The sequence below is a fragment of the Nonomuraea gerenzanensis genome, assembly GCF_020215645.1.
GTDB lineage: Bacteria > Actinomycetota > Actinomycetes > Streptosporangiales > Streptosporangiaceae > Nonomuraea > Nonomuraea gerenzanensis.
Map to the genome: position 1 here is coordinate 8886072 of NZ_CP084058.1, position 114421 is coordinate 9000492.

Below are 114421 nucleotides of genomic sequence, written 5' to 3' on the forward strand. Positions count from 1 at the left end.
ACGGCGACCCCCTCACCTACGCCTGGGACCTGGACGGCGACGGCGAGCTCGACGACTCCACCTCGGCCACCCCGTCCTTCACCTACACCCAGCCGGGCTCCCCGGTGGTGCGGCTGCGGGTGAGCGACAACCGCGGCGGCCAGGGCGACGCCACCGTGACCGTCAACGTGGCGAACACCGCCCCCTCGGCCACCATCACCGCGCCGACGGCGTCCACCACCTGGGCGGTCGGCCAGTCGATCGCGTTCTCGGGCAGCGGGAGCGACGCCCAGGACGGCACGATCCCCGGCTCGCGCATGCGCTGGGCCCTGATCATGCATCACTGCCCCAGCACCTGCCACGAGCACGAGATCACCACGTTCACCGGCGCGAGCGGCTCGTTCCAGGCGCCCGACCACGAGTACCCCTCGCACCTGGAGCTGCGCCTGACCGTCACCGACGCCCACGGGCTGACCGACACCGAGAGCGTGCTGCTGCAGCCCAGGACCGTGAACCTGACGTTCGCCTCCTCGCCGTCCGGGTTGCGGCTGGGCTTCAACAGTGAGCAGGTGGCCACGCCGTTCACCCGTACGGTGATCGTCGGCTCCGGCAACTCGATCTCGGCGCCGTCGCCGCAGAGCCTCGGCGGCCAGAGCTACGCGTTCGCGTCCTGGTCCGACGGCGGGGCCGCCTCGCACCAGGTGGTGGCGCCCGCGACGGCGACCACGTACACGGCCGCGTACACGCTGGTGCCGCCGGCGGGCGGGCTGGTGGCCGCGTACGGGATGGACGAGGCCTCGGGCAGCACGGTCACCGACGCCTCGGACAACGGCAACACCGGCACCGCCTCCGGGACGAGCCGGACGGCGAGCGGCAGGTACGGCCGGGCCCTGTCCTTCAACGGGGTGCTGAGCTGGGTGAACGTGCCCGACTCCGCGGGGCTGCGGCTCACCTCCGGCATGACGATCGAGGCGTGGGTCCGCCCGTCCAGCGTCAGCGGCTGGCGCACCGTGGTCATGAAGCGGCATTCGGGCGGCCTGGCGTACGCGCTGTCGGCCGGCGCGCCGGACCAGCGGCCCCACGCCCGTATCCACACCACCGCCGCCGCCGACCTGCCGGGCACCGCCGCCCTGCCGGTCAACACGTGGTCGCACCTCGCGGCCACGTACGACGGCACGACGCTGCGGCTGTACGTCAACGGCGCGCAGGTCGCCCAGCAGGCGGTGTCGGGGGCGATCAGAACGGACGGCAGCTCGCTCAGGATCGGTGGCAACGGCCTGCTCAACCAGGTGTTCAGCGGGCAGATCGACGAAGTGCGCATCTACAACAGGGCCCTTACGGCCGCGCAGCTCCAGACCGACATGAACACGCCGGTGAGCTGACCAGCGAGGCCCGGCGCGGTGCGGCGCGCCGGGCCTCACCCGGCGTGATCGCGTTCGGCACGGCCAGCACCGGCCTCACGCGGCAGTGATCAGGTTCGGCACGGCCAGCACCGGCCTCACGCGGCAGTGATCAGGTTCTGCGCGATCAGACCCACGGCGGACAGCGCCGCCACCGTGAGCACCGCCACCCGCACCTTGCCCCCGTCGAGGTAGCGCCGCAGCGGCCCCGACACCAGGAACCCGAGCACCATGGGCACGATCAGCACACCCCCGACCAGCAACGCCTGCCCGGGCAGCTCCCCCACGAGCTGGAGGATCACCAGCGACTGGCCCGCGCTCAGAAAGAAGAACATCGCCAGCGTGGCCCTGATCTGGGGCCCCTTGGCGTTCTGGTAGACGAGCGCGATGGGCGGCCCGCCGATGCCGGTGGCGGTGCCGGTGATACCCGACACGAACCCGGCCGACGTGATCGTGTACCCGTTGCGCGGCACGCTCAGCGCCCGCGCCGTCAGCGCCACGGCGATCAGCACCATGACGGCGACGAAGATGCCTCGAGTGTAGACAGAAACGTAGACAACGATGACTGCGGCTATGGCACTCCCCGGCAGCCTCCCAAGCAACGCGAACCCCAGCCCGCGCCAGTCCACCCGCCGCCACTCGACGGCCAGCGTGAACAGCGGGAGCGTCAGATTGACCACCTGGATCATGCCGGGCATCAGGTCGGGGGCCAGCATGGTGAGCACGGGCGCCGCGACCAGGCCCAGCCCGAAACCGACGCCGCCTTGGACGATGGCGCCGAGGAAAACCGCCAAGCCACCCACAATCAGGACCAATGCCGCATTTGTCATGGAGACGAGTCAATCATCTTTACTCTCTGTTGCCATAAGTGACACGAGAGTGATCGGGGCGCTGTATTGTTTCCCGCAGACGCGTACGTAACCTCAGGAGTATGGCCATGAAGCCGAAGGCGACCACGATACGCGTCAGTGTCACGACCCGAGACCGAATCGCAGCGCTGGCCAAGAAAGCAGGTGAACCCATGACCGCGATCATCGACCAGGCCATCCGTGAGATGGAGCGAAAGCAGCGCTGGCAGCACGTCGCGGAGCAGATGGAGCAGACACGGAGGGAGGATCCGCAAGCCTGGGCGGACTATCTCGCCGAATCCGAGCTGGTCCAGGGCGGTCCACCGCGCTCCACCCGCATCGCACCGGAGTGGGAGGGGCTCATCACGTTTCCCGAGGAGAGAGATGAGGGTGATCCAGGGCGAGATCTGGCTCGCTGACCTGGGCGAACCATCCGGCCGAGAGCAGGGTTATCGCCGCCCCGTGTTGGTCGTCAGCAACGACGGCTTCAACTCCGCCACCGCAGTCAAGATCATCGTTCCGCTGACCACGACCGATCGGGGATGGGACAATCACGTTCCCGTCCCGACCGAGGGCACGGGTCTGGAGAAGCCGAGCTGGGCGATGGTGGAGCATGTACGCAGCGTGTCTCCACAACGCTTCAGGAGAAGGGTCGGGATCGCTCCTGACGAGATCGTCCGTGAGGTCACGGACTGGATCACCGACACGATTTAGAAAATGTCGCCGCCCGGCGAAATAGCGGTTCGCCGGGTGGCACCTCTCATCGTGCCACACTCCGCATTCCCCTAAGCTCACCTCCGTGCGATCATCCCCCCTCCTCCTCTCCACCCTCCTCACCATCACCCTCCTGTCCCCCCAGACCGCACACGCCGCCGCACCCCCGTTCCCGAAGAAGGCCGGCAAGCTGGCCACGACCGCCTGCCCCGAGCCGCCGCTCAGCTCCGGCGGGATCCCGCGCACCCGCGAGTACCTGGACACGGTCGTGAAGTGCCTGGACACATCGTGGTCCGCGTACTTCGCCCGTACGGGGACGCGCTTCGAGCCGCCGGCCGTGCGGTACGCCGAGGAGGGCAGCGTGTGCGGGGTGCCGGTCGCGGACGTGGACGCCTTCTACTGCCATCCCGCCAAGACCCTGGTGTTCCCGCTGACCGGCCGCTGGATCGAGGGCCGCACCGACCTCTACCCGTTCAAGGTCGCCGCCCACGAGTACGGTCACCACCTGCAGACCCTCACCGGCATCCGCCGCTCCTACGAGGCCCGCTACCGCGCCGAGCCGAACGCCAGGGCCGAGCTGCGGCGCCGGTTCGAGCTGCAGGCCGACTGCCTGGCCGGGGTGTTCCTGGGCAGCGTGCGGGGGTCTCTGGCGCGTACGGGTGCGGACTGGTCCGCCCTGTACGAGGCGGTGCGCGCCAGCGGTGACGACGGTGAGCGGCGCAGTCATGGCAGGGGGGCCGGGCGGGTCGGCTGGTTCAAGCGGGGGCTCGCGGCCACGTCGCCCGCCGCCTGTGACACCTGGTCGGCGCCCGCTGCCAAGGTGTCGTGAGCCGTCCTTGCTGGATGTAGGGGCGCAGCGAGCGGTGTGCGTCGTCGCCCCACTGGGCCGGGGGCAGGTGGCGGGGTCGCAGTCCTGGCTGCGGCCGTTGCCGCGCTGGTCAACGTAGTCGGCACGGCTTCTTGATCGGTCTCGCCGCGGCCGGTGAGGGCACCATGAAGGCCCCCCGAGGGCCGGGCGAATTCCAGGGGTCGTCGCAACACAGTGATCAATTGTTGATGTCGAGAAGCATAGCGAGACGCTCGGTAGGGCTGCCCCTGGCCGAGCGTCTTCCGCTACTGGCGTGGGCCGCCCTCATCTTGGGTCTAGATGTCGTGATCGAACGTGTGACCAGCCCGAGAGAGCGCGTCTGTCCAGGGCATAGCTATTCGAACGGTTGAGGAGCGCAGGTGGACGCTGAGCTCCTCCCTTCGGCGATCATGGTCTTGATCTGGGCACGCAGCGCCGGCCACATGTCGCCGAGGATGGTGGGCGCGTTGACGAGCGCATCCAGGCGATCAGGCCACGTGCGTCCCGGCATGGCCTCGTCCAGAGCCCGGGCCGCCCAGAAGCGGCGCGAAACAGGATGGTCCTCCGCAAGAACCGCTCCGTGCTCGTCACGCCTATCGTCCATGAGCCGGGCCAGGAGCGGCGTCAGGTCGGCCCCTGCTCGCCTTGCATCACCGCCGCCGGTAACGAGGCGGTCGAGCGCCTCCCGGACCATCGGTTCGCCCGCCAGGCCGGTTGCCGCGACGTAGGCGTTGACGACGCGATGGATCACCGCGGTCTGTACGGGCTGGGGTGCCAGGCGCAGCCGAACGTCCAGATCGGGATCGACGCCACCCAATGCGCTGGGAGCACGCGGGTCATCCGGGATGGTCTCCTCCAAGAGCAGTCGTGGCGCGCTCGCGTCAGGCAGGTCGAGTCTCACTCCGGTGACGGCTTCGACGACGGCCATCGCGGCCGCCTGCCATTCGCCAGGTTCGGCTGCCGCCTCCAGAACCGTGAGCTCTGTATCGAGTACGTGCGGAGTCTTACCCCATCGCTCACCGGGAAACTTCGGGTCCAATGCGGTGACAATCGTGCCGTAAGCGGCGTATGTCAGCCTGGCCGTCCAGTTGACGTTCCAGAAAAGGCTCAGCGCGCGGGCTCCGTCACTCAGCCGCCGCAACACCTCCGGACGGTTGCCCTGGTAGCCGTTGTCCTCGTAGAGGATGAACGACGCGCCGTCGTGGCTGATGTAGAAGGCCCCTTCGTAGTCGGCTTCGTCCACATCGTCGTCGGGCTCTGACTCCAGGTCCTCGGCCCGTCCGCCGAGTCGCTCGGCGATGGCCTCGACGGTTAAGGGGGAGGCGATCGGCTGCACGACAGTCCAGCAGGTGGCCTGTGCGAGATAGGGGTTGCGCTGCAGGAAATCGGCATCCGGCGCTGCGTCTCGTCAATCACTGGGGCAGTATGTCCACCCTCACCGACAATTGGGGCAGACAGCATAAAGGTGTTGCCGATGTTCAGGCCGGGGGCGAGGTCGAGCGGCACCCGCCGAGGGCGATGCACACTGCCAAAAATAGCGGTGTCACTTCATACTCCGGAGGATTCCCGGGGATTTCATGAGCTGTCGACGGCCAGCAGCATGGCGAGACGCTCGGCTGAAGTTTGCCAGTCGAGCGTCTTTCGTGGTCTGGCGTTAAGTTCGGCGGCGACGGCATCGAGCTGGTCGCGGGTGTGGACTGACAGGTCGGTGCTCTTGGGGAAGTACTGGCGCAGCAGGCCGTTCGTGTTTCGTTGGAGCCGCGCGGCCAAGGGCCGGCCGGGTCGCAGAAGTAGACGGGCATGTCGGCGGCGACGGAGAACTCGTGGTGGCGACCCATCTCACTGCCCTGGTCCCAGGTCAGAGAGCGCTTGAGATACGCGGGTAGCGTCGCGACAGTGTCCAGCAAGGCGTCGCGCATACGCTCGGCGCTGCGGTCGATCGGCAAGCGGACGAGCATCACGTAGCGGGTAGTGCGCTCGACCAGCGTGCCGATGGCCGAGCTGCCGTTCTTGCCGATGATGCAGTGCCCTTCCCAGTGGCCGGGGACGGCCCGGTCGTCAGCTTCGGCGGGCCGCTCGCTGATCATGACCATGGGTGTGCTGTAGATGGCCTCGTGACACACGTGCATCTCCGCCCGCTCGGGGAAGGTCCGGCGCAGGCTCCGGACGATCTGCTCTGGGCTCCAGCGCTTGTGTAGGTGCTTTTGAATGCAGGCCCGCAACTCGGGGTTCTGGTCAATCTTGCTGGGCTTGGGGCGGGGCCGGCGCGCGTCGGCTCGGGCCTGAGCGGCGTGCGGCCGGTACTGGCCGCCTGTGGGGTGCCGGTTGCGGCGGATCTCCCGGCTGATGGTGACGGCGCACGGCCCAGCTCGCGGATCGCCGCTTTCTCTCGCACCCGGTCGGCGATGTAGATCCGCTCGTCTTCCCGCAGATAGCGAGACTCGCCCGGTCGGGGCACCGTCCGTGGTTCGGGCGGTGCCCCCTTGTTCCATTTGGTGCGTTTCCAGCCGTTCCGCCACCGCTTCCCGGTCCGGACGTTGATCCCAACGATCCGGCGCGCTTCCCGGCTGCTGAAACCTCGATCCATAAGCCGGAAGTATTCCTCCCGCTCACGGGTCACCTTCTTCGGGCCCTGCGGAGATCGGATCTTGCGAATCTCGAACTCTTCCATCGCACTCCCCAACCTGGGGTGTTGCGACGACCTCTAGAAGGAAAGCCGGTAGGGAGGGCCTCATGCATGCCGGACGCCATCAGGCAGCACCGCACACCGGGTCACCGCCGGACGCCCCTCAGCCCGTCAGCGCACCGGCGAGGCGGGCGGCCTGGGCGGCGAGGCCCGGGATGCTGGAGGTGATGAACGACCCGCCTCCTGCCAGGTCCCCCAGCACGTGCAGGCGCGGGTCGGCGGGGACCAGCCCGCCCGACGGGTGCAGCGCCGCCAGGCCGCCGGCGAGCAGGGTGGTGACCAGCGGCTCGGCCGCGCCGGGCACGGCCTGGGGCGAGGGGTTCACCGCGTTGACGGCGACGTCCACGTCCAGGATCCCGCCGTCACCCCACACCCGGAACCCGCCGTCCCCCACCGCGCCGCCGCCCCGCACTTGCGATCCGTCATACCCCGCCGCCTCGATCTTGCGCACGCCGGCCACGATCGAGAGCTGCCCCGAGTCGAACAGGCGCAGCAGCACCGCGGCGTTCACCGGCACCATCGGCGAGGCCACGCCGATGGCCAGGCGGGCGTGGTGGCGCAGCCGTTCGCGGTCGGGCTCGGGGAGCAGCCGCCACGCGAACGGGCCGACGACGTGCGCGGCCTCCTGCAGCACCCGCCGCGCGATCGCGGGGTCGCCGACGGCGGCCAGTTGCCGCCGCAACCGCTCGACGGGCGGCTCGGACCCCGCGGACAGCAGCTCCTGGGTGAAGGCGGCGAAGTCCTCGCCCACCTCCTCCAGCTCCTCCCGCAGCAAGCCGGCCAGCTGGACGAGGGTGACCGTGCCGTGCTCGCGGCGCAGCGCCTCCACCCGATCGACGGTGAGGTGCCGCCGGTGGTGGCCGAGGGGGCGTTGCCAGACGGCGGGCAGCATGCCGGTGCGGGAGACGAGGGCGATCCGCCCGGTGTGGCCGCGCGCGGCCAGCGACACGACCACGTCCACGGCCGTCAGCCCGCTGCCGATCACCGCGACGTCGGCCTCGCCCCGAACCTCGTCGAGCGTGCCCGCCAGCGGGTACGGATCATCGACGTACCCCGGCGCCCCGCTGAGCCCGTAGTGGTCCTGCGGCGTTCCCCCACCGACGCACAGCACGACCTGGTCGGCCAGGTGCTCCTGCCCGTCCCCGGTACGCAGCACCAGCCGCACCCCGCCACCGCCACCGCCACCGCCACCAGCACCGCCACCAGCACCGCCACCGTCACTGCCGCCGGCATCGGCAGCAGCACCGGCGCCGGCGCCGGTCACCGAGGTGACGCGGGAGGCGACGACGCGGGTCCGGCAGCCTCGTGCCCGCAGCCGGGCCAGAGCCGCCTCGGCGGTGTCGGCCAGGTACGCGCCGTAGAGCGCACGCGGCACCAGCGGCTGCCCCAGCAGCTCGTCCAGGTGCGCGGCGGCGCGCTCCGGCCCCAGCCAGGCGGCGTAGTGCCCGGAGTCGGAGCCCCGGATGGACATGATCGCGGGGGGCGCGTTGACCAGCACGCTGCCCAGATCGGGCCCGTACGGCCGCCCCCGCCACAGCTCGGCGGACGGCTCGAAGACGGTGACCTCCGCCCCCTCCGTCCCGCCCACGGCCAGCGCGTCCAGCAGGCCGACCGCGGCGGCCCCGCCCCCGATGATCGCGATGTGCACGGCGTTCTCCCTCGTACTCGTCCTGAAGGTGGGTGATCGTTCTGATGGCAGGTCCGAGCCTCGCGGGCGGCGCGGACGCGCTCCATCCCTCGCGCACAGCGGATCGGCGGGGAATGACCCCCTCAAACGGGGGGTTGGCGCAGGGAGGGCGGCGCAGGCAGGCTGTCCTGTCCAGGGCAGCACGCAGATCAGGAGGCTCGATGACCCGCGCGCACCGTCACGCCGAGGTCCTGACGGCGGCCGACCGGGCGGCCGACGCGCTCGGCTGCTTCAGCCGCGCCTCGGCCGCTGCGGCGGCTGATGCCGTTCGACGCCGCCGTGTGGTCGGCGACCGACCCGGAGACCGGCCTGGTGACGGCGCCCATGCTGGTGGAGAACCTCGGATCGGGCGAGGGCTGCGGCGCCTACTGGGAGAGCGAGCTGCTAGAGGAGAACGTGCTGCCGTTCCGCGACCTGGCCCGCGCCGAGGTACCGGCGGCGGGTCTGCGGGCGGCGACCGGCGGCCTGCCTGCCCGCAGCGCCCGCTTCCGCAGCCTGCTCGGCCGCCAGGGCATCGACGACGAGCTGCGGGCCGTGCTGCGGGTCGGCGGGCGGCCGTGGGGGTCGGTGAGCCTGTTCCGCATGCGCGGCGCCCCGGCGTTCGGGCAGGACGACGTCGCGCTGCTCGCCGAGCTGTCCGGGCCACTGGCCGACCGCCTGCGCCGCTTCGCCACCCCACACGGGCCAGGGGGCGAAGGCACCACCCCGCACGGGTCAGGCGGCGGAAGCACCACCCGGCATGGAACGAACGGCGCGGGTGGGGGCGGGGGCGGGGGCTCGGCGCCCGGTCTGTTGCTGTTCGACGAGAACGGCGAGGCCACGTCGATCAACGAGGAGGCGCGCACCCACCTCGCATCACTCCCGGACGGCCCGTCCACCCCCTCGGCACTCGGCCTGAGCCTGCCCATCTGGCTGATCGGCACGGCGCTCCAGGCGCGCGCCATCGCCCAGGGCCGCGACCGCGGCAACGCCCGCATCCGGCTGCGGACCCGCGACGGCCGGTGGCTGACCTGCCGGGCCTCGTGCCTGACCGGCTCGGGCGGGCGGCCCGGACCCGTGGTGCTGGTCATCGAGCCCGCCACCCCCGCCGACCTGGCCCTCATCGTCGCCCAGTCCTATGGCCTGACGCCGCGCGAGTTCGAGATCGCCCGGCTGGTGGCGCAGGGCCTGGCCACCGCGGAGATCGCCGCGGCGCTGTTCATCTCCCCGCACACGGTGAGAGGCCATCTGAAGGCCGTCTTCGGCAAGGCGGGCCTGTCCAGCCGCGGCGAGCTGGTCGCCCGGCTGTTCGCCGGTTAGCAGCCAGACAGGACGAGAGCCGCCTCGCGGGGGGTGTCCCGCGGGGCGGCTCTCCTGGGTGTCGGGTGGTTCCCCCGATGCGGGGGCGCGTGAGGATCACGCCCCCAACCCCCGGCTCCCGGCCGGCTCATGACCGGGCGGGAGCACGGGAAGACCTACTTGGCCAGCAGCGAGCGCAGCACGTACTGCATGATGCCGCCGTGCCGGTAGTAGTCGGCCTCGCCGGGCGTGTCGATGCGGACGACCGCGTCGAACTCCACGTCACCGGCCTTGACGTGCACGGTGCGCGGGATGCCGGTGCCCTTGTTGAGCTCCTCGACGCCCGTGATGTCGAACGTCTCCTCGCCCGTCAGGCCCAGCGACGCGGCCGAGCCGCCCTCGGGGAACTGCAGCGGCAGCACGCCCATGCCGATCAGGTTGGAGCGGTGGATGCGCTCGTAGGACTCGGCGATGACCGCGCGCACGCCCAGCAGCGCCGTGCCCTTGGCCGCCCAGTCGCGCGAGGAGCCGGAGCCGTACTCCTTGCCCGCCAGCACCACCAGCGGTGTGCCGGCCGCGGCGTAGTTGACCGAGGCGTCGTAGATGAACGACACGGGGCCGTCGGGCTGGGTGAAGTCGCGGGTGTAGCCGCCCTCGGTGCCCGGCGCGATCTGGTTGCGCAGGCGGATGTTGGCGAACGTGCCGCGGATCATCACCTCGTGGTTGCCGCGCCGGGAGCCGTAGGAGTTGAAGTCCTTGACCTCGACGCCGTTGGCCTGGAGGTACTGGGCGGCGGGGGTGCCGACCTTGATGGAGCCGGCCGGCGAGATGTGGTCGGTGGTGACCGAGTCGCCGACCTTGACCAGCACGCGGGCGCCCTTGATGTCGGTGACGGGCTCCGGCTTCTCCGGCATGCCGTCGAAGTAGGGGGCCTTGCGCACGTAGGTGGAGTCGGGGTCCCACTCGAACGTGTCACCGGTCGGGATCGGCAGCGAGCGCCAGTGGTCGTCGCCCTTGAAGACGTCGGCGTAGTCGCGCTCGAACATGTCGCGGCCGATCGAGGAGTTGACCACCGCGGCGATCTCCTCCGGCGACGGCCAGATGTCGCGCAGGTAGACGGGCTCGCCGTCGTTGCCGAGGCCGAGCGGCTCGGTGTCGAGGTCGAGGTCCATGGTGCCGGCCAGCGCGTAGGCCACCACGAGCGGCGGCGAGGCCAGGTAGTTCATCTTGACGTCGGGGTTGATCCGGCCCTCGAAGTTGCGGTTGCCGGACAGCACCGCGGTGACGGCCAGGTCGTTGGCCTGGATGGCCTCGGAGATCTCCGGCAGGAGCGGCCCCGAGTTGCCGATGCAGGTGGTGCAGCCGTAGCCGACCAGGTTGAAGCCGATCTTGTCGAGGTACGGCTGCAGGCCGGAGCGCTCGAAGTAGCCGGTGACGACCTGGGAGCCGGGGGCCAGCGAGGTCTTGACCCACGGCTTGCGGGTCAGGCCCTTCTCGACGGCGTTGCGGGCCAGCAGGGCCGCGCCCAGCATGACGAACGGGTTGGAGGTGTTGGTGCACGAGGTGATCGCGGCGATCGAGACGATGCCGTGGTCGATCTCGAAGGAGGTGCCGTCGGCCAGCGTGACGGGCACCGGCTTGTGCGGCCGGCCGCCGTTGGCGCTGGCGTTGGAGGCGGGCGCGTCGGAGGCCGGGAAGGTCTCCTCGACGGCCTCGTCCACGCCGTCGGCCACATAGTTCTGCACGTCGTGGCGCCAGGTGGCCTTGGCGGCCGACAGGACGATGCGGTCCTGCGGGCGCTTGGGGCCGGCGATGGACGGGACGACCGTGGCCAGGTCGAGCTCGATGTACTCGGAGAACCCGGGCTCGGGCGCGGCCGGGTCGAGCCACAGGCCCTGCGCCTTGGCGTAGGCCTCGACGAGGGCGATCTGCTCCTCGGAGCGGCCGGTCAGGCGCAGGTAGTCGATGGTCTGGCCGTCGATCGGGAAGATCGCGCAGGTGGAGCCGAACTCGGGGCTCATGTTTCCGATCGTGGCCCGGTCGGCCAGCGGCACGGACGAGACGCCCTCGCCGTAGAACTCCACGAACTTGCCGACCACGCCGTGCTTGCGCAGGATCTCGGTGATGGTCAGCACCAGGTCGGTGGCGGTGGCGCCGGCGGGCAGCTTGCCGCTGAGCTTGAAGCCGACCACGCGCGGGATGAGCATGGAGATCGGCTGGCCGAGCATCGCGGCCTCGGCCTCGATGCCGCCGACGCCCCAGCCGAGGACGCCGATGCCGTTCTCCATCGTGGTGTGGGAGTCGGTGCCGACGCAGGTGTCGGGGTAGGCCCTCTTGACGTCACCGTCGTCGCGGGTCATGACCACGCGGGCCAGGTGCTCGATGTTGACCTGGTGCACGATGCCGGTGCCGGGCGGCACGACCTTGAACTCGTCGAAGGCCGTCTGGCCCCAGCGCAGGAACTGGTAACGCTCGCGGTTGCGCTCGTACTCGCGCTCGACGTTGCGCTGGAAGGCGTCGGGGTGACCGAAGTAGTCGACGATGACCGAGTGGTCGATGACCATCTCGGCCGGAGCCAGCGGGTTGATGCGCGCGGCGTCGCCGCCGAGGTCGCGCACGGCCTCACGCATGGTGGCCAGGTCGACCACGCACGGCACGCCGGTGAAGTCCTGCATGATGACGCGGGCGGGCGTGAACTGGATCTCCACGCTCGGGGCCGCGTTCGGGTCCCACTCGCCCAGCGCACGGATGTGGTCGGCGGTGATGTTGGCGCCGTCCTCGGTGCGGAGGAGGTTCTCCAGCAGGATCTTCAGGCTGTACGGGAGGCGCGCGGAGCCCTCGACGGCGTCCAGCCGGAAGATCTCATATGACGCGTCGCCGACGCGGAGCGTGTCACGGCTGCCGAAGCTGTTCGCGGACACGGTGATTCGCCTCCTCCATAGACAGGTGTTCAGACAGAATCCTGCCGCACTACGGAAGCAGCCAGCACGTTAGGTAACCCTAACCACCTGGCCCTGCGGCCGGTTGTCTCGACGTCAAGATATCCCCAGAATATCTCGACATCAAGTTAAACCGGTGCCAGCCGCCAGAACAGCAGCCCGATGATCGCCACCGACAGGATCGGGGCCAGGATCTTCTGCTCGAACTTCTTGCCCGTCTTGATGCCGATCTTCCACGGCAGCACGAACTTGGCCCCCAGCGGCCACAACACCGGGCATCCCCGCTCGGTCATGCAGTCGCCCACGACGTGCATGAGGCAGCCGACCCCCACCGCGAGCCCCAGCCAGGCGTATCCCACGTCGAGTGACATGAAGACGGCGTACAGGCCCGCGGTCATCCCGATGTTGACCATGATGGAGCCGATCTTGTTACCCGGGATGCCCACCCCGATGGCCCGCAGGGCCAGGCCGATGAGCAGCACGACCATGATGTCGCGGCCGATCGGATAGGTGTTGGCCAGCCAGTGCACCCCGATCCCGAGCGCCACCGCGAACGCCAGCGAGTGCGTCGCCCCCCGGTGCCCGCCGCTGATCCAGGAGACGAGCTTACTGAGCCCCCAGGTGAGCGGCCCGAACGTCTGCGCGATCGTCGCGCTCGGATGGTCGAGGTCGGGCAGCATCGCGGCGCCCGCACAGATGATCGCCCCGGCGATCAGCTCGGCCGGGCCGAGCGCCGTGGCCATGATCCCCGTCTCGATGAAGCGGGAGGACTCGTTCAGCAGCGGCAGTGCCGCCAGTGGGGGAGCCAGCCCCAGCCAGGCGATGGCCCCGCTCATCGCGTGTGTATGCCCCATCATGATCGGGACTGTACGGCAAAGAATCTCTTTACGCGCCGCGGCGTGCCGCGGGGTCACAGTGATGTGACCCGGGCGGCCCGGGAACGGTCCGGAAACGCAGACGAGGTCGTCTCCGCGGCGACAGCACCCCCCAGCCCTGCCGACGCGGAACGACCTCGTCTGCTGTGAATAACGACGCCCCTCCCGATCCTGTTCCCGGATTCCGCAACTTTTTCGTGATCTGGCTCACTCTCCCTCCGGGCTTGCCCACGACCCGCTATCGATATATCTTTGACGCATCGAGAACAGATCGCGATATAGGAGTAAAAGTCATGACGCACCACTTCGCAGCGAGCGGGCCCTGGCCCGGCGCACACGAGTACAAGCGCGCCCTGCGTGAGACGCTGCACGCCATGGGCGACGCCTTCGAGCACCTGAGCGGGCACCACGGCGAACGCGGTGGCGAGCGGGGCGGCGATCGGGGCGGTCCGCACGACCGGCGACATCGGGGCAGGAGGGGCGGGTCCGGCCCGTTCCCCTTCGACTTCGGGCGCGGCGGCCCGTTCGGCCCCGGCGGGCCGTGGGGCGGCGGGCACCGGGGCTGGGGCGGCGGCCGCGGCCGCAAGGCCAAGCGGGGCGACGTCCGCGCCGCGATCCTGGCCCTGCTGTCCGAGGAGCCGCGCAACGGCTACCAGATCATCCAGGAGATCGCCGAGCGCAGCGAAGGCGGCTGGAAGCCCAGCCCGGGCGCCGTCTACCCGGCGCTGCAGCAGCTCACCGACGAGGGCCTGGTGATCTCGGAGGAGAACGAGGGTCGCAAGACCTTCCGGCTCACCGAGGAGGGCCGCGGCTACATCGAGGCGCACGCCGACGAGGTACGCGCCCCATGGGACGAGATGCGACCCGACATCGACGACAACACCGCCGATCTCTGGCATATCGCCCGACAGTCCGCATTCGCCATGATGCAGATCCTGCAGACCGGAAACGACGCACAGATCCGCGAAGCGCGTAAGACTCTGGTGGAGACCCGGCGCAAGCTCTACCAGATCCTGGCGGACGACGAACCGGGTGAGGAGTAGGACCATGGCCGGCGTCGCACCGGACAGCCGCCGGTACGGGGAGAGCGAGGAGCCTGGAGTGGACCGCAACGATCTCCGCATCGGTGACGCCGAGCGCGAGCAGACGATGGCCGCCCTGCGCGAGCACTTCGCGCAGGGCCGCCTGACGCACGAGGAGCTCGACGAGCGCCTCGACAGGACACTGGCCGCCAAGACGGCCCGCGACCTCGCCCAGGTGACGGCCGACCTCCCCGGTCAGCAGCCGGCCTACGGCGAGCCGGCCCACGGTGAGCCCGCCTCGCCGTACGGGATGGGCGACTGGCACGCGGCCATGCACGCCCACCGGGCGCAGTTGCAGGCGATGCGCCACGGGCATCGGGCCCAGGCGCAGGCCATGCGGCACGCGCACCGGGAGATGCACCGGGCCGCGTGGCCGGCCAGGCGGCCCGGGCAGCGCCGAGGGCCGCACCCGGTGCTGCCCGTCCTGGCCGCGCTCATGGTGGTCGGGCTGATCCTGGGCGGCTTCGGCGTCTTCAAGGTGCTGTTCGTGGTGTGGCTGGGCGCGATGGTGTTCAGCCTGGTGCACCGGCGTTTCCACCACCGCGGCTGAGGGGCCGCCCCTGATCGTTTTGGGCCTTGACCCGGTCAAGGGCCCAACTGATGATCTGGGCGGACCTCCGACGCGAAAGGGAAAGCCTCATGACCGAGCAGGGCACTCCGGTCCGTCACACGAACCCGTTCGCCGCCGTGGCGGGGGCCGGCGGCGTCGTCATGGACGTGCCGGAGTACCAAGCCGGATTCGAGCGCGACCACGTGACCTGCACCGAGCCGATGTGGAAGCTGGAGCGCGCGCAGAACTTCTACGAGCCCGACGTGGCGAGCTGGCGGGCCATGATGGACGGCGACTGGGCGCGCTCGCTGGCCCTCATCCACGCCATGGCGGGGCCGCTGACCGACTACTTCCGCCGGCGCCAGCCCGTCAGGCGGTTACGCGTGGTCGAGCCGCCGATCACCGCCTACCTCCAGTGGGAGATGCACATCCTGGCCCTGCGCGCCGCGGCGGGCTCCCCCTGCCGGGTGGTGCCCGCCGCCCGCGTGACGGACCTCGATCCGCTTCCGGAGCTGGTGATCTTCTCCCCGTCCCTGATGTACGAGGTCCTCTACGACGAGTACGGCGGCGGTCGCGGCGGGCGCCGCATCACCGATCGTGACGTCGTCGAGCCCTGCATCCACGCCGTCCGCGCCCTGTTCGACGAGGGCGAGGACGTGCGCGACTTCCACGAGCGCGAGATCGCGCCGCTGCCGCCGCCGGTGGTCACCGACGCGATGCGGGCCGCGCTGCCCGCCTACGCGCACCGGACCGAGGAGTTCAGGGTCTGACCTCCTCGTTGAGGCAGCGCAGCACCGGGAAGCGGGTCAGCGCCTCGGGGTCCAGCTCGCGTTCCGTGGTGACCTCGAAGACGGCGCTCTCTCCCGGCAGCAGCGTGAGGAGCTGCTCGTCCACGCTCGCGGCGGGGTCGAGCCGGTCGGGGAAGAGCGCCAGCTCGCGCAGCACGCCGGCCGCGGTGACCGTCACCCGGTAGCCGCCCGGGGAGCGCTCCACGTGCGCGTCGTAGGCGGCCGGCGGGTAGGCCACGGCGGTGTCCTCGGCGTAGCAGCGCACCGTGCCCGCGCCGCCGAGCCGGGCCGTGAGCAGCTCGCGGGCGGGGTCGTCCGGGTCGGCCACCGACGGCGGGAGCGCCACCCTGAGCACCGACCGGGGCGCGGCGTGCACGGCGACGACCTCCTTGGCCAGCGGCCGGCCGTCGAGCCCCCGCCGTTCCAGGAGCAGCTCGCCCGTCCACGGCTCGCCGCAGTCGTTGACCAGGGCCACCTCGCCGTCCTGGACGGTGATCAGCCGGTCGGCGTAGGCGCGGCGCAGCGCGTACCACAGGGGCTTGCGCCGCCCGTCGCCGTCGATCGCCGACCAGGAGGTGACCGGCCAGCAGTCGTTGAGCTGCCAGACGATCGTGCCCATGCAGTGCGGCATGAGCGCGCGGAACCGCTCGATCCCGAACGTCATCGCGCGGGCCTGGTTGAGCTGCGTCAGGTAGTGCCAGTCGTCGAACGTCTCCGGGGCCGGCAGGTGGTCGCCGAGGCCGCGCAGCAGCTTGGCCTGCCCGTCGATCGCCTTCTGGTGGGAGGAGGCGGGCGTGAGCGGCTCGTCGGAGGACGCGCGGCGCAGCGTGGCGTAGGCGGGCGGCCCCTGGAAGCCGAACTCGGCCACGAACCGCGGCCGGTAGGCGGCGTAGCGCAGGTAGTCCTCGCGGTTCCAGACGTCCCAGATGTGGACGGTGCCGCGCGCCGGGTCGTTCGGGGGCAGGCCGGGCGCGCCCGAGTAGGGGCTGCCCGGCCAGTACGGGCGGGTGGGGTCCAGCTCGGCCACGATCGACGGAAGCAGGTCGTGGTAGTAGCCCGCGCCCCAGCTCCGGCCCGCCAGCCTCTCCTGCCAGCCCCAGTCGGCGTGGCCCTCCAGGTTCTCGTTGTTGCCGCACCACAGCACCAGGCTGGGGTGCCCGGCCAGCCTGGCGACGTGCTGCCTGGCCTCGGCCTCCACCTCGGAGCGCAGTGGCTCCTCCTCGGGGTAGGCGGCGCAGGCGAACGGGAAGTCCTGCCAGACCAGCAGGCCGAGCTCGTCGGCCAGGGAGTAGAAGTCCGCCGACTCGTACAGGCCGCCGCCCCAGACCCGCAGCAGGTTCACCCCGGCGGCCGTGGCCTGCGCGAACCGCTCGGCCAGGCGCTCCCGGCTGACGCGGCTGGGGAAGCAGTCGTCGGGGATCCAGTTGACGCCCCTGACGAACACCGGCACACCGTTGATCACCAGCTTGAACGCCTCGCGGTCCAGCTCGACGTCCCTGAACCCGATCCTGCCCCGCCACTCCTGCTCCCCCAGGCGGACGGTCAGCTCGTAGAGCGGCTGCGCCCCGTGGCCGCGCGGCCACCACAGCTCCGGCTCGGGCACGCGCAGCCGCACCACGCCCGACTCCCCCTCCAGGCGCTGCCCGGCGGTGACGCCCCCGACGGTCACCGTGACGGGCTCCGCGCTCGCCCGGTCCGCCCGTACGTGCACCTCCACCGTGCCGTCGGCGCGGGCGAGCGGGCGCACCTCGGCCAGCCGGGCGCCCGACCAGCTCTCCAGCCCGATGGGCCGCCAGATGCCCGCCGTCACCAAGGTGGGGCCCCAGTCCCAGCCGAAGTTGCAGGCCATCTTGCGGATGAACGGGTACGGCTCGTCGTAGGCGCCGGGCCGCTCCCCCAGCTCCGCCCGCCGCGCCTCGGCGTAGGCGTAGGCCGGGGTGAAGCGCACGACGAGCTCGTTGGCGCCCGCGCGCAGCAGGTGGCGGGCGGGGAAGCGGTAGGTGCGGTGCTGGTTGGCGGTCTCGCCGATCAGGGCGCCGTTCAGCGTGACCGCCGCGACCGTGTCGAGCCCCTCGCACACCAGGTCGGTGTGCTGGTGCTCGTCCGGTTCCCAGGTGAACGTGGTGCGGTAGGTCCATTCCGTACGGCCGATCCAGGCCAGCCGGTGCTCGTTGTCGTCCAGGTACGGATCCTCGATCGCCCCGGCCGCCAGCAGATCGGTGTGCGCGCAGCCCGGCACGCTCGCGGGGATCTCCCCCGTGCCCTCCGACGACAGGGTCCAGCCGCTGTGCAGCGGACGGTACTTCAAGAAGCTCTCCTTAGCAGGTCTCGAGCCGGGCGCACGCGACGAGGTGCCCGGGTGTGGCCTCGTACAGGCCGCCGGAGCCGCCCTTCCGGTGGTAGAGGCAGGACTCCACGGGAACGGCGTCGTCCCAGGGCTCGTGCAGGCGCGGCACGGCCGACAGCAGCTCGCGCGTGTACGGGTGCAGCGGCTCGCCGAAGACCCGCTCGGTCGGCCCCATCTCCACCACGCCGCCCTTGCGCAGCACCACCGTGCGCTCGGCGAGGTAGTTGCCCAGCGACAGGTCGTGGGTGATGTAGAGCACGCCCAGGCCGCGGCTCTTCAGCTCGGCCAGCAGGTTCAGCACGTCGATGCGGGTGGAGGCGTCGAGCATGCTGGTGATCTCGTCGGCGACCAGCAGCTTGATGTCCAGCAGCAGCGCGCGGGCGATGAGCAGGCGCTGGAGCTGGCCGCCGCTGAGCTGGTGCGGGTACTTGCCGAGCACCTGGTCGGGGTTGAGCCGCACGTCGCGCAGCGCGGTGGCGACCCGTTCGGCCCACTCGGGCGACGGCACGGCCGGATAGTACGCCTCCTTGATCATGGCGAACACCCGGTCGGCCTTGAACACCGGGTTGAAGGAGCTGAACGGGTCCTGGAAGATGCCCTGGACGTGGCGGTAGTACTCCCTGCCCGGCCGGACCGGCGAGCCGTCGAAGGTGATCGAGCCGCTGGTGACCGGGTTCAGGCCGAGGATCATCCGGCCGATCGTGCTCTTGCCGCTGCCGCTCTCACCGATCAGCGAGACGACCTCGCCGGGCACGACCTCGAAGGTCACGCCCTTGACGGCGGCGACGCGCCCGCCGCCGAAGGCGCCGACGCGAAATTCCTTGGTGACGTCGTGGAGCTTCAGCATCAGGCCTTCCAGCAGGCTACGTAGTGGCCGGGGACCGGCTCGGTCACCGGCGGGTCCTGCGCGCACTGCTCGCCCGCGATCGGGCAGCGGTCGCGGAAACGGCAGCCGGCGGGCGGGTTCAGCAGCGACGGCGGGCTGCCGGCGATGCCTTCGAGCCTGCGCTCGGTGTAGCGGACGCCGACCTCCGGCAGGGAGTCGAGCAGCAGCTTCGTGTACGGGTGCCGCGGCGCCTTGACGATCACGTCGGCGGGCGCCTTCTCCGCCAGCCTGCCCGCGTACATGACCATGATCGTGTCGGCGATGTGGTGGGTGAGCGCCAGGTCGTGGGTGACGAAGATCATGCTCTTGACGTAGCCGCTCTCGCGGAAGCCGAGCAGGGCCCGCGCCACGGCCTTCTGGGTGGAGACGTCGAGCGCGGAGGTGACCTCGTCGGCGATCAGCAGGGACGGGTCGAGCAGCGTGGAGATGACCATCACCATGCGCTGCTTCATGCCGCCCGACAGCTCGATCGGGTAGCGGTCGAGCGTCTCACGGGGCAGGCCGACCTGCGTCATCCGGCGTTCGAGCTCGTCGAGGTCGAGGGCGGCGCCGCGCGACCTGAGCAGCTCGGTGACCATCCTGCGGATCTTGCGGGTGGGGTTGAGCGCGCTCATGGCGTACTGCGGGATGAGGGAGACCTCGCGGAAGCGGAACTCGTTCATCGCGCGGTCGTCGTCGATGGGCAGCTCACGCCCGTCCAGCTCGACCGTGCCGCCGACGCGGCGCATGCGGCCGTCCATGCGGATGAGCGACTTGCCCAGCGTGCTCTTGCCGCAGCCCGACTCGCCGACCAGGCCGAGGATCTCGCCGTCGCGCAGCCCGAACGTCATGCCGTCCAGGGCGCGCACGTCCCCCCTGAGTGTCCTGTAGTGCACCCGCAGCTCGTTGACCTGCAGACTCATGTCTCCCTCAGTTTCGGGTTGAAGACCTCGTCGAGCCCGACGTTGGCCACGTACAGGGCGCCCACGATGGCCGTGATGGCCGCGCCGGGCGGCACGAACCACCACCACAGGCCGAGCTGGAGGGCGCTCCACTGGTTGGCGTTCTGCAACATCAGGCCGAGCGAGACGCCCTCGGTGGGGCCGAGGCCGATGAAGTCCAGCGAGGAGGCGATCAGCACCGAGCCGCCGAACAGCAGGATGAACGTCATGAACAGGTAGGAGCTCATGTTCGGCGCGATCTCCCTGGCGATGATCCGGCCGGTGCCCGCGCCGCTCATCCTGGCCAGGTCCACGAACTCCCTGGTCCGCAGCGAGAACGTCTGCGCCCTGATCGCCCGCGCCGCCCACGGCCACTGCGTCAGCCCGATGAACAGGCCCTGCACGGCCACGCTGCGGATGCCCAGGTAGGCGTTGATGATCAGCAGCACGGCCAGCGTGGGGATGACCAGGATGACGTTGGTCAGCATGTTGAGCGCCTCGTCCACGATCCCGCCGCGGTAGCCGGCCACGAAGCCGACGACCATGCCGATGACCGCCGCGATGCCGCCGCCGATCACGCCGACCGCGAACGTGCTGCGCAGCCCGTACACGAACTGCAGGAACACGTCCTGGCCGAACGTGGTGGTGCCGAACCAGTGCTCCCCCGAGGGCGGGGTCATCGGCTTGGGGCCGTACTCGTTGGGCGCGCCGGGGAACAGCACGGGGCCGAGCAGCCCCAGCAGGAGCAGCACGAGCACGATGCCGAAGCCGGCCATCAGCTTGCCGTTGCGCACCGCGAAGTAGAGCGCCTCCCGCCGCACCGCCGCCGGCTCTCGCGGCGCGACTTCCTGTAGTGCGGTCATGCCTGCGCACCCGCCATTCCCGCCCTGGTACGCGGATCGACCACGACGTAGACGATGTCGATGATGAAGTTGGCGATCAGCACGCCGAGCACGATGAACAGGAACGTGCCCTGCAGGAGGAAGAAGTCCTTGTTCTGGATGGCCTTGAGGATGAGGCTGCCGAGGCCCGGATAGGCGAAGACGATCTCGGTGACCAGCGCGCCGGCCACCAGCACGCCCAGTTGCAGCGCCAGGCCGGTGATCTGGGGCAGCACGGCGTTGCGGAAGGCGTAGCGGCGGATGAGCCTGCTGGGCGCGCCGAGCGCGGACAGGTAGTTGGAGTAGTCGGACTCCAGCTCATAGATGATCATGTTGCGCATGCCGATGGCCCAGCCGCCCAGCGCCACCAGGAACAGCGACAGGAACGGCAGGGTCCAGTGGTGCAGCAGGTCGAGCAGGAACGGCATCGACCAGTTGGGCCGCATCGAGAAGCTGTAGCCGCCGGCCACCGGGAACCAGCCCAGGATCACGCCGAACGCCCAGGCCAGCAGCACGGCCAGCCACATGTACGGCATCGCCGTCAGCACGTAGCCCACCGGCAGCACGGTGTTGTCGAGGAGCTTGCGCCGGGCCGCGTACGCGCCGAACTGGTTGCCCACCACCCAGCTCAGCAGCACCGACGGGACGATCAGCGCCAGCGTGTACGGCACCGCCGCCATGATCACGGAGCTCACCGGCGTCGGGAACAGCCAGATGCTGACCCCGAAGTCGCCGCGCACCAGCGCGCCCCAGAAGTTGACGTACTGCTGCCACAGCGGCTGGTCCAGCCCGAACAGGCTGGTGTAGTACACCCGCATGGCCTCCACGGCCTCGGGCTTGGTGACGTTGGCCCGCGCGACCATGCTGGCGACCGGGTCGCCCGGCATGAAGCGCGGGATCATCCAGTTGACCGTGACGGCGACGAAGAAGGTCAGTCCGTAGATGAGCAGTTTCCTGCCGAAATAACGACGCACGTGTGTTGTCTCCGGGGAGGCCCCTCCGCCCCGGGGATACGCGGGGCGGAGGGATCGTGGGGTTCGTCAGGAGGCTGCGGGCTGGAGCTGGGTGAGGGTCTCGAAGCCGCCGAGCTCCAGCCAGTTGCGCCACATCACGGCGCCGGTCTTGGGCGCGCTGCCCGCCGCGGCCGGCCAGTTCTTCCACACGCTGGTGCTGGACTGCGCCCACAGGCCGTTGTACCAGAGCGGGATCACCGGCATGTCGTCGAGGTGGATCTGCTGGAGCTGGGAGATGATCTTCTGCATGCCCGCCGTGTCGTCGGTCTTGACCTGGTCGAGCTGCTGCACCAGGTCCCAGGCCTTCTCGTTCTCGTAGCGGGCGAAGTTGACCGTGTTCTGCTGCTTCTGCACCGGCAGCTGGAACATGTACTCGTAGTAGGTGTACGGCGAGTTCGACAGCTGCCGCTCGTTGTTGATGAGCAGGTCGAAGTCACCCTTGGCGCGCTGCTCGACCAGCGCGTTGAAGTCGGGGAACTCGGGCGTGATCTGGATGCCGGCGCTCTTGGCGCTGGCGGAGATGGACCTGGCCGACTCCATCCAGTCGGTCCAGCCGGACGGCACGATGAGGGTCAGGCTGATCTTGGAGCCGTCCTTGTTCTCGACGTAGCCGTCACCGTCGCCGTCCTTGTACCCGGCGTCGGACAGCAGCTTCTTGGCCTTGGCCGCGTCGAAGGTGAAGCCGGAGGCGGAGACCACGCTCTGGTCCACGTACTTGTCCCACTGGGGCAGCAGGCCGGTCGGGCTGGCCGCCTTGACGAGGTTGCCGTAGACGCTCTCCACGATCTTCTTGACGTCCACGGAGGCGGCCAGCGCCTTGCGGAAGGCGGGGTCGTCCATCGGCTTCTTCGTCGTGTTGGGCACCAGCCACGCGGTGTTGGCCGACAGCATGTACGGGGGCTCGTTGTAGTACGTCGTCAGCCCGAAGTTGCCCTTGACCAGGTTGGCCACGCCGGGCAGGAAGTTGTTGCTGAGGTCCAGGCCCTTCTGCAGCAGCATGCCCATCGCGACCTCGTTGCTGGGGGTGGCGATGTCGACGATGTAGCGCGGCTTGGGCTCCATGTTCAGCGCCGTCTTGCCCCACCAGTCGTCGCGCCGCTGCAGGACCACGCGGTCCTGGTCCTTGCTGAGGAACTTGTACGCGCCCGTGCCCACCGGGTTCTCGTTGATCCCGTCGAGCACCTCCTTCTCCGAGCGGCCCTTCCAGATGTGCTCGGGGACGATGGAGCGGCTGTAGAGGTTGAAGTCCCACTGCTGGTAGTTGGCCTTGCTGAAGGTGAACTTCACGGTCTGGTCGTCGACCGCCTCGACGGTCTTCAGCCAGTCCCACAGGTGGTGGTACGGGATGGTCTCCATCTTGCCGAGCTCGAAGGAGAAGACGACGTCCTTGGCGGTGAAGGGCTGGCCGTCGGCCCACTTGATCCCCTGCCGCAGCTTCACCTGGTAGGTGGTGTCGTCGGCCCACGAGCCGCTCTCGGCCAGCCAGCCGTTGAGTTTGGCCGCGTTGGGGTCGTAGTGGAAGAGCGTCTCGTACACCAGGCCCTTGGTGCCGATGGCGGAGTCCCACTCCCTGATCGGGTTGAAGTTGGCCGGCGGCCCCCACTGGGTGCCCGTGGTGTAAAGCGTCTCGTTGCGCGGAAGCTGGTCGGGGTTGGCCGCCGCACCCTGGCTCTGCGGCTGGGAGGCCGGCGGGGTCGGCGTGGCTCCGCCGCCGGAGCAGGCCGTGGCGAGCAGGCCCGCCGCTACGAGCGGAAGCAGAATCCGAGCCCGGTTACGCATCGCTTCTCTCCTTCCTCCGCGCCCGGCGCGAAGGTACGTACGCCTGTCAGACCCCCGATTGGTGCCCGGCCCTTGGGAGCGCTCCCAGCGCTGACGCGAAACACGCCCGCGCAGAAGGGACCGGTGAGCGATTCTCTGTTCATGGACCGCAGACCCGCCAGGGCCTGCTGAACCGGATAAGTACCGCGAACGTAAATTCCGCGCGTCCACCCAGTCAAGAGCCGTGACGTTTTCGAGACGTGCCCCAGCAAACGCTCTCAGAGTCGGTCGCCTGTCTACTCGGTGACACTGTATAGTGGTACTCGGTACTACAAAGTACCTGGAGAAGAGGACCCACGATGGACGACCTGACGGAGATGCTGAAGGGCACCCTTGAGGGCTGCGTGCTCCAGATCATCGGCGCCGAGGAGACCTACGGCTACGCCATCACCCGCCGGCTGAACGACCTCGGCTTCGCCGACGTCGTCGAGGGGACGGTCTACACCATCCTGCTGCGGCTGGAGAAGAAGGGGCTCGTCCAGGTCACCAAACGGCCCTCCGAGCTGGGCCCCCCACGCAAGTTCTACGCGCTCAACGACGAGGGGCGGCGACAGCTCGCGGCGTTCTGGGCGAAGTGGGAGTACATCACGACACGCATCGACAGACTCAAGGAGGGCGGGAGATGAACTTCTGGGACACCATCACCGGCAACGATCTGACCAGGGAATGGAAGGCGATCGAAGCGCGGGCCGCGCTGTTGCCGGCCGACTACCGGGCGGCGTGGGAGCAGATCAAGGGCCACCTGTTCATCTACGGCGACTTCACCGGCCGCAACCTGATGCCGATCGTGGACAGCGCCCTGGGGCTGCTGGAGGAGACGGCGGCCGACGGCCAGAGCATCCACGACGTGCTGGGTGACGACCTCGCGGGCTTCTGCGCGGCGCTGGCCGGCGGGGAAGGGGCGCGGACCTTCCGCGACCGCTGGCGCGAGCAGCTCAACAGGAACGTGGCAAGGAAACTGCGCAGGCTGGGAGGCTGAGATGGGCATCCAGGACATCATCGAGGGCAAGAAGCAGTGGCGGGCGCACCTGGCCAGGGTCAAGGCGCTGCCGCCCGACTACCAGATCGTCTACAAGGAGATGCAGCGCTACTTCTTCAAGGTCGGGCCGGTCGATCTGGTCGAGGGAAACCTGCTCGCCGGGATCGTCGACTTCTTCGAGGAGGGCGCGGCGTCCGGCAAGGGAGTGCTGGAGCTCATCGGCGACGACGTCGCCGCCTTCGCCGACGACCTGATCAAGGACTCGCGCACCTTCGCCGAGGTCTACCAGGAGTCGCGCGGCGCGAGCCCCGGCCCGGCCGGGAAGTAGCGCCCGGCCCTCACCGTGCCAACCAGGGGGCAGCCTCCGCCGTCCTACATCCGTCACTTTCGCCACATACGTGAAGGAACTCGACGGTGAGACTTGCCTCCACGCTCGCGGTGTTACTCGCCGCGGCCATGACGGCCGGCATGACGGCCGGCATGACGGCCGGCACGGCGCTGCCCGCGCGGGCCGCCGCCCCCGCCCTCCAGCTCGTCAAGATCTACTACGACTCGCCGGGGGCGGACCGGCGCTCCAACGACTCGCTGAACGCCGAGTACGTCACGCTGCTCAACACCACGAGGAAGGCCATCGACCTCGAAGGGTGGAGCGTGCGGGACAAGACCGGCTACACCTACGAGTTCGGCCCCGACGTGGTGCTGGGGCCCAAGAAGCGCATCACGGTGCGCACCGGCCAGGGCGCCGACGGCACCGGCAGCGTGTTCTGGAACCGCAGGCAGTACGTCTGGAACAACGACCAGGACACCGCTTACGTGCGCAACCCCGGCGGCAAGCTCGTCGACTCCTGCTCCTACAAGGCCGCCAGCCGCTCCGCCTACGTCAACTGCTGACAGGGCGCGCGGCCGGCCGATGCGGGATGGCCGTGGAGCCTCGGCGCGGCCGGCCGGTGCGGGTGCCCCGGCCGGCCGCGCCTTCTCTCGCGGGTTACTCGCAGGCCGTGACGGTCTCGGCGTCGCACTTGTCGGCGCCGTCACCGCCGTTCGCGCTGTCGACGCCGTCGCCGCCGATCAGCACGTCGTCGCCCGCGTTGCCGGCCAGCCGGTCGTTGCCCGCCTCGCCGGCCGCCAGGTCGGTGGCCGTCCCGCCGAAGAACAGGTCCGAGCCCGCGCCGAGGACGACCCTCGAACGCAGCGTGGTCCTGTTGGACAGCGTGTCGTCCCCGGCGCCCGTGTCCGCCACGATGGTGGTGACACCGTCGGCGTCGCAGACCGACACGTTCTTGGCGGTCGCCGTGCACCCGGCGCCGGGGAACAGCAGTCCGCCGTCGTTCCTGACCACCAGCCTGCCGCCCACCTGCGTGACCGTGATGCCGTCCGCGGCGGCGTCCGCGGTGATCTGCAGGAACGGCGCCGACACGCTCACGTCGGCGGCGGCGTGCGCCGGACCGGCCACGGCCAGCAGCGTGGCCGCCAGCGCGGCGCCCGCGGTCAGCGCGCGCACCCCGTGCCGGCGCAGGACGGTGGCTCTCGAACGTCTCTCGGTGCTCCCAGTCGTACCCATCTCTCCCCCTCTGTCGGATGACAGACCGCCGCGATCGGCGGCCGAAGATGAGTACAGCTCGGACGGGGGCCGGGCTCAGTGCCGGAACGGACAGGCGTTATGTGGGAAATTGCCTGGTGTCAGAGCCAGCCCATGCGCTGCGCCGTGCGGATGGCCTCCAGCCGGTTCTGGGCGTTGAGCTTGGTCATGGCGCTGGACAGGTAGTTGCGCACCGTGCCCTCGGTCAGGTGCAGCTCGCCGGCGATCCTGGAGATCGTGGCGCCCTCGGCGGCCAGGCGCAGCGCGTCGCGCTCCCGCTCGGTCAGCGGGCTGTCGCCGGCCGCCATCGCCGCCGCCGCCAGCTCCGCGTCCAGGTAACGGCCGCCCGACTGGACCTTGCGGATCGCCATCGCCAACTCCTCGGCCGAGGCGTCCTTGCCTAGGAAGCCGCTGACCCCCGCCGCCATCGCCCTGCGCAGGTAGCCGGGCCGGCCCAGGCTCGTCAGGATGACGATCTTGCACTGGGAGCTGATCCGCTCGGCCGCGCTCAGGCCGTCCATGCCGGGCATCTCGATGTCGAGCACGGCCACGTCGGGGCGGTGCTCGGCGACCGCGGCCACCACCTCGTCGCCTCTGCCCACCTGGGCGACGACCTCGATGCCGTCCTCCAGGTCGAGCAGGGCCGCGATGGCGCCGCGGATCAGGTGCTCGTCGTCGGCCAGCAGCACGCGGGTCGTCATGCGGGCACCGCCGCCCGCAGCAGGTACCGGCCGCCCGCCACGGGCTCGGCCTCCAGGGTGCCGCCCGCCGCGCGGACCCGCTGCGCGAGCCCCGCCAGGCCGATCGGCGCATGCTCGCCGACCGGTCCGCTCACCCCGTCGTTGGCCATCTCCAGCACTCCGTTCTCGATCGTGATCGTGCAGCGTTCGGCCTTGCTGTGCTTGAGCACGTTCGTCGCGCCCTCGCGGACGACGGTGGCCAGCAGGGTCCTGGTCTCGGGCGGCAGCGAGCCGGTCTCGGCCCGCACCGTGCAGCGCACGTCGGCGGCCTCCAGCACCGCGCGCACACTGGAGAGCACCTCGTCCAGGTCCATGGCCCGGTAGTTCTGCACGACGGTGCGGACCTCGCGCAGCGAGTTCCTGGCCAGGTCGCGCACCTCGAACATCTCGGCCGCCGCCGCCTCCGGGTCGGCGCGCAGGGTCCGCTCGGCGCGCTCGGTGCGGGCGGCGACGTCGGAGAGGCTGCGGCCGAGCAGGTCGTTCAGGTCGCGGGCGAAGCGCAGCCGCTCCTCCGAGACCGCCAGTTTGGCCATCGCCTCCTCCCCCTCGTGCGCCTCCACGGTCAGCCGCCACAGCTTGATGTTGGCCAGGACGGCGCCGACGCAGATCGTGGTGAACACGCTCTGGACCACGATCAGCAGCGGGAGGGTGAAGCCCTCGGCGAACGAGGCGTACAGGTTGAACAGCAGGATCGACGCGACGGACACGGCGATGACGGTGCGGACCCGGACGAACGGCGCCAGCAGCGCCAGCCAGGTGGGCAGCGCGAAGACCTGCCCGGCGGCGGCCAGCAGCACCGCGATCACCCCGGTGACCGCCAGGATGCCGGTGGGGCGCTTACCGCCGCGGACGGCGATCCTGAACGGCCGGGTGCTGAGCACGTTGAAGACCAGCAGCAGGACGACGCCGACGACGATCAGCGGCACCGGCGCCAGTGCCTCCCGCCAGCGCAGGTACAGGTCGTAGTAGCCGAAGAGCGGGATCAGGAGCAGGAGGTCCGCGCAGTAGACCATCAGCCAGCGGACCCTGGTCAGCTTGCTCGCGTTGCGCACCCGGTCGAAGAGCTTCATGCCGGCACCGCCGCCCGCAGCAGGAACTCCCCGCCCTGCGTGGGCCCGGCGGAGAACGAGCCGCCCTCCGTGACCAGGCGCTCCGACAGGCCGCGCAGGCCGCTCCCGGGCGCCGCCGGCACGCCCGTCACCCCGTCGTTGACCATCTCCAGCACCCCCTCGTCGATCCTGATCTCGCATCGCGTGGCCGTGCTGTGCTTGAGGATGTTCGTGCCGCCCTCGCGCACCGCCCAGGCCAGCAACATCCTCGCGTCCGGCGACAGGCCGTCGGTCCTGGCCTCGACCACGCAGCTCGCCCCCGCCGCCTCCAGCGCCGCGCGCACCCCGGCGAGCTCCTCCTCCAGGTCGAGCGCCTGGTAGCCGTGCACCGCCTGCTGCACCTCGAACAGCGACTCCCCGGCCAGCGCGCGGACCGCGGCCATCTCGGCGGCCGCCCGCTCGCCGTCCTTGGTCGCCAGCTTGGCGGCCAGCTCGCTCTTCAGCGTGATGACCGACAGGCTGTGCCCGAGCAGGTCGTGCAGGTCGCGGGCGAAGCGCAGCCGCTCCTCCGCCACCGCCAGGCGGGCCCTGGCCTCGCGGCTCTTGTACGCGTCCCTGATCACCCACCACAGCCAGCGCCACAGGAGCATGGCCCCGATCATCAGCACGCAGTTGATGACCTGCACGAGCACGAGGCCCTGCCAGCTCTGGGCCGTCATGAAGGCGGTGTAGACGGTGACGAGGGTCACCAGCGACACGGTCAGGACGATCGTCGCCCGCAGCCGGAGGTAGAGAGCGGCCAGCGACGCCCACACGGTCATGGTCTGCAGCCACGCCGACGACGACGTGCCGTCGAGGGGCGACAGCACGAACAGCGCCGCCGCGAGCACCCCGGCGACCAGCAGTTTCAGCGTGGGTCTCGGACGGTACTCGAAGGCCTCGTACAGCAGGAACGGGGTGAGTGCGGAGAAACCGGTGATCAAAGCGAAGTTGATCACCGCACGGGCGGCGGACATCCCCCCGCTCATCGTGTCGTCGGCGATGTACACGACGGAGATGAACCACACGAGCCCGAACGAGGCGTACATCCAGGAGAGCAGGAGCTTGCGCGCGGTGTCGGGACGCGCCGCCATCACGCCCTCCCCCTGCTGACTGTTACCTCCTGGTCAGCGAAATCCTATCTTCATGCAGGACTTCGCCAAAGAATTCGGGACACGTCCGGCTTGGGGGTGACTCCGCGCAGTGACAGCCACGCCAGGCCGTGACGGGCGGCGTAGCCGGCCAGCGTGCGGGCGTCGCGCTCGCTCAGGTCGCCCGCGTCGGCCAGCACCGGGGTCAGCGCGAGGCGCGGCCACACCTCGCCGGGCTCCGTCAGGCCCTGAGCCCGGGCGACCTGCGCCGCCGCCGCCCGTACGGACTCGGCCAGCAGGCCCAGGCGGCCACCCCGCGTGCTGCGCGGCTCGACGGGGGCCAGCAGGTTGACGGTGCCGACGTCGGCGCCGGCCTCGTGGGTGGCGCGCAACATCGCGGCGTCGGCGGCGGCCAGGCCGCCGCGCCGCAGCGGCAGCGTGAAGCTGACCCGCAGCCGCCGCTCGCGCTGCACGGCGTGGATGGCCCGCGCCCGGCGCAGCACCGCCGCCCGGTCGGCGCTGTCGCGCACCTCGAAGTCGACGGCGCCGGCGCCGAACGCGCCGACCACCCGGCGGTAGGCGGCGGCGAGCCCGCCCGGCCTCGTGCAGGTCGCGGCCAGCTCGGGCCCGTCGGGGCCGCCGAACACGGGCGCGGCGTCGCCGCCCATCGCCCTGAGCCTACCGATCCGGTTGGCCACCGGGTTCCTGCCCGGGTCGAGCAGGCTCGCCGTGCGTGCGGGCGTGGCACTGCCGGCGAGGTCGAGCGGGCTGCTCCACTTGGGCGAGCAGCCGTCGCCGCCCGCCACCAGGTGGCCGAGCGTGTACCAGCGCACCCCGGTGCGGCGGGCCTGCCCCGGCAGGTCGAACGTGGGCTCGCGGGCGGTGTCCACGAACGCCACGAACGCGGCGGACGGCTCCGCCTCGGGCACCTCCGGCGGCGCGGCGGGCGGCTGTGCCGCGGCGGGACCCCGCGGCGCGGTGGCGTCGGCGGGCAGCAGGCGCACCACCGCGGCGGTGCCGGCGGCGAGCGCGAGCGCCGCGAGAACGGCGAGCGGGCGCGGGAGCAGACCTGGCTCCCTCTTGTGCCGAGGCATGGGCCACCCCGAGTGTGCGGTCGGCTACGGAAGGCAGCGGCTCTCGAACCGTAGCAAGCCGGTCCGGCGCGGCGCGGGCCTTTTCCGGATCACGTCCGTTGTGTGCGGATAATGTGGACCATGAAGCTGCGGATCTTCACCGAGCCCCAGCAGGGCGCGACCTATGACGACCTGCTCGCCGTCGCCCAGGCCACCGAACGGCTGGGGTTCGACGCTTTCTTCCGGTCCGACCACTACCGGCGCATCGGCCCCGGCGACCAGGGCCCAGGCTCGACCGACGCGTGGATCACGCTGGCCGGCCTGGCCAGGGAGACCTCCGGCATCAGGCTGGGCACGCTGGTGTCGCCCGCCACGTTCCGGCTGCCAGGACCGCTGGCGATCAGCGTGGCGCAGGTGGACCAGATGAGCGGTGGCCGGGTGGAGCTGGGCTTCGGCACCGGTTGGTTCGACGGTGAGCACTCCGCTTACGGCATCCCGTTCCCGCCGATGAACGAGCGCTTCGGCCGGTTCGAGGAGCAGTTGGAGATCCTCACCGGGTTGTGGACGGCGCAGGGCGCCTACTCCTTCGAGGGCAGCTACTACCGGCTGGCCGACTCTCCCGCGCTGCCCAAGCCGGCCCAGCGGCCCCGGCCGCCGGTGATCATCGGGGGCGTCGGGGCCAGGCGCACGCCGCGGCTGGCGGCCACGTACGCGGACGAGTACAACGTGCCCTTCCACACCCTGGCCGACACCGGCGCGGCCTTCGACCGGGTGCGCGCGGCGTGCGAGGCGACCGGGCGCACCGTGCGGCTGTCGGCGGCGCAGACCACCGTGGTCGGCAAGGACCGGGCGGAGGTCGAGCGGCGCGCGGCCGCCATCGGCGAGGACCCGGACAAGCTGCGCGAGGGCGGCCTGGCGGGCACCCCGGGCGAGATCGTCGACAAGCTGGGCGAGTTCGCCGAGCTCGGCGCCGAGCGCGTCTACCTGCAGATCCTCGACCTGGGCGACCTGGAGCACCTGGAGCTGATCGCCGCCGAGGTGCTGCCGCACGTGTGATGGGCCGCGTGTGATGGGCCGCGTGTGATGGGCCGTGCGTTATCCGTTGGCGGCGCTTTGCGGGATTACGGCAGACTTGGGGCGTGCTGCTGACGATCACCACCACCGCCAGGCCCGCCACCGACCTGGGCTTTCTCCTGCACAAGCATCCCGAGCGCGTGCAGGAGTTCGGCCAGTCGTTCGGCACCGCCACGGTGTTCTACCCCGAGGCGGGCGAGGAGCGGTGCACGGCGGCGCTCCTGCTCGAGGTGGATCCGATCGCGCTGGTCCGGTCGCGTGGCAAGAACTCGCCCGACTTCAGCCTGTCGCAGTACGTCAACGACCGCCCGTACGCGGCCTCGTCGCTGCTGGCGGTGGCGCTGGCCGACGTGTTCCGCACGGCACGGGCCGGGCGGTGCACGGCCAGGCCCGAGCTGCCCGGCACGCCGCTGCCGCTGGAGCTGCGGCTGCCCGCGCTGCCCTGCCGGGGCGGCCCGGAGCTGGCGCGGCGGTTGTTCGAGCCGCTCGGCTGGGCGGTGGAGGCGCTGCCCGTGCCGCTGGACGAGGGGTTCCCCGAGTGGGGCGAGTCCCGCTACGTCCGGCTCACGCTGCGCGGCAGCGCCCGCCTGTCCGACGCGCTCAACCACCTGTATGTGCTGCTGCCGGTCCTCGACGACGGCAAGCACTACTGGGTCGCGCCCGACGAGGTGGACAAGCTGATCAGGGCCGGTGAGGGGTGGCTGGGCGGCCATCCCGAGCGGGGGCTGATCACCCGGCGCTACCTGGGGCGGCGCTGGGCCCTGGCCCGTACGGCGCTGGCGCGGCTGGCGGAGCTGGGCGACGAGACCGAGGAGCAGCTGGAGCCCGCGGTCGAGGAGGACGCGCCCGTCGGCGTCACGGCCGCCGACGAGGCGGCAGCCGCAGAAGCCCAGGCCGCCGCAGAAGCCGAGGGTGCCGCAGAAGCCCAGGCCGAAGCCGAGGGCGCCGCAGAGACCGCCACCGAAGCCCAGGCGGAAGCCGAGGGCGCCGCCGAAGCTCAGGAGCAGCCGGGCAAAGCGAAGACGAAGGCGCTCAGCGTCCTGCGGCGCGAGGCGATCCTGGCCAAGCTGGAGGAGCTCGGCGCCGTCAGCGTGCTCGACCTCGGCTGCGGCCAGGGCGAGCTGGTCGGCGCGCTGCTGGCCAGGCCCAGGTTCGCCAGGGTCGGCGGCATGGACGTCTCCCCGATGGCGCTCACCATCGCCGCCCGCAAGCTGCGCCTGGAGCGCATGCCCGACGCCAAGCGCGCCCGGCTCACGCTCTTCCAGGGCGCGCTCACCTACACCGACAAGCGCCTGTCCGGCTACGACGCCGCGGTGCTCATGGAGGTGATCGAGCACGTGGACCCGCCGCGCCTGGCGGCGCTCGAACGCGTCGTGTTCGGCCGCGCCAAGCCCGGCCACGTGCTGGTCACCACCCCCAACATCGAGTACAACGTCCGCTACGAGTTCCTGACCGGGCTGCGTCACCCCGACCACCGCTTCGAGTGGACCCGTGAGGAGTTCAGGGGCTGGGCCACCCGGGTGGCCGACCAGTACGGCTACCAGGTCGCCTTCGCCCCGGTGGGCGACGACGACCCCGAGGTCGGCCCGCCGACCCAGATGGGAGTGTTCACCCGTGATCAGCGTTCCTGAGCTGTCCCTCGTGGTGCTCGTCGGCGTGTCCGGCAGCGGCAAGTCGACGTTCGCGCGCAGGCACTTCAAGCCCACGCAGGTGATCTCCTCCGACTTCTGCCGCGGCCTGGTGTCCGACGACGAGAACGACCAGTCGGCCACGCCGGCGGCGTTCGACCTGCTGCACCACATCGTCGGCGTGCGCCTGGCCAGGGGCCTGTTCACGGTGGTCGACGCCACCAACGTCCAGTACGCCGCCCGCAAGAGCCTCATCGACCTGGCCAGGCGGCACGACGTGCTGGCCGACGCGATCGTCCTGGACGTGCCGGAGGAGGTGGCGATCGAGCGCAACGCCGGCCGCCCCGACCGCGACTTCGGCCCCGGCGTGGTGATCAGGCAGCGCAAGGACCTGCGGCGCTCGCTCGGCAAGATCTCGGGCGACGGCTTCAGGCGGGTGCACGTGCTGCGCGGGCTGGAGGAGATCGACGCCGCCACCGTCTCCTACGAGAAGGCGTGGACCGACAAGACGGAGCTGACGGGCCCGTTCGACATCATCGGCGACGTGCACGGCTGCCGCTCGGAGCTGGAGACGCTGCTGCGCGAGCTGGGCTGGCAGGGGCTGCGGCACCCCGAGGGGCGCACGGCGGTGTTCGTCGGCGACCTGGTCGACCGCGGCCCCGACACCCCCGGCGTGCTGCGCCTGGTCATGGACATGGTGGACGCGGGCACCGCGATCTGCGTGTCCGGCAACCACGAGCAGAAGCTGGTGCGCGCGCTCAACGGCCGCAAGGTCAAGGTGGCGCACGGCCTTCAGGAGTCGCTCGACCAGCTCGCCGCGCAGCCGCCCGAGTTCGTGGCCCGGGCCCGGGCGTTCATGGACGGCCTGATCAGCCACTACCGGCTCGACGGCGGCCGGCTCGTCGTCGCGCACGCGGGGCTGAAGGAGGAGTACCACGGCCGCGCCTCGGGCCGGGTGCGCGCGTTCGCCCTGTACGGCGACACGACCGGCGAGACCGACGAGTACGGCCTGCCGGTCCGCTACCCGTGGGCCGACGAGTACCGGGGCAGGGCCATGGTCGTCTACGGCCACACCCCCACGACCTCCCCCGAATGGGTCAACAACACCATCTGTCTCGACACGGGCGTGGTGTTCGGCGGTCACCTGACCGCGCTGCGCTACCCGGAGCGTCAGCTGGTCCAGGTCCCGGCGGAGAAGGTCTGGTACGAGCCGGCCAAGCCACTGTCGGCCGCCGGCGGGCGCGACCCGGGCATGCTGGACATCAATGACGTGATCGGCACCCGGCACGTCGAGACCAGGTTCGGCTCGCGCGTGAAGATCATGGAGCAGAACGCCGCCGCCGCGCTGGAGGTCATGAGCCGCTTCGCGGTGGACCCGCGCTGGCTGGTGTACCTGCCGCCGACGATGGCGCCGCCGGAGACCGCCACGCTCGACGGCTACCTGGAGCACCCGCACGAGGCGTTCGAGGAGTTCGCGGCGGCCGGGGTGCGCGAGGTCGTGTGCGAGGAGAAGCACATGGGCTCGCGGGCCGTGGCCGTGCTGTGCCGCACGCCGGAGGTGGCCGCGGCCAGGTTCGGGGTGGACGACGGCAGCACGGGCGCGCTCTACACGCGTACCGGGCGGCCGTTCTTCGCCGACACCGCGCCGCTGGTCGAGCGGCTGCGCGAGGCGTGCGCGCCGCTCTGGGCGGAGCTGGGCTCCGACTGGGTGGTGCTCGACTGCGAGCTGCTGCCCTGGTCGGCCAAGGCCGGGGAGCTGATCCGATCGCAGTACGCCTCGGTCGGCGCGGCCGCCAGGACCGCGTTGCCCGAGGCGGTCGCGGCGCTGGAAGCGGCGGCCGGGCGCGGGCTGGGTGTGAGCGAGCTACTCGACCGCACCCGCCGCCGCTCGCAGAACGCTGCCCTGTTCCGCGACGCTTATGCGCGTTACTGCTGGCCGGTCGACGGGCTGGAGGGCATCCGGGTGGCGCCGTTCCAGATCCTGGCCTGCGAGGGGCGGGCCACGGCGCTGGAGCCGCACGCGTGGCACCTGTCCACCCTGGCGCTGCTCGACTCGCCGCTGATCACCGCGACCCGGCACGTCTTCGTCTCACTCGACTCGCCGGGGTCGCGGGCGGAGGCGACCGCGTGGTGGGAGTCGATGACGGCGGACGGCGGCGAGGGCATGGTGGTCAAGCCCGCCTCGCACGCGCCGGGCCGGGTGCAGCCGGGGGTCAAGGTGCGCGGGCGCGAGTACCTGCGCATCATCTACGGCCCCGACTACACCGAGTCGCTGGACGTGCTGCGGCGGCGCTTCCTCGGCAAGAAGCGGTCGCTGGCGCTGCGCGAGTACGTCCTCGGCCTGGAGGCGCTGTCCAGGCTGGCCGACGGGGAGGCGGGCTGGCGGGTGCACGAGCCGGTCTTCGCCGTGCTCGCCCTGGAGTCGGAGCCGGTCGATCCGCGCCTGTAGCTCCGGCCTCCATGGCATAGGTGGGTGACCCCCGGGTAGTTCCCCGACCATTCGGGGAGGTAACCGCATGGCTACGCAATACACCCATCATGAGCATCTGGGGCATGTCATCTTCATCACGGCAGCCGCGGCCATCGGTGGGTTCCTGTTCGGATACGACAGCTCCGTCATCAACGGCGCGGTGATCGGCATCCAGAAGCACTTCCAGGTGGGCTCCTTCGAGACCGGCTTCGTGGTGGCCATCGCGCTGCTGGGCTCCGCGCTGGGCGCCTGGGTCGGTGGCGGGCTGGCGGACCGGTGGGGGCGTACGCGGTCGATGCAGATCGCGGCGGTGTTGTTCGCGGTCAGCTCCATCGGCCAGATGTTGCCGTTCGCGGTCTGGGACCTGGGGTTCTGGCGGATCGTCGCGGGTTTCGCGATCGGCATGGCGTCCGTGCTCGGCCCGGCCTACATCGCCGAGGTCGCCCCGCCCGCCTACCGAGGGCGGCTGGGATCGTTCCAGCAGCTCGCGATCGTGCTCGGGATCGCGGTCGCGCAGCTCGTCGACTACGTGATCGCCCGCCTGGCGGGCGGCGACGTCAACAACGAGCTGTGGGGGCTGGAGGCCTGGCAGTGGATGCTCGGCGTCTGCGTGGTGCCCGCCCTGTTGTTCCTGCTGTTCGCCTCCACGATCCCGGAGTCGCCCCGCTACCTGGTCATGTCGGGACGCACCCGGCGGGCCCGCGAGGTGCTGGCCGAGATCGAGGGCGACGATGTGGACCTCGACAACCGCATCTCCGAGATCCAGCACGTGCTGCGCACCGAACGCGTGCCGGGGCTGAAGGACCTGCGCGGCCGCGCGATGGGGCTGCTGCCGATCGTCTGGATCGGCATCGTGCTCTCGGTCTTCCAGCAGTTCGTCGGCATCAACGTGATCTTCTACTACTCGTCGGTGTTGTGGCAGTCGGTCGGCATCAACCAGAGCGACTCCCTGCTGATCAGCTTCTCCAGCTCGATCATCAACATCGTGGGCACGTTCATCGCGATCTCGCTGGTGGACAGGATCGGCCGCAAGCCGCTGCTCCTGATCGGCTCGACCGGCATGGCGATCGGGCTGGCCACCGCCGCGTGGGCGTTCAGCTACGCCGGGGGCGAGGGCGAGTCGGTCTCGCTGCCCGACCCGCAGGGCGCGATCGCGCTGATCGCGGCCAACCTGTTCGTGCTGTTCTTCGCGCTCTCGTGGGGCGTGGTGGTCTGGGTGCTGCTGGGCGAGATGTTCCCCAACCGCATCCGCGCCGCCGCCCTGGGCGTCGCCGCCGCGGCACAGTGGATCGCGAACTGGCTGATCACCGTGTCGTTCCCGGCCCTGGCGGAGTGGAATCTGCCGCTCACGTACGCCATGTACGCGCTCTTCGCGGTGCTGTCCTTCCTCTTCGTGAGCAAGTGGGTCAAGGAGACCAAGGGGCGCAAGCTCGAAGACATGGGCTGATCACCCCCACGCGTCGGCTACCCTCCGGCACGTGCTCAACGACGTCCTCGGCCCCTCGCTCGACGTGCTGTTCTGCGGCATCAACCCCGGCCTCATGTCCGAGGCCACCGGCCACCACTTCGCCCGCCCGGGCAACCGCTTCTGGCCGGCGCTGCACCTGTCCGGCTTCACCCCGCGCCTGCTGGCGCCCGCCGAGCAGCACCTGCTTCCCTCGTACGGGCTGGGCATCACCAACATCGTGCCCCGGGCCAGCGCCAAGGCCGCGGAGCTGACCCGGGAGGAGCTGGTGGCGGGCGGCGCGGAGCTGGCCGCCAAGGTCGCCGCGGCCGGGCCGAAGGTGCTGGCCGTGCTCGGCATCTCGGCCTACCGCACCGCCTTCGCCCGCCCCAAGGCGGTCATCGGGCCGCAACCGGAGCCGGTGGGCGGGGCCCGGGTCTGGGTGCTGCCGAACCCGAGCGGGCTCAACGCCCACTGGACGGTGGCCACGATCGCCGAGGAGATGGGCCGCCTGCGCGCGTCCCTCTGAGTCTGCCGACACGTGGTGGAATGGCCGGTGATGATGCGACATCTCGTGATCACCGGGCTGTTGTCGCTCGACGCTCCGGGCGCGTCCGGGGCTGCTTCGTCGACCACGCCGGGAAACGGTGGTCCGACCACGTGCCGGTGCACGCGTGGGTGGCACGGCAGCTCACGCCCGGGTGTCGCGTGGCCACGACCGCGGAGGAGGCGGGCCACCGGCGGCCGGCTCGGTGCGAGGGCCAGGCTCGCCCATGGCACCTGAGGCCCGGAAGGTGTGGCGGTAGGACTGCGGCGAGACGCCGATCACGGCGTCGGTCTCAACCCGACCGGCTGGAAGCGCCGCGCCCTGCCCGGCCTCTTCCTCGGCGAGCCGCCGTTCGTGCTCAGCTTCTTCCGGTCATGAACGGGGCCAGGGCACCGGTGCCTGAACACCCGGAGAACCCTGGCCCTGCACGTCACGGGCGAAACGCGATCGCCCGTGGGATCACCTGGCTGCGAAGTCCTGCGTCCAGTAGAGCGTGCCCGAGGAGTCCTTGGCCACGCCGACGCCGATGAGGTTGTACTTGCAGTTCATGATGTTGGCCTTGTGCCCGGAGCTGTTCATCCAGGACTGCATGACCGCGGCGGGGGTGCGCTGGCCCTTGGCGATGTTCTCGGCCCAGCCGGAGCCGCCGGTGAAGCCGGCCGCCCTGATCCGGTCCATGAAGGAGCGGCCGTCCTGGGAGTTGTGGCTGAAGTAGCCCTTCGCCGCCATGTCGGCCGAGTGCCCGAAGGCGGCGGCGCGCAGCTGCGGGTCGTGCTTGACGGCCGAGCAGCCGCCCTTGGCCCGCTCGGCGTTGACCAGCCGGACCACCTCGTTCTCCTCGGCCGTGCCCACGGTGCCGGTGGACGGGGCCGTGGAGCTGGGGGCCGGGGTGGGCGTCGCGGGCGACGTCGTGCTCGGGCTGGGGGTCGGCGTGCTCGGGCTGGGGGTCGGCGTGCCGCTGCCCGGCGTACAGGTGAGCTTGGCGGCCTTGGACTTGACGGGACGGCCACGGTAGTCGGTGGCGGTCGCGTAGTAGGTGCCGGGCGCGCAGGCGAGCGCGAGCGTGAGGCGGCCCTTCCTCGTGGCCCCGCTCTTGACGACCGGGTCCTTGCCCGGGACGGCCCGCATGATGCGGATGCGCAGCAGCGCGGAATTGAAGCAGCCGCGGCGAGCGGCCGAAGTCTCGATCTTCAGTGTGTCGCTGACCTGCGGCTGGGCCACGCTCACGCGACAACGCGCCGTCTCCGACGCCGCGGCAGCCTGTGCCGCGCTCAGCGGCGTGGCGATCGCTGCCAGGCTGACGGCTGCGGCGAGTACCCCAAGGGGTCTACGCATAGGGGGTTTCCTCCAGTTGCGGTAGACGCTGGATGGCTCCGCATTCTGTCGGGACCGATACCGACTTGTCATCTAAAACGGAATATTTCCCTAAAGCGGGTGTAAACCAAAGTGATCGGTGGGGCGTCTGCGCAGACCAGGGCGGCTTCGTCGGGGGAGGGCCGAAATGCTGGTGTAGGGCTGAATGTCGCTGCGGGCGGTGACCGATTGGTGCGACTGGCTGTACGTCGCGTGACGGGATGTGACTTCGGCCACTGGTCGGCATGCATGATGGCCACGCCGAGGGGCAGGCCGCGACGCTGCTAGGCTGCGGCCTGGACGGTCTCTCCCTTCCCACGCCGCGCTCCCAGCGGCGCTCTCTCGAGGCGACGCCCGGTGCCCGCCCGCACCTCTCGGCGTCCGGCCCCCGTGCGCACGCCCACCGGCGACGCCATCCGGTTTCCTCCACCACCGTCCATTCAGCCGAACGACCACCAACGGATCAGGACGATCCGTCGTCGAACGGCGTCCCGATCCAGGACCTGTGAGGAGCGATCCATGAAGCGCTACATCCTGACCGGCACCCCTGGAGCAGGCAAGACCGCCATCCTGCGGCGGCTGGAGCTCGACGGCCACACCGTCGTCGAGGAGGCGGCGACCGACGTCATCGCCCTGCGCCAGGCCCAGGGCGAGGACGAGCCGTGGACCACCCCGTCCTTCGTCGCGGACATCGCCACCCTGCAACGGCACCGCCAGGAGCGGGCCGCCGCCCTGCCCGGGGACGTGCAGTTCTACGACCGCTCCCCCATCTGCACCTACGCCCTGGCCACCTACCTCGGCCACCCCGTCCCACCCGCCCTGACGCACGAGCTGGCACGCATCGAAGCACAGCGGATCTACGACAGGACGGTCCTGTTCGTGTGCAGCCCCGGCTTCGTCACGCCGACCGCCGCGCGGCGGATCACCTACGAGGAGGCGCTCCGGTTCGAGCGGATCCACCGGGACGCCTACGGCTCGCTCGGCTACGAGTGTGTCCCGATCCCGCCGGGGCCGCTGGCGGACCGGGTGGCAGCGGTGCAGGAGCACCTCGCGACGACTCCATGACCGGGGCGGCGGCGTGGCGGGCTTGCCGCGTTCTACGGCGGAGACACGCAGCCGGCCTGCACGAGGAAGGCGTGCAGTTGAGCTTCCCCCAGGAAAGCGCACGGCACGACCTGCCGGGCGCCGGCCGGTCGACTGATCGTTCACGCCGCCGTCATCCACTTCTGTCATGATCCACTGGATCTCGTCACAGCGACAGGAGCAGAATGACCTCGTTAGCGCACCGTGCGGTACGTGCCGCCCTCACGATCGGGCTGGCCACCGCGGCGATCTGGACGGCGGGAGCCCCGGCACAGGCCGCCGCCTCCGCCACCGTCTCGGTGGACTTCACCAAGCGGATCCGCACTCTCGCCCCCACCGACTACGGCATCGGCATCACCGGCTACGGCAGCGGCTCGTACATCACGAACGACGCCCGGCACCGCGAACTCCTCACCGACCTCGAACCAGGTCGGATGCGCATAGAGCTGCACTACGAGCGGCCGGGCGACCACGCCGGCCCCATCGTCTGCGGCGGCTACAAGTGCGACACGACCATCACCGGTGACGCCTGGATCGCGGCCATCCGGGACCTGGGCGCGGAGCCCGTCGTCATCCTCCAGGTGGACGGCCGCCAGAGCGCCGCGGTGAACCGCGACGACGCCGTCGCCCTCTACCGGCACTTCGCCGCCTCCGGCACGCCGGTGCGGCGCTTCATCGTGGGCAACGAGCTCAACTGCGCCTGCACCCCGGACAAGCCGGAGATGCCGGCCGCCGAGTACAGCAGCCGCTTCAACCTGATCGCCGACGCCCTGAACGCCGAGGACCCGCAGGTGACCGTCGGCGGCCCCGCCACGGCCTGGAACGATCACTCCTACATCAGGACGTTCCTGGAGGGCTCCGGCGACCGGGTGGACTTCCTCGACTACCACGACTACGGCAGCGGCAGCGAGACCGTCACCGACCAGGACCTGCTGACCACCGTCGTACGCGCCTACGAGACAGACCTGAAGGAGGTGAGCGCGCTGGCGGAGTCGGTGCTCGGCCGCAAGATCGACATCCAGATCGGCGAGTTCAACTCCGACTACGACGACCCGGGCGGCCGGCGTACGCTCACCCACTTCAACACCCTGTGGGGCGCCGCCGCGCTCGGCCAGATCCTGCACGCCGGCGCCGCCGCCTACCAGTACGGCGACAAGAACGGCCAGCTCGGACTGACGAGCACGGACGGCGAGGGCGGCATCCCGCGCAACGAGCCGCTGCCGATCTACCACGGCATCGGCATGTTCACCGGCGAGGGCCTGTTCCGCCCGTTCGGCACCACCATGGTCGAGGCCACGGCCGACACGACGCTGCTGCACGCGTTCGCATCGGACGGGGGCAAGAACGTCGTCCTCGTCAACGTCGGCACCGAAGCCCTGGAGACCACCCTCGACTTCACCGGCCTGACGGCGGGCACGGCCGCGGTGTGGCAGAGCACCGACGCCGCATGGACCCCGCACCAGACCGGCACGACCCCCGTCGCGTCCGGCCGGACCACGCTCACACTGCCCGCCGGCTCGGCCACCACGCTGGTCATCCAGGAGCAGGGCCTGTCCGCCACCTACTTCGACAACGCCGACCTCACCGGGCCGAAGGTGACGCGCGTCGATCCCGGGGTGAACTTCGACTGGGGCACGGGCACCCCCGACCCGGCCATCGGACCCGACACCTTCAGCGTGCGGTGGACCGGCAAGGTGATCGCCGATCGTGCGGAGACGTACACGTTCATCACCACCAGCGATGACGGCGTGCGCCTGTGGGTGGACGGCACGCTCGTCGTGGACGCCTGGACGGACCATTCCAAACGGGACGACAGCGGGCAGATCGCGCTGAGTGCCGGGGCGCACGACATCCGGATGGAGTTCTACGACAACGGGTACGACGCCATCGCGCAGCTGCACTGGTCGAGCCCGTCGATCCAGCGTCAGGTCGTGCCGGCGGCGAAGCTGCTGGCGGAGTGACGTTGTGGCGCTCGCGTGGGCGGTTCTGATCCGAGCGAGCGCCATCGGTCCGGACGGGCGGAGATCATCGTAGGTGAGGTTCAGTGCTGGGAAAGCAGGTGAGCGAGCTCCTGCTCCACCTCCTGATTAGCCACGAACAACAACTCATCCCCCGCCTCCAGCGGATCATCCGCCGTAGGCACCAACACCCGCCCTTCCCGCAAGATAGCCACCAGCGCCGCGTCAACCGGCCAAGGCACCGACCCGGCCCGCTGCCCCACCACCGGCGCGTCCTCCGCCAGCGTCAGCTCCACCAGGTTCGCCTGCCCCTGCCGGAACGTCATCAGCCGCACCAGGTCGCCGACGCTGACGGCCTCCTCGACCAGCGCGCTCAGCAGGCGCGGCGTGGAGACGGCGACGTCCACCCCCCACGACTCGTTGAACAGCCACTCGTTGTTGGGATGGTTGATGCGGGCCACCACGCGCGGCACGCCGTACTCCGTCTTGGCCAGCAGCGAGACGACCAGGTTCACCTTGTCATCACCAGAGGAGGCGACGACGACGTGACAGTTGTTCAGCCCCGCCTCGTCCAGTGAGGCGATCTCGCAGGCGTCCGCGAGCAGCCACTCGGCACGCGGCACGCTGTCGATCTTGATGGCTCGCGGGTCGTTGTCGATGAGCAGGACCTCGTGGCCGTTCTCCAGGAGCTCGGCCGCGATGGAGCGGCCGACGGCGCCCGCTCCGGCGATGGCGACGCGCATCTCACTCGTCCTCTTCCGGTGCCGCGGCGAGCACCTTGTTGATCCGGTCCATGTCGTTCTCCGCGGCGATGACGTGCAGCACGTCGCCTTCCTGCACCACGGTGTCGTCGGCGATGGTGACGGCCTCGCCCATCCGGTTGAGGAAGGCGGCGCGGGCGCGGGTGCGGGTCTCGAGGTCGACGACGCGGGTGCCGATCCAGGAGGAGTGCACGGTGACCTCCGCCAGGACGACGGTGCCGGTGGGGTCGCGCCAGAGCGGCTCGGCGCCCTCGGGCAGGATGCGGCGCATGATCTGGTCGGCGGTCCAGCGGACGGTGGCCACCGTGGGGATGCCGAGCCGCTGGTAGACCTCGGCCCTGCGGGGGTCGTAGATGCGGGCCACCACGTTGTCGACGCCGAACGTCTCGCGCGCCACCCGCGCGGAGATGATGTTGGAGTTATCGCCGCTGGAGACCGCGACGAAAGCGGTGGCCGACTCGACGCCGGCCTCGGTGAGCACGTCGCGATCGAAGCCGACGCCGGTCACCCGCCTCCCGCGGAACCCGGCGCGCAGCCGGCGGAACGCCTGCGGGTCGCGGTCGATGATGGCGACCGAATGTCCGCTGTCTTCAAGGATGTGCGCGAGGGTCGATCCCACCCGGCCACATCCCATGATCACTATATGCATTTCCCCCCGCATCGTCAGCGGTCGGCCGGTTGTTCGACACCAGTATGGCCCCAGGGGGGAGCGCCGCGTTTAGGGCTCCGGCATGGGGCTAGCATCTCGTTACGTGGCGAAGGTAACGGATCTTGTCAAACGCTTGCTCGTGGGACGCGCCCTGCGAAGCGGGCAACTCCACGAGCAACTACTCCCCAAACGGATCGCACTGCCGGTCTTCGCGAGCGACGCGCTCTCCTCCGTCGCGTACGCCCCCCAGGAGATCCTGGTCATCCTCTCGCTGGCCGGCGTCTCCTTCTACTCTTTCAGCCCCTGGGTCGCCATCGCCGTCGTGGTCGTGATGCTCACGGTCGTGGCCTCGTACCGGCAGAACGTGCACGCCTATCCCAGCGGCGGGGGCGACTACGAGGTCGCCACCACCAACCTCGGCAAGAACGCCGGGCTCACCGTGGCCAGCGCGCTCATGGTCGACTACGTGCTGACCGTCGCGGTGTCCGTCGCGAACGGTGTCGACTACGTCGGCGCCACGATCCCGTTCGTGGGCCAGCACAAGCCCGCCGTCGCCATCGTCATCGTCGTCCTGCTCACCGTGGTCAACCTGCGCGGCATCCGCGAGTCCGGCGCCGCCTTCGCCATCCCCACGTACGCGTTCATGATCTCCGTCCTGGGCCTGATCGCCTGGGGCGGGTTCCGCCTGCTCGTGCTGGACGAGAACCTCGAAGCACCGAGCGCGCACTTCACGATCGAGCCCGAGCAGCACAACCTCACCGCCTTCGCCGCGGCGTTCCTGGTCCTGCGCGCGTTCTCGTCCGGCTGTGCGGCGCTGACGGGGGTCGAGGCGATCAGCAACGGCGTGCCCGCGTTCAGGAAGCCCAAGAGCAAGAACGCCGCCACCACGCTGCTGATGATGGGCCTGGTCGCGATCACCATGTTCAGCGGCATCATCGCGCTCGGCCTGGCGTCGGGGGTGAAGGTGGCCGAGCCGTCGGTGGTCGCCGAAGACCTGCTCAGGCCGGACGGCACGCCCGTCGGCCCCGGCTACTACCAGCAGCCGATCATCTCGCAGGTGGCCGACGCGGTGTTCGGGGGCGGGTCGCTGCCGTTCATCGTGATCTCGGCGGTGACGGCGCTGATCCTGTTCCTGGCGGCCAACACCGCCTTCAACGGCTTCCCGGTGCTCGGCTCGATCCTGGCGCAGGACCGTTACCTGCCCCGCCAGCTGCACACCCGGGGCGACCGGCTGGCCTTCTCCAACGGCATCATCATCCTGGCGCTGGGCGCGTGCCTGCTGCTGTGGGGCTTCCAGGCGGACGTGAGCCGTTTGCTGAACCTCTACATCGTCGGCGTGTTCGTCTCCTTCACGCTCAGCCAGACCGGCATGGTCATCCACTGGACCCGCCACCTGAAGACCGAGACCGATCCCAGGGTCCGCCACCAGATGCACCGCTCCCGCGTGATCAACTTCTTCGGTGGCGTCATGACGGGCCTGGTGCTGATCGTGGTCCTGCTGACGAAGTTCCTGGTCGGCGCGTGGATCGTGGTGATCGCGATGCCGATCCTGTTCCTCATGATGAAGGGCATCCGGCGCCACTACGACAAGGTGGCGGCCGAGCTGGAGCTCACCGAGGACTACGAGCCGACCACGCTGCCCGCCCGCAACCACACGATCGTGCTGGTCTCGAAGATCCACAAGCCGACCATGCGCGCCCTGGCGTACGCCCGCGCCACCCGTCCCTCCACGCTGGAGGCCGTCACGGTCGGCGTGGAGGGCGACGAGGCGCGCAAGCTGCAGGAGGAGTGGGAGCGGCGCGGCATCCCGGTGCCGCTGAAGATGCTCGACTCGCCGTACCGGGAGATCACGCAGCCGATCCTCGACTACGTCAAGACCATCCGCCGGCGCTCGCCGCGCGACGTGGTGACGGTCTTCATCCCCGAGTACGTGGTCGGCCACTGGTGGGAGCACCTGCTGCACAACCAGAGCGCGCTGCGGCTGAAGGCGCGGCTGCTGTTCAAGCCCGGGGTGATGGTGACCAGCGTGCCGTGGCAGCTGCACTCCTCCGACCGGCTCCAGGGCAGGCCGGAGCCGTTCGCGCCGGGCGCGGTGCGGCGGCCGTGGCACCAGACGGTCAAGGAGGAGTCGGAGCAGCTAGCCGACAAGCGCCCGTAGCCGCCAGGTGTCGTTCGGGCTCCAGCCCGGGGGCGCGGCCACGGCGGCCCAGCCGTCCACGATGTTGGCGGCGTAGCGGTGGCCGTGGCCGGGCGGCACGTCCAGCGCGCTCGTCATGTCCACCAGCACCTGCCAGAACGTCACCAGCGGGAACCAGTTCATCTGCGGGTTCACGCCGGGCCCGCGCGGCCCCTCCAGCCAGGCCGGCCTGCGGTAGATCAGCCGGGGCGACCACCACACGACGGGGTCGGAGGCGTTCTGCAGGTAGACCACGCGCGGGCGCGGCCACGGGGCGGCGGGCCGGCGCAGGTCGGCGGGATGCTGGGCGAACCTGGCCGTCCTGCCGTCCTGGTAGACGGGCCGCCACACGGGGCTGCCGCGATCGCGGCCGCTGGTCAGGCGGTGCCAGATGGGGTTGGCGTTCGGCGGCCCGACGAACACCGCGCCGTCCGCCCGCGCCACCAGGTCCGACAGGCTCCCGAACGCCTGCTCCAGCTCGTAGGAGCCCAGGCTCTCGCCCGACAGCAGCAGCCTCGGCCGCTCCCCGGCGGGCAGCCGCGCCCACCGCTCGCGCACGGCCTCGAACAGCGCCCTGCCCGCCGCCGCCGCCTTCTCCCTGTCGACCAGGAACGACACCCAGCTCGGCAGGTACGAGTACTGCATCGCGACCATCGCGGAGCGGCCGTTGTACATGTACTCCAGGGTGTCGGCGATGTGCGGATCCACCCAGCCGGTGCCCGTGGTGCCCAGCACCGCCAGCACCGGCCTGCCGAACGCGCCGGTGCGCTCCAGCTCCCGGACGGCCAGCGCCGCCTGGGCCCGTGGCGTGGGCGCGCTGTCAAGGCCGATGTAAACCCGGATGGGCTCGGCGGCGGGCCGGCCGGAGAAGGTGCGCAGCCGGGCCGGCGTCGCGGCGGTGCCGGCGAACCGGCGGCCCTCCCGGCCCAGCGACTCCCAGCTCACCAGCGACCGCGGCCCGCCCGACACGTACGCCGACGCCGGCGGGCGCACCCCCGGATGGGTGCCCTCGTTGGCGACGGACGAGATGTCGCTCATCCTGGCCACGAACCCGTTGAACAGCACGTCGTTGGCGAACACCGCCACCATCAGGCCGATGACCACCACCCCGACGGCATGGCCCACGTACGGGGGGACGTACCGGTCGAGCCAGGCGATCAGCTTGCGGCCCCCGAGGCGTACCAGCCGGGCGGCCAGCAGCCCGGCGGCGAAGAGCACCACCGCCATGGCCAGGATCACCGGCGGGAACCACTCGATCCGCGTGTCCATGCCCATGAGCGCCCGCAGGTCGCGCTGCCAGTCGAAGCTGTACCACAGCGCCACCACCGCCAGCGTGGCACACCCGCCGAGCATCACCCGCCAGGCGGCCCGCCGCCCCCGCTCGGGCAACGTGATCACCGTACGGCACAGCGCGCCGATCCCCGCGCCCACCGCGTACCCGAGAATGCCGGTGACCGCACCCATCACCCCCTGGTACAGCCACGTGCGGGGCAGCAGCGACGGCGTGAGCGAGGCGCAGGCGAACAACGTGGCCAGCAGCGTCCCCCCGAACCCGAGCCGCCGCCGCACCACCCTTTCCATGAACACCCAGCGTAATGGATCAAGTCCGATAAGTGGTCATCCGGGTAGGGGCACTAAGGTGTCGGATGTGGAACAGGCATCTCTGGAGCTGACGGTAGGTCCGGTCGCCCATGGCGGCTGGTGTGTGGCGCGCCACGAAGGGCGGGTGGTGTTCGTACGCCATGCCTTGCCAGGCGAGCGGGTGATCGCCGACGTCACCGAGGAGACCACCCGTTTCCTGCGGGCCGACGCCGTCGAGATCCTCGAGGCCTCCCCCGATCGCGTCGTCCCGCCCTGCCCCTACGCGGGCCCGGGCCGCTGCGGCGGCTGCGACTGGCAGCACGCCACCCTGGAGGCGCAGCGCCGCCTCAAGGCGCAGGTCGTGGCCGAGCAGCTGCGCCGCCTGGCGGGCATCGAGCGCGAGGTGCTGGTGGAGGAGGTGCCGGGGGCCAAGGACGGGCTCGGCTGGCGTACGCGGGTGCAGTTCGCCGCCACCTCCGCCGGCGAGCTGGGCTTCCGCCGGCACCGCTCGCACGACATCGAGGTCGTCGACGCCTGCCTGATCGCCCACCCGGAGGTGGAGGCCGTCGGCGCCGAGGACCACGCGTGGCCGGGCGCCGCGGGCGTCGAGGTCATCGCCTCCTCCAGCGGCGACCGCGCCGTCGTCGTCGCCCCCCGCGCCCGGCGCAGCGTCGCCGTCCCCGACCTGGAGGCGCCCGCCTCGATCCTGCTCGACCAGGGCAAGGGCCGCACGGTGCCGCGCCGCGGCTCGGGCGTGCTGCACGAGCAGGTCGGCGACCGCGAGTTCCGGGTCGCGGGCAGCGGCTTCTGGCAGGTCCACCCCGGTGCCGCCGAGACCCTCGTGGACGCGGTGCTCTCCTACGCCGCCCCCGAGCCCGGCGAATGGGCCCTCGACCTCTACTGCGGCGTCGGCCTCTTCGCCGCCGCCCTGGCCGAGGTCGTCGGCCCAGAAGGCGCCGTGTTCGGCCTGGAGTCGGAGGCCGCCGCCGTCCGCGACGCCCGCGCCAACCTCCGCGACCTGCCCCAGGCCCGCGTGGAACGCGGCCGCGTCGAGGAGGCCCTGGACCGCTTCCAGATCGAACGCGCCGACCTCGTCGTGGTGGACCCGCCCCGCGCCGGCCTGGGCCGCGACGTGGTGGAGCGCATCGTGTCCCTGGACGCGCTGCGCGTGGTCTACGTGTCCTGCGACCCGGCGACGCTGGCCCGGGATCTGGCCTGGTTCGCCGAACGCGGCTACGTGTTGTCCGACCTGCGCGCCTTCGACGCCTTCCCGATGACGCACCATGTGGAGTGCGTTGCCCTGGTGGTCAAGGAGTAGGCCGGCCCAAAAGCGCGCCCACCCCTGTTGCCCCGACCACCAAGTGGGCCGTCTCCTGCCCGCCCCGATGGGGCCTCGCCTTCGAGCACTTGATCGTCGTCCGGCCGGGCGACCGTCACGGCGGCTTGGTGAGCTGCCGCCTGCCGGGCCGAAACGACGCCGAGCCCGGGACGAGGACCTGCACAAGCAAACCTGAAAGGCGGACCTCCCTCCCTCCCGACGAGGCGGAACAGCCGGAAGCCCCTCGCGACTCCCCGCGAGGGGCTTCCCGCACTGCACCGGCGTACGGTCTCAGTTCATGCCATGCCCATGGCTGTCGTCGTCGTCCGTGTCCGCGCACCCGGCCGTGGTGGTCCACACCGTCATCGGCGCGTCCATCTTGATGACGTTGGTCATCCCGTCCTCGCACATGATGAAGGACGGCCCGTGGAAGTCGAGGTCGTCGCCGGCGAGCGCGGGTGCGGCGGCCAGGAGCAGGGCGGCGGCGGTCATGGTGATGGCGGCGAAGGCGGCTTTGTACATGGTGGTCCCCTGATGTGGCGTGAGGTGGTCGTTCGTCTGCCTTCGTACCCGCGCATGTGGATCAAGTGGTTCAGGGTTCGATGCGAAGATCTTTACCCGCGCTGCTCGCGCCCGTGCCGATCCGCAGCCCTCGCACGCCTTGCCCGGCCTTTTCGTGCGCCGTCTCAGCCCCGCACCCTCACCCGCCGTCAACCCTTGCCGACCTCGCCCCTAACCGACCTCGCCCCTAACCGACCTCGGCCCTAACCGACCTCGCCCCTAACCGGCCTCGGCCCTAACCGACCTCGCCCCTAACCGACCTCGCGCCTGACCGACCTCACCGGAACCACCGGCCTCACCCCTAACCGGCCTAGCCCTCGCCGCAGACCTCAGCCCGAGACCGCCCCGATCCCCCACTCCTCACGCAGCCCCGCCAGCGTCTCATGGAACCCCGGGAACGTCTTCTTCACACACCCCGGTTCATCCAGCGTGATCCCCGGCGTGCGCAGTCCCGTGACACTGAACGACATGGCGATCCGATGGTCACCATGGCAGGCGATCTCAGCCCCGCGCGGCCGGGCAGGGGTGATCTCGATCCAGTCGCGCCCGACGGCCACGGGAACGCCCAGCCGCCGCAGGTTCTCGGCGCACGCCTCCAGCCGGTCGCACTCCTTGACCCGGGTGTTGTAGACGTCCTCGATGCGCACCGGACCGTCGGCGAAGGGCGCGATGGCGGCGAGGGTCGGGACGGTGTCGGAGATGTCGCGCATGTTGACGGTCAGGCCGTGCAAGCGGCCGGTGCCGGTGACGGTGATGGAATCCGGGGACATCTCGACGGATGCTCCCATCCGCGCCAGAACCTCGGCGAAGCGGACGTCCCCCTGCAACGCCGCCGACCCCAGCCCGGGCACCGTGATGGAGTTCCCGGTCAGGGCCGCCGCGGCGAGCGGGTAGCTGGCTGTGGAGGCGTCGGGCTCGATGGCGTAGTCGGCCGCCTGGTAGCCGTGCGGCGGCACGTGGAACGTCTCCCCGTCCCGCCGCACGTCCACCCCGAAGCTGCGCATCATCGCCAGGGTGATCTCCACGTACGGCGCCGACACGAGATCGGTGACGGTGATCTCCAGCCCTTCGGCGGTCAGCGGGCCGACGAGCAGCAGCGCGGTGAGGAACTGCGACGACAGCCCCGCGTCCAGGGTGATCCGACCGCCCTTGATGCCGTCGGCCCGCACGGTCAGCGGGTGGTGTCCCTCCTCCTCCTCGTGCGTCAGGTCCACGCCCAGCTCCCGCAGCGCCTTGGTGAGGGGGCCGAGCGGGCGGCGGCGCATCTGCGGGGAGGCGTCGAAGCGGAACACCCCGTGCCCGGCCGCCGCCAGCGCGGGCAGGAACCGCGCCGTCGTGGCGCCGTCTCGGCAGAACACCTCCGCCTCCCTGGACGCAGGGCCCTCCGGACGGCCTTCGATCGTCCAGACCTCTCCGGAGGCGGGCACCTCCGAGGGGCCGCCGGTCCGCCCTTCCCTGTGCGCGGACTCCGCCGAGCCGCCCGCGGTCGTCCGCGCCTCCGGCCCGCGCTCCACCCGGTATCCGAGCGCGACCAGGCCCTGCGCGAAGCCTTCCGTGTCGTCGGAGACGAGCGGGCGCCGCAGCACGGTCGTGCCGCGCGCGGCGGCGGCGAGGAACAGGGCACGGGCGGTGACGGACTTCGAGCCTGGAACGTGCATGATCGTCATACCGCGAGCCTAAGCCGAACGCGATGCGCGGCGGCCGGACTCAGCGCCCCGCCCCAGCCTCCGCCTCTGCCTCCGCCCCCGCCGCCGGCGGAGGCACCGATCCAGCCCTGGCAAGCACCCCCACCACACCCAGCACACCCGCCGACAACGTCGCAAGCAGAACCAGGATCGGCAGATCGTGCTGCCACAGCACCCCAACGCCGATCATCGCCGCCACAGGCACCAGCACGACCGCCACCCGCCGCCCCACAGGCGAGCGCCACGCCACCACCCCCGCGACCACCACGACCGCGACCGCGACGGGAAGCCCCATCCACCTGAAGCTCATGGCCCCGAGGACGGGCAGCCCCACCAACGCCGCCGTCCACCTGAGCAGCCGCGGCGTGCCGACAGACCCGGGCCCGGGCGACGGAGCCAGCGCCAGCATCACCGCGCACACACCGGCGGGCAACATGCTCATCCCGATGTCGCTCACATCGATCGGATCAGCCTTGATGAGCACCCCCTCGGCGTTCCACATCGCGAACTCGTACTCGACCCGGTAGGTCGACCACCCCGACAGCACCGAGTACCCCGCGGCAAACGCGATGGCCGCCCACCGCCGGTTGAGCCAGGCGAATAACACCACCAGACCGTACGGCAGCGCCTGCACCGCCGCCTCCCCCATCAGTCGCAGCCCGTTCTGGTTGAACTCCCCTCGGAACACCCACTCGCCGTAACCGGCGGCGCCCTCGATCCTGATCACGAAGAGGGCGAGGGGCGCGAGGAGAGCGGCGATGTCGAGCGCGTCCCGCCAGTACAGTTGCGAACGACCCGCAGCGGCGTGCCGCAGCCGGATCGCCAGGCCGCCGCGCAGCACGTCGTACGCGTCCCCGAGCGACGGCCGCCGCCGCCCGGGCTCGGCACTGGCCAGCAGCACCGCGACCATCTCCTCCTCGTGCCGGGCCCGGTGTTCCTTCGGGTACGCCGCCAGCAGCCGCCGGAAGCCCCGCTCCAGCCCCGTCATGCGCCACTCCCCATCAGCCCCGGCCCGTGCTGCCGCGACCGCAGCCGCGCGGTGGCGGTCTCCACGTTGCGCCGTAGCTGCTCGGTCTCCGCCGCCAGCCGGTCCGCCCCCGGCGGGGTCAGCCGGTAGTAGCGCCGGGCCCGCCCGTCCACGATCTCCTCCCGTTCGGCCTCGACCAGCCCTTCGCTCTCCAGCCGGTCGAGCGCCGCGTACAGGGTGCCGGCCCGCAGCCGTACGCGCTCGCCGGAGATTCGCAGCACGTCGGTGATGATCCCGTAGCCGTGCTGCGGCCCGGCCGCCAGCGCGGTCAGGATCAGGAACGTGGGCTCCTGCATCGATCGATTTTTCATGAGAACGATATATACCGATGATCTGACTATGTCGCAAGCGGATCGCGTCATGAGAACCCTCAACGTGACCCACCCCGGCCCAAAGTTCACCTCCCCTTCACCTCCCCCACCGGATGCCCGCCCCACCCGGGGTAGTGACCGCTCATGCGCTACAACGTCCTGGCCTGCGACTACGACGAAACCCTGGCCTCGAACAGCCAGGTGACAGACGAGACGATCGAGGCCCTGGAACGCCTGTCACGGGCCGGCTTCAAGCTCCTGCTGGTGACAGGGCGCGAGCTGGACGACCTGCTCTCGGTCTTCCCGCACCCCGCGCTGTTCGACCTGATCGTGGCCGAGAACGGCGGCCTGCTGTACGACCCGCGCCAGCGCACCTGCGACGCCCTGGCCGAGCCGCCGCCCGCCGAGCTGGCCGAGCGGTTGCGGGCCGAGGGGGTGAGCCCGCTGGGGGTCGGTCAGGTGCTGGTGGCCACGCGGGAGCCGCACGACGTGCACGTGCTGCGGGTGATCCGCGAGCTGGGTCTGGAGCTGCAGGTCATCTACAACAAGGGCGCCGTCATGGTGCTGCCTCCCGGCGTGAACAAGGCGACGGGGCTGGCCGCCGCGCTGGAGCGCCTGTCGCTGTCGCGGCACAGCGTGGTCGCGGTCGGCGACGGTGAGAACGACCACGCGTTCCTGACCGCGGCCGAGTGCGGCGCCGCCGTCGCCAACGCGCTGCCCGCGCTCAAGGACGCCTGCGACCTGTGCCTGGACGAGGCGGACGGGCGGGGCGTGACCGAGCTGGCGGGGCGGTTGCTGGCGGGCGAGCTGGACGAGCTGGACCTGCCCCGCCATCACGTGCTGCTCGGGCACGCGGGCGAGGAGGAGGTGCGGCTGCCCACGTACGGGCTCGGCCTGCTGGTGGCGGGGCCGTCGGGCAGCGGTAAGTCCACGGTCACCACCGCGCTGCTCGAACGGCTCACCGGCGACGGTTACCAATGCGCGATCGTGGACCCGGAGGGTGACTACGCGGAGTACCCGGGGGTCACCGTGCTCGGCGACCCCGACCGGGTGCCGGCCGTGGACGAGGTGCTGCGCGTGCTGGAGCAGCCCGCCCACAGCGTGGTGATCAACCTGATCGGCCTGCAGTTGCGCGACCGCCCCGCGTACTTCGCCGAGCTGCTGCCCCGCCTGACCGGCCTGCGCGCCAAGCTGGGGCACCCGCACTGGCTCATCGTGGACGAGGCCCACCACCTGATGCCCGCCGAGGTGCGGCACGTGCCGGTCCAGCACCCCGGCGACGTCGGGGCGCTGCTGATGATCACGGTGCACCCCGACGCGATGAGCGCCGCCGCGCTGGGCCTGGTCACCACCACGATCGCGGTCGGCAAGGAGCCGGCGAACACGCTGGCCGCCTTCGCCACCGCGCGCGGGCTGGAGGCCCCCTCGCTGCGACCCGCGCCGAAGAGCGATCTGGCGCTCTGGCGGGACGGCGCCGCCGAGGCGGGCGAGCTGACCCTGGCCCCGGCCCGCGCGGAGCGCACCAGGCACCGGCGCAAGTACGCGGCGGGCACCATGGCCAAGGACAAGAGCTTCTACTTCACGGGCCCGGAGGAGCGGCTGCGGCTGCGGGCCAGGAACCTGCACACGTTCGTGGAGCTGAGCGAGGGCGTGGACGACGACACCTGGCTGCACCACCTGCGGCGCGGCGACTACTCGGGGTGGATCCGCGACAAGCTGGGCGACGCCGAGCTGGCGGACGAGGTGGCCCGGGTGGAACACGAGCAGGCCGAGCTGTCGCCGCGCGACAGCCGGCAGCGCGTGGCGGACCTGATCGGCGCCCGCTACACGCTGCCGGCCGAACCGACCGACTTCGACCCGGACCACAAGGACCGCTGACCGCCGTGAGGCCACGGCCTCGCGGCCACCAGCCCCGAGGCCCCGGCGGACGGCTCAGGCGGGCGCGACCGGTGGTTTGATCGGTGTCCGGCCGCGGCCGAGCAGCCACAGCATGGCGCCCAGCGCGGCCACCTGCAGCGGCCAGCCCATCACGATCTTGGCGAGGCCGAGCGCCGCTACCGCCTCGTCACCGCCGCCGAACAGGTACACCGGCCCCTGCACGGCCACCCGGACGGCGCAGGGCAGCATGAGCAGCCACGTCAGCCGGATGCACAGCTTCACGATGCCGGGATCCTTGTGCCACGCGGTCGGGTCACCCGTGACCGACCCGATCAGGAAACCGACGACCGGCCACCGCGTGACGATGGAGATGAGCATCGCCACCGCGTAGCCGGCGTTGTAGAGGATGCCGGGCAGGAAGTAGTCCTTGGCGTCACCGGAGCGGCTGGCGAAGAACGCGCCGATCGCGATGCCGATCAGGCTGTTGATCACGAACTGCGGGGTGGACCGCTGGACGACCCGGATCACCAGCAGCACCACCGACAGCGAGATGCTGACGATGAGCGACAGCTTCAGGTCTTCGCTGAAGATCCAGGACAACGTGAACGCGATCGTCGGGACGGCCGCCTCGATGATGCCGCGCACCCCGCCGAGCGCCTTGGCGAGCTGGGCTCGCACCGCCGCCTCAACGGTGTCGTGGGCGACCTCTTCCGCCTCAGCACTCACCTGATCAACTCCCTGGGCGCAGCTCGTAACGCGGATTGAACATCACCTTGCGCCCGTCCTGCATGCTGACCAGGCCCTCGGCCTTGACCGTGCGGCCGGGCTCGATTCCGGCGATCTTGCGGCGGCCGAGCCAGACCAGGTCGATCACGTCCGACCCGTCGTACAGCTCGGCCTCAAGGGCGGGGGCGCCGCCCCTGGGACGCAGGGTCACCGTACGTAGCGTACCCGCCACGCAGAAGCGGCGGCGACCGCCGCACGAGACGATCGGGGTCGCGCCGACCTCGTCGGCGTCCTCCCGGAGCTCCTGGGCCTCGATCTCGGACTGGCTGGTGGCCAGCCGGCTGAAGAAGCCCCGCAATCCCCCGCGTTTAGGGGGTTCTGCCGTACTCATGATGCATCAGCCTATGTGATGTCAGCTCTTAGCGAATCTCACTGATTTCAGGTCCCCGCTTGAACGGGTTGAAACCCTGGCTCTGCTCACCGGTTTCGCCGGACTGCTCGTTCGGGCGGCGCAGCGGGATGGGCTCCTCGCGGGCCATCGGCTCGTCGCCGCGGACCACCACGACGTCCTTGATGAAGTCGATGTACGCCTGCGCGACCGTGTCGTCGGCCGCCGCCTTGCCGGAGATTACCGCCAGCAGGAACCAGCGGGGGCCGTCGATGCCGAGATAGCGGGCCGGCCGGCTGTTGCCCTCGGCCTTCATCTCGCCGGTCAGCTCGCTGCCGAAGGGCCCCTGCCGCTCCTCCAGGTGCTTGGCCTGGGCCAGGATCTTGGTCTTGACCTCGTCCCACAGGCCGGAGCTGCGCGGCGCGGCCAGCGCCTGGAGCTGCAGCGAGCTCTCGTCGTACAGGACGACCACCCCGACGTGCTGGTCCCCGACGGAGGCCAGCCGCACGTCGAAGTCGGGGTTGTGCGGCAACCGGAGGCCGCCCAGGTCGATCCGCTCGGCCTCCGGGTGGGGCTCGTCGGCGTCCCACGGGCCGGACTCCCGCGTTGGCGCGGCGGCCTCCTGCTCGGCCGCCTGCTCCGCCTGCTCACGACGACGACGTCGGAACACGTTCCTCACTCTCCCTGCTCGTCGGGCCGCTGCGGGCCCGTGGTTCGTGGGGCCCATGACGGGCCCTTTCCCGTCAGCGGCCGGTCGATCCGAATCCGTCGGCGCCGCGTACGGACTCGGGCAGCCGCTCGACCGCCGTGAAGGCCGCCCGCTCGACCCGCTGGATCACCAGTTGCGCCACGCGGTCGCCGCGCCGCAGCCGGAACGGCTCCTTGAGGTCGGTGTTGATCACCGTCACCTTGATCTCGCCCCGGTAGCCGGCGTCGACCGTGCCGGGCGCGTTGACGAGCGTGACGCCGTGCCTGGCCGCCAGGCCGGAGCGCGGGTGCACGAACGCGGCGTACCCATCGGGCAGCGCGATCGCCAGGCCCGTGCCGACGACGGCCCGCTCGCCGGGCAGCAGCTCGACGTCCTCGGCCGCGTGGAGGTCGGCTCCCGCGTCGCCCGGATGGGCGTACGCCGGGATCGGCAGCCCGGGATCGAGCCGCTGGATGAGGACCTCTGCCTCGCTCACGGGTTCACCTCGTAGTCCTGGTGTTCGGCGGTGATGGCGGCCAGATCGCCGTGCTTGGCGAAGTGTTCCATGTTCACCTCGATGAACAGCGCTGCCGCGCGGACGGCGACCGGTCCGTCTGGGGCGCCGATGCGCCCCTCAGCCTCAAGGTACGCCTTTCTGCCGTCGATGCCGTTGCACCAGGCGCGCAGGTGGAGTGTCGTGCCCACGGGGACGGGGAGCAGATAGTCGGTCTCCAGCCGCCCCGTCACGTAGGGCTTGTGGAACAGGTAGACGGACATGCCGATGACCTCGTCCATGGCGGTGGCCAGGACGCCGCCGTGGGCCAGGCCGGGCGCCCCCTGGTGGGCCTGCCCCACCGTGAACTCGGCCTCCACGGTGGTGCCGTCGGGGGTCCTGGCCTTGAGGTGCAGGCCGGTCGGGTGCCCGGTGCCGCAGCCGAAGCACTGGCTGTAGTGGGCGCCCAGGGTGCTGCCCGCCTGCGGCGCGCCGGGGTGCGCGGCGGGTGGCCGGGCGCCCGGCGGCGGGGTGGTGAGGGAGGAACGAGTCACGGGTGACGAGGTTACTCCGTGTCGCCCCCGCGCTTGTCGTCAGTGGGCTCGATCGCGATCGGGCCCGCCGATCGCCCGCCCGGCTCCGCGGCCCCGTGCGGCTGGTCGCGGGCCTCGAAGGCGTCGCGCGGCGGCCCGGCCTCGCCCGGCCCCGGTGGTGGTGGCTCGCCGCCGGTCGAGGCGGCGTCGTGGCCCGGTGGCAGCTCGGGTGGCCGATGTCGCAGCTCCGGCAGCGCCCGGTAGATCACCGCCGCCACCGGCACGGCCACGGCGGCCCCCGCGATGCCCGCCAGGATGCCGCCGATGGCCAGCACGAGGATGATGGCCAGCGGGTGGAAGTTGAGTGCCCGGCCCACGATCAGCGGCTGCAGCACGTGGTTCTCCAGTTGCTGCTCCACGATGAGGATGCCGAGGAAGATCAGCGCGTACACCAGGCCCTTGGCGCCCAGGGTGACCAGGGTCGCGACCGTCCCCGCGAAGAAGATGCCGACGATGGGGATGAAGCTGGCGAAGAAGATCAGCACGGCCAGCGGCGCCCACAGCGGCACGCCCATCCCGGCCAGCACGATGCCCATGATCAGGCCGTGCACGGCGGCCACCGCGACCGTGCCCTGGACGTAGTGGGAGAGCGTGGCCCAGGCGGCCCGCCCGGCGCGGTCGACGCGCGGCGCCACCCCGCCGAACGCCTTCAGGAACCACGACCAGATCCGGTCGCCGTCCTTGAGCAGGAAGAACGTCACGAACAGCAGCAGCACGATGGACGCGAGCACCTCGACGGCCACCGCGCCGGCCGACAGCACCGTGCCGGTGATGGCGGTGCGCTGGGCGTTGAGCATGGCGGCGAACTCGTCGACGTAGCCGGTGATCTGCGTCTGCCTCAGGTGCAGCGGGCCCTGGATCAGCCACTCCTGCACGGATCTGGCCGTCTCCTGGACCTGCTCGACGAGGTTGGGGAACTCTTCGCTGGCCCGCGCGCCGACCAGCCAGCCGGTGCCGGCGAGCACGGCCAGGGCCACCAGCATGGTGATCCAGGTGGCGTAGATGGGGCGCATGCCGGCGTTGCGCAGGGAGTTGGTCAGCGGGAAGAGCAGCGCCGTCAGCAGGAGCGCGATCGCCACGGGCAGCGCCACGAACGCCAGGCGCGCGATCGCCTGGACGATGAAGTAGACGACCACGCCGACGAGGATCAGGCACCCACTCCATGCGGCCATTCTGGCGAGCACGGGCGGCACGAGCTTGGTGGGGCGGTCGGAGAGCACGTGTTCAAGACTGGCACGTCCTGGCGCCGGATGCGCGCGGATGACGGCCCGGCAGCCGAGAGCGTAACGCCGCGGCGCCGGGGCGCACCGCTCACTGCCCGCAGATCGGGCCTGTGCAAGGGCCGGGGCGCATGTCACCGTCATGGTCATGAAGGCTGTGGTGGTCCTCACCGTGCTGGCGTCCCTCGTCGCCGCCCCCGCCCCCGCGTCCGCCTCCGGCGGCGATCTGTCGCTGGAGGTGCTCTCCAGCCGTCCCGACCAGGTGAGCGGCGGCGACGCCCTGATCGGGGTGCGTGGCGCGAGCAGGGTGCTGCGCAACGGCGAGGACGTGACGCCGGCCTTCGAGCGGACCGGCGACGCCCTCACCGGCCTGGTGGACGGCCTGGTCACGGGCGACAACACGATCACCGCCGTCTCAGGGCGGCACCGGAAGTCGTTGCGGATCCGCAACCATCCCGTCCAGGGCCCGATCTTCTCGGGCGCGCACCAGTACCCGTTCCTGTGCAAGACCGAGCGCAGCGGCCTGGGGCCGCCGGTGGTGGACAACCAGGACGGGCAGGGCATGCGGGTCGCGGGCGGCTGGAGCAGGGACTGCTTCGCCCCGACGGTGACCGACCGCCTCTACCGCTCCACCGACGGCGCGTACAAGCCGATGCCCGCCCAGGGCCGCCCCGCCGACCTGGCCACGACCACGCTGCTGGACGGCCGTACGGTCGACTTCGTGGTCCGCAGGGAGCGCGGCGTCGTCAACCGCTTCCTCTACTCGATCGCCATGATCGAGAACGGCTGGAACGGCCGGGCGATGTACCGCTTCGACGGCGGCGTGGCGATCGGCCACGACCAGGGCACACTGGGCGGCAGCGCCCTCGACGCGTACGGTCTGGGCAAGGGCTACGCGATCCTGCACTCCTCGGGCACCCGTACCTCCACCCACTACAACCTGATCCTGGGCGGCGAGACGGCCCTGATGGTCAAGGAGCGCTTCATCGAGCGGTACGGCCGGCCGCTCTACACGGTGGGCGTCGGCGGCTCGGGCGGCGCCATCCAGCAGTACATCTACGGCCAGAACCACGGCGACCGGGTGATCGACGCCGCCATCCCGCAGTACTCCTACCCGGACATGGTCACCCAGACCATCCACGTGGGCGACTGCGAGCTGCTCGAACGCTACATGGACCACCACCCCCGCTGGGCGCGCTGGGAGGACCGCACGGCGCTGATCGGCATGAACGCCAGCGACACGGTCGCCAACCCGTACACCGGCCGGCCCGGCTCGGACGAGTGCGTCAACGGCTGGCGCGGCCTGACCCCGCTGACCATGAACCCGCTGTGGACGGACGACGACGACCCGGAGTGGCGGCTCATGGACCCGCCGGGCGTCAAGGACACCGTCCAGTGGACGCACTGGGACGACCTGCGCAAGGTCTACGGGGTGGACGCCCGCGGCCATGCCCGCTCGACCTGGGACAACGTCGGCGTCCAGTACGGGCTGAAGGCCCTGACGGACGGCGTGGTCACGCCGGAGGAGTTCCTCGACCTCAACGCCGAGGCGGGCTCATGGAAGGAGGCGGCCGACATGGTGCAGGAGGGCTGCCCGTTCGTCCGGTCCGCCTGCCCGGCCGACGCGGACCCGTGGAGCGCCCGCAACGCGAACCTGAGCGGCGACCCGGCCCCGCGGCGCACGGGAGACCCGGAGGCGATCAGGAACGTGCGGCGCAGCGGCCTGGTGTTCGGCGGCGACCTCGACCTGCCGGTCATCGACTGGCGGCACTACCTGGAGGAGCAGCTCGACATGCACAACGCGCACCAGTCGTTCGCCTCCAGGAAGCGCATGCTGGACCACGACGGCCGGGCGGGGAACCAGGTCATCTGGTTCACCGACGCCCGTCCTGACGGGCCGGCGTTCGACCAGACGCCGGAGGCGCTGCGGGTGATCGACGCCTGGATGGCGAATATCCGGAAATATCCGGCGCGTGGGGTGGTCGGGAACAAGCCGCCCCAGGCCGTGGACCGTTGCTTCGCCACGGACGGCACCGAGCTCGCCGCGGGCCCGCACGTCTGGGACGGCGTGCTCGACCGCCGCGCCCCCGGCCCGTGCACCCAGCGCTTCCCCCTCTACGGCACCTCCCGCACGGTGGCGGGCGGCCCGATCGAGGGCGGCGTCTACAAGTGCCGCCTGCAGCCGGTCGAGCGGGCCATCGCCAGGGGCCTGTACGGCGCCTGGCGGCCCTCGTCCGACCAACTGGCCAGGCTGAAGCAGATCTTCCCGACGGGGGTGTGCGACTACTGAGGCCGCGCGGGCACGGGCAGCTCCCGCATCGTGCGCAGCGGCGAGGTGAACACCCACAGGAACGCCAGGCACGCCCCGACGGCGCCGACCACCAGCGCGCCCCTGATGCCGATCGTCTCGCCCAGCACGCCGCCGAGCAGCGCGCCCAGCGGCATCGTGCCCCAGACGAGGAAGCGCATGGTGGCGTTCATCCGGCCGAGCAGCGCCTCCGGGGTGGCGGCCTGGCGGAAGCTGAGCTGGGTGACGTTGTAGACGACCACGCCCATCCCCATGACGAACTCGTACAGCACGACCAGCCCGAGCCGCCAGTCGGCCTGCACCCACGGCAGCAGGAACGCCAGCGGCGCGGGCACCACGATGGCCAGCCACATCGTCGGCCCCTGCCCCAGCCACCGGGCCAGCCGCGCGTTGAGCAGCGCGCCGGTGAAGCCGCCGAGCCCCGCCGCGGACATGAGCAGGCCGATCGTGCCCGCGCTCACGGCCAGCTCCCTGGCCAGCAGCAGCAGGACCATCGGGTGGATGATCGAGGAGAACAGGTTCGCGGTGCCCGTGCAGCCGGCGATGCGGCGCAGCAGCCGGTGCCCCAGCACGAACCGCACGCCCTCCGCGATCTCCTTGCCCAGGTGGGCGTGGGCCCGCCGCTGCCGCTCCTCCCGCTTGCGGATGGTGCCCAGGCACAGCGCCGACCAGGCGAACCCGGCCACGGTGATGACCAGCGCGAACGGCGCCGTGAGGAACTGGATCAGGTAGCCGCCGACGCTGGGCCCGCCCAGCTGCGCCACCGTACGCACGACCTCCAGCGTGGAGTTGCCCTCCACCAGCCGCTCGCGCCCGACCAGGTGCGGCAGGTAGCTCTGGTACGCGGCATCGAAGAACACGGTGAACACCCCGAGCACCAGCGCCACGGCGTAGAGCTGGTAGATCGTCAGCACGCCCAGCCACCAGGCCAGCGGCACGGAGGCCAGCGCGAGCGCCCGCGCCCAGTCGCTGACGACCATCACGACCCGCTTGCGCCGCCGGTCCACGATCGCGCCGGCGGGCAGCCCGATCACCACGAACGCCAGCGTCTCGCACGCGGTCAGTACGCCCAGCTCGAACGCCGACACGTCCAGCGCGGTCACCGCGACCAGGGGCAGGGCCAGGAGCAGGAGCTGGCTGCCCACCTGGCTGGCGGCGTCGGCCAGGAACAGCCCCCGGAAGTCGTGCTCGCGTAAGAGGCTCACGAGCAGAACCTCTCACAACCGATTGGGAAATTTCAACCGGCTATAGGGTGACCTGCCATGGCCACCAACCGCCGCCCCGCGACCGAGGCAGAGGCCCGCGCCCTGGCCTCCTCGGTACGGCTGCGCATCCTGCGCCTCTGCCTGGACCAGGCGCTCACCAACAAGGAGATCGCCGACCGGCTGGGGGCGAACCCCGCCACGACCCTGCACCACGTGCGCAAGCTCGTGGAGACCGGGTTCCTGGTGGCCGAGCCGAGCCGGCCGGGCCCGCGCGGCTCGACCGAGATCCCTTACCGGGCCACCGGCAAGTCGTGGGAGATGGACGTGCGCGAGAGCGGCGTGACGGGCGGCAGGACCGCCATGCTGGACGCCTTCCTGGAGGAGATCAGGCTGGTCGACATCGAGGAGGGCAGCTTCACCAGGCTCGGGCTCAGGCTCACCCCCGAGGGACACGCCGAGCTGCTCGAACGGCTGCAGGAGGTGTTCGAGGACTTCGCGCACCGGCCGCTGCCGCCGGGCGGGCAGGCGTACTCGCTCTTCCTCGCCCTGCACAAGGACGTCAGCAGAGACGCGTGACGCCGGGCGCGCCCGCGCGCCCGGCGTCATCGGAATCCGGCCTCAGCCGAGCTGGACCTCGACCTTGAGCGTGTCACCGAACTCCAGCACGAACTCCTCGACATTGCCCGCCGCGCACAGGTCGTCGGCCGCCCGGCGCACCAGCTCCACGTCGGGCGCCCACACGCTCAGCCGCGACACCTCGGCTCGCATCGACAGCTTGGCCTCGGACTTGGCCTTGCGCACCTGCCCGAGCACCTCCGAGGCCACGGTCAGCACGGCCGGGTCGCCCGCGCCGCGCTCGACGGCGGGCCAGGAGGCACGGTGCACCGAGCCCTCGCGCCACCACGACCACACCTCCTCGGTCACGAACGGCAGGAACGGCGCGAACAGCCGCAGCAGCACGTCGAGCGCCTGCCGCAGGGCGGCGTGCGCCGAGCCGGAGGCGCCGCCGGACTCGTAGGCCCTGGCCTTGACCAGCTCCACGTAGTCGTCGCAGAACGCCCAGAAGAAGCGCTCCACGGCCTCGATGGCCCGCGTGTGGTCGTAGCCCTCGAACGCCTCGGTGGCCTCGCGCACGGCGTCGGCCAGCGCCGCCAGCATGGCCAGGTCGAGCGGCTCGGTCACCTCGGCGGCGGACTCCTCGGCGGCCAGGCCGAGCACGAACTTGGAGGCGTTCAGGATCTTGATGGCCAGCCGCCGCCCGACCTTGAGCTGCCCGGCGTCGAAAGCGGTGTCGACGCCGTAGCGGCCGTTGGCCGCCCAGTAGCGCACCGCGTCGGAGCCGTGCTGCTCCAGCAGGTCGATCGGGGTGACGACGTTGCCCTTGGACTTGGACATCTTCTTGCGGTCGGGGTCGAGGATCCACCCCGAGATCGCCGCGTCGCTCCACGGCAGCGTGCCGAACTCGCAGTGCGACCTGACCACGGTCGCGAACAGCCAGGTGCGGATGATCTCGTGGCTCTGCGATCGCAGGTTCGTGGGGAAGACCCGCCGGAACAGCTCGTCGTCGGTGCCCCACCGGCCGGCGATCTGCGGGGTGAGCGACGAGGTGGCCCAGGTGTCCATGACGTCGGGGTCGGCCATGAACCCGCCGGGCACGCCGCGCTGCTCCTCGGTGTAGCCGGGCGGCACGTCGGAGGACGGGTCGACCGGCAGCATCTCCTCGGTGGGCAGGATCGGCGCGTCGTGGACGGGCTGCCCGGACTCGTCGATCGGATACCACACGGGGAACGGCACGCCGAAGAAGCGCTGCCGCGAGATCAGCCAGTCGCCGGTGAGCCCCTCGACCCAGTTGTCGTAGCGCACCCGCATGTGCGGCGGGTGCCAGGTCAGCTCCCGCCCCCGGGCCAGCAGCCGCTCGCGCAGCTCCTCGTCGCGCCCGCCGTTGCGGATGTACCACTGGCGGGTGGTGACGATCTCGAGGGGCTTGTCACCCTTCTCGTAGAACTTCACCGTGCGCCGCACCGGGCGGGGCTCGCCGTCGAGGTCGCCGGACTCGCGCAGCAGCTCCACGATGCGCTCGCGGGCGCTGTGCACGGTCTTGCCCGCCAGCTCCTTGTACGGCTCCGCGTCCACGCCGTCCGGCGGCTCGGGCAGCAGCCGCCCGTCCCAGCCGATCACCGGCCGGGTGGGCAGGTGCAGCTCCCGCCACCAGGTGACGTCGGTGATGTCGCCGAACGTGCAGATCATCGCGATGCCGGTGCCCTTGTCGGGCTCGGCCAGGCGGTGCGCCAGCACCGGCACCTCGACGCCGAACAGCGGCGTCAGCACCGAGGTGCCGAACAGCTCCTGGTAACGCTCGTCGTCGGGGTGCGCGACCAGCGCCACGCAGGCCGGGATCAGCTCGGGCCTGGTCGTCTCGATCCAGACCGGGCCCTTCTCGCCGTAGAAGGAGATCTTGTGGAAGGCGCCGGGCCACTCCCGGTCCTCCAGCTCGGCCTGAGCCACGGCGGTGCGGAACGACACGTCCCACAACGTCGGCGCCTCGGCCAGGTAGGCCTCGCCGCGCAGCAGGTTGCGCAGGAAGGCGCGCTGCGCCACCGCCCGCGCCTCGTCGCTGATCGTGGTGTAGAGCAGCGACCAGTCGACCGACAGGCCGATGCGCCGCCACATCTCCTCGTAGGCCTGCTCGTCGATGGCGGTGAGCTGGTGGCACAGCTCCACGAAGTTACGCCGGGAGATGGAGATCTCCCGCTTGCCCGGCTTGTCGGGCGGCACGAAGTCGGGGTCGTACGGCAGCGACGGGTCGCAGCGCACCCCGTAGACGTTCTGCACGCGGCGCTCGGTCGGCAGGCCGTTGTCGTCCCAGCCGATCGGGTAGAACACCGACTTGCCGAGCATCCGCTGGTAGCGGGCCATGATGTCGGTGTGCGTGTAGGAGAAGGCATGACCGACGTGCAGCGAGCCGGACACGGTGGGCGGTGGCGTGTCGATGGAGAAGACCCGCTCACGCGGCGCCGACCGGTCGAACCGGTAGGTGCCTTCGTCCTCCCAGCGAGCTACCCATACCTGCTCCAAGCCGTCAAGAGTCGGCTTGTCGGGCATGGATGCATGGCGTAGTCGCTGTTGAGTCATGCCTCCTTATGGTACGGCTTCGCAGGCCCGGCAGGCGTTAGAGACTAGTGTTCGTTACAAAGGGGAAGGGAGATCGACATGGCGGAGGACAAGCCCGATATCGCCTGGCGCGTGGTGGGCGGCCTGGTGGGGCTGGTGACGGCGTGGGCGGCCCGTAAGATCCTCGGGTTCGCCTGGAAGAAGGCGACCGGCAAGGAGCCGCCCATCGACACCGACTCGCCCGAGGTCAGCATGGGCGAGGCGATCGGTTACGCCGTCGTCATGGGGGTCGGCATGTCGGTGGCGCAGATCGTGGTCAACCGGACCGCCAAGAAACGCTACGACGCGTGGAAGTCGCTGAAGCAGGTGACTCCAGGGCAGTGAGAAACTCACTCGCCCAGCGGTCCACGTCGTAGGTGGCTACCCGGCGGCGCATCGTGCGCATCCGCCGGGCCAGCTCGTGCGGCGTGGCCCGCATCGCCGCCAGCATCTGCCGCTTGACGTCCTCCACGTCGTACGGATTGACCAGGTAGGCCTGCCGCAGCTCGTCGGCGGCCCCGGCGAACTCGCTGAGCACGAGCGCGCCGTGCAGGTCGTGGTGACAGGAGATGTACTCCTTGGCCACCAGATTCATCCCGTCACGCAGAGGCGTGACCACCATGACGTCGGCGGCCAGATAGAGCGCCGCCAGCTCGTCGTGGCCGTACGACTGATGGAAGTACCACACCGGCTGGTAGCCGAGCTGGGCGTGCTCGCCGTTGATCCGGCCGACCTGCAGCTCGATGTCGTCGCGCAGCTTCCTGTACTCGTCCACCCGCTCCCTGCTGGGCGTGGCGATCTGCACGAACACGGCCTCGCCCGGCCGCAGCCGCCCGTCCTTGAGCAGCTCGCCGAAGCCTTCCAGGCGCTGGCCGATGCCCTTGGTGTAGTCGAGCCGGTCCACGCCGAGCAGCACGTGCTCGGGGTCGCCCAGCTCGACCCTGATCTCCTTGGCCCGGTCCACGATCCGCGGCTCGCGCACGAGCGAGTCGAGCTGCGCGAAGTCCACGGAGATGGGGAAGGCCTGCGTGGTCACGATCCGGTCGTCGAGGAAGATCTCGTTCCCCTTGTACGGCAGGCCGAGCAGCCGCCGGCACAGCCTGCGGAAGTTCGAGGCCCCGCCGGGCAGCTGGAAGCCCACGAGGTCGGCGCCGAGCAGCCCTTCGACCAGCTCCTTGCGCCACGGCAGCCGCCAGAACAGCTCCGTCGGCGGAAACGGGATGTGCAGGAAGAACCCGATCCGCAGGTCGGGCCGGAGCTTGCGGAGCATCGCGGGCACGAGCTGGAGCTGGTAGTCCTGCACCCACACGACCGCGCCCTCGTCGGCCGCCTCCGCGGCGGCCTCGGCGAAGCGCTGGTTGACGCTGCGGTAGGTCTCCCACATCTCCCTGTCGAACACCGGTGTCGCGACCACGTCGTGGTAGAGCGGCCACAGCGTGGCGTTGGAGAAGCCCTCGTAGTAGAGCTCGACCTCACGAGCGGACAACGGGATCGGGATGAGGCTCATGCCGTCCTGCTCGAACGGCTCCAGCTTCTCGTCGGGCGCCCCGTGCCAACCGGCCCAGGCTCCGTGGCGGCGCTGCATCACCGGCGCTATCGCGGTGACGAGGCCACCGGGACTCCTGCGCCACGAAGCCGTTCCGTCAGGCTCGATCGTGCGATCGACCGGCAGCCGGTTCGCGACGATCAGAAACGAGCTACGGCCACTCAACGCAGTCCTCCTATGGGGTCATGTGTCAGGAAAGCCGCCAAGCGCACGGCTCACGGCGGCCGCCACCGACTCCGGCCCCGCATGGGGGATGATCGCGGCGATGTGGGAATCGGGCCTGATGAGCCATGCCTCATCCGGCCCGGCGCCGAGCCTCTCAGCGAGCGAGCCAGTCCCATCCATCTCCGCGAGCCCGCGTACGGCGAGCGGCGCCGGTATGACCTTGCCCAGGACCTGCACAAACAAACTCGAATCGCACATATCGCCCAGTAGGACGAGGAATCCCTCCCGGGTGTACTCCCGCAACCTGCCCCCCGGCAGCGGCAGATCGGGCACGATCACGCCGGGCGCGGGCGTGCACAGCGCCCCCTTCGGCGGCCGGCCACGGAAGGGCCGGGTCGGCTCGGGCGTAGTCAGCGGTGAGTCCACGTACCAGAACGGCTCGGCGAACCGCCCCGAGTCCACCTCCTCGATGCGCCCGCCCTCCAGCGCCGCGCGCCTGCGCATCCGCTCCTCCACCGTCCTGGGCGCCAGGAAGCGCATGGTGGCGCCGGTGACCTCCAGGTTCTCCAGCGCGGCCGCGTACCGCTCGGCGTGGTAGGACTCCAGCAGCTCCGGCCCCGCCCAGCCGTTGAGCGCGAAGGCCAGCTTCCAGGCCGCGTTCTCGGCGTCGGGCACGCCGGAGTTCAGCCCGCGCGCGCCGAACGGCGCCACCAGATGGGCGCAGTCGCCCGCCAGGAGGACCCGCCCGACCCGCATCCGGGAGGCCAGGCGCGAGTGGAACCGGTAGGTGCTGTGCCAGACCAGCGCGTACGGCCGATCCCCGATGATCTGCCGGATTTTTCGCGAAATATCGGCATCTGTTGGGATGAAGTCGGGGGCGATCTGCCAGTCGATCCGGTACATGCCCCCGGGGCAGGGGTGGATGAGCACCTGGCGGCCCGGGTTCCAGACGGGGTCGAAGTAGAAGCGCCGCTCGCTCTCCCAGCCGGGCAGGTCCGCCTTGATGTCGCAGATCAGGAACTGGTCCTCGAACGTGTCGCCGGCGAAGGTCACGCCCAGCGAGTCGCGGATCGCCTGCGCCCTGGCGCCCGCGCACACCAGCGCGTACGGCGCCCGCAGCAGCCGCTGGCCGCAGTGCACGGTCACCCCGCAGGCGTCCTGGCTCAGCCCCGTGACCTCGTGGCCCCAGCGCACCTCGATGAGCGGCTGCGCCGCGACGGCCTCGTCGAGGAGCTGCTCGGTGCGCGTCTGGGAGATGTTGACGCACGGCGGCAGCGGCCCCTCGCGCTGGAACGTCCAGGAGAACAGCTCGCGGTCGCGGTAGTAGGTGCGGGCCGTGGTCCAGGCCAGCCCCTCCTCCGCCACCCGGCCCGCCCCGGCGGCGGCCCAGATGTCGAGCACGTCGCGCTGCTGGCAGATCGACTTCGACCCGCCGCTCCCCCGCCCCGGCCGCTGGTCCAGCACCAGCACCTGCACGCCCCACCGGGCCAGGAGCAGCGCGGCGCTCTGCCCCACCGGCCCGGCCCCGACCACGATGACCTGCGGCTCGCTCATGACTGCAGCTCGTCCCAGACCTGACGGTCGCGCTCGGCGGTCCACACGCGCGGGCGCTCGACGCCGTGCAGCTCGTCCCAGAGCCTGGAGACGTTGAACGGCAGGCAGTGCTCGAAGATCGGCCAGCGGCCGTAACGGGGCTCCAGGGCGGCGTGCGTGCGCTCGAACGCCTCCTTCAGCGACCCCGCCGCGCCGACCTCGCGCAGCATCACGGCCAGGAAGTCGCGGGTCTGCCCGATGGCCGCCTCGACGCCCTCCTTGCCCCTGGCCACCGCGCCCCTGCCGCCCACCAGGGTCCGCGCCCCGAACGAGGCGATCCGGTCGAGGGTGCCCGAGGACCAGTCGCGGTGGAAGGCGTCGCCGGTGTACAGGGCGGCCTGCGACTCCACGAGGTCGCCGGCGAACAGGACGCGCTGCTCCGGCAGCCACGCCACCAGGTCGCCCTCGGTGTGGCCGCGCCCGCAGTGCTGCAGCACCAGGTCGCCGCGCCTGCCGCCCAGGGCGATCGTGAAGCGGTCGCTGAACGTGGCCGTGGGCCAGGTCAGGCCGGGGATGGAGCCCGGGTCCTTGAACAGGCGGGGCATTCTGGCGTACTCGCTGGCCCAGTCCTGCTCGCCACGCTCGGCGATCAGCTCGCGGGTCTTCTCGTGCGCGACGATCACCTCGGCGCCGAACGCCGAGGCGCCCAGCACCCGGACCGCGTGGTAGTGCGACAGCACCAGATAGCGGATCGGCTTGGTGGTGTGCTCGCGCAGCCTGGCCAGCCACTCGCGGGCGGCGACCGGGGTGGCCAGCGCCTCGAAGCAGACGAGGAAGTCCTCGCCCTCGATCGCGCCGACGTTCGGGTCACCCTCGGCGGTGAGCGCGTACACGCCCTCCGCGAGCACCTCCAGGGACTGCTTCTTCGCATCGAGGTCCGCCGACGAGGCGAACGGCTTGGCCATCGCTGCTCCTCCCGCTCAGGCGTCGTTCCGTGGAAGGCATACCCCGCGGCGTCGCTCGCACCTGCGCTCCGGCACTCTTGACAGGGAAGTCGGGGCGGTGATTTGTTTACTGAACAGTCGGTCAGTAAACAAGGGGGTCCGTCGTGGAGAGCGCGCGCCGCATGATGGCCGGCGACACGGCGTCCGCCGCCCTGGGCATCGAGCTGGCGGAGCTGGGCGCGGGCCGGGCGGTGTGCCGCATGACCGTGACCGACCAGATGATCAACGGCCACGATCTGTGTCACGGCGGATATGTGTTCCTGCTGGCCGACACCGCCTTCGCGTGCGCGTGCAACACCGACGGCCCCGTCACGGTGGCGGCGGGCGCCGAGATCGCGTTCGTCTCCCCCGCCCGCGCGGGCGACGTGCTGGTGGCCGAGGCCGCCGAGCGCACGCGCTACGGTCGCAGCGGCATCTACGACGTCACCGTGCGGCGGCCGGACGGTCAGGTGGTCGCGGAGTTCCGCGGCCGGAGCCGGGAGTTGAAGTGAAACTTGGAGATCCGCCCGCGAGCCACGAACTCGACCCGGTCGAGCGCGTGTCCCGCGACGAGCTCATGGCGCTGCAGCTGGAGCGCCTGCAGCGCACCCTGCGTCACGCCTACGACCACGTCCCGCTCTACCGGGACAAGTTCGACCGGGCGGGCGTGCACCCGAGTGACTGCAAGGAGCTCACCGACCTGGCGAAGTTCCCCTTCACCACGAAGCAGGACCTGCGCGAGTCCTACCCGTTCGGCATGTTCGCGGTGCCGCGCGAGCAGGTCGTGCGCGTGCACGCCTCCAGCGGCACCACCGGCCGGCCGACGGTGGTCGGCTACACCAGGAACGACCTGGACGTGTGGGCCGAGGTCGTGGCCCGCTCGATCCGCGCCTCCGGCGGGCGGCCCGGCGACATCGTGCACGTGGCCTACGGCTACGGCCTGTTCACCGGCGGCCTGGGCGCGCACTACGGGGCTGAGCGGCTGGGCTGCACGGTGGTGCCCGTCTCGGGCGGGATGACGCCCCGCCAGGTGCGGCTCATCGACGACTTCAAGCCCACGATCATCATGGTGACGCCGTCGTACATGCTGGCCCTGCTGGACGAGTTCGCCGCGCAGGGGCTGGACCCGCGCGAGTCGTCGCTGCGCATCGGCATCTTCGGCGCCGAACCGTGGACCGAGCAGATGCGCGCGGAGATCGAGACCCGCTTCGACCTGCACGCCGTGGACATCTACGGGCTGTCGGAGGTGATGGGCCCCGGCGTGGCCAACGAGTGCGTCGAGAGCAAGGACGGGCTGCACATCTGGGAGGACCACTTCTACCCGGAGACCGTGGACCCGTTCACCGGCGAGCCCGCCGCGGAGGGCGAGCTGGTCTTCACCACCCTGACCAAGGAGGCCATGCCGGTCATCCGCTACCGCACCCGCGACCTGACGCGGCTGCTGCCCGGCACCGCGCGGCCGGCCTTCCGGCGCATGGAGAAGGTGACCGGGCGCACCGACGACATGATCATCCTGCGCGGGGTGAACGTGTTCCCGACCCAGATCGAGGAGCTGGTGCTGGGCGTCGAGGGCCTGTCACCGCACTTCCAGCTGCACCTCACGCGCCCGGAGCGGCTCGACGTGATGACCGTCAGGGTCGAGGCGCGCCCGGGCTGCACCGCGCGGACGGAGGCGGGCGAGGCCCTGCGCAGGGCGGTCAAGGACAACGTCGGAGTGAGCGTCGAGATCGAGGTCGTGGACCCGGAGACGCTGGAGCGCTCGGTGGGCAAGCTCAAGCGGATCGTCGACAGGCGCGACGCTAGGGAGTGAGCTCGTCCCTGCCGGGGTCCTGGGACAGCGCGGGGCGTTTGACCCGCAGATCGTTGCGGATGGCCTCGCCGAGCTTCTTGGTGGCCATGCGGTTGAGCGCGCCGCCGGCGATGGCTCCGGTGAGGAACGGCCCGAACGTGGTCAGATGCCGCCCCAGCGTACGCATGAGACGGTTGCGCAGGGCCGTCTTGGTGGCCGCTCCCAGCGCCAGTGAGACGGACGCGGGCGCGAGCGGGTCGATGCCGCGTTGCTTGGCCCAGGCGGCCGTGAACGCGACGGCACGCTGGGTGCCGGACCCCTGGACGTGGACGCCGTAGACCTCGTGCAGCTCGGCCAGCAGCTTGACCTCGATGGCGGCGACGACGATGGTCTCGGCGACGAGCTGGGCGGGGGCGGAGAGCAGGAGGGGTGGCGCGGCGAACTCGGCCGCTGCCAGTGCTCCGCCGATGGCGCCGACCGTCATCGTGGCCTTCTGTGCGGTACGCACGAGATCGTCGGCGAGCTCTTCGCCGGTCAGGCCATGATGATGCTCGGCAAGGGTGTGCAGATCCCGGATCGGGATGCGCGGCGCGATGTTGAGGAAGACGTCGGCCAGCCAGCGGCCCCGGCCCACGCCGGTCTCCCGAGCCCGTTTCGCCCCGGCGGACAACGCCTGGGCTAGTCGGCCGAGCAGCCTGCGCCGCTCGGCCGGCTCGAGCTCACCGGAACCGGTGAGCCTGCCAACGAGCTCGCCGACCTCGTTCTCGGGGTCGGCGACCTCACTGCCTGGTTGCTGGTTTTCCTCTGGTGCGGCCACGCGGTGCCTCCGTGTTCTCTTGGTCGCGATCGCTCAGGGTCTGCCGTTCGCGCGCCCCGGGCTCCTTCGCTCCAGGATTCAGGCGGCGCACTCCCGGCAGACCTGCTGGCCGTTCTTCTCGGAGGCCAGCTGGCTGCGGTGGTGCACCAGGAAGCAGCGCGAGCAGGTGAACTCGTCGGCCTGGCGGGGGATCACCCGCAGGGAGAGCTCTTCGTTCGACAGGTCCGCACCGGGCAGCTCGAGCGACTCGGCCAGGTCGGTCTCGTCGATGTCGATGCTGCCAGACGACTTGTCGGTGCGCCGGGCCTGCAACTCCTGGAGACTGTCCTCCCCCAGGTCGTCGTCTGTCTTGCGCGGGCTGTCGTAGTCGGTAGCCATTGTGCTTACTCCATCCCCCTCAGCTATATGTCTTCGCGCTCATCGCGCGTCTTCTAACGTCCGGGAAGCCCATCTTGTGCCCGTTCCGTCGGGGAGATTTCCCATCGGTACCCCGCGGAAACGGACAACGAACCTCCCAACACGTCAGGGCCTGCTGCCGACGGCAATGGTTAGCCAAATATGGCGAAACCCACAGCCTTGGCGTCATGCACCACCGTGTTCGACGGCACATCCAACCACATGTGCGGCGTGGATGAGACGCCCCCCGTGACTCAACACGCGCACGAACGCGCCACGGCGGCATGCCCGTTCATCGCATCGGAAGCCGAATGGTCACGACGAGCCCTCCACCATCGCGCGGCACGGCGGCCACATTGCCGCCGTGCGCCTGCACCACCGCACGGACGATGGACAGCCCCAGACCCGATCCCTTGGCCGAATCCACGCGGTCCGCGTGGAGCCTCCTGAACGGCTCGAACAGGCTGTTCACCTCGTACGCCGGCACATGCTGCCCGGTGTTGGCCACCTGAACAACCAAGGCACCGTCCGCCATTCCCGTTCGGATCCAGACTTTTCCGTTTTCGGGAATGTTGTACTTGACGGCGTTCTCCAGCAGGTTGCTGACAGAGCGTTCCAGGAGCACGGGATCGCCTATGGTAGGCGCGCTGACCAGTTCGGTGGAGACCGTTACGCCGTGCTCTTCCGCGAACGGCGTGACCTGTTCCACGGCGGTCTGCGCGACCTCCATGACGTCCAGCGGTTTGCGCACCGCGAGTTCGCGTTCGCTCCTGGCGAGCAGCAGCAGGCCCTCGATGAGCTTCTCGTTGCGGGCGTTGACTTCCAGGAGGGTACGGCCGAGCGCCTTGAGGTCCTCCGACGCCACCGGGTCCGACAGGGCGATCTCCAGGACCGTCCGGTTGATGGTGAGGGGGGTGCGCAGCTCGTGCGAGGCGTTGGCCACGAACCTGCGCTGGGTGTCGAAGGCGACGTTGAGGCGGGCGAGCATGGCGTCGAAGGTGTCGGCCAGCTCCTTCAGCTCGTCGTGGGGGCCCTCCAGGGCGATGCGCTGGTGGGCCAGGGTGCTCTCCGAGAGCTTGCGCGCGGTCGCCGTCATCTGCGCCACGGGCTTGAGCGCCCGGTCGGCCACGAAGTAGCCGATGATCAGCGCCAGGATGCCGACGCCGACCAGGGCCATGAGGGAGCTGCTGAGCAACGCCTGCTGGGCCGCCGCCACGGCCTTGGTCCTGGCGTCGTCCCAGATGATCTGGTCGCGCAGCGTGGGCGAGTCGAGCGGCGGCCAGGTCCCGTCGATGGAGCGGGCCACGATCGCGTAGACCGACAGCAGCAGCACGCCGGCGGCCACGAACACGAACGCGCCGTAGGTGAGCGTCAGCCGCCACCTGATGCTGACCTTGCCGGGGAGCTCCTTCACCCGGTCCATGGTGGAGCGGGTGACCGCCGGCTGTCCCGGCGGGGGCGGGCCGTCCCAGGCGGGCGGCCCGCTGGGCGGCGGCGCCTCCTGCACGCGCGTCGCTCTCCTCGCGGAGTGCGGGCTGATCATCGGATGCGTCGGACCCGCCTCACGCTCTGGCCGTTCAGTCACAATTTGTACCCAACCCCGGGCACAGTCTCGATCACCTGAGGCTCGCCCAGCTTCTTCCGCAGCGTCATCATGGTCACGCGGACCACGTTCGTGAAGGGATCGATGTTCTCGTCCCAGGCCTTGTCCAGCAGGTCCTCCTGGCTGACCACGGCGCCTTCGGCCCGCAGCAGCTCCTCGAGCACCGCGAACTCCTTCTTGGTCAGCACGACCTCCCTGCCGTCGCGCTCCACCAGCCGCTTGCCGGGGTCGAGCCTGATCCCGGCCCGCTCCAGCACGGGCGGCAGGGCGGGCGCCGAGCGGCGGCCGAGCGCGCGGACCCTGGCCACCAGCTCGATGAACACGAACGGCTTGGCCAGGTAGTCGTCGGCGCCCAGGCCGAGGCCCTCCACCTTGTCGTCCACGTCGCCCGACGCTGTCAGCATGAGGATCCTGGAGGCCGTGCGCTGCTCCACCAGCCGGCGGCACACCTCGTCGCCGTGCACCACGGGCAGGTCACGGTCCAGCACGATCACGTCGTAGTCGATGTAGGAGGTCCGCTCCAGGGCGCCCCCGCCGTCGTAGGCGACGTCCACGGCCATGGCCTCGCGCCGCAGCCCCGTCGCGATCGCATCGGCGAGCACCCGCTCATCCTCCACAACCAGCACCCGCACGCCGGTACACCTCTCTCCGATTCTGGGCACTCATTCTGCCCACAGGCTCGATAAGCGCACGGTAAGGCATGTTCAGGGGTCGGTGACATGAGCGCCAGGGAGCGGAGTGCGAAATTCATGTTTCGGAAGGCGACAAGCCGGGGTATGCCTGCGGGACACCCCTTGCCCGGTCTTCATCCGGCAATGGGAGACTTCGCCCCCTGCACGAGTCGAACCCCCAGAGAGTAGGTGAGATGGGCGAGTTCACGACCACGATCGAACAGCGCCTCGACCAGGCTTACAAGGGCCTTCGGGAGGCCCGTAGCGCCGGCGACGACTACCTCGCCGACACCCTCACCGCCGAGATCGAGGACCTGCGCCGGCTGGCCGACGATCACGGCGTCCCGTTGCCCCGCTAGCCCCATGCGAAACGGCCGGAGCCGTCCGGCTCCGGCCGTTTCGCCACCGACCAGCGGCGTGCTCAGGCGTCGCGTGCCGGGTTCAGCGGTGCCAGCAGGTCGTGCAGCTCCTCGAACAGGCCCGGCGCCGCGCACACCGCGTACTCCGGGCTGACCGGCTGCCCGCCGAGCCCGCCGAGCCGGGCGCCCGACTCGGTGGCCACGAGACCGGCCGCGGCGTAGTCCCAGTAGTTGATGCCGCGCTCGTAGTAGGCGTCCACCCGTCCCGCCGCCAGCGAGCACAGATCCACCGCGCACGAGCCGCCGCGCCGGATGTCCCGCACCCGGGGCAGCACGTGGGCCACGACCTGGCCCTGCACCTCGCGCCTGCCCCTGAGGTAGCCGAAACCGGTCGAGACCAGCGCCTGCGCCAGCGGCACGCCGGTGTTGCAGCGCAGCCGCCCGGCGCCGAGCCAGGCGCCACCGCCGCGTGCCGCGGTGAAGACCTCGCCGCGCGCCGGCACGTTGACGACCCCGGCCACGACCTCGCCGCGCACCTCGACGGCGATCGACACCGCCCAGTCGGGCAGGCCGTACAGGAAGTTGACGGTGCCGTCGACGGGATCGACGATCCAGCGCACGTCCGACTCGCCCGGCTCCTCGCCGCCCTCCTCGCCGAGGATGCGGTCGCCGGGCCTGGCGGCCAGGATGCGCTCGCGGATGAGCTCTTCGGAGGCCTTGTCCAGCGCGGTCACCACGTCGGTGGGGCTGGACTTGGTCTCGATCTCGCCGGACATCGTGGGCCGCTTGGCCAGCAGCATGTCGCCGGCCTCACGGGCGATGTCCTCGGCGAGCTTCAGGAAGTCCGTCATCAGGCCACCGAGTCCGGGCGCTTCCACTCCTGGCCGAGCACGTGCTGGCCGAGGAAGGCCAGGACGGTCTCGTACCAGGCGACGATGTTGCCGGGCTTGAGTATCCAGTGGTTCTCGTCGGGGAAGTACAGGAACTTGGCGTCCACCTCGGTGCGCCGCAGGTCCCACCACAGCCGCAGCGCCTCGCCGATCGGCACCCGGTAGTCCCTGTCACCGTGGATGACGAGCATCGGGGTGGTGATCCGGTCGAGGGCGTTGTGCGGCGACAGCAGCGAGTAGCGCTCGCCGCCGGGCAGGCCGAACTCGCGCTGCCAGTACATCGCGGCGTCGGTGGTGCCGGCGAACTGGTCGAGGTTCCACAGCGAGGCGTGGGTGACGATGGCCTGGTAGCGGTCGGTGTGCCCGGCCAGCCAGTTGGCCATGTAGCCGCCGAACGAGCCGCCCATCGCGGCGACGCGCTCGCTGTCGATGTCGTCCCTGGCCAGCGCGGCGTCCACGATCGCGTCGAGGTCGGCCTGGGTGCGCGGGCCCCAGTTGCCCCAGCCGCGGTCGATCATCTCCTGGCCGTAACCGGTGGACATGCAGGGGTCGGGCAGCAGCACGGCGTACCCGTGCTGGGCCAGGATCCACGACTGCCAGCGCCACTGCCAGTCGTTCCAGGAGCCGAGCGGGCCGCCGTGGATGAACAGCACGAACGGCGCGGGGCTCGCCGCCGAGGCGCCCTCCGGCAGCACCAGCCAGCCGCGGACGGGGGTGCCGTCGTCGGCGGTGGCGGTGACCTCGGTCAGCGTGCCGCTCACTTCGGGGCGCGGCGCGGGCGAGGGCAGGTCGGCGATCTCGCCGGTGGCGGCGTCGATCCTGGCGGGGGCGGGCGCGAGGTCGACGGCGCTGCGCAGGGCGTAGATCCAGCGGCCGTCGGGCGAGGGGTTGAGGCCGAGGTAGGAGGCGTCGTCCTGGGTGAGCCTGACCGGCTCGCCGTCCAGCGGGACGCGGAAGACCGGGCGGCGGCCCCGGTGGTCGGCGGCGATGTAGACGGCCGAGGAGTCCGGCGCCCAGTCGACGTCCGAGGGCCACAGATCAGGCGCGTAGGCCCGGCCCTCACCGGTGGCGATGTCGGCGATCCACAGCTCGCTGCGGGCCGAGACGTCCAGCCCGGTGAGCCGGTCGCGCGAGCAGGCCAGCCTGGTGCCGTCGGGCGAGATCGCCAGCGGCCCGGTGAAGTCGTGGGCCTCGTCGGACAGCAGCACGCGGCGCTCGCCGGTGGCCACGTCGATGGCGACCACCTCGGTGCGCGACTCGCCCTTGGGCAGGTTCACCCGCCAGGTGGCGATCACGGTGGCGCCGTCGGGGGTCAGCTCGAAGCCGGCCTCGCGCAGCGCGTCGCCCGCGTCGGGGGTCAGGTCGCGCACGTCCTCCAGGCGGTCGGCGCCGAGCCTGGCCGCGAACAGCCTGGGCCTGCCGGGCCCGAGGTCGTGGTCCCAGTAGCGGACCGGGTAGCCCTCGTGCAGGATCGCGCTGATCCCGGCCTCCTTGCGGGCCTTGCGCTTCTCCTCCTCGGCCGACTCCTCGCCGTCGAGCACGTCGGAGACGAACACGACCACGTTCCCGGCCGTGCGCACGCCGCCGATGCCGCCGGGCCTGGTGGCCACCTGGCGGGCCTCGCCGCCCGCCCGGGGCAGCAGCCACAACGCGGGCACCTCCTCGCCGGCGTCCTTGACCGTCGGGTCGGGGCGGGCGGAGGTGAACAGCACGTCGCCCGCGGCGGTGAAGACCGCCGCCGACTCGCCCTTGGCCGAGCGCGTCAGCCGGTACGGCTCGCCGTCCAGCGGGACGGCCCAGAGCGCGGTGCCGTACGACTTGCCGTCGGGATTGAGGGATTGCACGGCGGAGATCAACCTGGATCCATCAGGCGAAAGCCGCAGGGAAAGGACCCGGGGAATGGCCACATAGTCACGAATGTCGTTGAATGCGCTCACTCGATCGAACCTACCTCGCACCAGGGACCGCCGACACTCCCGCATAGGGTTGTCACGTGGGAATTTACGACGCCTTGCTGGTCCTGTCTTTCGGCGGCCCGGAGGGGCCCGACGACGTGATGCCGTTCCTGGAGAACGTCGTGCGCGGCCGTGGCGTGCCGCGCGAGCGCCTGCTGGAGGTGGCCGAGCACTACCAGAGCTTCGGCGGGGTCAGCCCGATCAACCAGCAGAACCGCGACCTGGTCGAGGCGCTGCGCCCGGTGCTCGACGTGCCGGTCTACTGGGGCAACCGCAACTGGCACCCGTTCGGCGAGGACACCGTGCGCCGGATGCACGCCGACGGCGTCAGGAAGGCCGCCGTCTTCGCCACCTCGGCGTTCGCGGGCTATTCGAGCTGCCGCCAGTATTACGAGGACATCGAGCGGATCTCGTTCGAGGGCGGCCCCGAGCTGATCAAGATGCGCCACTACGGCGAGCACCCCGGCTTCGTGGCGGCGATGGCCGACCACACGCGGGCGGCGCTGGAGCGGCTCGGCCGCGACGACGCCAGGCTGGTCTTCACCGCGCACAGCATCCCGCTCTCCATGGCCGAGACCGCCGGGCCCGAGGGCGGCCTGTACGAGGCGCAGCTGCGCAGGAGCGCCGAGCTGGTCAACCAGGCGCTGGGCCGCACCGAGCCGTGGGATCTGGTGTGGCAGTCGCGCAGCGGCCCGCCGCAGGTGCCGTGGCTGGAGCCGGACGTCTGCGACCACCTGCGCAAGATCGAGGCGCCGGCCGTGGTGCTGGTGCCGATCGGGTTCGTCTCCGACCACATGGAGGTCGTCTACGACCTCGACACCGAGGCCAGGGCCGTGGCCGCCGAGCTGGGCCTGCCGCTGGAGCGGGCGGCGACGGCGGGCACGCACCCGCGGTTCGTGGAGATGGTGCGCGAGCTGATGGCCGAGCCCGAGCCGGTGCCGTGCCCGCTCACCTGCTGCCCGCCGCCGAAGCGGCGGCCTCAGGCGTAGGTCTTGGCGTACGCGTCGGCGATCGACATGACCTTGTTCACGTAGTCCCACGAGTGGTTGTAGAACCAGATCGCCTTGCGCAGCCGCTCGCCGCCCTGCCCGGCCTTGTTGGCGCACAGGTAGTTCGCCGCGCCGGGCACGGCGTCGTACGGGCTCCAGATGTCCTTCTTGCCGTCGCCGTCGCCGTCCACGCCGTAGTGCTTCCAGGTGGCGGGCATGAACTGCATGGGCCCCAGCGCCCCCGCGCTCGACGGCCCGTTGTTGCGCCCGTGCCCGCTCTCCACCTGCCCGATCGCGGCCAACACCGTCCACGACAGGCCGGGGCAGCGGGTGGCGGCGGCCTTGTAGAGCTCCAGGTAGCTGCTCGGCCGGCCCACGCTGACCTGCTGCGGCTGTTCCTGTGACGGCTGCTGCTGCTTGGGGGCACGCGCGGCGGCGTCGAGCACGACGACCTGGGCGCCCTTGCCGAGCAGCTTGCGCACGCCGGCCTCGCCGATCCTGCCCTCCTTGCCGTGCAGCAGCACCGCGACACCCGGCGCGAACCCCAGCGTCCTGCCCACGTCCGCGCTGACCAGCCCGTCCACGCCGGTCAGCCCGAGCGGCGCCGAGGCCGCGACGCGGAGCCTGGGGCCGCCGTCCACCTGGTACATGGCGCCCAGGACCATGCCGAACTTGCGCAGCGCGCCCGCCTCGGCCACCAGCTCGCCCCTGGCCAGGGCGCTCCACACGGCGGGCTGGTCGGCGACGGGCTGCGGTGTCCACGAGCGGAAGCCGGAGGGGTCCACGGCCAGCAGGTTCAGCCCGGTGCCGGAGATCTTGACGGCGCCGGCGTCCACGACCGTGACCTTCTGCACATGCTTGAGCTTCGCCAGCTTGAGCCTGGTCTCCTTCGGCACGGTGCCGGGGGCGATGGCCAGCACGCGGGCGGGGGTGGAGGTGACGCCGGGGCCGCCCGCGCCGAAGTCCTTGACGGGTTCGGTGGTGGGCACCAGCTGGTCGAGGCGGGGGGCGTCCGACTGCTGCGGGGTGGCACGGGACCGGCCGCGTACGGGCTCCTGCACGCCGCTGAGCAGGTCACCATCCATGATCACCACTACGCCGCCCGCCACCGCGGTGACCGCGAGCACGGCGGCGACCATGAGCATGACCGCGCGGACAGTGGGAAGACCGGACACTCGGGACACGTTAACTCACGTCAGTCCTAACCCACTTGCGATCCCGACATATGTGCGCAATGGTTAGCTGCTTGAGTAAGGGGGAAACAGCGTGGTCGGGCCTTACCGGGGGTTGTTCGAAAGGCCCGGGACGAAGGCGTTCGTGCTGGCGGGGCTCGTCGGCCGGATGCCCATGTCGATGCTCGGCATCGGCGTCATCCTGCTGATCACCGCGCTGACCGACAACTACGCCACCGCCGGCGCCGTCGGAGCCGTCTCCAACCTGGCCTTCGCCGCCGCGGCCCCGCTGTCGGGCCGGCTGGCCGACACGTTCGGGCAGGGCCGGGTGATCCCGCCGTTCGCCATCGTCAACGCGCTGGCGCTGGCGGCCCTCATGCTCTCCGCCGGGACCGGGCTGCCCGAGTGGACGCTGTACGCCTCGGGCCTGGTCATCGGCGCCACCTCGCTGTCGCTCGGCTCCATGGTGCGGGCCCGCTGGTCGGTGATCCACGGCGGCACGGACCGGCTGCACACCGCCTTCGCGTTCGAGTCGGTCGCGGACGAGGTCGTCTTCGTCACCGGGCCCGCGCTGGTCACGGTGCTCGCGACCACCGTGAACCCGTACGCGGGACTGATCGTGGCCCTGGTCTGCATGCTGGCCGGCTCCCTGGCGCTGGCCGCGCAGCGGCGCACCCAGCCGCCCGTGCAGCTGGTCAAGTCCTCCGGCGGCACGCCGATCCTGATCCCCGCCGTCGCCCTGCTGGCCGGCGTCTCGCTGGCGCTGGGCGCGATCTTCGGCTCGGTGGACCTGATCACGGTGGCCTTCGCCGAGGAGCAGGGGGTCAAGTGGGCCTCGGGGTTCCTGCTGGCCTCGTTCGCGGGCGGGTCGATGGTGTCGGGGCTGTGGTTCGGCTCGCGCAGCTGGCGGATCTCGCTGCGCGCGCGGTTCGTGCGCGCGCTGATCCTGTTCATGGTGGGGCTGCTGCCGATCCTGTTCATCGGCTCCCCCGGCTTCATGGCGGCGGCGCTGTTCCTGGCCGGGTTCGCCATCTCGCCGACGCTCATCACCTGCTTCTCCCTCACCGAGCGGCTGGTGCCGCAGTCCCTGCTCACTGAGGGCATGGCGTGGATCTCGACCGCGATCACGCTCGGCGTGGCGCTCGGCTCGTGGGCGGGCGGGCAGCTCACCGAGACGTACGGGGCCTCCGACGCGTACGTGTTCTCCATCGTCGCGGCGCTCGTCGCGGTGGTCGTGGGCCTCGGAGGTTCGGGTTTGCTGAGACTTCCCGAGGCTCCTTCACCCGCGGAGAGCTGATCCGCTACGGTCGGGACATCCCTCGCAACACCCATCACACTGGAAGCACTAGTTATGTCCCGACAAGTCAGTTCACTCCTAGCTATCGCGGCTGTTTGCGTCACTCTTGCTCCGGCCCCGGCCTTCGCCCAGGCGCCGAAGAAGGAGCCCGTCGACTGCGAGCAGGTCAAGTGCATCGCGCTGACCTTCGACGACGGGCCGAGCAAGTACGCGGGGACGCTGCTGGACACGCTGAAGAAGTACGACGCGAAGGCGACGTTCTTCCTTGAGGGCCAGTACGTGAAGAGCCGCCCGCAGTACGTCAAGCGCATGGTCGCCGAGGGCCACGAGCTCGGCAACCACAGCTACAGCCACCCCGACTTCACCAAGAGCGACGCGGCGACGATCAAGAGCGAGATCCAGAAGACCCAGGACGCGGTGAAGAAGGCGGCGGGCGTGGAGCCCAAGCTGCTTCGCCCGCCGTACGGGATGGCCGATCTTCAGGTCTCCGACATCGCCGCGGAGTTCGGCATGCCGATGATCCTGTGGACGGCCGGCTCGCAGGACTGGAGCTCCAAGAACGTCGACGCCATCCAGAAGCAGACCCTCGCGGTCGCCAAGCCGAACTCGATCATCCTCATGCACGACTGGGTGAAGCAGACGGTGGACGGGATGCCCTCGCTCATCAAGACCCTGCAGAACAAGGGTTACCACCTGGTCACGGTCTCCGACGTGATCAAGGGCGAGAATCTGGAGCCCGGCGACATCTTCCCCGTTCCCTCGGGCTGGGAGAAGTGAGTATCGTTCGCGTTTAGCTCCGAACGACGCTCTGGAGGGGTGCCCGTGGCCTTCGTGAACTGGGCGCGCAACCAGTCGGGCACCCCCGCCGAGGTGCGCACCCCGTCCTGTGCCGAGGACGTCGTGCGGGCCGTGCGCGACGCCGCCGCCTCCGGGCGGCGCGTCCGCATGGTCGGCACCGGGCACTCCTTCACCGGCGTGGCGCTCACCGACGGCATCATGCTGCGGCCCGGCGGGCTCACCGGGATCAGGGCCTGGGCGGGCGACCGCGTCACCGTGCTGGCCGGCACGCCCCTGCGGGTGCTCAACGAGCTGCTCGCCGAGCGCGGCCTGGCCCTGGCCAACATGGGCGACATCACCGAGCAGACCGTCGCCGGCGCCGTCCAGACCGGCACCCACGGCACCGGCCGCGACAGCGGCGGCCTCGCCGACCAGATCGCCGAGCTGGAGCTGGTGCTGGCCGACGGCACGGTGGCCACCGCCGCGCCCGGCGAGGAGCTGTTCGACGCGGCCCGGGTCGGGCTGGGCGCCCTCGGCATCCTGACGGCCGTGACCCTTCGGGTGGAGCCCGCGTTCCTGCTGCACAACCGGCGGCGCAAGCTGCCCCTCGGCGGCATCCTGGACTCGCTCGACGAGCTGACCACCGCCAACGAGCACCTGGACTTCTTCTGGCTCCCGCACACCGAGGCGTGCCTGGTCAAGACCAACAACCGCAGCCCGGGACCGCCCGCGCCGCCCGGCGCGCTGCGCCGCTGGCTGGACACCGTCTTCCTGGAGAACACCGTCTTCGGCGCGGCCTGCGCGCTCGGCGCCCGGCTGCCCGGCCTGATCCCCCGGATCAACGAGCTCAGCGCGGCGGCGCTCGGGGACTCCGCGTCGGTGGAGGTGTCGTACCGGGCGTTCACCGCGCGGCGGGACGTGCGCTTCCTGGAGATGGAGTACGCCGTGCCGCGCGAGCGGCTGGCCCAGGCGCTGCGCGAGACCCGCGACCTGATCGAGCGGATGGACTGGAAGATCACCTTCCCGGTGGAGGTGCGGGTGACGCCGCCCAGCGACGCGTGGTTGTCCACCGCGTACGGGCGGCCCTCGGCCTACCTCGCCTGCCACGTCTACCGGCCGACGCCGAACCCCGCCTACTTCGAGGGCGTCGAGGAGATCATGACCCGCCTGGACGGCCGGCCCCACTGGGGCAAGCTGCACACCAGGGACGCGGCCTACCTGGGCAAGGTCTACCCCCGCTTCGCCGACTTCCGCGCCCTGCGCGACCGCCTGGACCCCGGCCGCCTGTTCACCAACGCCTACCTGGACACCGTGCTGGGCCCCTAGCGGCCTACCCGGGCGGCGTGCCGTACTCCGGCTCTGGCCGGTCCTGCGACGGCCCCTCGCCTGGCTCCCCCTCCTGCGGCGGCGCGCTGGTGGTCCCCTCCTGCGACGGCTCCACCGTGCCCGACGGCGAGGGCGTCGGGGTCGGCGTGGGCTTCGGCGTGGGGGTGGGCCTGGCGGTCGGCGTCCTGCTCGGAGCGGGCTCCTCCTCCCGCGTCCGCTCGGGAGTGACCTGCGGATCCGTGGAGACGGGCGGCACCACGTACGGCGTCTGCGGCGTGGCGGGCGCCCGCTCCTCCTCCTGCCGCTCGTCCTCCTCCTGCTGCCGCTGTTGCTGCGCCTTGGCCGGCGTCTTGCCGGTGACCTGCTCGTGCACGGTCTGCTGGGCCGCCGCCTGGTAGACCAGGATGCTGCCCATGCTCACCCCGAACACGACCGCCGCCGCCGCGCCGACCTTCAGCCACGGCAGCCTGAACGCCGCCCGCCGGATCGCGGGCATGACCAGGGTCGTGTCCCGCTCCTCCGCCACCGGCTCCCCCCGCCGGTTGCTCAGCGGCGCGCGCTGCTTGACCCGCTCGCCCGTCTGCTTGAGATAGTGGGTGTAGACGGCCGTGGCGATCGTGCTGGCGACACTGACCACCGCCGCCCCGATGACCGTGCCGGCCACGCCGAGGTACGACGCCGCCACCGCCGCGGTCACCGCCGCCAGGGCGCTGCCCAGGACCTGCGGCATGCTCAGCTCGAACTTCCGCTGCTCGCCGCTCATCCCCCGGATCCGTCCTTCCTGTTCATGCGTTCGGTAAAGAGCTGTCTCGTGAATAGACGCGAGTGCGTGTCCTGTTGTTCCTGTGACCTGCGTGACAGGCATCCTTGCCACTCGTGCCCCGACGACTCGGCCTGCCCTCCCTGTACCTCGCCGCGGCCGTGGCGACGGCCGCGGCGACAGCCGCCCCTCTCGCCATGACTCCCGCCGCGGGACTCGCCCTGCACCCCGAACAGCCTGAGCCCGCCCGGCCCTACATCGTCACGGCGCGTGACCGTGAGGCCGCCCGCGACCTCGTGGGCGAGGTGCGCTGGCGGGTGCGCCGCTACTACACCTCGGCGCTGCCGGGGTTCGCCACCTTCCTGACCCCCTCCGAGCTGGACGAGCTGCGCGACGACCCGCGCGTCCGCACCATCGAGCCGGACAGCCAGCTGCACCCCATGGCCGTACGCGCCCCGGAACGCGCGCCCACGGTGCGCGCCGGCGGCGCCGGCACCACCACCTACGTCCTGGACAGCGGCGTCGCCATCCGCCGCGCCGGGCTCGATGACCGCGCCTGGCGCGCCTTCGACGCCACCGGCGGCACCGGGCGTGCCTGCGGCCGGCACGGCACCCGCGTCGCCGCCGGCGTCCACGACATCGCCCCGAAGTCGGGGATCGCCTCCGTACGGGTGCTCGGCTGCGGCGGCTCAGGCACGCTGGCCGACATGCTGGCCGGGCTCGACTGGATCCACCGGCACGCCCGCGGCCCGTCCGTGGCGCTCCTGCCCACCGACGGCGCCGACTCGCCCGCCCTCGCCAGGTCCGCGCGCTCACTCATCCGCTCGGGCGTGTTCGTCGTCGGCGCCGCCAACGGCGCCACCTGCCGGCTCACCCCCGACGGCCGGGTGTTCTCCGCCCACGCCCCGTACCTCGCCGGAGTCGCCGCCCGCCATCTCGAACGTCATCCGAACGCCGATCCCGCCACCCTGGCCACCTGGCTGGACTGCACCACCGCCCGGGGCGCGATTCGCCAGAACCCGTCGAGGCCAAATAACCTCCTGGTACGCAACGGCGGGCTCTAGAGGGATGGACACGACAAATGTGACCGGCGTCACATCGCCCCGGGGCTATCCCAGGAAGGCGATGTTCGGACATGCCGGGTACGGTGCTGGCAGGCAACCGGCACACGCGAGAGACTCAAGGGTCCGGGGGAAGAATGGCGACGCTGACGAAGGGACTCGCATGCAGGAGCTCCGACTCGTCGCGGTGAGTGAGGACGGCACCTACCTCGTGCTGGCTACTGCCGGGCGGGGTACGCGCTTCACGCTTCCTGTGGACGACCGGCTCCGTGCTGCCGTCCGCGGCAACTTCTCCCGTCTCGGCCAGTACGAGATCGAAGTGGAGAGTCCGTTGCGCCCCAAGGAGATCCAGGCCCGCATCCGAGCCGGAGAAACGGCAGAGGAGATCGCCGCGACCGCCGGGATCCCGGTCGAACGTGTCCGCTGGTTCGAGGGGCCCGTGCTCCAGGAACGCGAGTACGTCGCGCAGCAGGCGCAGCGGGTCGCCGTCCGCATGCCGGGCGAGTCCGCCCCCGGTCCCACCCTCGGCGACCTCGTCGCGGAGCGGCTGACCAGACGAGGCGTCCCCACCGACGAGATCGACTGGGACTCCGCCAAGCGCGACGACGGCCTGTGGCGGGTCAAGCTCGGCTACGTCTGGAACGGTCACACGCGCCACGCAGAGTGGCTCTTCGACCCGCGCAAGCGGCACGTCACCCCGCACGACGACGAGGCCATGCGCCTGTCGTCCGCCGACTTCGACCCCGAGCCCGCCGTGGTGGAGGACACCACGGTGACGCCGTTCGCGCCGCGCGTGGCCAAGCTCCAGCCGGTGCCGCCGCTGGCCTCCGACGCGCTGCCGTTCCCGTCCGTCGTACGCGGCGAGCCCGAGGAACCGGCTTTCACCCCTTCCGAGACGGCCTACGCGCCGCCCCGCGAGGCGCCCTTCGAGCCGCCGGCCAGAGACGAACCGCCTGCCCGCGAGCCCTTCCGGCCCGAGCCGCCCGCCCGCGAGACCGGCTACACCCGCCCCGGCGACACCTCGTCCCGCCGCGGCGGGTCTTCGCCGTGGCTGCCCGACTTCGGGTCCGGGCGTACGGACCACGAGTCCATCTACGCTCCCGCCGACCCGCCGGCGTCGTCGCGCCCTGAGCCGCGGGTGGAACCGCGGGTGGACGCGCGGCCGGCGGTGCAGCCGGTCGCCGAGCCGCCCGCCGCCGCCCGTCCGGAGCCTGCGCCGCCCGCCGCCGCTCGTCCCGAGCCCGCGCCGCCCGCCGCCGCTCGTCCCGAGCCCGCGCCGCCCGCCGCCGCCCGTCCGGAGCCCGCGCCGCCCGCCGAGGCTGAGCAGCGCGCCGGCGCGGCGCCTTCCGCCGCCGCATCCGCGCCCACCGCCGGCTCGCCTTCCACCGGCACGCCTTCCACCGGCACGCAGACGGCCACCGGCACCTCCGCCCCGGAGCCGGCCGCCGCCCGGACGAGCCCTGCGGCTCAGCCTTCCGCGCAGGCGGACGCGCCCACGGCCGCCGTCAGCGCGCCCTCGCCCACCTCGCCGACCGTCACCGGGGCGAGCACCACCGAGGCAAGCACCGCCACCGAGGCAAGCACCGCCAGCACGGCGAGCACCACCACCGAGGCGAGCGCGTCGGCAAGCGGCGCCCCGGCGGCAGCCGCCCAAGCGGCCGATCCGACGAGCACCGCCACTCCCGAGGCGACCGCAGCAGCGGCATCACCCACGGCGGAGACCACCGGCACCGCCGCCACAGTCGCGCCCGACGCCCAGGACGCGGCAGCCGCATCGCAGGTCGCGGGCAGCACGCAGAGCCCGGCCGACACGCCTGTCGCCGCAGCCTCCACACCGAGCCCGGCCAGCACGGAGAGCACCGCCAGCGCGCCCGACACCGCGGCCACCGCGCCGAGCGCGCCCGACACCGCAACCACCGCGCCGAGCGCGGCCGGCACACAGAGCACCGCCAGCGCGTCTGACGCCGCAGCCACCGCATCGAGCCCGGGCGCCATGGCGAGCCCGACCACCACAACGAGCCCTGCCGCCGCGCCAAGCCCGGCCACCGAGCCGAGCGTCGCGGCCGCGCAGCCCGCTGCGTCGCAGGCCGCCGCAGCCCCCGCGCCCGCCGCGGAGCCCGAGGCACCCAAGGCCGAGCCCGCCGCCAGCTCCGCACCGACCGCGAGCACCACGACGACGGCCGGCCCTGAGCCGACCGCGAGCACCACGACCAGCCCTGAGCCCGCCGCAAGCACTGACACCACCCCGGCCCAGGCCACCGCATCGCAGCCCGCGCCGACGGCCACCGAGCAGCCGGCCGCCGCCGCCGCGCCTGCACCGGCCATCTCTGACCAGCCGACGTCGACCACCACCGCGCAGCCGACCACCGCCGATCAGCCCGGCGCCGATCAGCCCGGCGCCGAGCAGCCCGGCGCCGAGCAGCCCTCAGCGGAGCCCTCGGTCGCGACCGCCCCGGAGCAGCCGGCGGCGGCACAGCCGGAGCCGGTCGTCCCCGACAAGCCCGCCGCCCCCGAGCCCGCACCGGCCGCCGAGCAGCCGCCCGCACCCGAGCAGCCGCCCGCGCCGGAGAAGAAGGCTCCCGAGCCGGAGCCCGTGCAGGACACCAGGCCACCCGCACCCCAGCCCAAGCCGAAGCCCGCTCCCGCGGTCCCGGCGGCGCGGGCGGGCAGCAAGGACGAGGCCAAGGAGGAGCCGCCCGTGCCGGTGCCCTCTCCGCCGCCCGCCCCGGCCGCCCGTCAGGCGCGCAAGGGTTCGAGGGGCCGCCGGGCGTCCGTGCCGACGTGGGACGAGATCATGTTCGGCGCCCGCCGCCAGGACTGATCACAGGAGCCGACACCACCGGCCCGGCCAGCGGCGGGAACCCCTCCACAGCCGCACCCACGCCCGAGCCCGCTCAAGCACGACCGGCCCGGCCAGGATCCGCCGCGCCTCAAGCCCGACGCCCGGCGACCCTCGTTCCGCAACCCCCACGCTCGAAGCGCCAGCCGGCCTCCATCGCTACCTGCGCCGCCCGGCCGCCCTCACCACAACCCCCGCCGCCTCAGAACCCCTGCCGGCGGCCCTTCGTCACTACTCCCCGCGCTCCAGGAACGGCGCCAGCCACTCCGGCGTGACCTCCGCCGCGAACTCCACCCCCTGCACCTCAGCGACATCGACCGCCGAGTAACCCCCCTTGCCGGCCCCCACCCCGGCGATCAGCGTGAGCACCCCCGCCCGCCGCTGGAACCAGGTCTGCCGCATCCGCCACCCCACCACCGCCCGCCGTTCGACCACGGCCTGGGCCCGCCGTAGCGACCCCGACCGCACCGCCACCCGGGCCCCGTCGTACCCGTGCCCCAGCGAGGCGTACCGATCGAGCCCCAGCGGCACCCCCGCGCCCGCGAGGATCAGCGCCAGCACCACCAGCACCCACCACAGCACACCCCCGGCGAGGCCGAGGCCGGCGACGCTCACCACGGCCAGCACGAGCCACGGGAAGACGGCCCGGAACAGGCGGCGCCTGCGGGCCACGGGCGGGTGGGGGCGCAGCTCGGCGCGGTAGGGCCCGATCGCGTCGCCGGTGACCTGGAACGCCACCGTGCGCGGCACGTCCGGCAGGAGCTGACCGCGCGTCTCCGAGTCGCCGAGCCCGGTCACGATGGCCCACACGCGCACCACCCCGGCCCACCGTTCGGCCAGGCCGTCCACGATCTCGTAGCCGCGCACCCGCGTCGACTCCAGCGACACGCTGCGCCGGTTGATCAGCCCGCGCTCGGCCACCAGGTAACCGTCGCGCCGCTTGAGCACGAAGTCCCAGTTGAAGACCGCGTACATCAGCCCGCCCGCGAACGGCATCGCCAGCACGAGCAGCGCCGCCACGCCGAACAGGAGGGAGGGGTGCCCCCAGAGCCACTCCCCCGCGCTCAGCGCGTCGTCCTGGCTGAGCCCGAGGTCGTCCCCCCACTGCAGGGTCAGCCCGATGGCACCGCCGACGAACGCGAACGGGGTGAGCAGGTACGCGCCGGACAGCGGCCCGTACAGGAGCCATTTGCGCGGCACGCCGATGATGGCCCGCTCCTTCGGCCCCGGCTCGGGGACGAGCACGCCCTCGGCGGCGGGTTCGGCGGTGCGGCGCAGGAGGAGCGCCTTGAGCCGTTCGGCCTCCTGGAGGGAGACGCCCGCGAGCTTCGCCTCCTCTTCCTCGCTGCCGCTCGCCCCCGTGTCGATCTTGAGGATGGTCAGGCCGAGCAGCCGGTGCATGGGCGGGGTGGAGACGTCCACGCCGCGGATGCGTTCCAGGGGGATGGTGCGGACGGAGCGGCTGATCAGGGAGCGCTTGGTCTCCAGGCGGTCGCCCACGATCCGGTACGTGAAGGTGGCCCATCTGACGGTCGAGAACACCACGGCGGCCAGGACGCCGACGGCCGCGTAGGCGTACGACCTGGCCGAGAAGCCGCCCACGAACAGAACCCCGACGAGGGGCAGGAGGAGCGACGGCAACATCCGCACGGGGTCGATGAGCAGCACCTTGGGGCTGAGCCGCTGCGGCAGCGCCCAGCCGGTGGCGGCGGCCGGGCCCGCGAGCGCAGGAGGATCGCCGTGCGGAGCGGCTCGTGGCGGGTCTTCCGGGCGGGGTTCGGTCATGTCGCGTCGTCCCTGAGCTCCTCCGCCCGCCGCGCGAGCCGCTCGGCCAGCTCCGCGGCCACCCGGTAATCGAGCCCCTTGATCGTCGAGGACCCCGCGTGGGAGGCCGTCCTGATCTCCAGGGTGGCCAGCCCGAGCAGCCGCTCGAACCACCCTTGCCCCTTGTCGACCGTCTGGATGCGGCTCACGGGCACGAACACCCACTCCCTGGTCAGGAACCCCGACCTGGCGTAGACGACGTCCCCAGAAAGCTCCCAGCGATGTACGAAGTACCGTACGAACGGCTCGGCCACCAGGAACGGCAGCGTCACCACCATGACCGCGGCGGGCAGCAGCCAAGCGTCCTCGGCCAGCCAGCGCGGCACCCACGACCAGCTCGTGCCGTCGATCCACCGCGACACCAGGAGCGAGCCTCCCAGGAAGAACACGAAGGCGACCAGCGACTCCAGCAGCCACATCCGGATGGCCTTGGGCGAGACGCGGTTCGCCGGATCGCGCAGAGCGCCCATTGACGTCACAAGGCCAGCTTATGGCGCGAACCCGGCAGGCGATCTGTCAGCGGGCCGGTAAGTGCCGGGCCCGGGGCCTTCGGTGCGTGGGGCGCGTAAAGATCCGCCGGGGGTCACGGCGTGTCTGCCGCCCCCTCGCTCGGCCGCGGTGCCATGCTCGTGGCGGCCAACCGCAGGCTGTCGAGCTTGGCCACGTCGGCGGCGCCACGTACGTGCCAGCCAGGCCCGGCCAGCGTGTGACCGCACCACTGCGCGAGCGCCTCACGCGACGTGGCAGCCGCCGTCCGCATCCTCACCGATGCCACCGTGCGTGGCCCCCCCTGTACTACAGGCCACGATCTGGCGCACCCGATTTTTGTGACGCCAGGGGCCCGAAACCTATGTCCGTTTCGCCGGGCTCATCTCCTGTGTCGCCGTCCGCCCCGTACCGGCAGGCGGGCGGCACCCCGGATGAGGGTCCCGGTGTCCGCTGATGTGGCCAACCTCACTGCGCGATTGCCCTCATTCTTGGGCTTTTCAGATCCTTTACCGACCACCGACCATCGAGAAACGGTCTGCGCACCGCCGAGAGCCGCGTAGCATCGTCCGGCATGGGGCTGTGTAACACGGCATCGCACGTGCGACGCTTCGCTGTCAGTGTGACGGCGGCGGCTGTCGCGTTGTCCGTGTCGGGTTGCTCCAGTCTCGGCTTCATCGGCCGCTCCCAGGCGCAGGACATCGCCGAGATCAACGTCGCGAGTCCTGAGCTGCGTGAGAGCAAGCCGCTGCCCAGCGAATACTCCTGCAAGGGCGACCAGGGCAGCCCGCCGCTGCGCTGGTCCAGCCAGCCGCTGTCCAAGGCCAAGTCGATCGCCATCGTGGTCGACAGCCACACCAAGCCGAGGTCGGCGGTGCACTGGGTGCTCTACGACATCCCGGCGACCACGACGGAGCTGGGCCCCAACGCCGCCGAAGACCCGCCGGAGGGCACGGGGCAGGCTAGGGTGACCAGTGGCAAGGTGGGTTACGAGCCACCTTGTGAGCCGACCGGCAGCTATCGGTTCACGGTGTACACGCTGAGCGGCAAGGTGGGTCTCCCCGCGGGGTCCCCACTGCCCGCGGTCCTGAAGAAGATCGCGGAGCAGACCATCGCCCGTGGCCGTCTCACGGCGGTGAACATCCAGTGAGAGGCCGATCACGGCAGGTAGTGCCGGTGTACCAATTATTCACGTAGGGTGTGACAACTCTCATAGTGGTCCGACACAATCAGATCCAATTGTTAGGCACTGGTGATCAAAGGGGGCAGATCGCGTCGATGGCCGCGCGATCTCATCGGTGCCAGAGGGAGGCCATGGCTTTGAGGGTGGTGCAATGATCGCGGTCGTAGTGAGCTTGGTCGCTGTCGTGCTCCTCGTGCTCGTCGTCGTGGCACTGGGCATGCGCTCGATGAACCGCAGGGAGAGCTCGCTTCCTCCGGAACGGCTGAAGGAGATGGCCGAGAAGGAGGAGCAGACACAGACTCGTTCGACGGACCAGTTCGCGGCGCACGAGCCGCGGATGGCCAATTTCAGCCCTGACTTCAGTCCCATCGACGAGGTGAAGCCCAAACCGGTGCGCACCGGCCAGCGTGGCAGGCGTGGCGTCGACGAGTGGGGCAACCCGACGAACGACGACGATGACGAGGAGTTCTGGGCCAACATCCGCAGTGACGCGGAGGAGGGCGAGTTCGGCGCCGGGGGCACCGTGGCCGCCAGGAAGGCCGCCTCCCGCCCGGTCGAGCGTCCCGCCGCCGGCGCAGGAGCCGCAGCCGGAGCCGAGCGCCAGGGCGAGCGTCCCGCGAAGCGTTCCGAGCGTCCCGCCAAGCCCCGTCCCGCCGCCGCCTCCGCCGCCGTCGATCCCAACGCGGCCACCGTCCAGGCCCCCCTCCCTCAGCGCCAGCCCGCCGCCGCCTCGGCCAACCTCGCCGACCTGGTGGAGCAGCCGCACAAGCGCACCCCCAGCCAGGCCGAGCTGGCCGACCAGCGCACCATGACGTTCGCGGCGCCGACGCCGGACGTGCTGAGCATCCTCGGCGCGGCCGCCCAGCCGGTGCCCGCCCCCACGCGCCCCGAGCCGGCTTCCTCCCCCCGGCCCGCGCCCGTGCCCTCGGTCTCGTCCAACGCGGTCTCCTCCCCCTCGCTGTCCAGCAACTCGATCTCCTCCAACGGCACCTATCCGGGCAGCGGCTCGTTCCCGGCGGTGAGCCCGACCTCCAGCGGCAACTTCCCCGCCGCCCCCGCGCCGATCCACGGCGCGCCGACGAGCGACCCGTTCCCCGCGTACGGCGGCGGCGCGGCCGACCCGCTGGAGACCACCTGGACCCAGCAGCCCGCGGGCACCACGTCCGGCTCCTGGGCGGCCTCGGCCGACATCCTGGACGACCCGGCCCCCGCTCCTACCTCCACCCCTTATCCGGGCGCCAGCTCGTGGCCGGCGTTCGAGCAGCCCGCCGCGCGCTCCTCCTATCCCGCCTCCTACGAGGTGCGCTCCGGCTGGGCCGTGGCCGACGACTCCGACCCGCTCACCGGCCCCTCCCCCGCCAGCGGCACGCCGACCGTGCCGGGGCGGGCGGTCTCCAACTACGACGTGCTGTCGGCCCCGACGCCGCCTGCCCCGCCGGTCTCCCCGTTCGCGGCCGGCGCGTACGAGACCGGCGACATCACGACCAGCCCCGCGGCCTGGCCCGACCCGCCGACGGCGGGCAACGGGAGCCGCCCCGGCCAGCCCTCGCAGGCGCACGGCAACCACCGGCGCGGGCCGGAGCAGCAGGACCATCCACACGACTACTACCGGTGATCTCCAGCACCCATTAATGCGTAAAGCCAGCTCGACTCGGCCCTGAGGCGAGGACAGCGGAGCCATAAGGTTTGCTCCATGTTCCGCGACACGCAGAGTAGCTGGATGAGCATCCTCCGGCATGACGTGCCAGCCTCGCTCGTGGTCTTCCTCATCGCGGTGCCCCTCTCCCTGGGCATCGCGATGGCCTCCGGGGCGCCGCTGGCAGCCGGACTGATCGCCGCCGTGGTGGGCGGCATCGTGGCCGGCGCGCTGGGCGGCTCGGCCGTTCAGGTGAGCGGCCCCGCGGCCGGCCTGTCGCTGGTGGTCGTGGATCTGGTGCACACCTACGGCTGGCGCGCCACGTGCATGATCACGCTGCTGGCGGGGGCCGTACAGCTCGTGCTGGGAGTCTTCAAGGCGGCCAGGGCGGCGCTGGCGGTGTCGCCGGCTGTGATCCACGGCATGCTGGCGGCCGTCGGCATCATCATCGCCCTGTCCCAGCTGCACGTCGTGCTGGGCGGCAGCTCGCAGAAGTCGGCCGTCGCGAACGTGCTGGAGCTGCCCGGCCAGATCGCCGACCTGCACGGGCACAAGGTGGCCGTCGGCATCCTGACGATCACCGTCCTGGCGTTGTGGACGCGGCTGCCCAGGCGGATCAAGGTGGTCCCGGCGCCGCTGGCGGCGCTGGCCACGGCGGCGGTGACGGCGTGGGCGTTCGGCTGGGACGTGACGCGGGTGGACCTGTCCGACAGCCTCGGCGACTGGGCCTTCCCGGTGCTGCCGCAGGGCGACTGGCACCTGGTGGTCACCTCGGTGCTGCTGGTGGCGCTGCTGGCCGGGTGCGAGTCGCTGCTGTGCTCGGTGGCGATCGACGGGATGCACGGCGGGCGCCGCGTGGACCTGGACCAGGAGCTGACCGGCCAGGGCGTGGCGAACATGGTGACCGGCGCGCTCGGCGGCCTGCCCGTGGCCGGGGTGATCGTGCGCAGCACCGCGAACGTGCAGGCCGGCGCCCGTACGCGCTGGTCGGCGATCCTGCACGGGGTGTGGGTGCTGGTGTTCGCGCTCGGGTTCGGCTGGACGATCACGCTGATCCCGCTGGAGGCGCTGGCCGCGCTGCTGGTGCTCATCGGCGTGCAGATGGTGAACCTGGGGCACATCAGGAAGGTGCACGGGCACGGCGAGGTGCCGGTGTACGTGGTGACGATGGCCGCCGTGATCCTGCTCGGCCTGGCCGAGGGGGTGCTGGCGGGGCTGGCGCTGGCCGCGCTGCTCGCGCTGCGCCGCCTGACCTGGGTGACGGTGCTCAAGCGGGAGGACCGCGACGGGCGGCTGAACGTGACGATCTCGGGGTCGCTGACGTTCCTGGGCGTGCCGAGGCTGACGCACGAGCTGCGGACGATCCCCGCCGGCACGACCGTGGACCTCGACCTGAACATCGACTTCATGGACAACGGCGCCTTCGAGGCCATCCACTCCTGGCGGCTGGACCACGAGCGCATGGGCGGCACGGTGGTCATCGACGAGCTGCACGACGAGTGGTACGCGCTGGCGGCCAGCGGGGCCCGCATGTTCCCCGCCAAGTCGCCGCCCAAGGCGCCGGACCGGTGGTGGCTGCCGTGGGCGCACCGGCGCCGCGACCAGCAGCCGGCCGGCCTGTCCGCCGACGGCACGCCGGAGTGCCTGCTCACGACGGGGGCGCGCGAGTACCACCGGCGCACGGCGCCGCTCGTCCGGCCCATCTTCACCGAGCTGGCCCGCAAGCAGCAGCCGTCGCACCTGTTCATCACGTGCGCCGACTCCCGGATCATGCCCAGCCTGATCACGGCGAGCGGCCCTGGCGACCTGTTCACCGTGCGCAACATCGGCAACCTGGTGCCGCGCAGGGGCTCCGAGCCGAACGACGACTCGGTGGTGGCGGCGATCGAGTACGCGACGCAGGTGCTGGGCGTGCACACGATCACGGTGTGCGGGCACTCGGGCTGCGGCGCGATGGCCGGGGTGCTGAGCGGCGGGGTGCAGGCGGGCAGCCTGCCCGGGCTGCGCAGGTGGCTGCGGCACGGGGATCACAGCCTGGCGACGTTCATCGAGACCGAGGGCGACCGGCTGCACGCCGGGGCGCTGGACGTGCTGTGCCGGGTAAACGTGCAGCAGCAGCTGGAGAACCTGCGGACGTACCGGAAGGTCGACGAGCAGGTGCGCGCGGGCAAGCTGGAGCTGGTGGGGTTGTTCTTCGACATCGGCTCGGCCAGGGTGCACATGGTGCCGCCGCTGCGGCCTACGCTCTGCGTGAAGCCGTTCGATCGCAGGATGGTCACCAGCGAGGATTGACCCATGAAGGTTCTGGTCGTGGGTGGTTCGGGGTTCCTGGGGCGCGCCGTCGTGGAGGCGGCGCTCGCTCAGGGGCATGAGGTGACGACGTTCAACAGGGGGCGCAGCGGGGCCGACGTGCCCGGCGTCGAGGCGGTGCGCGGCGACCGGGAGGTCCGCGCGGACCTCGACCGGCTGGCCGAGGGCCGCTCGTGGGACATCGTGGTCGACACCTGTGGCTACGTGCCGCGCGTGGTCGGCGAGTCGGTGCGGGTGCTGTCGGGGCGGGCGAGCACGTACGCGTTCGTCTCCAGCGTCTCGGCGGTCGACGGCTTCCCCGCCAAGCCCGCCACCGAGGAGGCGCCCGGCTGGGCCTGCGCGCCCGACGCGGGGCCCGACGACGGCGACTACGGTGTGCTGAAGGCGGGCTGCGAGCGGGCGGTCGAGGAGGGCTTCGACGGCGCGGCGCTGATCGTGCGGCCCGGCGTGATCCTCGGCCCGCACGAGGACGTGGCCAGGCTGCCGTGGTGGCTGACCAGGATCTCGCGGGGCGGCAGGGTGCTGGCGCCCGGCGACCCGGCCGCGCCCCTGCAGCTCGTGGACGCCCGCGACGTGGCGGCCTTCACGCTCGACCAGGCCGCGCGCGGCACCGCCGGCAGCTTCCTGGTGACGGGCCCCGCCGGCGAGACGACGTACGGCTCGTGGCTGGCCGACTGCGTGGCGGCCACGGGGTCGGACGCCGAGCTGGTGTGGGTGGACGACGCGTTCCTGCTGGAGCGGGAGGCGGGCACGTTCGTGGAGCTGCCGCTGTGGAGCCCGCCGTCGGAGGTCAGGGACAACTTCTGGAGCGTCCCGACGGCCAAGGCCGAGGCGGCCGGGCTGCGCACCAGGCCGGTGGCGGAGACGGTGCGCGACACGTGGGCGTGGCTGCGCGAGATCCCGGAAGACAGGCGCAACTACGGCAAGTCCAACCGGCACGGCATGGATCCGGGCAAGGAGGCGGCCATCCTGGCGGCATGGGATTCCCGTTCTGCGTAATCCTCCGCAGAACGGGCGGCGCGGGCGGGTTAGGGTCACTGTGCCAGCGAGGTTCACCACTTGCCCATGGCGCTCCTCGCGACGCCGGTCCTGACTCCCAGGGGCCGGAGGGGCGGAGGTGCCCGCCGCCGAGCTGATGCCCTCTGGACGGGGCCGCCGATGGCAGCTCGACGGCGGGACGGATCACCTCCGCCCCTCACGCTTCTCGGCTAACACGGTGGAAACACCGGGGCCGGAATGCTGCCTGCCATGCTTTTTCTCGCATGGTCTGACATATCCTCATTCGTCCCCGTGTGCGGGTAGGGCGGGGTGCTGCCCGCGATATTCGGGGGGCCGGCCGCGCGGCCCCGGGCAGGCGCACGGCCGTGCCGGGGGGTCGCCCTGGCGATCGCGCTCGCGCCGCTGGCCCTCCTCGCGTCCAGCGGTGTCCCCCGGCCCGTGCCCGCGTCCGTGTCGCCCATCCCCTTCGCCCCTGTCGCCGTCGCGTCCGCGCCGGCGCCAGCGTTCGCGCCGGCGCCGGTGAAGCCGCCCGCGCGCTCGTACAGGAAGGGGCTGACGCGCTCGCTCGACCGCTACCTCGACGACCTGCCGGGCGATCTGTCCGTGTCGGTACGGGAGCTCTCGTCCGGCCGCTCCTACACCTACCGCCCCGACCTCAGGACGGCCACGGCCAGCATCGTCAAGGTGAACATGGTGATGGCCCTGCTGCTGCGAGCCCAGCGGCAGCGCCGCGAGCCGTCCCGGTGGGAGAGGCAGGCGGCGGCCCAGGCGATCAAGGTCAGCGACAACGCCGCCGCCTCCCGCCTGTGGGCGGCGATCGGCGGCGCCCCGGGGCTGGCCGCGGCCAACAAGAAGCTCGGCCTGCGTGACACGCGTCCCGGCCCCGGCGGCGCGTGGGGCTCCACCACGACGAGCGCCGCCGATCAGGTGCGGCTGCTCAACGCGCTGGTCTCGGCCAACAGCCCATTGTCGCGCGAGCACCGCCGCTACGTGCTGGGCCTGATGGGGGACGTGACGCCGGAGCAGGCGTGGGGGGTGAGCGCGGCCGGCTCCGACCCGGCGCTCAAGAACGGCTGGCTGCCCCGGGAGCGCGACGGCGGGCGGTGGACGGTCAACAGCGTCGGGCGGGTGCGGGAGCGGGAGCGTACGTACCTGATCGCCGTCGTCTCGCGCCGGCACCTCTCGCTAGGGGCGGGGATCAAGGCGGCCGAGCACGTCAGCGAGCTGGTCGTCAAGGCGTTGGCCGAGGCCGCGAGGAGCTGATCCCGGCGAGGCATGCTGGAGGGAGCCGCCTCTGCGAGGGAGTACCGATGCCGCGACAGTCCGAATTCCAGCATCCGCGTTTCGCCCAGGCGTACGCGCGGGTGGCCGAGCTCGTGGACCGGCGGGGCGCCTACGAGCACCGGCGGCGGCTGCTGGCCGGGGCCGGGGGGAGGGTGATCGAGGTCGGGGCGGGCAACGGCCGCAACTTCGCGCACTACCCGCCGGGGGTGACGGAGGTCGTGGCGGTGGAGCCGGACGACACGCTGCGCGAGCTGGCCACGGCGCAGGCCGCGTCGGCGCCGGTGCCGGTGTCGGTGGTGTCCGGGCACGCCGAGGCGCTGCCCGGCGGTGACGGCGCGTTCGACGTCGTGGTGGTGTCGCTGGTGTTGTGCTCGGTGCCGTCGCAGCCGCGGGCGCTGGCGGAGGCCGCCCGGGTGCTCAGGCCCGGCGGGCAGCTGCGGTTCTACGAGCACGTACGGCCGGCGAACCCGGCGTTCGGGCTGCTGGCGGACGTCGTCTCCCCGCTGTGGCGCCGGGTCGCAGGCGGCTGCCGCCCCAACCGGGACACCTTGGCAGCGATCGGGCGGGCGGGGTTCGAGGTGGTGGAGACGGAGCGGTTCGGCTTCGCGCCGCAGCCCGGGATGCCGCGGCTGACGCACGTCCTGGGGTACGCCAGGAGGTAGCCGCGTCCAACCGCCTCCCGGCCCGTTGGTCAAGACACGCTGTCGCACCCGTCAATAACCTCGATCGCCCTGGTCAGGCGTCGTAAACTGATCTCGTACTGGTCGGTAGCAGCGCGCGCTATCCACACCCGCTCACCTCTCATCCGTGCGCGGGTCGAGCATGCTTCGCAGACACGTCACTCGAAACGACGTGCTCCCCAACGGAGGTAGGCGGGATGGACAGTCGTTGGCATGTGACGCTCGCCCTCGGCGTAGCGGCCATCGTGGCCCTGTTCGTGGCGATCCTGGTTCTCGTGGACACCAAGGCCGAACTGATGGCGGCGGGAACGGCGGCCGGCGCCTCGTTCGTGGGGGTCGCCGGGCTGGCGCTCACGATCGTCGGCCTCAGCCATCGCAAGCCCTAGCCGGCGGCTCGGGAAATGGGTGACGAGCCGGCCTGTAGGCCGGGTTCTGTCCTTCGTACGAAGGGGCGACCATCCATCTAGGGCCGCCGTTGCCGGCGGCCTCGAGCGGTCTACCCGCGCGGCTCGGGCGGGCAGCCCTCGAACGTCGCGCGCGGGACGCTCCTGGGAGCGTCCCTTCTTGACCTTGCTCCGGGTGGGGTTTACCTAGCCGCCCACGTCACCGTGGGCGCTGGTGGTCTCTTACACCACCCTTTCACCCTTACCCCCCGGCCAGGCCGGAGGGCGGTCTGCTTTCTGTGGCACTGTCCCGCGGGTCACCCCGGGTCGGCGTTACCGACCACCCTGCCCTGTGGAGCCCGGACCTTCCTCGGCGGGCCTGGTGTGGCCCGACGCGGTCGCCCGGCCGACTCGTCTGGTGGACTGTATCAAATCTCAAGCCGTTCCCAACCCAACGACAAGATCGATTCGCTGGAATGGCGGGGTCATCGCCTGAGGGGGGCGGTGGCGACGCGGCGGCCGTGCCGGGTAGTCACTGGCGGCACCCGGCACGGCCACCGCTCAGCGCAGGTGCGCGGTGTCGTTGAAGGACTTCACGACGGCCGGCCCGTCGGCGTAGTACTCGACCAGCGACAGGCACGCCAGGTCGAGGTGCATGCGGTAGAGGGACTCCAGCGGCGCCAGGAGGGCCTCCCGCAGGAGCAGCTTGATGGGCGTCACGTGGGAGACCACCAGCACCGTCTTGCCTTCGTACCGCTCCACCAGGTACTGCCTGGCCGCCTGCACGCGGCGCGCGGTCTCGGCGAAGCTCTCGCCGCCCGGCGGGGCCGCTTCGGGGTCGGCCAGCCAGGCCGTCAGCTCGGCGGGCCAGCGGCGCTGCACCTCCGTGAACGTGTGCCCCTCCCAGGCGCCGAAATCGGCCTCCCTGAGGTCTTCGTACACCTCGACCTCGACGCCCGACCGCTCGGCGACCGCCTCCGCGGTCTGCCTGGCGCGCTTGAGCGGCGAGGTGACGATCACGTCCAGGCGGTACGGGTCGCGCGACAGCCTGGCGGCGGCCGCCGCGGCCTGGGCCAGGCCGTTCGGGGTGAGCTCTGCCTCGCCGCGGCCGGAGAAGCGGCGCTCCAGCGACAGCTCCGTCTCGCCGTGCCGCAGGAGGAGCAGGGAGGTGGCGACGCGGGTGGGCGGGGCCCAGCCGGTGCCCTTGCCCGTGGCCGTGGCCGTGGCCCTGGCGGTCTGCTGGGCGGTGGCCACGGAGGCGGTGGGGGCGGACAGCTCGGACATGTCGCCCGCGTCGAGGAGATCGGTCTGACGGCCCGGCTTCGTGGGGCTCACAGTGATGGCGCCGGCGTCCGAGGCGGTCGTGCCGCCGGCCTTCCAGGCGAGGCCCTTGGCGGCGGCGTCCATGGCCTCGTTGGCCAGGCGGTCGGCGTGGGAGTTGCGTTCGCGCGGGATCCACGTCCACTCCGTGACCCGCAGCCGTCTGACCAGCGCACCCGCCTCGGCGGCCAGCGGGCGCAGGCCCTCGTTCTTGATCTTCCAGCGGCCCGCCATCTGCTCGACGACCAGCTTCGAGTCCATCCGGACGGCCACCTGCGCCCCATCGCCGCCCAGCTCCAGCACGGCCCGCAGGCCCGCGATGAGCCCGCGGTACTCGGCGACGTTGTTGGTCGTGACGCCGATCGCCTCGGCCGCCTCCGCCAGCACCTGGCCGTCGGAGGCGTCCATGACGACCGCACCGTAGCCGGCCGGCCCCGGGTTGCCGCGCGAGCCGCCGTCGGCCTCGATGACGTACGAGGTCACAGGCCCGACTCTGAGGTACGGACGAGGATGCGGCGGCACTCCTCACACCGGAGCACCTCGTCGTGGGGGGCGGCCTTGATCCGGTTCATCTCGGCGATGGACAGGGCCACCTTGCAGCCCTGGCACCGGCCGCCGTGCAGCATGGCGGCGCCCACGCCGTACTGCTCCCTGAGCTTCTCGTAGAGCTTGAGCAGGTCGGCGGGGATCTCGCCGGCGACGCCCGAGCGGCGGGTCTGGACCTCGCCGGTCTCCTTCTCGATCTCGCTCAGCGCGGCGTCGCGGCGGTCCTCCGCCGCGGACAGCGCGGCCCGCTCCTCGTCGCGCTTGGCCGCCAGGTCGGTCACCTTGGTGTCGGCGGCCTCCCTGCGCTCCATGATCTCCAGCACGACCTCCTCCAGGTCGCCCTGCCGCCGCTGCAGCGAGGTGATCTCGGACTGCAGGCTGGCCAGGTCGCGCGGCGAGGTCACGGCTCCGGAGTCGAGGCGCTTCTGGTCGCGGTCGGCGCGGGTGCGCACGGCGTCGACGTCGCTCTCGGCCTTGGTCTGCTCGCGGGCCAGGTCGCCCGCCTCGGTCTCGGCCTCGATCACCTGGGTGGAGAGCTTGGCGAACGACTTGGAGCGCTCGTCGATCTCGGCCAGCTCGGGCAGGGTGCGGCGGCGGTGCGCCAGCCGGTCGATCACGGAGTCGAGCTCTGCCAGGTCGAGCAGTCGCTTCTGTGCGTCAGGGGCTGCTTTCATGATCAATATCCTCTTGTCCAAGCATCGGTGACCGTGGCGGAGACACGCGTTTCAACGGTAACGCCACTCTCGCGCAGGATGGACGCCGCACTGTCGAGCCACGGCCACTCGGTCGCCCAGTGCGCGGCATCGATCAGCGCGGGCCCGCCCGACTCCACGAACTCGCTGGCGGGATGATGCCGCAGGTCCGCCGTGAGGAACACATCGACGCCCGCGGCGGCGGCCGTACCGAGGAGGGAGTCGCCCGCGCCACCGCTGACCGCCACGCGCTGGACCGGGCGGGACAGGTCGCCCGCCACGCGGATCCCCGCCGGCGTGCGCGGCAGCCCTTCGGCCGCCCGCCGCGCGAACTCCCCCAGCGTCGTCCGCTCGGGCAGCTCCCCGATGCGGCCCAGCCCGCGCCACGGGTCGTCGGCGAACGGCTGCAGCGGGACCAGGTCGCCGGCCAGCCCGACGGCTCGGGCCAGGGCGTCGGACACGCCCGGGTTCGCGACGTCGGCGTTGGTGTGGGCGGTGTAGAGGGCGATGTCGTTCTTGATCAGGGTGTGCACGAGCCTGCCCTTGGGCGTGGTCGTCGCCACGGAGGTGGTGCCGCGCAGGTAGAGGGGGTGGTGGGTGACGATCAGGTCGGCGCCCCAGTCGAGCGCCTCCTCGGCCACGGCGGCGACCGGGTCGACCGCGAGCAGCACCTTGCGCACCTCCTGGGCCGGGTCGCCGCTGACCAGGCCCACCGCGTCCCACGACTCGGCTCGGGCGGGCGGGTAGGCCGCCTCGAGCACCCCGATCACGTCAGTCAACATCACAGCAGCCACCTGCGCAGACTACCGGCACGCGGGACGCCTCGCGGCGGGCGTGGCGAGGGGTGTTTTCAGAACGGGGTGCGGCGTAATGTAAGTGAATCCTGACTTACGTTCGGAGGGCGGCATGGCACCACGCGTCGCGATCGTCGGAGCGGGCTTCGGCGGGCTGTGCATGGCGATCCAACTCGAACGGGCGGGGATTCGCTCGTACACGGTCTTCGAGAAGGCCGGGGATCTCGGCGGCACCTGGCGGGACAACAGCTATCCGGGGGCGGGGTGCGACATTCCCTCGCACCTCTACTCGTACTCGTTCGAGAAGTACGCGAGCTGGTCGCGCCGCTACCCGGAGCAACCCGAAATTCTCGGATATCTAGAACATTGCGCCGATAAATACCACGTCAGGGGAAAAATCCGCTTCAGTACGGAAGTGCGGCGGGCCGTTTTCGACGGCACCCACTGGCAGGTCACCACGGACGGCGGCACGGAGGCGTTCGACGTGCTCGTCATGGGGGTGGGCCAGCTCAACCGGCCCCACATGCCGGAGATTCCCGGCACAGCCGACTTCGAAGGCGTCTCCTTCCATTCCGCCCGCTGGAACCACGGCCACGACCTCACCGGCCGGCGCGTCGCCGTCATCGGCAACGGGTCCTCCGCCGCCCAGCTCATCCCGCGCGTCGCCGAGCGCGCCGAGCACCTCCACGTCTTCCAGCGCACGCCCAACTGGGTGATCCCCAAACCCGACGCCATGTTCGGCCCGCTGACGCGGCTCGCCTTCCACTACGTCCCCGGCCTGCAGCGCGCCTACCGCGAGTGGATCTACCGCTACGCCGAGCGCACCCTCTACCCCGCCCTCTCCCAGGGGTGGAGCGTCGGGCTGCTCAAGCAGCGGGCGCTGCGGCACCTGCGCGACCAGGTCCCCGACCCCGGGCTGCGGGCGAAGCTGACGCCCGACTACCCGCCGGGCTGCAAGCGGGTGGTCATCGACAGCGCCTTCTATCCGGCGCTGACCGGGCCGAACGTGTCGCTGGTGACCGACAGGATCGTGCGGGTCACGTCCAAGGGGGTCGAGACCACCGAGGGGACGTACGAGGTGGACACGATCGTGTACGCGACCGGCTTCAAGAGCACGGAGTTCCTGGCTCCGATGGAGGTCGTGGGGCGCGAGGGGCAGTCGCTGGCGGAGCGGTGGGCCGGCGGGGCGGAGGCTTATCTGGGGATCTCGGTGCCCGCGTTCCCGAACCTGTTCATGCTGTACGGGCCGAACACGAACCTGGGGCACAACTCGATCGTCTTCATGATCGAATGCCAGGTGAGCCATGTCCTGGCTTGCCTGCCGTACCTGGACAGGAGCGGCCCGATCGAGGTGCGGCCCGAGGTGATGGCGGCGTGGCGGCGGCAGCTCGACGCGGCCATGGACAGAATGGTGTGGGGAGCCGGGTGTCAGAGCTGGTACAAGACGGCTTCCGGGCGGGTCACGAACAACTGGCCCGGGCCCACGACGCTGTACCGCCGGCTCACGTCCCGCCCGCCGCAGCCGGCCTACCGGGCGGTCACGGGCGGGTAGGCGCGTAGGCGGGTAGGCGGGTCAGCGGGCCGGCGCCGCAGCGGGACGGCCAGACGGTCAGCGGGCCGACGCCGGAGCGGGCCGACGCCGGAGCGGGCCGGCGCCGCAACGGGACGGCCAGGCGGCGACCGGACGGCCACCTCCAGCCCTGCATCACCCGAGCCGAAACGGCCGCCTCATCAACCCACGGTCGTACAAGTGATCCAAAAGATCGAACCTGAGACGCATTGGAGCAGGTCCCAGCCTCGCGATAACGTCCTGCCATGACCCTTCCCCTGCACCAGCGCGCTGTCGTGGCCGACACTCACAACGACCTGCTGATGGCGGTCTCCGCCAGGCCGCCGCAGCAGTGGGCCTCGTTCTTCCGGGAGAGATGGCTGCCACAGCTCCTCGAAGGCGGCGTCGACCTCCAGGTGCTGCCCGTCTTCATCGACGACCAGTACCTCCCGGAGGGCGCGCTGCGGCAGACCCTGCGCATGATCGAGTGCGCGCACGTGCTGGCGGAGGGCAATCCCGACCACGTACGCCTCTGCCTCGACGCCTCCGCCATCGACCGGGCGCTCGACGAAGGCAAGATCGCCCTGGTGCTCGCGATGGAGAGCATGCCGGGCGTCGACGCCAGCGTCGAGCTGATCCCGACCATGCACCGGCTGGGCGTCCGGGTGGCCTCCATCGCCCACTTCGGCCGCACGCCGCTGGCCGACGGCAGCGGCGAGGACGCCACGGGCAGCGGCCTGACCTCCCACGGCGTCGCCGCCCTGCAGGAGATGGAGCGCCTCGGCATGGTCTTCGACATCTCCCACCTGGGCGCCTCCGGCGTCGCCCACGTGCTGGAGCTGGCCACCCGGCCGGTCATGGCCACCCACTCCGCCGCCCGCGCCCTGCGCGACCACCACCGCAACCTCACCGACGACCAGCTCCGCGCCGTGGCCGCCACCGGCGGCGTCATCTGCGTCAACTTCTTCGCCCCGTTCCTCGCTGAGCGCGAGGAGGACATGACGCTCGACCGGCTGCTCGACCACATCGAGCACATCGTGTCCGTCGCCGGCATCGACCACGTGGGCCTCGGCCCCGACTTCATCCGCGAGGTCATGGACGACCTCACGCCGCCCTGCTGCGAAGACCTGCACACGAGGGGCGTCGACCCGAAGCAGGCCGTCCCCGGCCTGGAGGGGCCCGCCGGCCTGCCGATGGTCACGGAGGGGCTGCTCGCGCGCGGGCTGCCGGAGAAGGAGGTCATGCAGATCATCGGCGGCAACGTGCACCGCTTCTTCGGGGAGCTCCTCTCATGACGGCCCCCCGCCCCGCCCACCCCACCAAGGCCGCGCGATTCGATCACCCCGCCAAGACCAGCCGACTCAAGCCTTCCCGGCACACCCGACAGGCGACTCATCTCGGGAGACACCCATCATGAGCACGACCGGCGACACCGCCCAGCAGGCCGCGGCCAGTCTGGTCGAAGACCTGGAGGAGCTGGTCCTGTGCGAGTCCTTCTCCAGTGACCTGGAGGCCGTGGCCCGCAGCGCCAAGGTGGTGGCCGCGATGGGCACCCGCCACCTGGGCACCGCGCCGGAGTTCCTGGTGATCGACGGCGTCACCCACCTGCGCTGGTCGTTCGGCACGCCCAGGGTCCTGCTGCTCGGCCACCACGACACCGTCTGGCCGATCGGCACCCTCGCCACCCACCCGTGGTCGCTGGTGGACGGCGTGGCGCGCGGCCCGGGCGTCTTCGACATGAAGGCGGGGCTCGTCCAGACCTTCCACGCCCTCGCCGGCCTCGCCTCCCTCGACGGCATCACACTGTTGATCACCGGCGACGAGGAGGTCGGCTCCCTCACCTCCTCGCCCCTCATCCAGGACACCGCCCGCGGCCTGGCCGCCACCTTCGTCATGGAGGCCAGCGCGGACGGCGGCGCGCTCAAGACCGCCCGCAAGGGCACCTCCAACTACACCGTCAACGTGCACGGCAAGGCCGCCCACGCCGGGCTCGAGCCGGAGAAGGGCGCCAACGCGGGCATCGAGCTGGCGCACCAGATCCTGGCCGTCGCCGCCATGGGCACCGGCGCGACCACCGTCACGCCGACGGTGCTGTCAGGCGGCACCTCCTTCAACACGGTCCCCGCCGCCGCCTCGGTAGGCGTGGACGTGCGGGTGGCGGAGGTGTCGGAGCAGACCCGCGTGGACGCGGCCATGCACGCCCTGCGCCCCGTGGTGCCGGGCACCCGCCTGGAAATCCTCGGCGGCCCCAACCGCCCGCCCCTGGAGTCCTCGATGTCGGCCGGCCTCTTCACCCTGGCCCAGGAGCTGGCCGTGGGGTTGGGGCTGGGGCCCCTGACGTCAGCCTCGGTAGGCGGCGCTTCCGACGGCAACTTCACGGCCGGCGTAGGCTGCCCGACCCTCGACGGGCTGGGCGCCGTGGGCGGTGGGGCCCATGCGGATCATGAACACGTGGTCGTCGCCGAGATGCCCGGTCGCGTGGCTCTGCTACGAGCACTCATCGAGGCGGTCCGGTAGCGGTCCAGCTCGCCCTACCGCGCCGCGCCCTCGACGCGCAGGTCCGGTAGCGGTCAAGCGTGCCTCACTGCGCCGCGCCCTCAACGCGCAGGTCCGGTAGCGGTCCTGACGGCTGTCGGCTGCCGGTGGCGTCGCTTCAGGCCGGCGGCTACCGATGGCGTCACTCAGGCGCTGGGCCTTCGGGCGGGGAGCCTCTGTGCGGCGAGTTCGGTTGCTGGGCAGGGAGGTCGGCGTGCCAGCGGTTGATGGCTCTTCTGCTGCGGAGCACCAGGACGGTGGCGTGGCCGGCGTGTTCGGCGATCAGGCCCCGGACGCGGGGGGCCATGGTCTGCCTGTATCGGTAGACGTATCGGATGAAGTCCCAGGTGATGCGGTCGTACGCGCCGGTTCTGGCGTGCTGGCCGCCCCGGTGGCGCAAGCGGCGGGTGGCGATGCCCCAGAGGCAGGTCACAGGTGGGAGGTCGAGGAAGAGGACGGTGTCCGCGGCGGCCAGGCGGATCGGGAGGGTGGAGGCGTAGTTGCCATCGATGATCCACGACTCGCCGGCGACGAGAGACCGCTGCCTCTGAGCGAACTCCTCCTGTGGCGTGGGTGTCCAGGTGTCGTCGTAGTAGAGGGCGTCCAGGTGGGTGACGGGGAGGTTCAGGGTTGCGCCGAGTCGGTTGGCCAGCACGGTCTTGCCGCTGCCGCCGCAGCCGATAATCGCGATTCTGCGCGGGTTCCGGCTCGTGAGCCGCGGCTTGCCTGCGTCGAAGTTCAATGCCGTCCCTCTCCGAACAGTGCGAGGCTGTCCCCTCCGCACGCATTCAGACTGTCCCCTCCGCACGCATTCAGACTGTCCCCTCCGCACGCATTCAGGCTGTCCCCTCCGCACGTATTCAGGCCGTCCCCTCCGCACGTATTCAGGCCGTCCCAAGCGTTGCGGGGCCGTCTCCCCGTTCCGGGTGCTCGTGGTGGTCCCCTTCCGAGGATGGCGTCCAGCGCCCCGGGGAAGAAGCTACTCGGCGCGGCTGAAGCGGGCGCCCCACCTGCGGACCTGGTCGAGCAGCTCGGGCGGGCTCAGAACGCGGAAGTCGGCGTCCACCACGCCCAGCGCCACGATCGGCCACTCCAGGGAGTCGGCGAGCATCCGCACCCGGCACTGCCCCGCATCGACCTCCTCGACCGTGCTCCACCTGCCGATCCGCTCGCGCACCACCTCGGCCGGGGCGTACACCAGGATCTCCACCTGGTAGGAGCGCGGCAGGTGATCCAGCCCGGCGCGGACGAACTCGGCGGCGTCGGCCAAGGGCAGGGGGCGTGGGAGGAAGCGGGCGCCGGTGCTCTCAGGGGCGGACAGCCGGTCGACGCGGAAGCTGCGCCAGTCGTGGCGTTCGAGGTCGTAGGCGACGAGGTACCAGCGGCGGCCGAGCGACACCAGCCGGTGCGGCTCGGTGTGGCGCCGGGTCCGGCGGCCGTCGGCGGCGGTGTAGGAGAAGCGCAGCCGTTCGGTGTCGCGGCAGGTCAGGGCGAGGGTGGTGAGGACGGCCGGATCGAAGCCCGCCCGGGAGCGGCCGTCCCAGCCGGCGGAGACCGTCATCGCGCGCAGGGCGTCGATGCGCCGCCGCAGCCGGACCGGCATGACCTGCACCACCTTGGCGAGCACCCGCACGGAGGACTCGGCGATGCCCTCCACCGGGTTCTGGGCGGCGGCCTGCAGGCCCACGGCCAGGGCGACCGCCTCCTCGTCGTCAATCACCAGCGGCGGGAGGGCGGCGCCCGCGGCGAGCTGGTAGCCGCCATCCACGCCGCGTTGCGCTTCGACGGGGTAGCCGAGCTCGCGCAGGCGGTCGATGTCCCGGCGCAAGGTGCGGGCCGACACGCCGAGTCGCCCGGCCAGCTCGGCGCCCGGCCAGTAGCGGTGGGTCTGGAGGAGGGACAGCAGGCGTAGCGTCCGGGTGCTCGTGTTCGCCATGGTGCCGATTCTTCCGCTATTCAGGTCACAAAGTGGCCGCTATTGCTGTCAATCTGTACGTGAGCAGCAGGAACACCGACCGGAAGGCAGCGATCATGACCGTCAACACGCCGAGCCCGAGCAGCACCGACAAGGTGACCGGTGAGCGCGCCGACCTGCTGGCGGCCTTGGGCCAGAGCCGTCACTTCCTGCGCAACACCACCCGCGACCTCGACGACGACCAGGCCCGGATGCGCACCACCGCCAGCGAGCTGTGCCTGGGCGGCCTGATCAAGCACGTGGCCACGGTCGAGCGGAGCTGGGCGGACTTCATCGTGCACGGGCCGTCGGCCATGGCGCCGCCCACCGAGGCCGACATCGCCGATTACGCGGACGGGTTCCGGCTGCTGCCCGATGAGACGCTGGCCGGGGTGCTGGCGGACTACGAGCAGGTGGCGCGCAGGACCGACGAGCTGGTGGTCAGCCTGCCCGACCTGGACGCCGACCACCCGCTGCCGTCGGCCCCGTGGTTCGAGCCCGGTGCCCGCTGGTCGGCGCGGCGCGTGTTGCTGCACATCGTGGCGGAGACGACCCAGCACGCCGGGCACGCGGACATCATCCGGGAGTCGCTGGACGGCGCGAAGAGCATGGGGTGAGCGCGACACCTCCCGTGCGAAGGCGACGCCCACCTCCTGGAGGCGGGCGTCGCCGCATTGCCGTGGGGTCGCCCGTCAGCCGGCGACCGGGCCGAGCCGGCGCTCCAGCACGCACCGGTTGGGGAACTCCTCGTAGTAGGAGTTGGGCCGCCCGTACCAGTGCCCCGTCGCCTCCACCTCCACCGGATCCCAGATCAGCGGGCACGGCCCCGGATCCACGTCCAACCGTGCCAGATACCCGTCCACCTCGTGCAACGCGCCACAGGCGGCACGCGGGAACGGATGGAAGCCGCCGTCGGGGTCGCAGGTGAGGTGCATCGAGTACGCGCCGCCGTCGCGCGGGGTGACGGTGATGTAGAGGTCCGCCCCGGCGGCGGCGTTGGCGGGAAGCGTCGTGAACGGCCCCGCGAGAGCCGCGGCCGCACACAGTCCGAGCACGGCCAGCCGGCGGGCGGCGGTCAGCACGAGCGACATGATGTCCTCCCTGGTCAACGGTCGTCCCGGGCATGGGACGGCGCACCCACCATGACTACAGGCGGCGCCGAGCCGGCGACCATGAGCAGCGAAGACATCTCAGCGTGATGAATTGGATACACACTGCTATCTGCGCAGCTCATGGACCTTGCGCGGCACCGGTCAGCGGGCGTGCGTAAATGGGGGGATGGAGCATGCGGAGGCGGCGGCCAGAGCCGGCGTGGTGATCAGGGAGTTGCGGGAGATCGGCGAGTTCCAGCAGGTCTACCGGCTCTTCGACGAGATCTGGCATCCCGAGCCGGCGAACGTGCCGGTGACCGTGGAGCTGATGGCCGGGTTCACGCACACCGGCAACTACGTCGCGGGGGCGTTCGCGGGCGAGGAGCTGGTGGGGGCGTCCGTGGGGTTCCTGGCGGCGGGCGGGGCGCTGCACTCGCACGTCACCGGGGCCGTCATCGGCAAGGGCGTCGGGTACGCGCTGAAGCTGCACCAGCGCGACTGGTGCCGGAAGCGGGGGCTGGAGCGGATCACCTGGACGTTCGATCCGCTCGTACGGCGCAATGCCCACTTCAACCTGGTCAAGCTGGGCGCGCGGCCGGAGGCGTACCTGCCGGAGTTCTACGGGGCGATGGCGGACGCGATCAACGAGGGGGACGCCTCGGACCGGCTGCTGGCGGTGTGGCGCGTCACCGGCGAGCCGGAGCGGAAGGACCTGCTCGACGAGGCGTACCCCGTGGTCAGGGAGGCGGCGGACGGCGGGCCGGCCGTCGAGGACGGCGGCGGGCACCGGGTGGTGCTGGTGGGGACGCCGCGCGACGTCGAGCGGCTGCGGCGGCAGGACGCGGCGGCGGCGCGGGCGTGGCGGATGGCCGTGCGGGAGGCGCTCGGCGGGGCCATGGCGGCGGGGGCGCGGGTGAGTGGATTCACCGAGCGTGGGGAGTACATAGTGGTAATTAACTAGGTATTCCACCGGGGTTTCGGATTTCTGTAATGTAGCGGTCAAGTAAGCCGAGCAAGGAGATCCGCATGGCGGAATTCACCCCCACCGTTCCTGCGCGAGTCCTACCCACCGTCGCCGTGCGCGACCTGCCCGAACCACCCCGATCGACGTGGCGCATCATCGGCCCCGGCCTCGTCGGGGCCGGTGTGGGGCTGGCCTCCGGCGAATTCATCCTGTGGCCGTACATCGCCTCACAAGTCGGCCTGGTCTTCGTCTGGGGAGCCGCGATCGGCATCATCACCCAGTGGTTCCTGAACATGGAGATCGAGCGTTACACGCTGGCCACCGGCGAGACCGCGCTGACCGGGTTCAGCCGCATGTGGAAACACTGGGGCCTGGTCTTCGTGATCATGACGCTCTGCTCGAACCTCTGGCCGGGCTGGGTGACCACGTCCGCGACCATGGTGACGTACCTGACCGGCTCGGGCGAGGAGTCCGTGCGGTGGATCGCCATCGGCATGCTGCTGGTGATCGCGATCGGGCTGACCATGGCACCGGTGATCTACGTCCTGCTCGAACGCGTCATCTTCGTGAAGATCGCACTGGTGGCCACGCTGATCGTGGTGGCGATCCTGTTCGCGATCAACGCTGAGAGCTGGGTGGCGCTGGGCAGGGGCCTGACGGTCGACGCCACGTTCCCGGTGCCGCCGCTGGAGTTCGCGGTGCTGATGGGCGCCATCGCCTACGCCGGCGCCGGCGGCGGCCAGAACCTGTGCCAGAGCAACTGGATCCGCGACAAGGGCTTCGGCATGGGCCTGTACGTCCCGCGCCTGGTCAGCCCTGTCACCGGCCACGAGGAGGCGGTCTCCTCGACCGGCTTCCAGTTCGCGCCGACGAAGGAGAACCTGGCGCGGTGGAAGCAGTGGTGGCGCTTCGCCAACATCGAGCAGGCGTGGACGTTCGCCATGGTGTCGTTCGTGACGATCGCGCTGATGTCGATGCTCGCCCACTCCACCGTGTTCGGCCGGCCCGGGCTGGAGAACAGCATCGCCTTCCTGGAGGTCGAGGGCCAGGTGCTGCAGCAGACGGTCGGGCCGTGGTTCGGCGTGCTGTTCTGGGTGATCGGGGCGCTGGCCCTGTTCGCCTCGGCCATGGGCATCGTCGACTACACCTCGCGGCTGGCCTCCGACACGATCAAGACGGTCTACCTGCGCGACAGGTCCGTCTCGGTGAACCGGGTCTACTTCTACACGGTCTGGGCGATGGCGCTGATCGGCACCGTCATCCTGCTCGCCGGGCTGGACCAGCCGCTCATCCTGCTGGTGTTCTCGGCGTGCTTCGCGGCCGTGATGATGTTCGTGTACTCGATCCTGCTGATCATCCTGAACCGGCGGGCGCTGCCCGAGGCCATCAGGGTGCGGTCGTACCGGCTGGGCGCGCTGATCTGGTCGGTGGCGTTCTTCGGCACGCTGACCGTGATCGTGGTCGTCCAGCAGGCCGGGCGGCTCATGGGAGGTTGACCTCGACCGATCGGCGTGTCGGTGGTGGACGTGAGGTCCGTCGACGCGCAACCGCGTGCCGGGTGGGGGCGTGACTGGTTCCCCGCCCGGCCGCCGTTCGTGCGGGGCACCCGGGTGGCCGCGCTGCTGCCCGGCGGTGGCGCCTACGCCGGGCAGGCCGTGGCCGGGCTGGAGACGGTGGTCGCGGCGCCCGACGCTCGCGGACGCGCATCGCCGCAGCGAGGAGGGCCACTTCCTGGGCAAGCCGGTCGTGAACACGGAAGCGCCCTTGCCGCATTAGCGGGCACACTGGTGCGCATGCTGGAAACCTCGGCCCGCCTGCTCAAGCTCCTGTCCCTCCTCCAGGCGCATCGCGACTGGTCGGGGCCCGAGCTGTCGAGCCGGCTCGGCGTCTCGACCAGGACGATCCGCAACGACGTCGAGCGCCTGCGCTCGCTCGGCTACCCGGTGCACGCCACCCCCGGCGTGGCGGGCGGCTACCGGCTGGGCGCGGGGGCGGCGCTGCCACCGCTGCTGCTCGACGACGAGGAGGCCGTGGCGGTGGCCGTCGGGCTGGGCCGGGCGGCGGGGGGCGGCGTCGAGGGCATCGAGGAGACCTCGGTGCGCGCCCTGGCCAAGCTGGAGCAGGTGCTGCCGTCCCGGTTGCGGCGGCGGGTGAGCGCGCTCAACGCCTACACGGTGCAGATCCCGGGCAACGCGCCGTCCGTGGCGCCGGAGACGCTGACCACGATCGCGAACGCGGCCCGCGACCACGAGGGCCTGCGCTTCGACTACACCGGCCACGAGGGCGAGGCCACCGTGCGCAACGTCGAGCCGCACCGCCTGGTGCACCGGCGTGGCCGCTGGTACCTCGTCGGCTATGACGTGGACCGCGACGGCTGGCGCACGTTCAGGGTGGACCGGGTGCGCCTGCGCACGCCGTCGGGCCCGCGCTTCACGCCGCGCGAGCTGCCGGGCGACGGCGACCTGGCGGCGTACGTGGAGAAGGGGCTGAACACGGCCATGTGGCGCTACCGGGCGACGGTGCTGCTGCACGCGCCCGCCGAGCGCATGCGGGAGCTGCCCCTGGGCCTGGAGGTCGAGCCGGTGGACGCGGGCACCTGCCTGCTCAAGCTGGGCGGCGACGACGTCAGCGGGATGGCGGTGTGGATCGGGTTCATCGGCGTGGACTTCGAGGTGCTCGATCCGCCGGAGCTGGCCGAGCACGTGCTGCGGCTGTCAGAGCGCTACCGCCGGGCGGTCAGCGGCCGGTAAGGCCCCGGTCAGCGGGCCGCGCGAGGCTCACGTCCATGAAGAACATGACGCAGGTCGCGGGCGGCAAGGACGACTTCCAGCTCGTCACGCACCTCACGCTCACCGGCAGCCAGTACGAGATCGGCCAGGCCGTCGCGCAGGAGGCCCGCCGGCTCGGCTGGTCCCCGGTGGCGATCGACCCGGTGGTGGGCCGGGCGCGCCGGACCTGGTTCGAGCGCCACTGGCCGCAGCACCACGCCCGCATGGACGGCGCGGCGGCGGTGCTCGGCCTCGACCCCGACCAGGACGACCTGGTCCTGGACGACCAGGGGTACGTGCCACAGGGCTACGGCTGCTCGGCCCTGTGGATCCCGCCGTCGGCGGCCACGGACGGCCACGGCCGGGTGGGCCGTAACTACGACTTCTTCCCGACGACCACCAGCGAGATCATGGGCGGCGAGCCCCGGCCGGGCGAGCTGCCCATGGCCTCCCGCCCCTACGTGATCACCACGATCCCGGACGAGGGGCTCTCCTCCACGGTGCTCACGATGTCGGCGCTCGACGGCTGCATGGACGGCATCAACGCGGCGGGCCTGGCCGTCATGCTGCTGGTCGCCGACTTCGAGAGCGCCGAGCCGCCGGAGGGCTTCGCGCCGCAGGTCGGGGTGAACAGCGTGCAGCTGCCCCGCTTCCTGATCGACACCTGCGAGAACGTGGACCAGGCCAAGCAGGCGCTGCTGGGCGCCAAGCAGTACGACCACGGCATGCCGCTGCACTACCTGGTCGCCGACGCGCACGGGCAGGCGTTCGTGTGGGAGCACGGCAGGGACGGCGGCGAGCACATCGTCGAGTTCGGCGACGGCCCGCTGTGCGTCACCAACCACCTGCTGCACCGCCACCCCGACCCGATGAACCTGCCGGCGGACACCGAGTCGAGCTTCGCCTCCTACAGCAGGCTGCGCACGCTGTACGAGCGCAGCAAGGGCGTCACCATGTCGGCCGGCGACCTCCGCGAGAGCCTGCGCGCCGTGGCGCAGCCCGAGGAGGCCGCCGTGCCGTTCCGCACGCTCTGGAGCACGATCTTCGACACCGCCGACCGTACCCTGTCCACCCGCTTCTACCTGGGCGAAGGCGGGCGTTACAGCGAGGAGCTGGTGTTCCCGGCGAGGTAGTCGGCGCGCACCTTCGAGCGCGACAGCTTGCCGGTGGGGGTACGCGGGAGCACCTCGCGGTACTCGATCACCTTCGGGTGCTTGAACCTGGCGATGCGCGGCCCGCAGTGCTCCATCAGCTCGGCCGTCAGCTCGGGGCCCGCCTCGATGCCCTCGGCCGGCTGCACGAGGGCGACCACGTTGTGCCCCCACTCCTCGTCGGGCACCCCGATGACGGCCACGTCGGCCACCGCGGGGTGCTCCAGGAGCGCGGCCTCGATCTCGGCGGGGTAGATGTTCACCCCGCCGGAGACGATCAGGTCGGTGCGGCGGTCACACAGGAACAGGTAGCCGTCCTCGTCGAGGTAGCCGATGTCGCCGGGGGCGTACCACTCCCCTCGCTTGCTGGCGGCCGTCTTCGCCGGGTCCTTGCGGTACTCGAAGGAGCCCATGCTGGTCTTGACGTAGATCATGCCGGGCTCGCCCGGCGGCAGCTCCTCGCCGGCGTCGTCGAGGATCTTGGCCTCGAACGTGGGCGCGGGCCGGCCCACGGTGCCCGGCCTGGCCAGCCAGTCGTGCGGTTTGACGGAGAAGGCGATCGTGGACTCGGTCGAGCCGTAGTACTCGTACAGCACCGGCCCCCACCAGTCCATGATCTGCTGCTTGACCGAGACGGGGCAGGCGGCGGCGGTGTGGATGACCTGGCGCAGGCTCGACACGTCGTACTTGGCCCGGACGTCCGCCGGGAGCTGCAGCATCCGGTGGAACATGGTCGGCACCATCATCGCGTTCGACACCCGGTGCCGCTCGATGAGCTCCAGGATGTTCACCGGGTCGAACCGCGGCGTGATCACCACGGTGTGCCCCAGGTGCAGCGCGAACTGGGCGTGCGCGCAGGGCGCGGAGTGGTACATCGGCGAGGTCACCAGGTGCACCCCGTCGCCCGGCCGCAGGTCCACCACCTCGCCGAAGAACCACATGTACAGGGCGACGATGGCCTCGGGCTCGGCACCCGGCAGC

General features: G+C 71.3%; 103 protein-coding genes, 1 other RNA gene and 1 pseudogene (2 of these 105 only partly in view). 50 read left to right on the plus strand and 55 right to left on the minus strand.

Features of this window, described 5'->3' with window-relative positions; translation table 11 throughout:
* Positions 1-1361 carry the 3' end of a LamG-like jellyroll fold domain-containing protein gene (locus LCN96_RS41315; protein WP_225267852.1) on the plus strand. Its footprint begins 1510 nt before the window's first position, so only the last 1361 of its 2871 coding nucleotides appear in the window; its start codon lies beyond the left edge, outside the window; the stop codon is at positions 1359-1361.
* A gap of 116 nt (positions 1362-1477) precedes the next feature.
* Here the strand turns inward: LCN96_RS41315 and LCN96_RS41320 are convergent, their stop codons facing one another.
* On the minus strand, positions 1478-2182 hold the full coding sequence (locus tag LCN96_RS41320) for a sulfite exporter TauE/SafE family protein (protein WP_225267853.1): 705 nt from the start codon (positions 2180-2182) through the stop codon (positions 1478-1480).
* 128 nt (positions 2183-2310) lie between these two features.
* Between LCN96_RS41320 and LCN96_RS41325 the strand changes: the two genes are divergently transcribed.
* The 3 genes from LCN96_RS41325 (at position 2311) to LCN96_RS41335 (ending at position 3770) form a co-directional block, all read left to right on the plus strand.
* The gene (locus LCN96_RS41325) at positions 2311-2646 is read left to right on the plus strand and encodes a hypothetical protein (RefSeq protein WP_225267854.1); all 336 of its coding nucleotides are present in this window, start codon (positions 2311-2313) and stop codon (positions 2644-2646) included.
* Positions 2618-2941 (plus strand): type II toxin-antitoxin system PemK/MazF family toxin, encoded by a 324-nt coding sequence (locus LCN96_RS41330; protein WP_225267855.1) that lies wholly within the window; start codon positions 2618-2620, stop codon positions 2939-2941. The genes LCN96_RS41325 and LCN96_RS41330 overlap by 29 nt, the downstream gene beginning before the upstream one ends.
* Before the next feature lie 85 nt (positions 2942-3026).
* On the plus strand, positions 3027-3770 hold the full coding sequence (locus LCN96_RS41335; protein ID WP_225267856.1) for a neutral zinc metallopeptidase: 744 nt from the start codon (positions 3027-3029) through the stop codon (positions 3768-3770).
* Between the two features lie 373 nt (positions 3771-4143).
* Here LCN96_RS41335 and LCN96_RS41340 read toward each other — a convergent pair whose 3' ends face one another.
* From LCN96_RS41340 to LCN96_RS41350, 3 genes and pseudogenes are all read right to left on the minus strand, one after another.
* A complete protein-coding gene (locus tag LCN96_RS41340) occupies positions 4144-5124 on the minus strand; it encodes a DUF6461 domain-containing protein (protein ID WP_225267857.1) in 981 nt (326 codons plus the stop codon).
* Positions 5125-5363: 239 nt separating this feature from the next.
* Positions 5364-6375, minus strand: a pseudogene (locus LCN96_RS41345) (IS30 family transposase).
* A 202-nt stretch (positions 6376-6577) separates the two neighbouring features.
* Entirely contained in the window at positions 6578-8122 is a 1545-nt protein-coding gene (locus tag LCN96_RS41350; RefSeq protein ID WP_225267858.1) for an FAD/NAD(P)-binding protein, read from the minus strand.
* 300 nt (positions 8123-8422) lie between these two features.
* Between LCN96_RS41350 and LCN96_RS41355 the strand changes: the two genes are divergently transcribed.
* Entirely contained in the window at positions 8423-9460 is a 1038-nt protein-coding gene (locus tag LCN96_RS41355) for a helix-turn-helix transcriptional regulator (RefSeq protein ID WP_225267859.1), read from the plus strand.
* 155 nt (positions 9461-9615) lie between these two features.
* Here LCN96_RS41355 and acnA read toward each other — a convergent pair whose 3' ends face one another.
* Entirely contained in the window at positions 9616-12360 is a 2745-nt protein-coding gene (gene acnA / locus LCN96_RS41360) for an aconitate hydratase AcnA (protein WP_311132054.1), read from the minus strand.
* Positions 12361-12506: 146 nt separating this feature from the next.
* Positions 12507-13235 (minus strand): metal-dependent hydrolase, encoded by a 729-nt coding sequence (locus LCN96_RS41365; protein ID WP_225267860.1) that lies wholly within the window; start codon positions 13233-13235, stop codon positions 12507-12509.
* Between the two features lie 311 nt (positions 13236-13546).
* On the opposite strand from LCN96_RS41365, the gene LCN96_RS41370 reads away from it, so the two are divergent.
* The 3 genes from LCN96_RS41370 (at position 13547) to LCN96_RS41380 (ending at position 15655) form a co-directional block, all read left to right on the plus strand.
* Positions 13547-14296, plus strand: a complete 750-nt coding sequence (locus LCN96_RS41370) for a PadR family transcriptional regulator (protein WP_225267861.1) — start codon at positions 13547-13549, stop codon at positions 14294-14296.
* 4 nt (positions 14297-14300) lie between these two features.
* Complete coding sequence (locus LCN96_RS41375) at positions 14301-14885, plus strand: DUF1707 SHOCT-like domain-containing protein (RefSeq protein WP_225267862.1); 585 nt, start codon at positions 14301-14303, stop codon at positions 14883-14885.
* Between the two features lie 89 nt (positions 14886-14974).
* Complete coding sequence (locus LCN96_RS41380) at positions 14975-15655, plus strand: DUF6879 family protein (RefSeq protein WP_225267863.1); 681 nt, start codon at positions 14975-14977, stop codon at positions 15653-15655.
* On the opposite strand, the gene LCN96_RS41385 is transcribed toward LCN96_RS41380, so the two are convergent.
* The 6 genes from LCN96_RS41385 to LCN96_RS41410 form a co-directional block, all read right to left on the minus strand.
* The gene (locus LCN96_RS41385) at positions 15645-17981 is read right to left on the minus strand and encodes a glycoside hydrolase family 2 protein (protein WP_225267864.1); all 2337 of its coding nucleotides are present in this window, start codon (positions 17979-17981) and stop codon (positions 15645-15647) included. The genes LCN96_RS41380 and LCN96_RS41385 overlap by 11 nt on opposite strands.
* A 10-nt stretch (positions 17982-17991) precedes the next feature.
* Complete coding sequence (locus LCN96_RS41390) at positions 17992-18867, minus strand: ABC transporter ATP-binding protein (protein ID WP_225267865.1); 876 nt, start codon at positions 18865-18867, stop codon at positions 17992-17994.
* A complete protein-coding gene (locus LCN96_RS41395) occupies positions 18867-19808 on the minus strand; it encodes an ABC transporter ATP-binding protein (protein WP_225267866.1) in 942 nt (313 codons plus the stop codon). The genes LCN96_RS41390 and LCN96_RS41395 overlap by 1 nt, the downstream gene beginning before the upstream one ends.
* Positions 19805-20689 carry an ABC transporter permease gene (locus LCN96_RS41400; protein ID WP_225267867.1) on the minus strand — a complete coding sequence of 295 codons (885 nt, stop codon included), beginning with the start codon at positions 20687-20689 and terminating at the stop codon, positions 19805-19807. The genes LCN96_RS41395 and LCN96_RS41400 overlap by 4 nt, the downstream gene beginning before the upstream one ends.
* A complete protein-coding gene (locus LCN96_RS41405) occupies positions 20686-21681 on the minus strand; it encodes an ABC transporter permease (protein WP_225267868.1) in 996 nt (331 codons plus the stop codon). Before LCN96_RS41405 ends, LCN96_RS41400 begins: the two co-directional genes overlap by 4 nt.
* A gap of 66 nt (positions 21682-21747) precedes the next feature.
* Positions 21748-23499, minus strand: coding sequence for an ABC transporter substrate-binding protein (locus tag LCN96_RS41410; RefSeq protein WP_225267869.1), 1752 nt, complete (start codon positions 23497-23499; stop codon positions 21748-21750).
* Positions 23500-23837: 338 nt separating this feature from the next.
* Between LCN96_RS41410 and LCN96_RS41415 the strand changes: the two genes are divergently transcribed.
* The 4 genes from LCN96_RS41415 (at position 23838) to LCN96_RS41430 (ending at position 25408) form a co-directional block, all read left to right on the plus strand.
* Positions 23838-24164, plus strand: coding sequence for a PadR family transcriptional regulator (locus tag LCN96_RS41415; protein ID WP_225267870.1), 327 nt, complete (start codon positions 23838-23840; stop codon positions 24162-24164).
* Positions 24161-24517, plus strand: coding sequence for a DUF1048 domain-containing protein (locus LCN96_RS41420; protein ID WP_225267871.1), 357 nt, complete (start codon positions 24161-24163; stop codon positions 24515-24517). The genes LCN96_RS41415 and LCN96_RS41420 overlap by 4 nt, the downstream gene beginning before the upstream one ends.
* 1 nt (position 24518) lies before the next feature.
* Positions 24519-24845 carry a DUF1048 domain-containing protein gene (locus LCN96_RS41425; RefSeq protein ID WP_225267872.1) on the plus strand — a complete coding sequence of 109 codons (327 nt, stop codon included), beginning with the start codon at positions 24519-24521 and terminating at the stop codon, positions 24843-24845.
* 86 nt (positions 24846-24931) lie between these two features.
* Positions 24932-25408: a lamin tail domain-containing protein gene (locus tag LCN96_RS41430; RefSeq protein WP_225267873.1), complete on the plus strand. Its 477-nt coding sequence runs from the start codon at positions 24932-24934 to the stop codon at positions 25406-25408.
* 94 nt (positions 25409-25502) lie between these two features.
* Here LCN96_RS41430 and LCN96_RS41435 read toward each other — a convergent pair whose 3' ends face one another.
* The 5 genes from LCN96_RS41435 to LCN96_RS41455 form a co-directional block, all read right to left on the minus strand.
* On the minus strand, positions 25503-26078 hold the full coding sequence (locus tag LCN96_RS41435; protein ID WP_263657387.1) for a calcium-binding protein: 576 nt from the start codon (positions 26076-26078) through the stop codon (positions 25503-25505).
* Positions 26079-26197: 119 nt separating this feature from the next.
* On the minus strand, positions 26198-26797 hold the full coding sequence (locus LCN96_RS41440) for a response regulator transcription factor (RefSeq protein ID WP_225267874.1): 600 nt from the start codon (positions 26795-26797) through the stop codon (positions 26198-26200).
* Entirely contained in the window at positions 26794-27906 is a 1113-nt protein-coding gene (locus LCN96_RS41445) for a sensor histidine kinase (protein ID WP_225267875.1), read from the minus strand. The genes LCN96_RS41440 and LCN96_RS41445 overlap by 4 nt, the downstream gene beginning before the upstream one ends.
* The gene (locus LCN96_RS41450) at positions 27903-29018 is read right to left on the minus strand and encodes a sensor histidine kinase (RefSeq protein ID WP_225267876.1); all 1116 of its coding nucleotides are present in this window, start codon (positions 29016-29018) and stop codon (positions 27903-27905) included. Before LCN96_RS41450 ends, LCN96_RS41445 begins: the two co-directional genes overlap by 4 nt.
* A gap of 50 nt (positions 29019-29068) precedes the next feature.
* Positions 29069-30109, minus strand: coding sequence for a glycoside hydrolase family 18 protein (locus LCN96_RS41455; RefSeq protein WP_225267877.1), 1041 nt, complete (start codon positions 30107-30109; stop codon positions 29069-29071).
* A 120-nt stretch (positions 30110-30229) separates the two neighbouring features.
* Between LCN96_RS41455 and LCN96_RS41460 the strand changes: the two genes are divergently transcribed.
* The 6 genes from LCN96_RS41460 to LCN96_RS56940 all read left to right on the plus strand — a co-directional run bounded on the left by LCN96_RS41460 (position 30230) and on the right by LCN96_RS56940 (position 37629).
* On the plus strand, positions 30230-31144 hold the full coding sequence (locus LCN96_RS41460; protein ID WP_225267878.1) for an LLM class F420-dependent oxidoreductase: 915 nt from the start codon (positions 30230-30232) through the stop codon (positions 31142-31144).
* A gap of 83 nt (positions 31145-31227) precedes the next feature.
* On the plus strand, positions 31228-32793 hold the full coding sequence (locus tag LCN96_RS41465) for a 3' terminal RNA ribose 2'-O-methyltransferase Hen1 (RefSeq protein ID WP_225267879.1): 1566 nt from the start codon (positions 31228-31230) through the stop codon (positions 32791-32793).
* Positions 32777-35239 carry a polynucleotide kinase-phosphatase gene (locus tag LCN96_RS41470; protein WP_225267880.1) on the plus strand — a complete coding sequence of 821 codons (2463 nt, stop codon included), beginning with the start codon at positions 32777-32779 and terminating at the stop codon, positions 35237-35239. The genes LCN96_RS41465 and LCN96_RS41470 overlap by 17 nt, the downstream gene beginning before the upstream one ends.
* A 67-nt stretch (positions 35240-35306) precedes the next feature.
* The gene (locus LCN96_RS41475) at positions 35307-36707 is read left to right on the plus strand and encodes a sugar porter family MFS transporter (protein ID WP_225267881.1); all 1401 of its coding nucleotides are present in this window, start codon (positions 35307-35309) and stop codon (positions 36705-36707) included.
* 31 nt (positions 36708-36738) lie between these two features.
* Positions 36739-37233: a G/U mismatch-specific DNA glycosylase gene (gene mug, locus LCN96_RS41480; protein ID WP_225267882.1), complete on the plus strand. Its 495-nt coding sequence runs from the start codon at positions 36739-36741 to the stop codon at positions 37231-37233.
* Between the two features lie 267 nt (positions 37234-37500).
* Entirely contained in the window at positions 37501-37629 is a 129-nt protein-coding gene (locus LCN96_RS56940) for a hypothetical protein (RefSeq protein ID WP_263657388.1), read from the plus strand.
* A gap of 81 nt (positions 37630-37710) precedes the next feature.
* Here LCN96_RS56940 and LCN96_RS41485 read toward each other — a convergent pair whose 3' ends face one another.
* Entirely contained in the window at positions 37711-38586 is an 876-nt protein-coding gene (locus LCN96_RS41485) for a CAP domain-containing protein (protein ID WP_225267883.1), read from the minus strand.
* Between the two features lie 537 nt (positions 38587-39123).
* Between LCN96_RS41485 and LCN96_RS41490 the strand changes: the two genes are divergently transcribed.
* Positions 39124-39669, plus strand: a complete 546-nt coding sequence (locus LCN96_RS41490; RefSeq protein WP_225267884.1) for an AAA family ATPase — start codon at positions 39124-39126, stop codon at positions 39667-39669.
* 203 nt (positions 39670-39872) lie between these two features.
* The gene (locus LCN96_RS41495) at positions 39873-41648 is read left to right on the plus strand and encodes a PA14 domain-containing protein (protein ID WP_225267885.1); all 1776 of its coding nucleotides are present in this window, start codon (positions 39873-39875) and stop codon (positions 41646-41648) included.
* An 80-nt stretch (positions 41649-41728) separates the two neighbouring features.
* Here LCN96_RS41495 and LCN96_RS41500 read toward each other — a convergent pair whose 3' ends face one another.
* Both LCN96_RS41500 and LCN96_RS41505 read right to left on the minus strand, forming a co-directional pair.
* Positions 41729-42388 carry a potassium channel family protein gene (locus LCN96_RS41500; RefSeq protein WP_080036295.1) on the minus strand — a complete coding sequence of 220 codons (660 nt, stop codon included), beginning with the start codon at positions 42386-42388 and terminating at the stop codon, positions 41729-41731.
* 1 nt (position 42389) lies between these two features.
* Positions 42390-43055 (minus strand): potassium channel family protein, encoded by a 666-nt coding sequence (locus LCN96_RS41505; protein ID WP_225267886.1) that lies wholly within the window; start codon positions 43053-43055, stop codon positions 42390-42392.
* A gap of 103 nt (positions 43056-43158) precedes the next feature.
* Here LCN96_RS41505 and LCN96_RS41510 point away from each other — a divergent pair, with 103 nt between their 5' ends.
* Positions 43159-45213: an APC family permease gene (locus LCN96_RS41510; protein ID WP_311132055.1), complete on the plus strand. Its 2055-nt coding sequence runs from the start codon at positions 43159-43161 to the stop codon at positions 45211-45213.
* Here the strand turns inward: LCN96_RS41510 and LCN96_RS41515 are convergent.
* Positions 45193-46812 (minus strand): alpha/beta hydrolase, encoded by a 1620-nt coding sequence (locus LCN96_RS41515; protein ID WP_225267888.1) that lies wholly within the window; start codon positions 46810-46812, stop codon positions 45193-45195. The genes LCN96_RS41510 and LCN96_RS41515 overlap by 21 nt on opposite strands.
* 67 nt (positions 46813-46879) lie before the next feature.
* Between LCN96_RS41515 and LCN96_RS41520 the strand changes: the two genes are divergently transcribed.
* Positions 46880-48130 (plus strand): class I SAM-dependent RNA methyltransferase, encoded by a 1251-nt coding sequence (locus LCN96_RS41520; protein ID WP_397351796.1) that lies wholly within the window; start codon positions 46880-46882, stop codon positions 48128-48130.
* Positions 48131-48421: 291 nt separating this feature from the next.
* On the opposite strand, the gene LCN96_RS41525 is transcribed toward LCN96_RS41520, so the two are convergent.
* The 4 genes from LCN96_RS41525 to LCN96_RS41540 all read right to left on the minus strand — a co-directional run bounded on the left by LCN96_RS41525 (position 48422) and on the right by LCN96_RS41540 (position 51699).
* Positions 48422-48652 (minus strand): hypothetical protein, encoded by a 231-nt coding sequence (locus tag LCN96_RS41525; RefSeq protein ID WP_225267890.1) that lies wholly within the window; start codon positions 48650-48652, stop codon positions 48422-48424.
* Positions 48653-49020: 368 nt separating this feature from the next.
* The gene (gene aroA, locus LCN96_RS41530) at positions 49021-50358 is read right to left on the minus strand and encodes a 3-phosphoshikimate 1-carboxyvinyltransferase (protein WP_225267891.1); all 1338 of its coding nucleotides are present in this window, start codon (positions 50356-50358) and stop codon (positions 49021-49023) included.
* Positions 50359-50398: 40 nt separating this feature from the next.
* Positions 50399-51364: a hypothetical protein gene (locus LCN96_RS41535; protein WP_225267892.1), complete on the minus strand. Its 966-nt coding sequence runs from the start codon at positions 51362-51364 to the stop codon at positions 50399-50401.
* Positions 51361-51699 (minus strand): PadR family transcriptional regulator, encoded by a 339-nt coding sequence (locus LCN96_RS41540; RefSeq protein ID WP_225267894.1) that lies wholly within the window; start codon positions 51697-51699, stop codon positions 51361-51363. Before LCN96_RS41540 ends, LCN96_RS41535 begins: the two co-directional genes overlap by 4 nt.
* 159 nt (positions 51700-51858) lie before the next feature.
* Between LCN96_RS41540 and LCN96_RS41545 the strand changes: the two genes are divergently transcribed.
* Positions 51859-53592 carry an HAD-IIB family hydrolase gene (locus tag LCN96_RS41545; RefSeq protein WP_225267895.1) on the plus strand — a complete coding sequence of 578 codons (1734 nt, stop codon included), beginning with the start codon at positions 51859-51861 and terminating at the stop codon, positions 53590-53592.
* A 54-nt stretch (positions 53593-53646) separates the two neighbouring features.
* Here LCN96_RS41545 and LCN96_RS41550 read toward each other — a convergent pair whose 3' ends face one another.
* The 6 genes from LCN96_RS41550 to LCN96_RS41575 form a co-directional block, all read right to left on the minus strand.
* On the minus strand, positions 53647-54318 hold the full coding sequence (locus LCN96_RS41550) for a DUF3159 domain-containing protein (protein WP_225267896.1): 672 nt from the start codon (positions 54316-54318) through the stop codon (positions 53647-53649).
* A gap of 4 nt (positions 54319-54322) precedes the next feature.
* Positions 54323-54709 carry an OB-fold nucleic acid binding domain-containing protein gene (locus LCN96_RS41555; protein WP_043614113.1) on the minus strand — a complete coding sequence of 129 codons (387 nt, stop codon included), beginning with the start codon at positions 54707-54709 and terminating at the stop codon, positions 54323-54325.
* A gap of 28 nt (positions 54710-54737) precedes the next feature.
* Positions 54738-55376: a DUF3710 domain-containing protein gene (locus tag LCN96_RS41560; protein ID WP_225267897.1), complete on the minus strand. Its 639-nt coding sequence runs from the start codon at positions 55374-55376 to the stop codon at positions 54738-54740.
* A gap of 73 nt (positions 55377-55449) precedes the next feature.
* Positions 55450-55890 (minus strand): dUTP diphosphatase, encoded by a 441-nt coding sequence (dut, locus tag LCN96_RS41565; RefSeq protein WP_225267898.1) that lies wholly within the window; start codon positions 55888-55890, stop codon positions 55450-55452.
* Positions 55887-56441, minus strand: coding sequence for a PaaI family thioesterase (locus LCN96_RS41570; RefSeq protein ID WP_225267899.1), 555 nt, complete (start codon positions 56439-56441; stop codon positions 55887-55889). Before LCN96_RS41570 ends, dut begins: the two co-directional genes overlap by 4 nt.
* An 11-nt stretch (positions 56442-56452) precedes the next feature.
* Positions 56453-57700, minus strand: coding sequence for an AI-2E family transporter (locus LCN96_RS41575; protein ID WP_225267900.1), 1248 nt, complete (start codon positions 57698-57700; stop codon positions 56453-56455).
* A gap of 148 nt (positions 57701-57848) precedes the next feature.
* Between LCN96_RS41575 and LCN96_RS41580 the strand changes: the two genes are divergently transcribed.
* Entirely contained in the window at positions 57849-59990 is a 2142-nt protein-coding gene (locus LCN96_RS41580) for a DUF6351 family protein (protein WP_225267901.1), read from the plus strand.
* Here LCN96_RS41580 and LCN96_RS41585 read toward each other — a convergent pair.
* Entirely contained in the window at positions 59984-61213 is a 1230-nt protein-coding gene (locus tag LCN96_RS41585) for an MFS transporter (RefSeq protein ID WP_225267902.1), read from the minus strand. The genes LCN96_RS41580 and LCN96_RS41585 overlap by 7 nt on opposite strands.
* A 57-nt stretch (positions 61214-61270) precedes the next feature.
* Here LCN96_RS41585 and LCN96_RS41590 point away from each other — a divergent pair, with 57 nt between their 5' ends.
* Positions 61271-61789, plus strand: a complete 519-nt coding sequence (locus tag LCN96_RS41590) for an ArsR/SmtB family transcription factor (protein WP_225267903.1) — start codon at positions 61271-61273, stop codon at positions 61787-61789.
* Positions 61790-61831: 42 nt separating this feature from the next.
* Here LCN96_RS41590 and valS read toward each other — a convergent pair whose 3' ends face one another.
* Positions 61832-64315, minus strand: a complete 2484-nt coding sequence (gene valS, locus LCN96_RS41595; protein ID WP_225267904.1) for a valine--tRNA ligase — start codon at positions 64313-64315, stop codon at positions 61832-61834.
* A gap of 108 nt (positions 64316-64423) precedes the next feature.
* Between valS and LCN96_RS41600 the strand changes: the two genes are divergently transcribed.
* Entirely contained in the window at positions 64424-64708 is a 285-nt protein-coding gene (locus tag LCN96_RS41600) for a DUF4235 domain-containing protein (protein ID WP_185102531.1), read from the plus strand.
* On the opposite strand, the gene LCN96_RS41605 is transcribed toward LCN96_RS41600, so the two are convergent.
* From LCN96_RS41605 to LCN96_RS41615, 3 genes are read right to left on the minus strand one after another with little or no spacing between them, the layout of a single operon-like run.
* A complete protein-coding gene (locus tag LCN96_RS41605; RefSeq protein WP_225267906.1) occupies positions 64641-66074 on the minus strand; it encodes an alpha,alpha-trehalose-phosphate synthase (UDP-forming) in 1434 nt (477 codons plus the stop codon). The genes LCN96_RS41600 and LCN96_RS41605 overlap by 68 nt on opposite strands.
* An 18-nt stretch (positions 66075-66092) precedes the next feature.
* Positions 66093-67628: an FAD-dependent monooxygenase gene (locus LCN96_RS41610; protein WP_225267907.1), complete on the minus strand. Its 1536-nt coding sequence runs from the start codon at positions 67626-67628 to the stop codon at positions 66093-66095.
* Positions 67625-68572 carry an MBL fold metallo-hydrolase gene (locus LCN96_RS41615; protein ID WP_225267908.1) on the minus strand — a complete coding sequence of 316 codons (948 nt, stop codon included), beginning with the start codon at positions 68570-68572 and terminating at the stop codon, positions 67625-67627. Before LCN96_RS41615 ends, LCN96_RS41610 begins: the two co-directional genes overlap by 4 nt.
* Positions 68573-68733: 161 nt before the next feature.
* Between LCN96_RS41615 and paaI the strand changes: the two genes are divergently transcribed.
* Together paaI and paaK are read left to right on the plus strand one after the other, a co-directional pair.
* Entirely contained in the window at positions 68734-69102 is a 369-nt protein-coding gene (gene paaI / locus LCN96_RS41620; protein WP_225276170.1) for a hydroxyphenylacetyl-CoA thioesterase PaaI, read from the plus strand.
* Positions 69099-70400, plus strand: a complete 1302-nt coding sequence (paaK, locus tag LCN96_RS41625; RefSeq protein ID WP_225267909.1) for a phenylacetate--CoA ligase PaaK — start codon at positions 69099-69101, stop codon at positions 70398-70400. The genes paaI and paaK overlap by 4 nt, the downstream gene beginning before the upstream one ends.
* On the opposite strand, the gene LCN96_RS41630 is transcribed toward paaK, so the two are convergent.
* The 4 genes from LCN96_RS41630 to LCN96_RS41645 form a co-directional block, all read right to left on the minus strand.
* Positions 70390-71196: a hypothetical protein gene (locus LCN96_RS41630; RefSeq protein WP_225267910.1), complete on the minus strand. Its 807-nt coding sequence runs from the start codon at positions 71194-71196 to the stop codon at positions 70390-70392. The two genes, paaK and LCN96_RS41630, sit on opposite strands and share 11 nt — an antisense overlap.
* A 78-nt stretch (positions 71197-71274) precedes the next feature.
* A complete protein-coding gene (locus LCN96_RS41635; RefSeq protein ID WP_020542847.1) occupies positions 71275-71574 on the minus strand; it encodes a DUF4193 domain-containing protein in 300 nt (99 codons plus the stop codon).
* A 310-nt stretch (positions 71575-71884) separates the two neighbouring features.
* Positions 71885-73135 (minus strand): sensor histidine kinase, encoded by a 1251-nt coding sequence (locus tag LCN96_RS41640; protein WP_397351797.1) that lies wholly within the window; start codon positions 73133-73135, stop codon positions 71885-71887.
* 38 nt (positions 73136-73173) lie between these two features.
* Positions 73174-73827, minus strand: a complete 654-nt coding sequence (locus LCN96_RS41645; protein ID WP_225267912.1) for a response regulator transcription factor — start codon at positions 73825-73827, stop codon at positions 73174-73176.
* A gap of 233 nt (positions 73828-74060) precedes the next feature.
* On the opposite strand from LCN96_RS41645, the gene LCN96_RS41650 reads away from it, so the two are divergent.
* The gene (locus LCN96_RS41650) at positions 74061-74225 is read left to right on the plus strand and encodes a hypothetical protein (RefSeq protein WP_225267913.1); all 165 of its coding nucleotides are present in this window, start codon (positions 74061-74063) and stop codon (positions 74223-74225) included.
* A 62-nt stretch (positions 74226-74287) separates the two neighbouring features.
* Here the strand turns inward: LCN96_RS41650 and LCN96_RS41655 are convergent, their stop codons facing one another.
* A complete protein-coding gene (locus LCN96_RS41655) occupies positions 74288-75076 on the minus strand; it encodes an inositol monophosphatase family protein (RefSeq protein WP_225267914.1) in 789 nt (262 codons plus the stop codon).
* Positions 75076-77097, minus strand: coding sequence for a S9 family peptidase (locus LCN96_RS41660; RefSeq protein ID WP_225267915.1), 2022 nt, complete (start codon positions 77095-77097; stop codon positions 75076-75078). Before LCN96_RS41660 ends, LCN96_RS41655 begins: the two co-directional genes overlap by 1 nt.
* An 11-nt stretch (positions 77098-77108) precedes the next feature.
* Here LCN96_RS41660 and LCN96_RS41665 point away from each other — a divergent pair, with 11 nt between their 5' ends.
* Complete coding sequence (locus LCN96_RS41665) at positions 77109-78059, plus strand: ferrochelatase (RefSeq protein WP_225267916.1); 951 nt, start codon at positions 77109-77111, stop codon at positions 78057-78059.
* Here LCN96_RS41665 and LCN96_RS41670 read toward each other — a convergent pair.
* Positions 78050-79234 (minus strand): lytic transglycosylase domain-containing protein, encoded by a 1185-nt coding sequence (locus LCN96_RS41670; RefSeq protein ID WP_225267917.1) that lies wholly within the window; start codon positions 79232-79234, stop codon positions 78050-78052. The two genes, LCN96_RS41665 and LCN96_RS41670, sit on opposite strands and share 10 nt — an antisense overlap.
* Positions 79235-79325: 91 nt before the next feature.
* Here LCN96_RS41670 and LCN96_RS41675 point away from each other — a divergent pair, with 91 nt between their 5' ends.
* From LCN96_RS41675 to LCN96_RS41685, 3 genes are read left to right on the plus strand one after another with little or no spacing between them, the layout of a single operon-like run.
* Positions 79326-80528 (plus strand): MFS transporter, encoded by a 1203-nt coding sequence (locus tag LCN96_RS41675; protein ID WP_225267918.1) that lies wholly within the window; start codon positions 79326-79328, stop codon positions 80526-80528.
* A 54-nt stretch (positions 80529-80582) separates the two neighbouring features.
* A complete protein-coding gene (locus LCN96_RS41680; protein WP_225267919.1) occupies positions 80583-81305 on the plus strand; it encodes a polysaccharide deacetylase family protein in 723 nt (240 codons plus the stop codon).
* 45 nt (positions 81306-81350) lie between these two features.
* Positions 81351-82631, plus strand: coding sequence for a D-arabinono-1,4-lactone oxidase (locus LCN96_RS41685; protein ID WP_225267920.1), 1281 nt, complete (start codon positions 81351-81353; stop codon positions 82629-82631).
* A 4-nt stretch (positions 82632-82635) separates the two neighbouring features.
* On the opposite strand, the gene LCN96_RS56945 is transcribed toward LCN96_RS41685, so the two are convergent.
* A complete protein-coding gene (locus LCN96_RS56945; RefSeq protein ID WP_263657389.1) occupies positions 82636-83394 on the minus strand; it encodes a hypothetical protein in 759 nt (252 codons plus the stop codon).
* 113 nt (positions 83395-83507) lie between these two features.
* Here LCN96_RS56945 and LCN96_RS41695 point away from each other — a divergent pair, with 113 nt between their 5' ends.
* Complete coding sequence (locus LCN96_RS41695; RefSeq protein WP_225267921.1) at positions 83508-84455, plus strand: S8 family serine peptidase; 948 nt, start codon at positions 83508-83510, stop codon at positions 84453-84455.
* Positions 84456-84615: 160 nt separating this feature from the next.
* The gene (gene sepH, locus LCN96_RS41700) at positions 84616-87273 is read left to right on the plus strand and encodes a septation protein SepH (protein ID WP_225267922.1); all 2658 of its coding nucleotides are present in this window, start codon (positions 84616-84618) and stop codon (positions 87271-87273) included.
* 249 nt (positions 87274-87522) lie between these two features.
* Here the strand turns inward: sepH and LCN96_RS41705 are convergent, their stop codons facing one another.
* The 3 genes from LCN96_RS41705 to LCN96_RS41715 all read right to left on the minus strand — a co-directional run bounded on the left by LCN96_RS41705 (position 87523) and on the right by LCN96_RS41715 (position 89881).
* Positions 87523-89076, minus strand: coding sequence for a PH domain-containing protein (locus LCN96_RS41705; protein ID WP_225267923.1), 1554 nt, complete (start codon positions 89074-89076; stop codon positions 87523-87525).
* Positions 89073-89585 (minus strand): PH domain-containing protein, encoded by a 513-nt coding sequence (locus LCN96_RS41710; protein ID WP_225276171.1) that lies wholly within the window; start codon positions 89583-89585, stop codon positions 89073-89075. The genes LCN96_RS41705 and LCN96_RS41710 overlap by 4 nt, the downstream gene beginning before the upstream one ends.
* A 113-nt stretch (positions 89586-89698) precedes the next feature.
* Entirely contained in the window at positions 89699-89881 is a 183-nt protein-coding gene (locus LCN96_RS41715; protein WP_225267924.1) for a hypothetical protein, read from the minus strand.
* A gap of 321 nt (positions 89882-90202) precedes the next feature.
* On the opposite strand from LCN96_RS41715, the gene LCN96_RS41720 reads away from it, so the two are divergent.
* The 7 genes from LCN96_RS41720 to LCN96_RS41750 all read left to right on the plus strand — a co-directional run bounded on the left by LCN96_RS41720 (position 90203) and on the right by LCN96_RS41750 (position 98079).
* Positions 90203-90751: a YbhB/YbcL family Raf kinase inhibitor-like protein gene (locus LCN96_RS41720; protein ID WP_225267925.1), complete on the plus strand. Its 549-nt coding sequence runs from the start codon at positions 90203-90205 to the stop codon at positions 90749-90751.
* A 184-nt stretch (positions 90752-90935) separates the two neighbouring features.
* The gene (locus tag LCN96_RS41725; RefSeq protein WP_225276287.1) at positions 90936-92399 is read left to right on the plus strand and encodes a hypothetical protein; all 1464 of its coding nucleotides are present in this window, start codon (positions 90936-90938) and stop codon (positions 92397-92399) included.
* 105 nt (positions 92400-92504) lie between these two features.
* A complete protein-coding gene (locus LCN96_RS41730) occupies positions 92505-94712 on the plus strand; it encodes a SulP family inorganic anion transporter (RefSeq protein ID WP_225267926.1) in 2208 nt (735 codons plus the stop codon).
* 3 nt (positions 94713-94715) lie between these two features.
* On the plus strand, positions 94716-95729 hold the full coding sequence (locus LCN96_RS41735; protein ID WP_225267927.1) for an NAD-dependent epimerase/dehydratase family protein: 1014 nt from the start codon (positions 94716-94718) through the stop codon (positions 95727-95729).
* Between the two features lie 438 nt (positions 95730-96167).
* Entirely contained in the window at positions 96168-96992 is an 825-nt protein-coding gene (locus tag LCN96_RS41740; RefSeq protein ID WP_225267928.1) for a serine hydrolase, read from the plus strand.
* 47 nt (positions 96993-97039) lie between these two features.
* A complete protein-coding gene (locus LCN96_RS41745; RefSeq protein ID WP_225267929.1) occupies positions 97040-97675 on the plus strand; it encodes a class I SAM-dependent methyltransferase in 636 nt (211 codons plus the stop codon).
* Positions 97676-97890: 215 nt separating this feature from the next.
* Positions 97891-98079 carry a hypothetical protein gene (locus tag LCN96_RS41750; RefSeq protein ID WP_225267930.1) on the plus strand — a complete coding sequence of 63 codons (189 nt, stop codon included), beginning with the start codon at positions 97891-97893 and terminating at the stop codon, positions 98077-98079.
* A gap of 19 nt (positions 98080-98098) precedes the next feature.
* Here the strand turns inward: LCN96_RS41750 and rnpB are convergent.
* From rnpB to LCN96_RS41770, 4 genes are all read right to left on the minus strand, one after another.
* Positions 98099-98490: RNase P RNA component class A (gene rnpB, locus LCN96_RS41755), an RNA gene on the minus strand.
* 147 nt (positions 98491-98637) lie between these two features.
* Positions 98638-99879 carry a bifunctional RNase H/acid phosphatase gene (locus LCN96_RS41760; RefSeq protein ID WP_225267931.1) on the minus strand — a complete coding sequence of 414 codons (1242 nt, stop codon included), beginning with the start codon at positions 99877-99879 and terminating at the stop codon, positions 98638-98640.
* Positions 99876-100616: a zinc ribbon domain-containing protein gene (locus tag LCN96_RS41765; RefSeq protein WP_225267932.1), complete on the minus strand. Its 741-nt coding sequence runs from the start codon at positions 100614-100616 to the stop codon at positions 99876-99878. Before LCN96_RS41765 ends, LCN96_RS41760 begins: the two co-directional genes overlap by 4 nt.
* A gap of 2 nt (positions 100617-100618) precedes the next feature.
* Entirely contained in the window at positions 100619-101416 is a 798-nt protein-coding gene (locus LCN96_RS41770; RefSeq protein WP_225267933.1) for a Nif3-like dinuclear metal center hexameric protein, read from the minus strand.
* 124 nt (positions 101417-101540) lie between these two features.
* Here LCN96_RS41770 and LCN96_RS41775 point away from each other — a divergent pair, with 124 nt between their 5' ends.
* From LCN96_RS41775 to LCN96_RS41785, 3 genes are all read left to right on the plus strand, one after another.
* Positions 101541-102980 (plus strand): flavin-containing monooxygenase, encoded by a 1440-nt coding sequence (locus LCN96_RS41775; protein WP_225267934.1) that lies wholly within the window; start codon positions 101541-101543, stop codon positions 102978-102980.
* Positions 102981-103243: 263 nt separating this feature from the next.
* Entirely contained in the window at positions 103244-104272 is a 1029-nt protein-coding gene (locus LCN96_RS41780; protein WP_225267935.1) for a dipeptidase, read from the plus strand.
* A 118-nt stretch (positions 104273-104390) separates the two neighbouring features.
* On the plus strand, positions 104391-105494 hold the full coding sequence (locus tag LCN96_RS41785) for a M20 family metallopeptidase (protein ID WP_225267936.1): 1104 nt from the start codon (positions 104391-104393) through the stop codon (positions 105492-105494).
* A 160-nt stretch (positions 105495-105654) separates the two neighbouring features.
* On the opposite strand, the gene LCN96_RS41790 is transcribed toward LCN96_RS41785, so the two are convergent.
* Complete coding sequence (locus LCN96_RS41790) at positions 105655-106254, minus strand: P-loop NTPase family protein (RefSeq protein WP_225267937.1); 600 nt, start codon at positions 106252-106254, stop codon at positions 105655-105657.
* A gap of 237 nt (positions 106255-106491) precedes the next feature.
* Positions 106492-107448: a helix-turn-helix transcriptional regulator gene (locus LCN96_RS41795; protein ID WP_225267938.1), complete on the minus strand. Its 957-nt coding sequence runs from the start codon at positions 107446-107448 to the stop codon at positions 106492-106494.
* Between the two features lie 95 nt (positions 107449-107543).
* On the opposite strand from LCN96_RS41795, the gene LCN96_RS41800 reads away from it, so the two are divergent.
* Complete coding sequence (locus LCN96_RS41800) at positions 107544-108083, plus strand: DinB family protein (protein ID WP_225267939.1); 540 nt, start codon at positions 107544-107546, stop codon at positions 108081-108083.
* A gap of 75 nt (positions 108084-108158) precedes the next feature.
* Here LCN96_RS41800 and LCN96_RS41805 read toward each other — a convergent pair whose 3' ends face one another.
* Positions 108159-108557: an SSI family serine proteinase inhibitor gene (locus LCN96_RS41805; RefSeq protein ID WP_225267940.1), complete on the minus strand. Its 399-nt coding sequence runs from the start codon at positions 108555-108557 to the stop codon at positions 108159-108161.
* Between the two features lie 187 nt (positions 108558-108744).
* On the opposite strand from LCN96_RS41805, the gene LCN96_RS41810 reads away from it, so the two are divergent.
* From LCN96_RS41810 to LCN96_RS41825, 4 genes are all read left to right on the plus strand, one after another.
* Positions 108745-109518: a GNAT family N-acetyltransferase gene (locus LCN96_RS41810; protein ID WP_225267941.1), complete on the plus strand. Its 774-nt coding sequence runs from the start codon at positions 108745-108747 to the stop codon at positions 109516-109518.
* Between the two features lie 65 nt (positions 109519-109583).
* Positions 109584-111017 (plus strand): Nramp family divalent metal transporter, encoded by a 1434-nt coding sequence (locus LCN96_RS41815; RefSeq protein WP_225267942.1) that lies wholly within the window; start codon positions 109584-109586, stop codon positions 111015-111017.
* 297 nt (positions 111018-111314) lie between these two features.
* Positions 111315-112271 carry a helix-turn-helix transcriptional regulator gene (locus LCN96_RS41820; protein WP_225267943.1) on the plus strand — a complete coding sequence of 319 codons (957 nt, stop codon included), beginning with the start codon at positions 111315-111317 and terminating at the stop codon, positions 112269-112271.
* 35 nt (positions 112272-112306) lie between these two features.
* Positions 112307-113422, plus strand: a complete 1116-nt coding sequence (locus LCN96_RS41825) for a C45 family autoproteolytic acyltransferase/hydolase (RefSeq protein ID WP_225267944.1) — start codon at positions 112307-112309, stop codon at positions 113420-113422.
* Here the strand turns inward: LCN96_RS41825 and LCN96_RS41830 are convergent.
* Positions 113389-114421: the 3' portion of an AMP-binding protein gene (locus LCN96_RS41830; RefSeq protein ID WP_225267945.1), read on the minus strand. The gene runs 470 nt beyond the window's last position; 1033 of the gene's 1503 nt are visible here — the last part of the coding sequence; the start codon falls outside the window, past its right edge; the stop codon is at positions 113389-113391. The two genes, LCN96_RS41825 and LCN96_RS41830, sit on opposite strands and share 34 nt — an antisense overlap.

What these genes read in the sequence shown, in the direction of transcription:
- LCN96_RS41325 (WP_225267854.1), top strand. Translation starts at nt 2,311, where the DNA reads ATGGCCATGAAGCCGAAGGCGACCACGATACGCGTCAGTGTCACGACC.
- LCN96_RS41355 (WP_225267859.1), top strand. Translation starts at nt 8,423, where the DNA reads ATGCCGTTCGACGCCGCCGTGTGGTCGGCGACCGACCCGGAGACCGGC.
- LCN96_RS41365 (WP_225267860.1), bottom strand. Translation starts at nt 13,235, where the DNA reads ATGATGGGGCATACACACGCGATGAGCGGGGCCATCGCCTGGCTGGGG.
- LCN96_RS41370 (WP_225267861.1), top strand. Translation starts at nt 13,547, where the DNA reads ATGACGCACCACTTCGCAGCGAGCGGGCCCTGGCCCGGCGCACACGAG.
- LCN96_RS41375 (WP_225267862.1), top strand. Translation starts at nt 14,301, where the DNA reads ATGGCCGGCGTCGCACCGGACAGCCGCCGGTACGGGGAGAGCGAGGAG.
- LCN96_RS41380 (WP_225267863.1), top strand. Translation starts at nt 14,975, where the DNA reads ATGACCGAGCAGGGCACTCCGGTCCGTCACACGAACCCGTTCGCCGCC.
- LCN96_RS41390 (WP_225267865.1), bottom strand. Translation starts at nt 18,867, where the DNA reads ATGCTGAAGCTCCACGACGTCACCAAGGAATTTCGCGTCGGCGCCTTC.
- LCN96_RS41395 (WP_225267866.1), bottom strand. Translation starts at nt 19,808, where the DNA reads ATGAGTCTGCAGGTCAACGAGCTGCGGGTGCACTACAGGACACTCAGG.
- LCN96_RS41400 (WP_225267867.1), bottom strand. Translation starts at nt 20,689, where the DNA reads ATGACCGCACTACAGGAAGTCGCGCCGCGAGAGCCGGCGGCGGTGCGG.
- LCN96_RS41410 (WP_225267869.1), bottom strand. Translation starts at nt 23,499, where the DNA reads ATGCGTAACCGGGCTCGGATTCTGCTTCCGCTCGTAGCGGCGGGCCTG.
- LCN96_RS41415 (WP_225267870.1), top strand. Translation starts at nt 23,838, where the DNA reads ATGGACGACCTGACGGAGATGCTGAAGGGCACCCTTGAGGGCTGCGTG.
- LCN96_RS41420 (WP_225267871.1), top strand. Translation starts at nt 24,161, where the DNA reads ATGAACTTCTGGGACACCATCACCGGCAACGATCTGACCAGGGAATGG.
- LCN96_RS41425 (WP_225267872.1), top strand. Translation starts at nt 24,519, where the DNA reads ATGGGCATCCAGGACATCATCGAGGGCAAGAAGCAGTGGCGGGCGCAC.
- LCN96_RS41435 (WP_263657387.1), bottom strand. Translation starts at nt 26,078, where the DNA reads ATGGGTACGACTGGGAGCACCGAGAGACGTTCGAGAGCCACCGTCCTG.
- LCN96_RS41440 (WP_225267874.1), bottom strand. Translation starts at nt 26,797, where the DNA reads ATGACGACCCGCGTGCTGCTGGCCGACGACGAGCACCTGATCCGCGGC.
- LCN96_RS41445 (WP_225267875.1), bottom strand. Translation starts at nt 27,906, where the DNA reads ATGAAGCTCTTCGACCGGGTGCGCAACGCGAGCAAGCTGACCAGGGTC.
- LCN96_RS41450 (WP_225267876.1), bottom strand. Translation starts at nt 29,018, where the DNA reads ATGGCGGCGCGTCCCGACACCGCGCGCAAGCTCCTGCTCTCCTGGATG.
- LCN96_RS41455 (WP_225267877.1), bottom strand. Translation starts at nt 30,109, where the DNA reads ATGCCTCGGCACAAGAGGGAGCCAGGTCTGCTCCCGCGCCCGCTCGCC.
- LCN96_RS41460 (WP_225267878.1), top strand. Translation starts at nt 30,230, where the DNA reads ATGAAGCTGCGGATCTTCACCGAGCCCCAGCAGGGCGCGACCTATGAC.
- LCN96_RS41475 (WP_225267881.1), top strand. Translation starts at nt 35,307, where the DNA reads ATGGCTACGCAATACACCCATCATGAGCATCTGGGGCATGTCATCTTC.
- LCN96_RS41485 (WP_225267883.1), bottom strand. Translation starts at nt 38,586, where the DNA reads ATGCGTAGACCCCTTGGGGTACTCGCCGCAGCCGTCAGCCTGGCAGCG.
- LCN96_RS41490 (WP_225267884.1), top strand. Translation starts at nt 39,124, where the DNA reads ATGAAGCGCTACATCCTGACCGGCACCCCTGGAGCAGGCAAGACCGCC.
- LCN96_RS41495 (WP_225267885.1), top strand. Translation starts at nt 39,873, where the DNA reads ATGACCTCGTTAGCGCACCGTGCGGTACGTGCCGCCCTCACGATCGGG.
- LCN96_RS41500 (WP_080036295.1), bottom strand. Translation starts at nt 42,388, where the DNA reads ATGCGCGTCGCCATCGCCGGAGCGGGCGCCGTCGGCCGCTCCATCGCG.
- LCN96_RS41505 (WP_225267886.1), bottom strand. Translation starts at nt 43,055, where the DNA reads ATGCATATAGTGATCATGGGATGTGGCCGGGTGGGATCGACCCTCGCG.
- LCN96_RS41515 (WP_225267888.1), bottom strand. Translation starts at nt 46,812, where the DNA reads ATGGAAAGGGTGGTGCGGCGGCGGCTCGGGTTCGGGGGGACGCTGCTG.
- LCN96_RS41525 (WP_225267890.1), bottom strand. Translation starts at nt 48,652, where the DNA reads ATGTACAAAGCCGCCTTCGCCGCCATCACCATGACCGCCGCCGCCCTG.
- aroA (WP_225267891.1), bottom strand. Translation starts at nt 50,358, where the DNA reads ATGACGATCATGCACGTTCCAGGCTCGAAGTCCGTCACCGCCCGTGCC.
- LCN96_RS41535 (WP_225267892.1), bottom strand. Translation starts at nt 51,364, where the DNA reads ATGACGGGGCTGGAGCGGGGCTTCCGGCGGCTGCTGGCGGCGTACCCG.
- LCN96_RS41540 (WP_225267894.1), bottom strand. Translation starts at nt 51,699, where the DNA reads ATGCAGGAGCCCACGTTCCTGATCCTGACCGCGCTGGCGGCCGGGCCG.
- LCN96_RS41545 (WP_225267895.1), top strand. Translation starts at nt 51,859, where the DNA reads ATGCGCTACAACGTCCTGGCCTGCGACTACGACGAAACCCTGGCCTCG.
- LCN96_RS41555 (WP_043614113.1), bottom strand. Translation starts at nt 54,709, where the DNA reads ATGAGTACGGCAGAACCCCCTAAACGCGGGGGATTGCGGGGCTTCTTC.
- LCN96_RS41580 (WP_225267901.1), top strand. Translation starts at nt 57,849, where the DNA reads ATGAAGGCTGTGGTGGTCCTCACCGTGCTGGCGTCCCTCGTCGCCGCC.
- LCN96_RS41590 (WP_225267903.1), top strand. Translation starts at nt 61,271, where the DNA reads ATGGCCACCAACCGCCGCCCCGCGACCGAGGCAGAGGCCCGCGCCCTG.
- valS (WP_225267904.1), bottom strand. Translation starts at nt 64,315, where the DNA reads ATGCCCGACAAGCCGACTCTTGACGGCTTGGAGCAGGTATGGGTAGCT.
- LCN96_RS41600 (WP_185102531.1), top strand. Translation starts at nt 64,424, where the DNA reads ATGGCGGAGGACAAGCCCGATATCGCCTGGCGCGTGGTGGGCGGCCTG.
- LCN96_RS41610 (WP_225267907.1), bottom strand. Translation starts at nt 67,628, where the DNA reads ATGAGCGAGCCGCAGGTCATCGTGGTCGGGGCCGGGCCGGTGGGGCAG.
- LCN96_RS41615 (WP_225267908.1), bottom strand. Translation starts at nt 68,572, where the DNA reads ATGGCCAAGCCGTTCGCCTCGTCGGCGGACCTCGATGCGAAGAAGCAG.
- paaI (WP_225276170.1), top strand. Translation starts at nt 68,734, where the DNA reads ATGATGGCCGGCGACACGGCGTCCGCCGCCCTGGGCATCGAGCTGGCG.
- LCN96_RS41635 (WP_020542847.1), bottom strand. Translation starts at nt 71,574, where the DNA reads ATGGCTACCGACTACGACAGCCCGCGCAAGACAGACGACGACCTGGGG.
- LCN96_RS41640 (WP_397351797.1), bottom strand. Translation starts at nt 73,135, where the DNA reads ATGATCAGCCCGCACTCCGCGAGGAGAGCGACGCGCGTGCAGGAGGCG.
- LCN96_RS41650 (WP_225267913.1), top strand. Translation starts at nt 74,061, where the DNA reads ATGGGCGAGTTCACGACCACGATCGAACAGCGCCTCGACCAGGCTTAC.
- LCN96_RS41655 (WP_225267914.1), bottom strand. Translation starts at nt 75,076, where the DNA reads ATGACGGACTTCCTGAAGCTCGCCGAGGACATCGCCCGTGAGGCCGGC.
- LCN96_RS41660 (WP_225267915.1), bottom strand. Translation starts at nt 77,097, where the DNA reads ATGCGGGAGTGTCGGCGGTCCCTGGTGCGAGGTAGGTTCGATCGAGTG.
- LCN96_RS41680 (WP_225267919.1), top strand. Translation starts at nt 80,583, where the DNA reads ATGTCCCGACAAGTCAGTTCACTCCTAGCTATCGCGGCTGTTTGCGTC.
- LCN96_RS56945 (WP_263657389.1), bottom strand. Translation starts at nt 83,394, where the DNA reads ATGAGCGGCGAGCAGCGGAAGTTCGAGCTGAGCATGCCGCAGGTCCTG.
- sepH (WP_225267922.1), top strand. Translation starts at nt 84,616, where the DNA reads ATGCAGGAGCTCCGACTCGTCGCGGTGAGTGAGGACGGCACCTACCTC.
- LCN96_RS41705 (WP_225267923.1), bottom strand. Translation starts at nt 89,076, where the DNA reads ATGACCGAACCCCGCCCGGAAGACCCGCCACGAGCCGCTCCGCACGGC.
- LCN96_RS41710 (WP_225276171.1), bottom strand. Translation starts at nt 89,585, where the DNA reads ATGGGCGCTCTGCGCGATCCGGCGAACCGCGTCTCGCCCAAGGCCATC.
- LCN96_RS41725 (WP_225276287.1), top strand. Translation starts at nt 90,936, where the DNA reads ATGATCGCGGTCGTAGTGAGCTTGGTCGCTGTCGTGCTCCTCGTGCTC.
- LCN96_RS41730 (WP_225267926.1), top strand. Translation starts at nt 92,505, where the DNA reads ATGAGCATCCTCCGGCATGACGTGCCAGCCTCGCTCGTGGTCTTCCTC.
- LCN96_RS41735 (WP_225267927.1), top strand. Translation starts at nt 94,716, where the DNA reads ATGAAGGTTCTGGTCGTGGGTGGTTCGGGGTTCCTGGGGCGCGCCGTC.
- LCN96_RS41745 (WP_225267929.1), top strand. Translation starts at nt 97,040, where the DNA reads ATGCCGCGACAGTCCGAATTCCAGCATCCGCGTTTCGCCCAGGCGTAC.
- LCN96_RS41750 (WP_225267930.1), top strand. Translation starts at nt 97,891, where the DNA reads ATGGACAGTCGTTGGCATGTGACGCTCGCCCTCGGCGTAGCGGCCATC.
- LCN96_RS41765 (WP_225267932.1), bottom strand. Translation starts at nt 100,616, where the DNA reads ATGAAAGCAGCCCCTGACGCACAGAAGCGACTGCTCGACCTGGCAGAG.
- LCN96_RS41770 (WP_225267933.1), bottom strand. Translation starts at nt 101,416, where the DNA reads ATGTTGACTGACGTGATCGGGGTGCTCGAGGCGGCCTACCCGCCCGCC.
- LCN96_RS41775 (WP_225267934.1), top strand. Translation starts at nt 101,541, where the DNA reads ATGGCACCACGCGTCGCGATCGTCGGAGCGGGCTTCGGCGGGCTGTGC.
- LCN96_RS41780 (WP_225267935.1), top strand. Translation starts at nt 103,244, where the DNA reads ATGACCCTTCCCCTGCACCAGCGCGCTGTCGTGGCCGACACTCACAAC.
- LCN96_RS41785 (WP_225267936.1), top strand. Translation starts at nt 104,391, where the DNA reads ATGAGCACGACCGGCGACACCGCCCAGCAGGCCGCGGCCAGTCTGGTC.
- LCN96_RS41795 (WP_225267938.1), bottom strand. Translation starts at nt 107,448, where the DNA reads ATGGCGAACACGAGCACCCGGACGCTACGCCTGCTGTCCCTCCTCCAG.
- LCN96_RS41800 (WP_225267939.1), top strand. Translation starts at nt 107,544, where the DNA reads ATGACCGTCAACACGCCGAGCCCGAGCAGCACCGACAAGGTGACCGGT.
- LCN96_RS41805 (WP_225267940.1), bottom strand. Translation starts at nt 108,557, where the DNA reads ATGTCGCTCGTGCTGACCGCCGCCCGCCGGCTGGCCGTGCTCGGACTG.
- LCN96_RS41810 (WP_225267941.1), top strand. Translation starts at nt 108,745, where the DNA reads ATGGAGCATGCGGAGGCGGCGGCCAGAGCCGGCGTGGTGATCAGGGAG.
- LCN96_RS41815 (WP_225267942.1), top strand. Translation starts at nt 109,584, where the DNA reads ATGGCGGAATTCACCCCCACCGTTCCTGCGCGAGTCCTACCCACCGTC.
- LCN96_RS41820 (WP_225267943.1), top strand. Translation starts at nt 111,315, where the DNA reads ATGCTGGAAACCTCGGCCCGCCTGCTCAAGCTCCTGTCCCTCCTCCAG.
- LCN96_RS41825 (WP_225267944.1), top strand. Translation starts at nt 112,307, where the DNA reads ATGAAGAACATGACGCAGGTCGCGGGCGGCAAGGACGACTTCCAGCTC.